Below are 115,343 nucleotides of genomic sequence, written 5' to 3' on the forward strand. Positions count from 1 at the left end.
TCATCAGCACAAGGAATCTGGTGATTTTGAGGAGTGGCTCACTTTTTCATCAGCACAAAGTATGTTTTTGGCTCACTATCAGATTAGCATAGGCACACGCCAATGACCCACATCACATAAACCGCATTTTGCTGCACCTCAGTGGGCACATTGAAGAAACGAACCACCCGCGGTGCTGTAACGATTAAAATGACAGCCAGGGCCAAGCCGGTGATGGCGGTGAGCACGTTAAAGTAGCGGGAATAACGGATGGCGTCATCCCGACGGTTTTCTCCCAGAAGGTTACCGATCATGACAGCCGCTGCACTGCCGATGCCCATGGCGGCCACAAAAAACAACCTTTCAATCGTCTGTGCAATTTGGTAAGCAGCATAGGCTTCAGTGCCTAAATGGGAATATGCTGCAACGTAAAGGGTCATGCCCAGCGCCCAGAAAAATTCGTTGGCCACCACCGGCAGCGATTTTACCACCACTCGGCGAGTAAAGGCCTTGGTAAAACTCAAGTATTCTCTGGCAGTGGCTTTCAGGGGATGTTCTGTGGATTGAATGGCGATAAGGATGATCACCATTTCCAGTAGTCGGGCAATCACGGTGGCGATGGCTGCTCCCTGCACACCAAGGGCAGGAAAGCCAAAGAGACCGAAGATAAGCACCGCATTTAAGCCGGTATTGAGACCCAACGAAATAGCACTGGCCCGCATGGGCATTTTAGCGTCTCCCACCGAGCGGGCAGCTGTGGCCAGGCAAATACTGACAGCTGTAAAGAGGTAGCTGAAACCCACAATGCGCAGGTATGAAGCCCCCAGCCTTACCACCTGGGGATCCTTCGAAAAAAGGGTGATGATGAATTCGGGCATAACCCAGGCCAACAGGTTGAACAGTGCACCCCCGCCCAGGCTGAATACCAGGCAGACGCCTGTCGCACGGTGAACGCTCACCCTGTCCTTCCGGCCCCAAAACTGGGCAGTGAAAATGGCACCGCCGCTGTTGATGCCGAAAAGCAGTAATATGAGGACAAAAAACAACTGGTTGGCCAACCCGACAGCTGTGATGCTGACTTCGTTAATCTGGCCAATCATCACCACGTCCACCATGTTAAGTGAGGAGGAAATCATATGCTGAATCGCCACAGGGATGCCCAGGACGAAAAGGGATTTGAAAAACACTTTGTCTTGAAACATTTCTTTCATTTGCAGGTCCTCCTCGGTGTCAGTCAGTAAGCCTTTCCATTACCCTTGGAGAGGCTTTTATTGCATATTTTTTGAGGATCAGGCGTCTTCACGGGTAAACACCATTCTAACTGCCCGACCTTCTTCACCCCAGGCAGTAATGTTCGTCATCTGAAGAACAAGAGAGCCGTCTGGTCGCTGGGAAAGCTTATTTCGCCAACCCCAGTCAGGATTGTCAGGCACCTCATAGGCATGATTAACCGTGAAGATACCCCATGCCTCTGGTACATTAGTGCATTGCACTGCTACTGTCTGATGCCAGCTGTCGTACCAGATCGCTCCATTTTCATTGAAGGTAAAATGCCCTTCTTTACGTTCGTTCTCATAAAACCAGGAATAATAAATGGCATGATTCTCTATGGTTAGTTCACATTGATATTTCGTGCTATCATTGCCTTCCGGGTCCAGCCATAACTCACCATTGCCAGACCACTTCGTACCTGCAAATTTAGACAGCCATTGTGGTTTCATATACTCATTCCTCCATTCAGTTTGATGTACATTGGTGAATCCCTTGTTATCTCACGAAGAATGATGGTTCTCACTTGTACATTTTAACATATACCCATCGATAGAGGGAGCGCTCAGTTTTAACTGAAGCCTTCATGTTGTCAATGAAGGATATAGTCATTTTGCCTGCCATAAGGAATTCTTAAGATTTTGATAAGTATAATTTAAAACTCAACTCCTTCTTTTGTGGTTAACTCATGATAGGGAGTTGATTTTATGTGTAGAAAAAGAAGAAAAAAGAGAAAGATTAATTACTTTAGGATTTGTATTTCAATTATTATTATTATTATTATACTGTTTTTGATGACTGGGGCTTATAAAAGCATCAGTCGCCTTATACCATTTGGTATGGGTATGGAAAGGTCATATGAGAAAATAAGCGCTCAATTATCAGATTCTGATGAGCAAAATATTCTGCCGCTCGTTGAACAGGAAGAGATTAACCTGAGTTTATTAAAGGGAGAACTGCATAGTCCCTATTCAATACTGGTGCGTCTGGCGGATCAAAGAATCGTTTCTGAAAATAGAAGTGAGGAAAGAATCTATCCAGCTTCACTTACGAAAATCATGACTGCAATAACAGCAATTGAGAACATTTCTGATCTTAAAGAACCGATAATCCTTCCAAAGAAAATTTTTTCTGACTTATATGCGGCTAATGCATCAATGGTTGGATTTTTACCGGGAGAGGAAGTCTCAGCGATTGATCTGTTATATGGAACAATGCTGCCTTCAGGTGCAGATGCGTCTATCGGACTGGCTATTGGAATTGCTGGTTCAGAAAAAGAACTTGCAATACTGATGAACAAGAAAGCAAAAGAAATTGGGATGAATGGAACACACTTTACAAATGTAACTGGTCTTCATGACGATCATCAATATACAACAGTAAAAGATGTTGCTATGTTACTGGAGTATGCTCTGAAGAATGGTACTTTTCGTCAGATTTTCACCTCTGAGCGTCATACTACTGCCAGCACCAATCTACATTCAGGGGGAATCACTTTTTACAGTACTTTATCAAAAAGAATTGATACTTATGAATTTGATGGTGGGAGAATTATCGGAGGTAAAACAGGTTATACTGATAAAGCCGGACTTTGTTTGGCTAGTTTGGCTGAGAAGAATGGTACTGAATATATCTTGATTACTGTAGGTGCAGGAGGCAATCCGTATACCGAACAGTATCATATCGTGGATGCATTCATGGTGTATGATAGTATCTAAAATTCGGTATAATAGAGATGTGCTTTTATAATGATGAAGAGGATGATAAGACATATGGGTATCAACGTTTTAGTCGTAGACGATGAACAGACAATCGCGGACTTGATTGAAGTATATCTAAAAAATGAAGGTTTCAATGTGCATAAGTTTTACAATGGGAAGGATGCTTTGGAGTGTGTTAGGTCAGAGCAACTGGATATCGCAATATTGGATGTTATGTTACCGGATATTGATGGGTTTACTCTGTGTCAAAAAATAAGGGGAAACTACAATTTTCCTGTCATCATGCTGACGGCGAAGGGAGAAGAAATCGATAAAATTACCGGACTGACGTTGGGTGCAGACGACTACATGACAAAACCCTTTCAACCGCTAGAACTTGTAGCACGCGTCAAGGCACAGTTGCGAAGGTTTACCAAATATAATTCTGGAAAATCATTACATGAAGATAAGATAATTGAGTTCTCGGGTTTGGTATTAAACAAGGATACCCATGAATGTATACTAAATGAAAAGCGCCTGGCTTTAACACCTACAGAATTTTCTATCTTGTGGGTATTAGCTTCCAAACGAGGGCGGGTCGTAAGTTCAGAAGAGTTATTCCAAGAGGTATGGGGTGACAAATATTTCAGCAACAACAATAATACGGTAATGGTACACATTCGACATCTAAGGGAAAAGATGCATGATTCTGCGGAGCATCCCAAATATATCAAAACCGTGTGGGGGGTAGGTTATAAAATTGAAAAATAATGGGAAAAAGATGTTAGAATTTGGACTTATCATCATTACAAGTGTTTTATTTTTTTTAGGTGTTATATGGCTGGTTGACCAAGTATTTAATGGAGTAGTTAAAGAATGGTTTCTAAATATATTTGTACTTGAACCTGAATACCCAAGTCGTGGAATGGTAGGAATATTGTTTAGGAGCTGGTTTGAGGTTAAGCAATTTTTCATAAATACTTTTTTGGTAGTGCTTATTATTTTAACCACGTGTATGTGTGCATCGGCATATTTTTATGAACGTTACAGAAGCAAAAAAGAGATTACCTTTATTAAAAACACAATGGTGTCCATCATGAATTCAAACAGCGATAGTATAACACTACCAGCAAAATATTCTGAAATAGAAACACAGCTTATCAAGCTTAAATCAATTACTCAAAGGCAACAGCAGCTTGTACAAACAGAAATGCAGAGAAAGAATGATTTAATTACTTATTTAGCACATGATTTAAAAACACCACTTGCTTCAGTCATCGGGTATTTGAGTCTTTTAGATGAAGTGCCAGAGATGCCGGTAGAGCAAAAATCGAAGTATGTTTCGATATCTTTGGAGAAAGCCTATCGATTGGAAGAATTGATTAACGAGTTTTTTGAAATAACAAGGTTCAATCTGCAATCCATTGTTTTAAATAAAGGCAAAATAAAACTTGCTTTTATGCTGCAGCAGTTAGCGGACGAGTTTTATCCGATGCTTGAACCTCAAGGCAAACAGGTAGCCATTGATGTCCCTGATGAGCTTAATCTGGTGGGAGATGCAGACAAACTTGCTCGTGTTTTCAACAATATTTTAAAAAACGCAATTGTTTACAGTTATGAAAGCAGTGTCATTGATATTTCTGCGACAAACGATGGAGAAAATATCACTGTTGCTTTTATCAATCAGGGTGAGCCGATTCCTGCCCCAAATTTAGATACTATCTTTGATAAGTTTTATCGTCTGGATTCTGCCCGCTCAACAAACACTGGCGGGGCTGGATTGGGGCTGGCGATTGCTAAAGAGATCATTACGGCCCATAATGGAACGATAACAGCGGAAAGCAATCTGGATCATACTATCTTTACTGTAAAGATCCCAGTATAAGTCCAATAGTACACATTATAGTAAAGATCCCTTAAAACATTTTCTTTAAATAATTTCTTGACAAAAGTGCGGGGATTAAATATACTCATAGTGTACTACATGAATTAACACACATAATGCACACAATGCACTCAACTGTCTGGCAAATTGGACGGCTGAAATCCATTGTAAAGAAGCCAATTTGCGAATAAGGAGCCCGCCATGCATAAGAAAAGAATAACAGAGAGGTTTCCGTTTCTTTTACCGATAAGAAAGGTTCAAAGAAAAATGTTCTTTTATACTCAAATGAAAATGGATTTTAACAAATACGCAAGAAAAATTTCGGCAGATCTTCTGGAACACACTGTTTTTTCGGCAAAATCAAAACTGATTAATTCAGACAGCGGGTATGACATTCGGTATCAAATCAACAAAATTGATAATCTCAAGCTGGTTGCAAACACCATGAATAAAATAATCATAGCGCCCAATGAAACCTTTTCCTTTTGGATGCTGGCAAAAAACGCTGAAAGCGCTGAGAAATATAAGGAAGGGCTGGTGATGGTGAATAACCAAATAGTGCCTCTGAAAGGTGGGGGGCTTTGTCAAATGAGTAATTTGCTGTTCTGGCTATTCATTCATACACCACTTACAATAGTGGAACGACATCCCCATTCAGCCGAAACAATACCTCAACCAAAGGGAGATATTCCTGAAGGCGTTGATGCAACAATAGCAGAAGGGTGGAAGGATTTAAAGGTGAAAAATGAAACGCAGGAAACCTTTCAGCTGGCCATCGAGTTTGATGATGAGTTTATCTATGGAACGGTGTTCAGCAATCAGCTTCAAGAGGTGATCTATACTGTCAAAAGTGAAAACTTGAAATATACCAGAGAAAATCAAAAAATATACCGATACAATCAAATATATAAAGAAGGGTATCACTTTTCAAAGAAAAATATGGTTTCAAGAGAGCTGGTTTTAGATAATAAATATGAAATTAAATACGACATAGAATCTGAGATAGAAATGATTGAATAGGGAGGGAGCGTCAATGGACAAAAAGACGGTGGCAGTCATCTTTGGAGGAGAATCTTCAGAGTATGAGGTATCATTAAAATCGGCAAGTGCCGTTATTGAGAACTTGGATAAAGAGAAATATGATGTGATAAAAATAGGAATCACGCGTGAAGGCCGATGGCTCAGATATGAGGGGAACATAGATAACATCAGGAACAATACATGGTTTTTGGATGACCATTGTAAAGAGGTCATGATTTCACCAGGTAAAGGGAATGAAAACCTCATTGAGGTGGAAAATGGAATGCTAACGCATACAAAAATAGATGTGGCTTTTCCTGTTCTTCATGGTAAAAACGGAGAAGATGGCACCTTGCAGGGGCTGTTTGAGATAGCAGGAATTCCGTATGTGGGCTGCAATGTAACGACGAGTTCGATTTGCATAGACAAGGACTACACACATAAAATTGTTGAATACGAAGGCTTTAACGTTCCAAAGAGTTTGGCGATTAACCACCAAACTCCCGAAGAAGAAATAGATGGTTTTGCGAAAGCGGTGAACTATCCTGTTTATGTCAAACCCGCACAGGAAGGTTCTTCCATAGGAATGACAAAAGCAGAAAACAGACTTCAACTGTTTCAGGGAATAAAAGAAGCGTTGAAATTTGATGAAAAAGTTGTGTTGGAAGAAATGATTCATGGTTTTGAGGTTGGATGTGCAATTTTAGGCAACGATGATCTAATTGTCGGGACGGTGGATGAGATTGAGATTCCTGGCGGATTTTTTGACTTCACTGAAAAATACACGCTAAAAAACTCGAAAATTCACCTGCCTGCAAGAATCGATCATGAACTCTGTGAGAGAATTAAGACAGCGGCAAAAGGCATCTATCAGGCATTAGGATGCAGGGGTCTGGCAAGGGTGGATTTGTTTATAGCCGAAAAAAACAGAATCGTATTTAATGAAGTGAATACGCTTCCCGGCTTTACGACAGGGAGCCGATTTCCAAACATGTTGCTTCATGCAGGAATGGAGTATAAGTGCATTTTGGATAAGTTAATTGAGCTGGGAATGCAGAGATAAGAAAATGAAGACAATAATTCTAAAAAAAGAAGATGTTTACAGAGGGAATTTAGTATTAATCAATAAAGAGCATTTGGTTAAAATGAATGAGGGAGAAACAGTCGCGAAGCTGGTGGCTGTCAGTGATAAAGATAGAAATCACTTAATCAATAGAGACGCAGCCAAAGCCCTTCAACATACTTTGGACGAAATAAATGCTCAGGAAAAAATCGTTCCGGTTAGTGCTTTTCGGTCAAAACAGCAGCAAACACACTTATATAGAAACGCCGTCAATGATCATGGGATTGACTTCACGCGAAAGTTTGTAGCTAAACCAGATGCAAGTGAACATCAGAGCGGGCTGGCAATTGACTTGGGAGAAAACAAGAAGAAGATAGATTTTATATGTCCTGATTTCCCATACCATGGTGTTTTTAATAGATTCAGAGCAGTTGCAAAAAAGATGGGATTCATCGAAAGGTATCAAGAGGGAAAAGAATCCATCACAGGAATTTCAAAAGAACCATGGCATTTCCGCTACGTTGGATACCCGCATAGCGTTATAATGGTGCAAAAGGATTTTGCGCTTGAAGAATATCATGATTTTATAAAAAACTATACATCAGCGGATAATAGCTACCGGTATGAGTGTGAAAACAAGGAGATCAAACTGTTTTTTATTAAAGCAACTGCTGCTGTACAGACGCTGTGTATCGGAGATGATGATCAATGTGAAGTATCTGGAAACAACCATGACGGCTTTATTGTCACGTTACACAGCTGTTCCGCCTAAGGGAAAGAAAAAAATTCCTGCCGAACTCATCGGCATCCAAAGAGGTGAAGCCATGTTACAACTGGATTTACGCAGTCGCCAGCCTATTTACGAGCAGCTCATCGAAAAAATCAAAGAACTCATCATCACTGAAGTCTGGCGCACCGACGACCAGCTGCCTTCTGTGAGGGCGTTGGCCCAGCAGTTGACCATTAACCCCAACACCATTCAGAAAGCCTACCGGGAACTGGAGCGGGAGGGGTTCATTTACACCGTGAAAGGCAGGGGAAATTTTGTGGCACCCATTGACATCACCATGCACCGGGAAAAGCTGGCCAAAATTCAGGAAGAAATTGCACGGCTTCTGGCAGAGGCCATGTACCTGGGCATGACAAAGGAAAAGCTGATGCACCTGGTGCATCAGGCGGCTGAACAGACAGGAGGGGAGCAGCAAAATGACTGAACAACACATAAAGACAGCAACAGCAGTTAGCACCACCCATCAGGAAGAGGAGACCACTCCACCGGTGATGATTCAGGTAGCGGCCCTCGACAAATACTTTGATAACTATCAGGCACTGAAATCCCTGGATCTTCAGGTAAAAAGAGGATCGGTTTACGGCCTGCTGGGTTCCAACGGTGCCGGCAAAACCACCTTGCTGAAAACCCTGGCAGGCATCTACCGGGAAGACGGCGGAAAAGTCACCGTCGATGGCGCACCGATTTTTGACAACATTTCCCTGAAGCAGCGGATGATCTTTGTTCCCGATGCCCTCTACTTTTTTCCCGGAGCCAGTATCGACGACATGGCCCGGTATTACCGAGAGCTGTATCCCCACTGGAACCAGCAGCGGTACGAAGCATTGGCACCGTTTTTTCACATGGAAACCCACCAGAAAGTGCATCAGCTGTCAAAGGGCATGCAGCGCCAGGTGGCCTGCTGGCTGGCCCTTTCCACCATGCCTGAGGTGATGATTCTGGATGAACCCCTGGACGGCCTGGATACAGTGATGCGCCAAAAGGTGAAAAACCTGTTGGTACAAGACGTGGCTGACCGGCAGATGACCATTCTCATCTCGTCACACAATCTGAGGGAACTGGAAGATTTTTGCGATCACGTGGGCATTCTCCATGAGGGGACCATTCTTCTGGAGAAAGAGGTGGACGAGCTGAAGCAGGATATCCACAAAATACAGGTGGCTTTTCGAAACCCACCGCCAGCCCAGGTGTTTGAGAACTTAAACCTGCTGCATCATGAAAACCGGGGAAGCGTGAACCTGATCATCGCCCGGGGAAGCCGGCAGACACTGCTGGAAGCTTTTCAGCCTCATCATCCGGTGATTCTGGATATGCTGCCCCTCACCCTGGAAGAAATCTTTATCTATGAAATGGGGGATCATGGCTATGCTGTCGACAACATTATCTTCGCCTAAAGCGACACAATCAACCCCGGTGCAAACCGGTACAGTATCATCCGGTCCCGTTCATGCCGGCATCTTTCGCCACACCCTGAAGCGCTTCGCCTGGATCGGCGGCGCCTATTTTATGGCTCTGTTTTTACTGGTGCCCCTACGGGTCATGATGACCCTGCCGGATATCAATGAAGTTGATTATTACGTACGCACTTTTGAACGGATGTTCAATTTCGACAGTGAACCCTTTCAAATTTTTTTGATCATGATGCTACCATTTTTTACTGCACTGCTGGTATTTCAGTACCTTCAGAACGCCACGGCATCTGATTTTCACCACAGTCTGCCGGTGAGCCGCAATACCTATTACTGGACCTATTTGACTGCCGGCTGGACCATGATTACCCTGCCGGTGTTGATCAACGGGTTATTCAGCCTGGTGCTGCAACAAACAACGGTCATGGGAAACTATATTACCCTTCAAGAGATCGGTACCTGGCTGGTCTCCACGTTGATGATGAACACTGCCTTTTACCTGAGTACTGTAGTGGTGGGCATGTTCACCGGCGTGGTGCTGGCACAGGGAATCTTCACCTATATCCTGCTGTTTCTTCCCGCCGGACTCATGCTGCTGGTGGCCTATAATCTGGAAGCGCTGGTATGGGGCTTTAATGCCACCAACTTCGGTCTGGAACGCATTTCTCAGTTTTCACCGCTGGTGCGTCTGGTGGCGATGGTTTATGAACCCCTGACATGGAATGAAGTGGCCGGCTATGGCGTGTTCATTCTGTTGATGACCCTGGCAGCTCACTGGCTGTACCAACACCGGCGCATGGAACGAAACCGGCAAACCATTGTGTTTCAGGGACTGAATCATCTGTTTCTTTTTGGCATCACTTTCTGCACCATGCTGGTGGGAGGGCTGTACGCCTACATGATTAACAGTGAAATGCCCTGGCTGTTGGTGGTTTATGGTGTCTTCTCCCTCATTGGCTACACCATTGCCCGGGCGGTACTCACCAAAAGCCTGCGGATTTTCAGCCGGCACCATTACCGGCAATATGGCCTTTACCTGGGGCTGGTGGCCCTGATGCTGGCGGGGATTCACTTCGACATCACCGGTTTTGAAAAGCGCATTCCTGAACTTGACCAGATTCAGGGAGCCTACGCCGGCAACTTCCCTTACTTTTTCTACTATGGCAGTGGTCAGACAGAAGGACTCTATCAAAGCCCTGAAAATCAGGAGCAGGTGCGGCGCATTCATGCCGACATCCTGGCCAATGAACCTCGCCAAGGCACCCGCAGCAACGACTATCGCAACATGACCCTGTTTTATCAGCTGCACAATGGCAAAGTACTGGCCCGCCAGTTTGCAGTGAATGAAGAGAACTATCAAGTTTACCTGACAGCCCTGAAAGAATCAGAAGAAGACAAACGCTTCAACTACCCGGTGCTGGCCCTTTCTCCCGGTGATCTGAACCAAATTATGCTGGAATCCCATGAGTTGCAGAAAGTGGCCTATATCCAGGACCCGGATGAAATGGCAGAGCTGCTGCACCTGGTACAGGAAGAAATCATGGCAGCCAGCTATGAAGAGCTGGAAGCCTGGCCTCCCAAAGGTGATATCCGATTTCATGTGAAGGCAAATGCCGCTCAAACCGTTGAAACCGTCACCACCCAGCCAATACCTGCTTACGCCACCACCGAGTATGGCTATGGCAACGCTGAAATGAACGTGCACCGTCTGCCTGCCTTTCAAAAAGTGGAAGCCTGGCTGAAAGAAAAAGGCTATTACCAGAAAGCCACCGTCACAGCAGATGACATTCACCAGGTGGCGGTGCAGCGGGTGATGAATGAGACGGAAATGGAACCCATCGACCGCACCTGGAACCTGAACCTGCAGCAAAGCCTGATCGTCGAAGATGCAGAATCCATTGAAGAAAGCCTGGCGCTTTATTCCACTTCATGGATGAATCGCCACGCCTACCCCGTCTACATGGTAGCCTTTTTCGACCACTCAGGCCGCCAGGTGTTCATGGGCACCTTTGATGAAACCTTCCTGCCGGAGTTTGTTCGGAATGCTGCTCTTTAAAGGACATCATACTAAGTGAGTGAATTGCATATTTCGCTTTTTGATGAAGCTTAGACATGACATCACTCAGGTCAATCTGTGAAAGAATCAGTTCCAGTTTTGTCGGCGGAGAAAATGTTTCCATTTCTTCGAATGAGAATAGGGTTTCTTGTCGAATATATACAATGAGGGTTCATTCCTTTCTCTGTGAAGTGTGTTGGTTCGCACTTATATACTTCGACAGAGTGGGGTGAACCCCTTTTGCTTATGAAAAAAGGGGCTCATTTTTCAAGGTTTTTGGTAATGTGAAATTGACGCATGTCAGAATATCGGTTGATTCTTAAAGAATTATTAAGAATGTCGTTCGTTTTTTTAAATGCTTACAGCGATTAAAAAGAGCCATCAATCCGATGTTTTTGAGCCACCTTGCGCATGAATAAGAGCCACCCTGGTGATGCTTGGAGCCACTTTCAAATGGCCAAATGCGAGAGGGTGCCGGCAAAGCGCACTTTGCTTTGCCTTTACAAGGCACCCGGCTCGCATAGAGGCCCCGCCCTTTGGGCCGTTGCCCGCCTTTTGCAGCCATTCGATTTAGCTGAAAGTCCTTTCGCGGACACAGTAACCTGATCAACCACTTCACCTACATCGCGCCCTTAAAAGCCCATGGTTTTAGACCTTTTTCTTGTCGATCCCCATCCATTCCAGCATGGAAACCTGACCATCAATGAAAATGGTATGGGAGTCATATACAATACTGTCCAGAATGGCATCTGCCAAGGTCATCTCGCCAATATACCCTGATGCTCTGGTCATGAACAGACTGGCTCTGTTTCATGCTCAATGTGGCTCTAATTCATCACACTGGTGGATCTTTTGCGAAAGAATACCCATTAAAGAATTGCAATGTATAATGAAGTTTCAATTAATGAACCGGTCATTTATAAGGGGGATTAACATGAAATTTTCCAGAAAAAAAAAGATTATCATAGGAATGGTAGCTGTTGCTCTTGTGTTAGGGGGAGGAAGTGTAAATGCTAAGCTTAACTCCGCTGCTAACAGTGGGGTAGCTATAAGTGTTTCCGATGTTGTCAGAAAAGACATAAAGTCTACTTTAACGCTTAGGGCACCGCTTGAAGGAACCGAGAGTGTCGAAGTGGTGTCAAGGCTTCACTATGAAATACTTTCCATTGATGTTAAGGAAGGAGACAAAGTGGAAAAAGATCGGGTGCTTGCTGTACTTGATGCAAGCCATCTTGAAGAGGAAATAGAAAAACTTAAGGACAATGTTGAATTGTTGCAGATTCGGAATACGGAAGGAAAAAGCAGCAAGGACACTTCGGCGACCTTGGCAGAGCAAAGGCTTAAGGAAGAGCTGGAAGGTAGCCAAAGGAGCTACGAGTCTGCATTGGAAATGTATGGCATAGCTAAAAACAGATACGAAAGCACAGCGGTATTATACGATTCAGGAGGGGCAACCAAGTGGGATCTTACGGACAGGGAAAATGCGCTTAATGAGGCTAAAAGAAAGGTCGACGCCTTTCATGTGATCGACGGCAAGGTCCAGGCCACTGACGCACAGTTAGCAGAGATAAGGAATGCAACAGAATATTTGAACAATGCTTCAGAGGCAAAAAGTATAGAAATAGCCAAGAAAGAACTTGAAAGAAAACAAAAAGAGCTGGAGGACTGCAAGGTTAAAAGTTCTATACAAGGAACCATCACCAGGGTTAATGCAAAGGTGGGTCGTTTTGCTGACGAGATAGACGATAAAAATCCGATGTTTGTCATTGAAAATATCGACACCCTTAAAATGGTGGCAAATGTAAGTGAATATGATATAGGGAAGATGGAAATAGGCCAACAGGTTAAAATAAGCGCAGATATTTTAAATGGTGATGAAGTTGACGGCATTGTTTCACGGATCAGTCCTACAGGAGAGCAAAAACAGGGGTCAAACGAGAGAATAATTCCTGTTCAAATTGATGTGACTGGCGACACAAAGGGACTTATTGCCGGAATTAACGCTTCTGCCAAGGTTGAAACGGCTGTTGCTCAAAATGTATTGGTTATTCCCTTTGAGGCACTGATAGATAATGGGGACGATACATACAGCATTTTTGTTCTTCAAGAAGACAGAACCATTCAAAAATTAAATGTGTCGCTGGGAGTGGAGGATGTGTTGGAGGTTCAGGTCATATGCGACGAACTTAAAGAGGGAGATAAGGTTGTGATGAACCCTCATGTCTCTATGACAGATGGAATGAGCGTGATTGTGAATGAGTAGCATGATAAGAATTGAAGATCTCAGCAAAGTATATGATACAGGCGCTGTTCAGGTTCATGCATTACGAAATGTGAGCCTTTCAATAGAAAAAGGAGATTTTGTTGCCATCATGGGTCAATCAGGCTCTGGAAAATCAACACTTATGAATATTATCGGCTGTCTTGACAGGCCCACAAAGGGACTTTACCAGCTGGATGGCATGACGATTTCTGAAATGGAAAGCAGTGAGCTTTCTTCCATAAGAAACAAAAAAATAGGCTTTGTTTTCCAATCATTTAACCTGATTCCCCGAACATCTTCCCTTAAAAACGTTGAGCTGCCAATGATATATGCAAAGATAGGGAAGAAGGAAAGGCGGGAAAGAGCCATAGAACTGCTGGAAAAGGTAGGCTTGGGAGAAAGACTTCATCATATGCCCAACGAAATTTCAGGAGGTCAGAAGCAAAGGATAGCCATTGCAAGGGCGCTTGCCAATAAGCCGGCAATCATTTTAGCTGACGAACCCACGGGCAATTTGGATACTTCTTCTTCTGAGGAAATTATGAATATTTTTACAGAGCTTAACAAGGAGGGAGCAACTGTCATCGTTGTTACCCACGAGGATAGCATAGCCGAATACACCAAAAGAATTATAAGGTTTCGTGACGGGCAAATGATTGAGGACAGAAGGAGGGAGGCTGAATAATGCTTATTTTAGAAAATATAAGCCTGGCCTTTTCTTCTATCAGAGTCAATAAAATGCGCTCCTTTCTGACAATGCTTGGAATGATTATAGGAATAAGCTCTGTTATTTCAATCGTTTCACTAGGGGATACAATGAGAAGCGTTATTGCTGATGAATTTGAAAATATCGGTACAACGCTGGCCTATAGCTATATTATGTCTGAAAGCGACTATTATAGTTCCAACGAGACCTACACTTATGAGGATATAGAGAATATAAAAGAGGCTTTTGGAGATCAGGTGGCATATATAAGTACGGGAGCCCGAGCTTCTGGAAAAATTCAAAACGGGAAAGTGATTAAGGATGCAACCCTTGAAGGATTGGCAGAAAACCCCGAGGTGTACAAGCAGTTGAACATGATGCACGGGAAGATGTTCTCCAATAACGATATTAAAAATTCAAGGCCCTATATCATTATCGAAGATACAACAGCCGAGGAAATCTTCGGAACAAAAAATGCTTTAGGTAAAATGTTGAGAATTCAGGTTAACGAGAATCTGTTGGAGTTTACTGTTACGGGAATTTATCAAAACAATGATTCGGCTCTTAAAAAGCTCTTGGGTGGCAGTCAAACAAGAGCCGTAACCTATGTTCCTGAAACAGTGATAACAGAAAAAGATGGCTGGTTTTGGAGCATTGAGATAAGTTCTTCAAAAGAGATAAGTGTTGAGGAATTTAAAGCAAAGTTTATCAACTATGTGAGCAGGTCAAAAGGAATAAAGCCTGAAAATATAAGATACTATACTGCCGAGGAAGAAATGAAATCCATTGATGGTATGATGAGCACACTTTCCCTTGTCGTAGGAGCCATTGCAGCGATTTCCCTTGTGGTTGGAGGCATCGGAATTATGAATATTATGCTTGTTTCCGTTACCGAAAGAACGAGGGAAATTGGTATTAGAAAAGCACTTGGAGCAAGAATGGAGGATATTCTTCTTCAGTTTCTGGTGGAATCTGCCATCATTTCAGCGGCAGGAGGAATGGTAGGTACGATACTTGGAACAAGTGTTGTCGCAATAGGCAGCATGGCCTTTGGAATAACTGCCATTGTTAAGCCCCAGGTGGTTTTAACCGCTGTTGTTTTTTCTGCCATGGTAGGCATTTTTTTCGGACTTTACCCTGCAAGGAAAGCAGCAAAGGCTGACCCTATCGATGCACTTAGATACGAGTAAGACAGGTGCAAAAAAGGCTTTGTGTATCTAGAAGATAGTAAAAAATGCTATCTTCTTTTTTTTTCATCTGCGATCCGACCCGGATCCATCCGTTACCAGGTACTTCGATCCATTTACCGCATGTTGCTGCTGTCAGAATGCTCCTTTGCCAGGTTCTCAAAGATTTAACGTCATATTTACACTTCAATTGGGTAAATAGCCTATAATAAAAGGTAAACGTCCTGCCAGACAGAAAAAGCAGGTGAAGTTCAAAAGGAAACAGTGGGGCGACAACCGATGAGGGTTGCAGAGATTGGAGGCGGCTGATATGCCGGAAACCCGTAAAAAAGCAGTGATGAGTGCCATCGACATTGGTTCTTACTCACTGAAAATGAAAATCGTGGAAGTGGACGAAGACGGCCAGGTACACACCATCGAAAAACTGTCGAAGCCTGCGTCTCTTGGGCGGGATACTTTTTCAATGGGTAAGGTGAGTTACGAAACCGTTGAAGAAGCCTGCGACATTGTCACCGGTTTCCAGCGCCTCATGCAGGAATATCAGTCGAAGCACTATCGGGCGGTGGCCACCAGCGCCATTCGGGAGGCCCAAAACAGAGATTACCTGGTGGATCAGATTAAGCTGAAAACCGGCCTGAAGGTGGAAGTGCTCACCAATGCCCAGGAGCGCTTTCTCACCTATAAAGCCATTCGGGAGAATCTGCCTGATCATAAAACCATTCGAAAAGATGGGGTCATGGTGGTGGAAATCGGCTCCGGCAGCATTGAAATGTCCCTTTACCACCAGGGGGCCCTCCAGCGTACCCATAATTTAAAACTGGGGCATTTACGTCTCAGGGAGGTGCTCTCCACCCTGGAGCAGCGCACGCAAGATTTTCCCAATTTACTGGAAGAATATGTGGAAAGTCACCTGGATATTCTCCGGTTCATCCGTGAACGTTACCAGTTGAACCACTTCATAGCGCTGGGAAGTGAAATGAGAACCATCAGCAAACTGTGCAATCAGACTGATCAGGCAGACCGGCTCAGAACCATATCCATGGAGGCATTCACCCGGTTTTACCGGGAAATGGTGAAAAAACCCACTCCTCTGCTGGCCCGGGACTACGGGCTGCCTTCTGATATGGCCGCCACGCTGCTGCCTTCCATGATGGTACTGAAAAAATGTGTGGAAATGACCGACGCCCAGTGCCTCTACACCCCGCTGGTGTCGCTTGCCGACGGCATTGTTGCTGATTTCATCGATCAGCGCTTCAAGACCAACCGTCAGCAGGAATTTTTGGAAGATGTGCAGGAGCTGGCGTTGGGGCTGGCTCGCAAATACCATGCCGATATGAACCATGCCGCTGATGTGGAAACAAAATCCATTGCCATTTTCGATGCCCTGAAAAAAACCCATGGAATGAAAGAACGGGAAAAATACCTGCTTCGTCTGGCGGCAAAACTCCACGATATCGGCAAGTTCGTCAATCTTAACAAACACTACATTCATTCCTACAATCTGATCAAAGCTTCTGAAATGCTGGGAGTGACAGAGGAAGAGCAGGACATCGTGGCCAATGTGGCCCGGTATCATTCCAGCCAGATTCCGCAACAGTCCCATGAAAATTATTGGCACATGCGGGCTCGCAACCGGGTGATCACTGCCAAACTGGTGGCCATCATTCGCATGGCCGATGCCCTTGACCGCAGTCACCGGCAGAAAATCAGCGGCTTGAGCATCGCCATGAAAGGCGAGACCATGATGATTAAAGGAGAATCGGTGGAAGAAGCTTTGCTGGAAGAATGGACCTTCGAAGTGAAATCTGAGTTTTTTCAGGAAGTGTTTGGCATTCGCCCCCAACTTAAAGTGAAAAGGAAGATGGCCCATGCAGAAAATGCCTGATGAAATCACTTACCACAGCGACCATTTCATCAACCGGGAGCTGAGCTGGCTGGAGTTCAACCACCGGGTGCTGGAAGAAGCCCGGGACAAAAGGAACCCCATTTTTGAGCAGATGAAATTTTTGGCCATTGCCAGTTCAAACCTGGATGAATTCTTCATGGTGCGGGTGGCTTCACTGAAAGAACAGGTGAATGCCGGCTATGATAAGGCAGACCCTTCGGGACTTACTCCCAAACGCCAGTTGAAGCAGATTTCCATCCGGGTACATGAAATGATCAACCACCAGTACAACACCTATAACAAAAGCCTGCTGCCCCGGCTGAAAAAGAGGGGGTTTCGCATTCTGAAAGAAAAACAGCTCAGCCGGCAACAACGAAAATATGTGGAAGATTACTTTCGCCAGCAGATCTACCCTGTTCTCACCCCCATGGCAGTGGATTTTTCCCGCCCCTTCCCCCTCATCCTCAACCGCAGTCTTAATATTGCCCTGCTGGTGAAGGAGAAAGGGGAAGAAACCCCCACTTTTGCGACGGTACAGGTGCCGGCCATGCTGCCCCGTCTGGTGCCCCTGCCATCAGAAGCGCCGGAGGGCGTGGAATACATGTTGCTGGAAGAAGTGATGATGCTCTTCCTCCAGGAACTGTTCACCAGCCACCGGATTCTCTGTGCCCACCCCTACCGGATCACCCGCAACGCCGACCTTTCCATTGAAGAGGAGGAAGCCAAAGACCTGCTCATGGAGATTGAAAAATCCGTGAAGCGGCGGCGCTGGGGAGCGGCCATTCGTCTGGAGGCTGACGCCCGCATGGATCCGCAGCTGTTGGATATTCTTCAGGAATCTCTGGAGATTCATCGGGGCGAAATATACCTGGTGAACGGCCCCCTCGACCTGACATTTCTCATGAAAGCCTGTGGAACCCCGGGCTTTGATCACTTGAAATATCCGAATTTTGAACCGGTGATGCCTCCGATTTTCAGGGAAGAAGCATCCATTTTTCAGATCATCGCTGAAAAAGACCGGTTTCTTCATGTGCCCTACGACAGTTTTGAGCCGGTGATTCGCTTTGTGCAACAGGCCGCCGAAGATCCACAGGTACTGGCCATCAAGCAGACCCTTTACCGGGTGAGCGGCGACTCACCCATCATTAAGGCCCTGGCAGAAGCCGCCGACCGGGGTAAGCAGGTAACGGTGCTGGTGGAAGTCATGGCCCGGTTTGATGAAGAAAACAACATCCAATGGGCAAAGCAACTGGAAAAGGCCGGCTGTCATGTGATTTATGGCCTGGTGGGGCTGAAAACCCATTCCAAAATCACGCTGGTGGTTCGACGGGAAGAAGACCGCATCAAGCGTTACCTTCATCTGGGCACGGGCAACTACAACGATTCCACCGCCCGCCTCTACACCGACATGGGCATTTTCACCTGCAGAGAGCAATATGCGGCAGAAGCTTCCTCTTTTTTCAACATGCTCACCGGCTATTCCGAGCCGCCGGATCTTTTCAAACTCACCGTGGCACCCCTGAACATGCGAGAGACGTTTAACCGTCTTATCCATCAGGAGGCTGAAAATGCCCGTCAGGGCAAAAAAGCGATGATTCGGGCGCAGATGAACTCCCTGGTGGATCAGCAGATTATTGAAGCCCTGTATGATGCCTCCCGGGCTGGGGTGACCATTCAACTGCTGGTGCGGGGCATTTGCAGTTTGCGCCCCGGTCTTCCCGGCATCAGCGAAAATATTACTGTGCACAGTATTGTGGGCCGATTTTTGGAGCATCCCCGCATCTTCTATTTTGAGCAGGATGGCCGGCGTCCCGTCTATCTTTCCAGTGCCGACTGGATGAGCCGAAATCTTGACCGGCGCATTGAGCTGCTGTTTGAGGTGGAAGAACCGGACATTAAGGCACAAATTTTGGAAGTGATGCGGATACTGTTCAATGATACTCTGAAAACCCGGCTGCTGCAGCCGGATGGCAGCTACCTCCGGGTTGACAAACGGGGCAAGGAGCGGCTGGAAGCCCAGCTGTACTTTTGTGAGCGGGCCCGGGTGCTGGAAAAGGAACACCGGCGGCAACAGGAGGCAGCGATCACCTTCGAACCCATTTTGTCCAGTGAGGCACTGAAGAAGGAAACACCCTGATGGTAGTGCAGTGTATTTGTCAGACCTCATGATTGGCAAAACGGAGAACAGTGGTATAATAGGTGTCATCAATCCTTGTGACAAAAAAACGGCGAGAACCACCAAGCGCTGCTAAGAACCACCAAAAGCCGGTAAAAACATCGGTGAGAGGATACAGAGAAGAGGAAAAGTCATGAACCAGAAAGTCGCCATCATTGACCTGGGGTCCAACTCAGTGCGTATGTTGATGATGAAAATGAACGAAGACGGCTCCTACAAAATGCTGGATCAGGTGAAAGACATGGTGCGTCTCAGTGAAGGCATGGGAGAGGAAAACACCCTGAAACCCCTTCCCATGAAACGCACCATGCATACCCTGAACCTGTTTAAAAAGCTCATTCGTGTACACCAGGCAGACCGGGTGATTCCCATTGCCACCGCCGCCGTGCGCAACGCTTCCAACCAGGCTCTGTTCCTGGAAAAAGTCAGTGCGGAGACGGGCTTTGATTTTCGGGTGGCCACCGGGGAAGAAGAGGCCTGGTACGGCTACATGGGCGTCATCAACACCATGAAAGTGGACTCCTGCGTGATGATTGACATCGGCGGTGCCTCCACCGAGGTGGTTTGGATCGAAAAGCGTCAGCTGAAAAAAGCCGTGTCCTTTCCCTTTGGGGCAGTGACCCTGACAGAGAAGTTCCTGGGAAAAGAAGCCATTACCCCTGAAAAAGTGAAAAAAGTGGAACACTATGTGAAAAAGCACATAGAATCCCTTGACTGGCTGAAACCGCTGAAGGGATACCCGGTGGTGGGATTGGGGGGCACCATCCGAACCCTGGCAAAAATGAACAAGTATAAAATCGGCTATCCCCTGGAAAGCCTCCACAATTACCAGATGCGGGATGACGAAGTGGAAGCCCACTATCAGCAGGTGACCCGGGGCACCCTGGCAGAAATTCGGCAGATTCCCGGCGTGAACAAAGACCGTTCCGACATCATTGCCGCCGGCGTCACACCCCTTTGGGCGTTAATGAAAACCATTGGAGCCAAAAAACTCATGGTGAGCGGCAACGGCCTGCGGGAAGGCGTTTTCTACGAGCACTATCTGAATGAAACCCAACATCAGGGGGGCTTGATCGAAGATGTCACCTTCCATTCGGTGGACAATACCCTGAAAAACTTTGAAATGAACCTGAGCCACTGTCATCACGTGAAAAAGCTGGCCCTGGCCCTGTTCGACCAGACCCGGGAGCTCCACGGGCTGGGCGAAGCTGAGCGCCGCCTGCTGGCAGTGGGATCCCTTCTCCATGATGTGGGCATGTACATCGACTATTACAACCACCACAAGCACGGGTTTTACCTGAGCCTCAATGCCCGCCTCAATGGGCTGCGAAACCGGGAGCGGGTTATTTGTGCCTTTGTGGTGGGCATGCACCGGGAAGCCAATTTAAAGGAAGACTGGCAGGCCTATGGGATGCTCATTGACGACAAAGACCTTGATATCATCCGAAAACTCAGCCTTTTTGTGCGCATTGCTGAAAAACTGGACCGGAGCGAAACCGCCAGTGTGCAAGACCTGGTCTGCTATGTCAGCGACAGCGATGTGCAGGTGCTGGTGAAAACCACCAACAGCCCAGAGTTGGAAATCACCACAGCCATGGCTTTTCAGAAAGACTTCAAAAAACTCTTTGGCCGAAAACTGTATATTGTATAATCCGATCACCCATGAGGCAAAAGGCCTGATTCCGTGGGTTGATTCTGAGATTTGAGAAAAATATTTTAAATAACGCAGACATTTGCCCCGATAATCCGTTATAATTGTGAAGGGTAGTGAAAACACTTTTTTTGTTGTGGGCATTTTACCAAAAGGGGAATGTCCTGCACATGAAACAAAGAGCACGGAAGAGAAAAACAAGCGGCAGCAGGCATCGTGCACCATGCAACAGGAAATGGCAATCAGGCAACAAACGTGACTGTTGTGACATCGGCTTGAACCGAAACAAAAAATGGAATGTTCTTATGTGACATGGGATGTTGCCATAAGTGGTGTCATGAAACAGGTAAAAAACAGAAGGAGTGTTGTGACAATGAAGAAGCGCGTATTGGCAATGGTATTGGCAGTTCTGTTACTGTCTGTGGGATTTGTTTCCGCAGAGCCCACACCGGCGGGAGCTTACTGGCTGGAGATGAAAACCATCTATGAAGAATGGCAGATCATGGAAAGTGAGTCAGATCTCACACTGACCATCAGCATGCCCGGCGAAGAGCCCATCACGGCGAATGTGAAAATGACAGGGGTTTCAGATCTTGACACCTTTGTGACACAAAGCCGCATCGAAATTGAAGTGGTGGGAATGGACCTGGAGATTCCTGTGATTGAAATGTACACCCAGGGAACAGACCTGTACTTCAACGCAGAGCCCATCCTCTATTTTGCTGCCCTGGCAGGAGAAACCTTTGAGCTGGAAGAAGATTTTGTAATGCTGCAAAGCGGCGACACCGGTATGAAGCTGGACCGTGGTTTTCTGCTGCAAATTCTGGAATTTGTGGAAGGCATGGAACTGGATTTCGAGTTCAACATGACCCTGGAAGACGGCGTGTACCATCTCGCCATGACGGCCGACGAAATGGTCGACCTGTTTAATGCCTACATGCTTTATGTCATGAGCAATATGGATGAAATGATGGGCATCATGGGAATGCAAGATGAAATGGAACTGACAGAGGCTGAAAAGGCCGAAGTCCTTGAAATGTACCAGCAGATGGTGGTTCCCATGCTGGACATGGCAAAAGAAGCCATAGCCGGCAGCACCTATCACCAGGCCACCACTTTTGAAGAAGATGTCTATGCAGAAGCTGGCAGCCTGTTCCTCACCACCCCCTTTGGCAACTTCAGCCTGGAAATGGTGAGCACCGCCAGCAAACTGGCAGAAGCCAACATCCAATTGCCCACCTCAGTAAAAGTCATCACTGAAGATGATTTGACCAACATGATGATGGCCGGCATGATGGGTGGCGCAGGCATGGAGACCGCAGATTACCAGGTGGCCGCCATCATTGACCCCAGCGAAGGCTACTACTTCCGAATGGAAGATTTTGAAGAGGGAGAAGTCGTTATCGAATTTTCGCCGGATGGCCGTTCCTACATGAGTGTGGCCGCTGCTGTGGAGATTTTCGGACTTGACCTGGAGCCCTCTGATGAAATGATGCTGGTGAAGGATCTTGAAAACTTTGGGTATGAAGTGATCTGGAATGCCGACATCCGCATCATCGAAGTGCATTACCAGCAAGTGCAGTAGTCACACCCGCTACAATTAAAACCGCTCGGAAAAGCGTCTGGCTAAACAGCCATTCATCGCTTTTCCGGGCGGTTTTTTTTGTTTGGTGGCGCGAGAATTATGACGTGATTTGAGATGCAACTTCTCAAATTGGATGGACGGACGTTAAAATGCATGTGCAAGATGAAAAGTCAGAGATACATGCTCTTGCTTGATAATGTGCAGGACTTTTCCCACAAGGGAAGAGTCCTGTGATGAAATGGGCGGTGATTCCGGTGCATGGAGTAACTTGTATTCCAAGGAATGTTTTGACTGCTGGCAATAGGCAAAGACGATTTGATGATGAAGCCGAAGGGCTGCCAGGTCGCCCGGCTGCGGGCGGGCGTGCAGCTGAATCAGTGCCAGATCGTTGCGGCGCATGCCGGTGTGGAGCAGCTGGTCTTCATCAATCAGCAGCAGCATACAAGCTCCTTGAAGAAGCGATTTGTTGATGGGAGCAAAACCCTTTAGCAATTGCTCAAAGGGCACTGGCTCATTCGACTTTGGGTTTGAAATCACCGGGAGCATCATGGTGACAGTACTCTCCTCATGAGATGGTGTACCAGCCCCTGTTGTTTCAGCAGAGATGCTCGACGGGGCATCAGACCCATGGGGGGCAGGTCTTTTGGCAACAAGCCAATGGGCAAATTGAGTGATTTCTTTTTTTTCGTCATCGTTTAATGGGTAGGGCATTGAAAGGAGGGTTTCAGAAGAGGATGAAGAACCGTTCATCAACCAGGCAGGATCCACGCTAAACGTATTTACGATTTTTCGAATGGCGGCAGCGCTGGGAACTGAACGACCCCTTTCCCAGTCGGCAACATTTCCCTGGGAAGAGCCGAGGGCTTCCGCAAACTTTTGCTGGGTAAGTTTGTTGGAGAGACGAACCCGCTTAATGCGCTCAATGAAGTCATCCAATACAGCCACATCCATTCGGGTTAATTTTGTTTGACAGTTATCGTACATACGATTATACTGGTGTCAGAGTGTAATTTATTACTATAACAATTTTATCACAACCTTTCAAATCCTTCTACGTCAAGCATGATAGCGGAGGTGAAAATTCTGGGTAAACGAAAATTGACTCCCTATGGCATTGAAATCAAGAAGCGTCTGCTGGAAAAAAATTTGACGCAAAAAGAATTTTGTGAAAAATTTGGTATCGGGCAAACCAGACTGAGTGAAATGCTGTATGGCGCCGCGCCAGGGTATAAATATAGAAAAATCATCGAAAAGGCACTGAAATGAAGACCCTAATGAAGACGGTACATATGATAAGGATCCAAAGAAAGGCGGTGAAACCAGCCCTTTTTCAGAGAATGAAATGGTGGAGGGAATGATGAGAAACATCTTTCACTAGGCTGACTCACAACCAGGACCCGCGAAGCGTACATAAGGAGGCAAGCACATTGTATAAAGAAAGAACGCCATTAACGGAAGAACAGTCATCTGAATCATCAGGAACAAACGTGTGCCAGAGTTCGCCGCCCTTCGAAAAGAAAATAGAAATGTCTAAGAGCAAAGCAAGCATAAAACATTGGTTTCAGCAAGAATCAGTTCTCTTTCGCCACTTGCCCTTTTGTGACAATAAACCATATCGCATATTGGTGGTGGATGACCAGGCAATCAACCGGGAACTGATTGTCCGGTTTCTTCACCGACAGGAATATGTCATCGAGGTGGCTGAAAATGGGCAGGAAGCAGTGGAAGCCTGCCAGAAGAAAAATTACAAACTGGTGCTCATGGACCTGCAAATGCCGGTGATGGACGGGTACGAGGCTGCCAGACAGATCAGAGAGTTGAAAAAGGGTCATCAGCCATTCATTGTGGCGGTATCAGCCCATGATTCACAGGAAAACGTGCAGCAATGCCAGTCTGTGGGAATGAACGGGTTTATCAGCAAGCCCATCGATTTCAGGAAGCTGAATCAAGTACTTCAGGAAATCAGCGGCGATACTGAAGAAACGTAAAAAGCGTTTACAGGCCAATGATGGCGGTGGCGCCAGTATCATATTTTATTGAAAAGAAAAAGCGGCTGCCAGAAAACCTTGTGGAGAAGGTTGTTTCCGGAAAGTCGCTTTTAGTATGTCCGAGATGAATGCTATTGCAGGGAACACTGAAAAAGAGATTTCTCAATGATGATTTTAAAAAGATCTTTCTAAATGGATGATTCAGCGGATTGCCCTGCCAGCCCCAGAGATTCGGCAGCTTCCTTCATACCTTCAATGGACCATCGAATCACTTCATCCAGCTCCATGTCCACCATACCGCAACCGGTCAGAATCACTTCCCGGTTCACACCGGCGGCAAATCCTTTTGATTTGAATTTCTTCTTCACCGATTTCACTTCAAGATCCATAATACTCTTGTCAGGACGCATCAACACCGTGGCATTAATAAGGCCCGTCAGTTCGTCGGTGGCATAGAGCACCTTTTCCATTTTGCGGGTGGGTTCCACATCAATGCAGATATTCCAGCCATGGGAAATCACCGCATGAACGATATCTGCATCTACCCCTTCGGCTTCCAAAATTTCCTTGCTCTTATGGCAATGTTCCTCCGGGTATTTTTCGTAATCGATGTCGTGAATCAGGCCCACCACACCCCAGTAATTTTCATCTTCTCCCAGTTGCCGGGCAAAGTACCGCATCACCGCCTCCACTGCCATGGCATGGGTGACCAGCGCTTCACTTTCATTGTATTTTGTCAGTAATGCATAAGCCGCTTCCCGTGTTAACATGAGGTGCCTCCTTATGGTTTATGATCAGTTACCAAGTATAATACCCCAAATGATCCTCTGAAATCTGTCATTGGTGTGATGGGATGCCAGAGACTGTTCGCCGGTGAGATTTGATGCCTGGCCATCCATCTCTTACTCTTTATGGGCCAGCATCATCTGGTGCTTCAGATCCCAGAGTTTCTTCGATAAATCCACCTTGTAAATCTGCGGTCGCTGCAAACGCTTATATTCCGGCCACAAACCGTCCAGTTCCCGGCGCACATTGGCCCGTACTTCCTGAACAGTGCGCCGCTCATACACCAGCTTGCCATTTAGGTACAGCGGCTCCAGCAGTTCCCGCAAGGAATACCGGCGGAAGGTTTTGGTTTTCCAGGTGTAAATGGGGTGAAAAATAGTGAGTGGTTCGCTGGTGTCAATGGTTTCATCTGCCAGCATGATGAGATCTGCCAGGGCGAAGAGGCCGCTTTCGTCATAAATGCGGGTCACTTTTTTCAGCCCCGGGTTGGTGATTTTCTCCGGGTTATCGGAAATCTTGATTTTCGGCACCAGCGCACCGCTTTCGGCGGCGGCGGCCAGTTTATAGACGCCTCCCAGGGCAGGCCAGTTGCTGGAGGTGATCAGGTTGGTACCCACCCCCCAGTGGGTGATCATGGCACCCTGCACCTTCAGCGAATCGATGGTGTCTTCATCCAGGTCACTGGAAGCGACGATGGCCGTATTGGGGAAGCCAGCGTCGTCCAGCATGCGGCGGGCCACCTTGGAAAGATAGGCGATATCGCCGGAATCAATGCGGATGCCTTTGGGTTTGAAACCCTTTTCCTGAAGCTCCCGAAATACCGTGATGGCGTTGGGAATGCCGCTCTCAATGGTGTTAAAGGTATCCACCAACAGCAGGCAGTTTTCCGGGTAGCTGCTGGCGTAAGCCCGAAAAGCGTCCAGCTCTGTTTCGAATTTCTGTACCCAGCTGTGGGCGTGGGTGCCCACCACGGGAATGCCGTAAAGTTTCCCCGCCAGCACATTGGAAGTGGAAACACAGCCGCCGATGTAAGCGGCCCGGGCGCCGTAAATGCCTGCATCCGGCCCCTGGGCCCGCCGCAGACCAAACTCAAACACCGGATCACCCTGGGCGGCCTCGCAGATGCGGGCGGCTTTGGTGGCAATGAGAGACTGGAAATTGATAATATTTAAGAGGGCAGTTTCAATGAGCTGGGCCTGAAAGATGGAAGCTTTCACGCGAATCACCGGTTCGTGGGGAAACATGATGGTGCCTTCCGCCACCCCCCAGATATCACCGGTGAAGCGAAAAGCCCTTAGATGTTCCAGAAACACCTTGTCAAACCCCACCGACGCCAGATATTTCAGATCATCCTCTGTGAAAGAAAGGCCGTTGATATAGTCAATGAGGGACTCCATACCAGCCACAATGGTGAAACTGTTATGAAAAGGGTTTTTTCGGAAAAACAGGTCAAAAACCACCTCATCCTCATGAACGCCGCTTTCCAGATACCCTTTCATCATGCTCAGCTGATAGTAATCCGTCATCATCGACAGGTTTCGCATGTCATCCGCTCTTTTCTGTGAATTTTACCCCATTGTATCATAAGTGGATGCCTGCCGCCAATGCAAGGCTCAAAAGCTGCTAAAAACCTTGCCCTGTGCGGCTTCCACTTGACGATCACCCCGGGTTCAGATATAGTATAGTCTAAAGTGAACGAGCAATGAAAGCGTTGTGAACGAGTAGCGAAGGAGGCAACAAGATGACCAGCCAGCAAAAGGGCACATATTACGTGACCACCCCCATCTATTATCCCAGCGGCAAGCTGCATATCGGACATACCTACACCACCGTGGCGGCAGATGCCCTGGCCCGCTTTAAACGGGAAACCGGCCATGAGGTGATTTTTCTCACCGGCACCGACGAGCACGGTCAAAAGATTCAGGCCAGTGCCAAAGCCAAGGGCATGGCTCCCAAGGAGTATCTGGACGGCATGGCGGCAGACATCAAAAAGATCTGGAAAAACATGGAAATCTCCTACGATATTTTCATTCGCACCACCGATGAACATCACAAAACAGCCGTGCAAAAGATTTTTCAAACCCTCTACGACAAAGGGGATATTTACAAAGGCACCTACGAAGGCTGGTACTGCACCCCCTGCGAGTCTTTCTGGACAGAAACCCAGCTGGAAGAAGGCCACAAGTGCCCCGACTGCCACCGGGAAGCCCAGCTCACCCAGGAGGAAGCCTACTTCTTCAAGCTGTCCAAGTACCAGGACCGGCTGATTCAGTATTACGAAGATTTTCCTGAAATCTGTCTGCCTGCATCCCGCAAGAATGAAATGCTGAACAACTTCCTGAAGCCGGGGCTGGAAGACCTGTGCGTTTCCCGCACCAGCTTCGACTGGGGAATTCCCGTTCCCTTTGACGAAAAGCACGTGATCTACGTATGGCTGGACGCCCTTTCCAACTATATCACCGCCTTGGGCTGGGGTTCCCAGGAAAATCCGGAGCTGTACCATAAGTTCTGGCCCGCCAACGTACATCTCATGGCCAAAGAAATCGTCCGGTTCCATACCATCATCTGGCCCATTATGCTCATGGCCCTTGAGCTGCCCCTGCCTAAAATGGTCTTTGGCCACGGATGGATCCTCTTTGGCGAAGATAAAATGTCCAAATCCAAGGGCAACATCATTTATCCCGAGCCCTTCATCGAGCGCTACGGCATTGACGCCCTGAAATATTTCCTGCTGCGGGAGTTCACCTTCGGGCAGGATGGCAACTTCACCAACACCCTGTTCATCCAGCGATACAACGCCGATCTGGCCAACGACCTGGGCAACCTGGTGAGCCGCACCGTGGCCATGATTCAGCAATATAATGAAGGCATTGTGCCGGCGGCTGATGAAAAAGCCCCTGTGGATGATGAACTGCGCACCATCGCACTGGGAGCCGCCGCCAAGGTGGAAACTGCCATCGATCATATGCAGTTTCACGAGGCCCTGGAAGAAATCTGGAAAATTGTGCGCCGCTCCAACAAATACATCGACGAAACCACTCCCTGGGTACTGTCCAAAGACCCGGCCCAAAAGCCCCGGCTGGACACGGTGCTCAATCACCTGGCAGAATGCCTGCGCATCGTCAGTCTGCTGATTCGCCCCTTCATGGGCCACACCGCAGCCGAAATTCAGAAGCAGCTGGGCCTTGCCGATTCCGACACCATCCTCACCTGGGAAGCCACCGGCACTTTCACCGGCATTCCCCAGGGAACCAAAGTGGATAAGGGCGCACCTCTTTTCAAGCGCCTTGACCTGGAGAAAGAAGCGGTGGACCTGGCTGCCGCCAATGACGCCTACGCCGTCAAACTGGCAGGAGGCACCAAGGCCGCAGACCAGAAAGCAGATCAAACAGCCCAAGAAGCTGCTCATGAAGAAGAGCCTGCTAAAGCAGAAATCACCATCGATGAGTTTGCCAAAATCGATCTGAAGGTGGCCAAAGTGCTGTCGGCAGAAAAGCATCCCAAGGCAGACCGCCTGCTGGTGCTGCAGCTGCAGGTGGGAGACGAAACCCGCCAGGTGGTTTCCGGCATTGCCCAGGCCTACACCCCCGAAAGTCTGGTGGGTAAAACCGTGATTTATCTGAAAAACCTGAAGCCCATCAAGCTCCGGGGTATTGAATCCCAGGGTATGATCATGGCGGCAGAAGATGAAAACGGTCTGGGACTGCTCACTGTTGATAAAGCCATGACAGACGGTGCCAGCGTCAGCTGAGCCGTTAAAAGGGGAACCCTTCGTGGTTCCCCTTTTTAACGGCATGCGAAATAACGAAGGAGGCAACACTCATGTATTTTGACAGTCACGCCCATCTGGACGATAACAAATTCAGTGAAGACCTGACCGCCGTGCTTCAGCGGGCGAAAGAAGCCGGTGTCACCCACATTATCAACCCCGGTGCCGACATGGCCAGTTCCCAAAAGGCGGTGGCTTTGGCCGCCGGCCATGAGGGTCTCTATGCTGCTGTGGGCATTCACCCCCACGATGTGAAAAACATGCTTCCCCAGCACCTGGACCAGCTGGAAGCCCTCACCCGGGAACCGAAAGTGGTGGCCATCGGTGAAATCGGGTTGGATTATCATTACAATTTTTCGCCGCAGGAAGACCAGCAGCGCTGGTTCAAAGAACAGCTCCTGCTGGCCAGGCGTCTCCACCTGCCGGTGATCATCCACGACCGGGAAGCCCACGGCGACGTGTTTGACCTCATTGAAGAAACGGGTGTGGCCGAAACCGGGTGCGTCATGCACTGTTTTTCCGGCAGTGTGGAAATGGCCCGGGAATACGTGAAACGGGGGATTTACATCTCCCTGGCCGGTCCCATTACCTTTCACAACGCCCGTAAAACCAGAGAGGTGGCCGCAGAAATTCCCCTGGAATGGCTTCTCATCGAAACCGACTGCCCCTACCTGGCGCCGGTACCCCACCGGGGCCGCCGCAACGAACCCGCCTATGTACCCCGGGTGGCCGATGCCATTGCAGCTGCCCAAAAAATCCCTGTGGAAGAGGTGGCCGCTCAAACCATGGCCAACACCAAAAAACTGTTTCGAATCGCAGAATAAGCAGGTAGAGCCGCCAAAAGCGGCTTTTTTTGCGGTGCGTCGGCCATATGTCCTGTTCATGACTGCCGGGGTGAGGTATAATGCAATCAATCCCGGAAACAGAACCATCGGATGAAGGCGAGAGGAGCCGGCTGTCATGAACAAACTGTGCCAACCCCAGGCCATTGAGCACTGGAATCGCCAATATCAACTGAACACCATCTTCCCCCCGGAAATCATGAAGGCTTTTGAACTCTTTGAAGCAGATGCCGGCGATTTGCTCTGTTGCCCCGGTGAAACCCTCAACCAGTTGATTTTGCTGGTGCAGGGAAAACTGAAAATTTACCGCACCCTGGAGAATGGCAAGCAGTTTCTCCTCCGCTTCAATAATCCCCTGGGAGTCATTGGAGACATGGAGGCCTTCTCCGATTACGAAGTGCAGACATTTGTGGAAGTGGTGCAGCCCTCTCAGCTGCTCATGGTGCCCCAGAGCGCCGTGGCCGCCCATGGTTCGAATAACCCGCAGGTACTGCGTTTTATCATTCGGCATCTAAGCCACAAGCTGTACACCATTTCCAATGCATCCAGTCTGAATCTCCTGTACCCCCTTGAAAACCGGTTGGCCAGTTATCTGGTGTCCACCATTTCCACTGACGGCGGCTCCCGGTTTGCGGCTGAGATTAAAACCAGCAGCGTCACAGAAATCGCCCACCTGCTGGGTGCCAGTTACCGCCACATGAACCGGGTGATTCGCCAGTTCGAAATGGAAGGGCTGGTGGAGCGTCAGGAGGGCAGTCTCATGGTGAAAAACCTGGAGCAGCTGCTGTTATTGGCAAACGGCAACTTATACGAATGAACAATACAAATGAAGAATGAAGCAATACAAATCAAGAAGAAATCAATACGATTGAAGAACGAAGAAATGCGAGTATATAAATATGGATTGAGTGAGGCGATTTTCAATGGGAATTCTGTACGCCATTCTTGCAGGGCTTTTCATCAGCCTGCAAAGCGTGTTTAACACGCGTCTGGGTGAGAAAGTGGGGCTGTGGGAAACCACTGCCATCGTTCATGCCACAGGACTGCTGGTGGCCATGGCGATTCTGACCCGGGTTGGGTGGGGCGGGCTTTCCAATGCTTTTGAAGTCAACCGGGCCTATTTGCTGGGTGGTGCCTTTGGCGTGGTCATCGTGTATAGTGTGATGAACGGCATTGGCCGGCTGGGAGCAGCCCAGGCCACCACCATTATTCTCATGACGCAGTTATTGTCGGCACTGGCAATGGACACCTTCGGCCTGTTTGGCCTGGAGCAGGTGCCCCTCACCTGGACAAAACCCGCCGGATTACTGGTGATACTTGCCGGTATTCTGATTTTTAAAATCGTATAAAACGATGCAGCAACCTGACTATGCCAACTCCCCCCTCGCCATTTTCCGGCGTGATCCCAATGCCAAGGGACGACACGGAAAATGGCTTTTTTTCGCTCATCTGAAAAACTGACGCAGGCGGGAACGCGACATAGGGGAACATTCTACGGCGGATTCCCCGGCCAGGGAATCCTTTTCTCCTATTCGGGCCATGAATCCTACTTATTAATGAGGCCAAAAAGCCGATAAATATACAAACATTGCAAACGAACCTTGCAAACAGGATCAAAAGCATCTATTTAGCCCAAATTCCGAAAATTTTCCAGGCATTGGACGATGTTGGGGGACCAAAAGTCCCATATTCATCGATTTTTCCCAGAAAATCTTCTGAAAGACAATGGCAATGGCAAATTAAAGGTATAATAAGAGCAGCAAAAGAGGATCAACGGACAGGAGGAAACCTCATGGCGAACCCCATTTCTCAACCCCCCGAAAAGTATCAATCCATTACTGACCTCAACGAGCTGAAACCAGGGATGGTGATTGCGGAAGATATCGTGAACCAGCGGGGAAATGTGCTGATTGCCTCAGGGTTTGTGGTGGAAGACACACGTAAGCTCATTCAGTTTCTAACCCTCCACAAGGTGGAAGGGCTGAAAGTACGCCTGAAACCCACCCATACAGCCACATATCCGGCGGGCACCAATGGCAGCGCGCTGGCGGACCCAACCATAAAAACGGATGAACCTTCAGTTAAACAAGCGTCGCCGGCGAAGCCAGATCTTTCCGCCCCCAAAACCGCACCCGTCACCGCCCCCGATACGGCAACTGATACGGCAGAAGCCCCTCTCCCCCCAGTGACGTATGCCGACCCAGCAATCATTCAGGCAGAAGAAGAACGAAAAGTGCGCCAACGGCGCATCAAGGAAACAAAGGCTTTTCAGGACCGTTACTATGAACAGCGGGAGGCCATCAAAAGCGACTTTGAGAAGATCGTTCACGGCGATCCTGTCACCCGGGAAGAAATGGAAGACCGGGTGGTGGGCATTCTTAAAAGCTTTGACAGCATTATCAATGTATTTCAGCTCATCGAGAGCATCAAAAAAGATGCCAGAGACCTTTTTGCCCACTATTACCACGTCACCCTTATCAGCCACTACATTGGCACCTGGCTCAACTTTACCCCCACACAAATGAAAGACCTGACACTCAGCGCCCTGCTCCACGATATTGGCAAGGAGCAAATTTCTCCCGAACTGATTCTAAAGCGCCACGATCTGAGCCATGATGAACAGCTGGAGTACCAGAAACATGTGGTGCTGGGCTATGAGTTGGTGAAAAAGTATGATTTCATCACCCATGACATGATGCAGGCCATTCTGCTTCATCATGAACGCAGTGACGGCAGCGGGTATCCCCTTGGCTTAAAGCAGGATAAAATTCCGATTTTAGCCAGAGTTATTGCGGTGGCCGATGTATACAACTCATTGACCATGGCCAATGGGGTTGAAAAGCGCCGAACCCCCTTTGAGGCTGTTAAAATTCTTGAAAGTGAATATATGGATAAACTGGACACCCGTATTCTCTATATTTTCCTGAACCGCATCGGCAATTGTTTTCTCGGTCAGGAAGTGAAGCTCAGTGACCAGCGAGTGGGTGAAATCATTTTTGTGCCCCGCATTTATATATACCGTCCGATTGTTAAATTAAAGAATAACAATCAGTTGATTGATTTAAGTCGGCCAGAGAACAATAAGCTCTACATCCATTCATTTAGCTAGATCATAAAAAAGCCTTTGATTTTTTTGCTTGACAAAAACTGCGGACCGTACTAAAATTGAGGACGCTTTCAGAAAAGCGTCTTTTTTTCTGTTGTCCTGGCAAATTACTCAAACGACGATTCGATAAATACTTTCCGGAAGATGCGCGATTTAACAGATGAATTTCTGCCAAAATCCCGCAGAATCCCCTTGCCAGGAAAGACAGAATGCAAGCGGAAGTGTGCTGCCGTTCCGGGCAGACGCTCACCCCGGCTGCAGATTGTGAAGAATGAAGGAGGCACCAATGAAGAAACAAATCGGGCTGTTGATTCCCATGATCATCGGGATGATGCTCATCACCGCCTTTGGGATTCCCCAGGATAAGACCGTGGTGATTGAAGCAGGCAGCGAACAGTTTACCTTAAAAACCCGCGTGGAAACCGTCCGGGAATTATTGGACGAAACCGACCTGATTTTGGCAGAATACGATTACGTAACGCCAGGCCCCGAGGACATGATCGAAAACGGCATGACCATCACCATCCGGTCGGCCACTCCGGTGTGGCTTCAGGCAGACGGCGCAGAAGAACGACTGATGACCACCGAAAATACCGTTCAGGGGCTGCTGCAGTCAGCAGGCATTCAACTGGGAGAGTATGACCAGGTGGAACCCGCCATGATGACGCTGCTGAAACCCGAAACCCGGGTAGTTGTCACCCGGGTTCAAAAAGAGTATTATTATGAGACGGTGGAAATTCCGCCCCAGCAGATCACCCGGTTTACAGACGCACTACCGGTGGACGAAACCCGTCTGGTACAGGAAGGCGAAGCCGGGCTCACCCTTGCCCGCCGGGCCCGCATCACCAAAGACGGCCAGCCGGCGGGAGAAGAGCTGGTGAGCACCGAGGTGCTCCGGCCGGCGATGGATCATGTGGAAGAGCAGGGCAGAGAACGCTTGTTAATCACAGGTGACGGTGACCTGATTCGCTATAAGGAAGTATACACCATGACCGCCACCGCCTACGACGCCGGCTATTACAGCACCGGCAAAAATCCGGGTGACCCAGGCTATGGCATTACCCGCAGCGGAACCCGGGTGCGCCCGGGCGTGGTGGCTGTTGACCCCCGGGTGATTCCCCTTGGCAGTACCCTGTATGTGGAATCCCTTGGCCGCAGTTCCAGTTATGGCGTCTCTTATGCAGAAGACACCGGTGGCGCCATTCGGGGCAACCGCATCGATTTATACTATGAAAGCCGCAGCGAAGCCCTGCGATTCGGCCGCCAGTCGGTACGGGTCTACGTGCTGGAAGATGAATAAGGCTGAATAAGCAATAAGACTGGACGAGGAACAAGAAAGCAGGTGGCCACATGACTCCCATGGAAAAAATCCGGCTGCTGCAGCAATCCGGGAGCTTCCAGTTCACCAAAAGCCTGGGGCAGAACTTTCTCACCGATGAAAACATTCTGCGTAAAATGGCGGTGACAGCAAAACTGACAAAGGCCGATGCCGTGATCGAAATTGGTCCCGGGGCCGGCATTGTCACAGAAATGCTCCTGCAGGAAGCCGGCAGTGTGCTGGCAGTGGAAATTGATAAATCGCTGATCCCCTTTCTACAGGAGACCCTGGGGCATTACCCTCATTTCACCCTGTGGCATCAGGATGTACTGAAAGCCAACCTGGCCGAATGGATCACAGCCCAGCGGGCAGCGGGCTTTCAAAGCATCAAGGTGGTGGGAAACCTTCCTTATTATGTGACCACCCCCATCATTATGAAACTGCTGGAAGACGGCCTGGATATCGACCTGATGCTTTTCATGATTCAAAAGGAAGTGGCTCAGCGATTGGCCGCCAAACCAGGCACCAAAGACTACGGAGCACTCACCGTGGGTGCCCGGTTTTACTGCGAAGCTGAAAAGGTGTTTGACGTTTCTCCCCAGGTGTTCATTCCCCGGCCTAAAGTGGCTTCGGCAGTGGTGCGTCTCACCCGCCATGAGACACCACCGGCGGATATTCCGGACCCGGCCCTGTTTTTTCAACTGGTGCGGGCTGCCTTTGGCCAGCGGCGCAAAACCCTGCTGAATGCCCTGGGCACCATGCCCGATGCTGTCGACAAGGCAGATGTGGCCCGACGTCTTAACGACGCCGGTATTGATGCCAACCGCCGGGGGGAAACCCTCAGCATCGAAGAGTTTGCCCGGCTGGCATCCGTGTGGCCTGACAGTTCAGATGATAAGGAACAGGGAACAGGTAAGTGAATAAGTGAATAAGTTAAAGAAGCAGTGAACAGGCAGCAGGCAGTGGGCGGCATTGAATCAGCAAGCTTCACTTAAGGTACTCCCCTGAAGGACATTCCTCCACATCAAGAGGCTGTCCCTCAGGGGTTTTCTTATGGTATGATGATCGTGACACTTAACAATCGGAAAGGAAGATGCCCCATGATCAACCGGCAACGCATGATCGACCAGCTGTTGGAGCTGGTGCGCATTGACAGTCCCTCCAGCAAGGAAGGTGCAGTGGCCCGACGCCTGGAGGAAATTCTCACAGATTTGGGTATGACCGTGGTGTTTGATGACGCTGGCAAAAAACTGGGAACAGATACCGGAAACCTCATTGCCACCCTGAAGGGAACAGTTCCCGGCACTCCCATTCTTTTCAGTGCCCATATGGACACGGTGCAGCAGCCTGGTGAGTCTGTGAACCCGGTGGTGGACGGCGACGTGATTCGCAGTGACGGCACCACCATTCTGGGAAGCGACGACAAAGCAGGCATCACCGCTTTCATCGAGGCAGTCAGAGTACTTCAGGAAAATAAGATTCCCCATGGCGATGTGCAGGCTGTCTTCACCATTTGGGAAGAAGGCGGCCTTTTTGGGTCACTCAACCTGGATTACAGTTTGGTGAACGCGGAGCGGGCCTTTATTCTGGACAGCGGCGGTGCCGTGGGTACCATCATCAATCAGGGGCCGGCCCAAGACCGCATCGAAGCCGTTTTCCACGGCAAGGCGGCTCATGCCGGCGTTGAACCCGAAGCTGGCATCAGCGCCATTCAAATGGCGGCCCGGGCCATTGACACCATGAACTTGCTGCGTATTGACGCTGAAACCACCGCCAACCTGGGAAGCATTGAAGGCGGCCGGGCCACCAACATCGTCACTCCCGAAGTACGCCTGGTGGGCGAAGCCCGCAGCCAGAAAAACGAAAAGCTGGACGCCCAGACGGCTCACATGAAAGCCGCCATGGAACAAGCGGCCAGTGATTTTGGCGGAGCTGTGGATGTCACCGTTGAACGGGTGTATTCTGCCTTCCATGTATCGGCAGAGGCCCCCATGATTCAAACCCTGAAAGAGGTGTTTGTCACCATGGGACTGGAACCGGTGATTCAAAGTTCCGGCGGCGGCAGTGACACCAATCACTTCAACAACAACGGCATTTCAGCCGTGAACCTGAGTGTGGGTATGGATAAGGCGCACACCAATGATGAGTATATTCCTATTGATGACTTGGTGGAGGCCGGCCAAATGGTGGTGGAGATCATCAAGGCCCACGCGTAGCTTTCATGAAATCAAATAACAACAGCCGGCAGGTTTGCCGGCTGTTGTTTTGATTCGGCTGCGAACACATAAAATCTACAGCAACTGATTGTTCACTTCATCCGAATCTTTATAGCAGTGGCGGCAGTAACCGGGGGCCACGGTTTGCCACACTTCCTCAGAAGGTCGCCCACTGGTGGTTTCATCCTGAATCACCAAGCCATCCTTCATGGTGATGATCCGGTCCGACTTGGCGGCGATATGGTCGTTGTGGGTCACCACCAAAAAAGCGGTGCCCAGCCGGTCGTTGATATCCCGCATGAGTGAATAGACCTGCTCCGTGGTCTCGCTGTCCAGATTGCCGGTGGGTTCGTCGGCCAGAATCAGGGCCGGTTCATTGATGAGGGCCCGGGCAATGGCCACCCGCTGCTGCTGACCGCCGGAAAGATCAGTGGACTTGTTATTGATCTGTTCTTTTAACCCCACCAGTTCCAGCAGCTCTTTTGCCCGATCCGCCTTGCGACGGGTGCCGTTTCCCGCCTGAATCCAGGTGGGAATCAGCACGTTTTCAAGGGCGGTGAACTCTGGCAGCAGGTGGTGAAACTGAAAAACAAAACCGATGTTTCGGTTGCGAAAAGCTGCCAGTCTTTTTTCGCCCATACGACTTACTTCCTCTCCCTGAAACCAGAGAGACCCTTCAGTGGGCTTATCCAGAGCCCCCAATATATTCAGCAGGGTGGTTTTGCCGGAGCCGGAGTATCCAATAATACTGGCAAACTCACCGGAACGAAAACCCAAATCAATTCCTTTCAGCGCCCGGGTTTTCACCACCGTGCCATATACCTTTGTAATGCCTTTGGCTTCCATCAGCCACTCACTCATCATCATCCCTCACTTCTTTAACATTGAATTTCGCTACATTGCATTCCGCTTTGGCAGTTCAACCTGCTTTACATTGAACTTCACTTTTGCATTAAACGCCATTTTGCTTCGAACTCCGTCGGGGCATTGAATCCCTGGATCAGAGAAATCCAGTGACAGTTACCCCCGAATCACCTCAATGGGATTAAGGCGGGCAGACTTCCGGGCGGGGAGAAGTGCCGAGATCACACTGGCCAGCGTGGCAATGACCACAATGGCGGCGGCATAGCCGGGGTCAAATTCCAGAGGGAACAGGGGTCTTCCGGTGGCCTGAGCCGTTCCCCAAAGGAAGAACTGGGTGATGACGAAACCCAGGCCGCTCCCCAGCAAGGCACCGCCAAAGCCCAGAAAAGCGCCCTGAAAGAGAAAAATGCGGCTGGCACTTCCTGAGGGGGTGCCCATGGCCTTCAGAATTCCAATCTGCCGGGATTTTTGCACCACCGATACGGCCAGCACACTGGCAATTCCCAGAGTGACGGCCAGCAGCACAAACACCTGAATGGTGACAGAAGAGCTGCTCTGGGCCTGAAGGCCGCTGAGAAGGTCTGCGTTTTGGTCTTTCCAATTATCCACAGTAATACCGGAAAGCTGCTGTTGATAAAAGGCTCCCAGCGTGTCGGCAGCAAAGATGTCTGTCATCTGTACTTCGATGCGGCTGATATCATCTCCCAGTCCCAATAATCGCTGGGCGCGTCCTAAATCCAGGAAAAGCCAGGTTTCATTGAGGCTCTGACTGCCCAAATCAAAAATGCCTGTCACACTGAAAGATTGGCGGCCGCCTCCCGGCAGCTCCAGGGTAACTTGATCTCCGGTGGTAAGGCGGGCTTCCCGGGCCAACGCGCTGCCCATGAGCAACCCATTGCCCTCCAGGGCCATGGTGCCTGCCTGCAAAGCGGCTTGAAGCTGGTAAATGGCATTTGCCCGTTCCGGCTCGACTCCCCGAACGATCACAGGCCAGCGCTGACCGCTTCGAAGCACAAAGCCATTACCCTGAGCAACAGGAGAAACTGCCGTCAGACTGGCATCTTCATCCAACAGGGCCATGAGGTCGGCCCAGTTTTTCAGAGTGTCATCTTCCCGGCGAAAGTTGCCCGCTGTCGTGACGGTGGCAGTTCCCGAATGACGGGGGGAACCAGGAGAATCAGAAGAATCAGAGGCATCAGAAGAACTAAATGATTCAGGCATCAGAGATGAAGCGTCGCTGCCGGAAAAAATCAAGTGGGGGCTGCTGCCCACGGTGGTGTTAATCAGATCCCGCTGCAGACCGGTGATGAGGGTACCCAGAAAAACCTGTACCGCCACGCCGATGGCAATGCCCAGCAGGATAAACAGTGTTTGACCCTTGCCTTCCCGAAGGAAGCGCAGGGCTACTTTCAGTTCAAATCTCATGAAGCATCCCCGCCTTCCGGTGCAGTTGCCTCCGGCAGTACCAGCGAGTCTCCCGGCTTCAATCCGGAGGAGGGGTGAATGACTTGATCGCCGGCAGAAAGTCCGTCGAGAATCAGCCATTGATTAGAACTCACAGCCTCGGCGGTAATGGGGCGTTCGTTTACCGTGCCATCTTCCAGTACCAGCACCCGCAGGGGGTTTTCCTCCCACCGGAAAGCCACAGGCAGCAACAACGCCTCTGCCAGTTCCCGTACCTGAATTTCGGCCTGAATGGTCAGGTCCTGAATCAGATAATCCGCCTGCTCTTCCAGGGCCAGCTGAATGCGTACGGTGCCGGTGGCTGCATTCACCCGGGGAGCAATGAAGGCCACTCGGGCAGCCACTTCCCGGGAAGGATAAGCCTCCGGCCACAGACGGGCAGGCTGACCCACTGCCACCAGACCCATCACCCGTTCATCCAGCTCCACTTCCGCATAATAGCCTTCGTCGGCTGCCAGGATCAGCAAGGTGCTTCCTGGCTGTACCCATTCTCCCGGTTCCGCCAGACGCTCCAGCACCACGCCATTAAACGGTGCCTGGAGGCTGTACTTGGCCAGTTCCCGCTCCAGGGTTTCCAGACTGCTTCTGGCCTGAGCCACCGTTGCGGCTGTTTCAGCCGCTTCAGCACCGCCGGTTTCCTGGGCCGCCAGAGAAATTTCGGTGGATCGAATTCGGGAATTCAGAACTTCGAGTGCATTTCGAGTTTCTTCCAGAGGTTCCAGAGGCAGGGCGCCCTGGGAATAAAGTGCTTCCTGACGTTCAAGGGTGCGCACCAGCTGCTCCCGGTTCAGGTTCAACTGTTCCAGCTCTTCCCGGGTGACAGGCACGGCCAGTTCCGACAGCAAGCGGGTGCGGGACTGGGCCAGGGTCAGACTGGCTCGGCTTTCGGCCACGCGCTGGCGGGCATCGCCGTCATCAATCACTGCCAGTACCTGCCCCTCACTCACCGTATCTCCCTCGGTCCCTTCCAGAGACAACAGCCGACCGGCCACCTGGGCCTGAAGCTGTACCTGACGTGCGGGGACCATGCGGCCGGTGGCACTCAGCCTTTGTACAAAGGGCGTTGCCTCCATGCCCAGCAGTTCGGGAGGCGCAGGAGTGCGCTCAGGCAACAGAAAGTACAGGCTTAAGCCAACCATTATCACCAGCACAAGCGCGGTGGTCCATTTCATCCACAGTTTCATCTCCATCACTCCATTTTCAAAAAATGTCAAAATGTAATATTGTATTTTATATATTACACAGTACGATATTATTTTTTAATACCCGATCATTTATCATTCAAACGCTGTTTCGATGCCGGTGCAGATCATCTGTACCCTTGTGACATCGCTTCTCTGAAACGGGCATTGGAAGATGGGTGAGAGGAGTGACTTCCAAAGGGGGATGGGCGAGATGATGAAGCGTTTGGCTTCAAATGGCTTTAAAATGATAATTGAATGACATTTTAAGCGGCTTTGTAGATTTTTTCACTTCATTCTGGTATAATCGATGGGACTCTGCCGATATTCAGTTATCACATGGCGGGCAATGGGTTGGATCAGCTTTCGCGAAACGTTGAAACCACCAGTTAAGCAGAGAGTCGAAACGAACTGAAACGAGTTGTCATGAAGCCCGATATGTCGAAGCAGGTTGGAATGCGCTGGGCTGATCTGAATCGAGTTGAATGGCATCGGGAAGATTAGTGATGGTCGTGGAACAGCCTCCCGCAAAACGGATAGAATGAAATGTTGAAACTTTTTTGACTTCAAGACGTCATGAAGCATAAGAAGCATAAAAAGCATAAGAAGCAAGTGAACCTAAACAGCAGCAAACAGCCTTGAATACATAAGTAGTAAGCAGCCTTGAAAACATAATGGCAGCAGACAGCATCTGAACAGAATGAAGCATCTACAATAGATGAAGCATTAATAGATGGAGCATTTGGGCCAAAAGCGAACAACTTGATGTCAAACAGCATGTCAAACAGCATGTCAAACAGCCAATGTGGTGGAATTTTGAATAGGAAGTGAAGAACTGTGAAAAAACTGTTTCTCAGAGTGTTCCTGGTGGCATTCATCTGTTTTACGATTCTGTTTACAGGTGTTTTTGCCGCGTTTAACACCTACATGAAAGAAGACCATCCCCAGGCAGATGTGCCTGTTGTTCGCGACCGGGCAGATGATGAGTTTGACCGTCAGGCCGAAGAACCCGTCGAACAGGATGAACTGAAAAGGCTGGTCAACGACAGCAGCCGGGTTAACTTTATTCTGCTGGGAATTGCCAGTGGTCTGACAGATACCATGATGTTTGTTTCCTTCGATCCTGACACCAAAAACATGGATTTGATTTCCATTCCCAGAGATACCTATTATCCCCGGGTGGGGTATGATGGCCTCGGGCAGAAAAAGATCAATGCTGCTTACAGCGCCCATGGAGCCGACGGCGTGAAAAATGTGATCAGCGATTTGTTATACGATGTGCCGGTACATTACTATGTGACGGTGACCTATCAGGGAGCCGCTTCTGTGGTGGACGCCATTGGTGGCGTGCCAATTCACATCTCCAAACGGATGTATTATGAGGATCCGTATGACACACCACCCCTGGTGATTGATTTTGCTGCCGGCAACCATGTGCTCAACGGCCGTGACGCTGTGAAGTTTCTTCGATACCGCCAGGCAGCGCCGGGATCAGGAGCGCTGGAACGCAATGGTGACCTGGGGCGCATTGAAGCCCAGCAGCAGTTCATGAAAAATGCCCTTGAAAAAGCGTTGACACTGGGAAATCTGCCCACTCTGGCCACATCTGCTTTCCGTTTTGTGCGCACCGATGTGGAACTGCAGGAAGTGATTCGCCTGGCCAACGCGGCCCGATCCCTGAATCCCCAGGAAAATATGAATACCTACAGTCTGCCGGGTGATCCACGCACCCAGGGCGGCCTCAGCTATGTGTTTCATGACGCCATGGAGACCCGCCGATTGCTGATTTACATCTACTCCAATGGTGAAAGCGGGCTGGAGGCTGAACCGGAGGCAGAAGCGCCTGAAGCAGGCAGTGAAACCGGAGAAGCTTCAGAACCATCAGAAGGAACTGCCGTAAACGAAGCCACTGACATCACGTCACGGCGACGTTTGTGGAATGAAATTCAGATTCAACGGTTCTTTGATGTGGCCCGGGAGAGCAGTTGATAGAGAACAGGGAAAAAGGGATTGGATAACCGCTTTACGAAAACCTTCTGCCTGCATCAAAAAAGAGCACCCCGCGGGGTGCTCTCAGACTGTAAGCAAAATAAGATGAAGACAAGGGATTTGGAAAAGGACAGCCTTGAAAATCTTGTCAGTGTTTATTCGAAAAGGGGAGAAAACTGCCAGCGCCTGCTGTTTGAGCGCAGCGAGTTCAGGCGCTGTTTTCGAGACTTTCGACTATAAACACACAAGATTGGAATCAGCTGGCCTGGCTAAAGCCCTTTGTCTTCAACCTCTAAAGAGCACCCCACGGGGTGCTCTTTCATTTTTTGCTTTTTACGATTCGCGATTCCCTAATCCCTGTTCCCTATCCCTTATCCACTGCCACTCCAGCGATATCCTTGAAGTAAATCAGATCGGTATACATCTCTCCCAGGTAAGGTTCGTAACGAACACCCGCCAGGGTATACTGTTGTTTTTTGCGAAAAGCCAAAGAAGCAAAATTGGGGATGGGGCTGATGATGGTTTCGGCCATGATGGTGGTGATACCCTTGGGGCGAATATCGGCAATCAGGCGTTTATAGAGCTCGCTGCCGATTCCATGACCGGTGAGGTGGGCGCGAATGGCGGTTTTATCCACCACCACAAAACTGTTCAGCCGTTCCTGGTCAAAGAGGGGGTGCCATTTGACCTCATCAATCCAATCAGGGTTGTCCTCCAGCCATTGATCCCGGGTATAGGCCATTAAAAATCCCACCACCAGGGGTTTTGTCGAACTGGAAACGTTTTCTGCCACATAGAAATGATCCAGGCGTTGTGCCAGAGCAGTGAACTTTTCCATGTAATAATCAGGTTGTGAGGCGTAATCATCCACCAGGAACCCCTGGGTGGAGTCTTTGTCACTTTTTCCCACAGAAGATGCAATCTGATAAACGGCGCCAATGTCGGCTTCCGTTACCCTGCGCACCTTAATATAACTGCGAAACCTCAACTGTTCTTTCTCGATTCGGCCTGGTTGCATCGGGTTCCCTCCTTCTGGCGGCACCGGGGATGGCAGTCACTGCCTGACGAGCTGCAGCGGGTAAAAAAACCCTTTATAAGACAGTTATAAAGGGGGCCGCACGAATTATTGCTACCGACACCATTATAGTACATGGATCAAAGTGTGTCAAACAAGCGATTATCTCTTGCATACCATAGGGGGGTATGGTATAATGAAGCCGAAATATGAAGAAAAGGAAGGGGGGAGTTTGTTGGCTGAAGAAAAAAAACCGTCCATGCATTCTGCAGAAGTACAAAAAGGACTGGTGCACCGTCTGAATCGGGTGGAAGGTCAAATCAGGGGCATCAAAAAACTCATTGAACAGGAAACCTACTGCGATGATATTTTGCACCAGCTGGAGGCGGCCCGGTCGGCCCTCCGATCCATTGAAATGGTACTGCTGGAAAGCCACGTGAAGCACTGCGTGGTGCATCAGATTCAACACGGCGATACCGATGTGGTGGAAGAAATTCTCACCACCATCAAAAAAATCACCAAATAAGGACAAGAAACGTGTTAAACACATTAAAACGGGCTGAAAACCGGTACTGTTCATTATCTGTAGCTGTTCATTATCTGGAATTGTCCATTAACAGGAGTTATCCACTATAAAGAAAGAAGTGAGCCGCCATGAAAGAAACTGCTGTAAAAGTGGCTGGCATGAGCTGCACCTCCTGCTCTGCCGCCATTGAAAAGAAACTGGGCAAAACTCCCGGGGTTTCCAAAGCTGCCATTAACTTTGCCACTGAGAAGCTGCACCTGGCTTATGATGAAAATGCCATTTCTCTGGAAGAAATCAGCGGCATTGTGGAGAAGCTGGGGTACACCCCCCTGATGGATACCGCGGAGGAGCAGGGATCTCCCGTAACCTCGAAGGAACCTGCTGCTGCGTTACCCGCCTCCGAAACCAAGACCCTGAAAGTGGCCGGTATGACCTGCACGGCCTGCTCCGCCGCCATCGAACGGGGGCTGAACAAAATGGCCGGGGTGGAACAGGCAGCAGTGAACTTTGCCGCCGAAAAACTCACCGTCACCTATGACCCTTCGCTGGTGCGCCTGGCCTCTCTGGAGAAAAAAGTGAAAGACCTGGGGTATGAGCTGCTGCCGGAACAAACGGGCACCCAGGCCGTTGACCAGGAAGAAGTCATGATGGCCGCCGCCCGGAACCGCATGCTGAAATCTGCCATTCTTTCCGGCACCATCATGGTGCTCATGATCATTAAAATGTTCGGCGTTCATCCCCCTTATTATCTTTGGATCATCAACCTGCTGGCACTGCCCAACATATTCCTTCTGGGCCGTCATGTTCACCGGGCCAGCTGGAACGCTGTCAAGAACAAGAGTCCCAATATGGACGTGCTGGTGACCCTGGGCTCTGTTCCCCCCTATCTCATCGGGCTTATGGCCTTTTTCCTGCCCCTGCAGGCCTTTACAGAAATGGCCAGCAGCATCATGACCCTCCATCTGGTGGGCAAGTATCTGGAAACCCGTGCCAAGGGCCGGGCTTCCCAAGCCATCAAGAAACTCATTGAAATGGGTGCCAAAACCGCCAATATTCTTCTGAATGGCGAAGAAGTGCAGGTGCCGGTGGAAGACCTGCGCCCCGGAGATGTGATGATTGTCCGCCCCGGCGAAAAAATTCCCACCGACGGCCAGGTGGTGGAAGGCCAAAGCACCGTAGACGAATCCATGGCCACAGGAGAATCCATGCCGGTGAACCGTACTGTGGGCGACACTGTGATTGGCGCCACCATCAACAAGCAGGGCGTCATGAAGGTACAGGTTACCAAAACCGGTAAAGACACCTTCCTGTCACAGGTAATTCAGCTGGTGGAATCCTGCCAGGGCTCCAAAGTGCCCATTCAGGAATATGCCGACCGCATCACCGGGTATTTTGTGCCGGCCATTCTGGTGATCACCCTGCTGGTCTTTACCTCCAACCTGCTGTTCCCTGAGTTTCATCAGGGCATTCTTTTGTGGGGAGCCCAATACCTTCCCTGGGTACGTCCGGGAGCCGGCACCCTTTCCATCGCCTTTGTCACCGCCACCGCTGTACTGGTCATCGCCTGCCCCTGCGCCCTTGGGCTGGGAACCCCCACCGCCCTGATGGTGGGCAGCGGTATGGGTGCCGAAAACGGCATTCTCATTCGTAACGGCGAAGCGGTGCAAACCTTTAAAGAACTGAAAATGGTTATTTTTGACAAAACCGGCACCATCACCTTGGGCCGCCCCGCCGTCACCGATGTACAGGTGACAGACGCCGGTGACGAATCCCGGCTGTGGCAGCTGGCCGCTGATCTGGAACAGTCTTCAGAGCATCCGCTGGCCTTTGCCATCATGGAAAAAGCCAACGAAAAAGGCATCACCCCCCAGTCTGTCACCAATTTTGAAGCCCTCCCCGGGTTTGGAATTCAGGGGGAGCTGGCTGACGGTACCCGGGCTTTCATGGGTAACCGAAAGCTGATGACCGCCCAGGGCATTGACTTCAGCCAGTGGGAAAGTACCATTGCCGCCCTGGAAGAAGAAGCGAAAACCGTGATGCTGGTGGCCGCCGGGTCAGCACTGGCGGGCGTCATTGCTGTGGCCGACCCCATGAAAGCCGATTCCGCTGCCGCCATCAAAGAGCTCCATGCCATGGGCATCAAAACTGCCATGGTCACCGGGGATAACCAGCGCACCGCCAACGCCATTGCCCGCCAGGCCGGTGTTGATAACGTGATTGCAGAAGTGCTGCCGGAAGGCAAGGTGGATGAGGTTAAAAAACTGCAGGCCCAGTACGGCACCGTGGCCATGGTGGGAGACGGCATCAATGATGCCCCCGCCCTGAAACAGGCCAATATTGGCATTGCCATCGGCACCGGTACCGACATTGCCATTGAGGCGGCAGACGTCACACTGGTGAAGGGAGAGCTGAGCGGTATTATATCTGCCATTCTGCTGTCAAAGGCCACCTTTCGAAAAATCAAGGAAAACTACTTCTGGGCCTGGTTCTACAATGCCATTGCCATTCCCGTGGCCATGCTGGGGCTTCTGCATCCCATGATTGGGGCTGCCGCCATGAGCATCAGCTCCCTCAACGTGGTGTACAATTCCCTGCGGCTGAAGCGGGTAAACATCAAACCGGGGTATGTGAAATCCTGATGGATAAACTTCTTCAAATGGGGTATTCCATGAAAGAGGTTTGAGGCATTCCGGGAAATGGGTTTGAGGTATTCCATAAGCAAATTGAAACAATTGAAGCGTGAAGTTGGAAGTATTTGGAAGTTGGAAGCATTTAATAAAAGCGATGGATGATGAAAAAAGGAGATGAACCCATGCGTAAACTGGTTAAAATTAAAGGAATGACCTGCGGTCACTGCAGTGCCCGCGTGGAAAAAATGCTGAAGGGTCTTGAAGGGGTCGCCGATGCTGTGGTGGATCTTGAAGGTGAAAATGCCATCATCAACCTGTCGGCCCCGGTGGATGATGCCCTGATCAGAGAGGCCATCGATGACGCCGGCTACGATGTGATTGATATTCAGCAGCAGTAAGCGAGCATCCATATGCAAAATCTGTCAGGTTGAACCCGCCATATCGAGACGGCCAGATGAGTACCACAAAGCAGACATACCCAGTTTGAAAATGAATAACCCTTTGTCTTGCGCCGGCACACCTGCTGTTTCTCAGCCCGTGCCGGTGCTTTTTGATGTGCCAATCCCGGGTAAATCCCGTTGGCAGGAAGGGGATGGTGAGAAAGCCCGACGGTTGACCTGAAAGGAAAAAATGAGATACAATGGTGTTAAACATTGGAAAAAGTCTGACAATAATTCCACTTCACCCTCTCAAATTTCCTCAGGCGGTGGTGACAATGAAATTGGTGAACCCATCTTATCAGCGAAAACTCCGGTATCCATTGATCATCTCCCTTACCCTGGCGGTACTGGTTATCTTCGCCGCCTGTGACCTTGCCCCGGCCTCTTTGCCAGGCTCTGCCGATCGCCGAATCCCTCCCCTCACCCTTCTCACCAACACCGAAAGCTATGACCCGGTACGGTACCACGCGGCCCATCAAATTGCAGCCTGGTGGCGTGAGCTGGGTTTTGAAGTGGAAGTGATTCCCATGGAATTCAATGAACTGACCTATGCCGTACGAAATTTTGATCCAGAGGAGAAAGACTGGGATGCCTTCACCATGAGCTGGACAGGCCGGGTGGAACGGGCCGACCCGGATATGTTCATCTATTCCATTGCCCACTCTTCCCAGGCGGGGATCATGGGCAATAATTACTGTGAATACCGAAATGAAGCCTATGATGCTTTGGCTGAAGCCCAGCGGCGGGTCATGAATCCAGATGTGCGCCGGGAGGTGGTGTATGCCGCCCAGGAGAAGCTGGCTAAGGATGTTCCCTATGTGACGCTGTTTTACCGCCGGGTGGTACAGGCCTACCGTCAGGACCGGTGGGAAAACATGACTGCCATGGCGGGAGAAGGGTTGTACCATGAATGGCTGCCCTTTCATGCCCGTCCCATAGACCGCCAACCCCTGGATGAAGAACCCATGAGACTGGTCATTGCCAGCAACCAGGAGCCTTCTTCCCTGAATCCCCTCACCGCATCCACTGTCTGGGAATGGAAGCTGCTGCGCCTGATGTACGATAAACTGGCCCGGGTGAACCAGTATTTTCAGCCGAAGCCCTGGGCCGCCCGGGATATTCGTCAGGTGAACGACATTACCATCGACGTGATCTTACGGGAAGGGATGACTTTTCATGACGGCCAGCCTGTGCGACCTGAAGATGTGGTGTTTACCTACAACATGATGCGGGAGCGAGGAGTCACTTATTTTGCCGCCTTTTTAGACCCCATTAAAGAAGTGGTGCTGCTGCCGGACCGCACCATCCGTTTTCGGCTGAAAGAGCCCTACGCGGCCTTCATCACCATGACCCTGGCCCAGATTCCCATTCTGCCGGAGCACCTGTGGTCAGAATTCCTGCACGAATATGAAATAGCAGCCCCTGCAACACCTGGAGCATCAGAGAATGTGCCTGTGCCCTTGGTGGGCAGCGGTCCCCTGTTTTTTGAAACCTGGGATCATGGAAAACAGATCACTTTTCGAAAAGATCCCCACTACTTTGCAGCCGACGATGTGGCCCTTGACGAGCTGGTTTACAGCCTCTATCCCGATACGGAAAGCCTGATGCAAGCTCTTTTATCCGGCGAGGCAGATATGACCGGGGTGAATCTGGAGCCGGATCAGCTTCCCGTGGCAGAGGCATTCGCCGAAATTCAGGTGATTCAAGTGCCTGATCTGGGCTTTCACTATCTGGGATTCAACTGCTCCCGCCCTCCCTTCGACGACCCGGTGATGCGCCAGGCCGCCGCCATGGCCATGGATCTGGAACACCTGGTTTCTCAATACCTGAACGGAATGGGGGATGTGGGCGGTGCCGGTCAGCCCATTTCCACAGGCAATGTGTTCTGGAAAAACCCGACCGTCACCCAATACCCCTTCGATATTACCAAAGCCAGAGAAATGCTGCAGGAAGCCGGATACACCTGGGATGAACAGGACCGGATCTGCTGGAAGGAGTGACCCCCGTGGCACAACAGCCCCCACCCCGGTTGATTAAACGCACCAAACTCATCGGATACCCCATGATTCTGGTAACCCTGGGCCTGATCATCATCAGCGTGGCCGGCACCTACACCAGCCGCCATTTGATTATTAATCAAATCAAAGAAGATGGCGTCACCCTGGCCCGCCAGATTGTTCGCCAGATTCAGGGGAATGAGTCCTCCGTCAGACTGACCCGGCATATGCTGGAAACCCATATCAGCAGTGCCAACCAGCTGGCGGTGGACAATCGGGACCAAATAAGTGATGAGTACCTCACTTATCTGACGCAAATCACCCTGATGGATGAAATCACCTGGCATGATGCTGACGGCCGGGTGTTGTTTGCCAGTGACAAGTCTCAGCGAAGGCCTGTTGCCGCCGGAGACTCGCTGTATGCTTTTTTGCGGGGCCCTGATCAGGAGCTGATGGAACCGTTGCGATTTATCAGCCTGACGGGCGAGAACTATCAATATGGCGCCCTGAAACATCCCAGCGGCGAATTTGTCCGGTCGGGTATTCTGGCAGATAATGTGCTGGAGCTGACCCGGCAGTTTAGCTATCAGACACTGGTGGCACAAGTGGCTGAGAGCGAAAACCTCACCTATGCCCTGGTGGTGGACCGTCAGATGACGGCCATTGCCGACTCTGATCTGAAGGATATTGGTATTCGCTATGTCCCGGAGGAAGAAGTGGCTATGCAGGCAGCTTTTCGGGGAGCAACAAGGGTGGCAGAATGGTATGACGAGTCCAGAAATGAACGGGTCATGGAAGTGATCACGCCCATTATCACCGATGGAGAAATCAATCATGTTCTCATCGTGGGCATGTCCATGGCCTCGGTGTATGCCCATTTTCACCAAATGACGCTGATTTTTGTGGCAACGGCACTGGCTGTGCTGCTGGCCTTTTTGTGGCTCCAGCGGCGGCATGTGATGGCACCGGTGAAAGAGCTGGACGCAGGCATCAGCAGCATTGACATCAAAGAACAGATGGATTACCGCATTCAGCTCTCCCCGGGCAATCCTTTCCTGGGTCTGGCGGCCACCATCAACCAGATCCTGGACCGCACCCAGCAGTACTTCACCAGCCTTCAGAAAAACCAGCGGGACCTGGAAATATCCAACCAGAACATCACCGAAGCCTACCAGCGCATTCAGGCTTCCGAAGAAGCTCTCAACGATCAGCTGGCTTACATCACAGAGCAGCAGGAATGGATTCAGCATCAGGCCTATCATGACGACCTGACACAGCTTCCCAACCGGCGCCATTTCATGGAGCGTCTGGCCAGCTGCCTGCAGCACGAGTTTCAGGGGGCGGTGATTCTGGTGGACACCGATAACTTCAAAAGTATCAATGATACCATGGGCCATATATTTGGAGACAAAGTGTTAAAACAGATGGGAAGAGAACTCGTTTCCCTGCTGGGAAAAAGTGTTTTTCTCTCCCGGTTTGGCGGCGATGAGTTTCTGATTTTGCTGGACAGACCCTCGGATTCACGACAGGTGGAATCTGTCGCGCTGGCCATTAAAAGTCATTTCAGCCGGCACTTTTCGGTGGAGGAGACCAGTGTTCATCTGACCCTGAGCATGGGCATTGCCACTTATCCGGAACATGGGCAAGATCCGGAGTCACTGATTATGAAAGCTGATATGGCCCTTCACCGGGTGAAAACCATGGGGAAGAACAATTATCTGTTCTTTGATGAATCCATGACCAACAGCATGCGGGAAAAAGCCCGGGTGGAGAACATTCTTCGGGAAGCGTTGGAAACCGATGGCTTCACCCTGCATTATCAGCCCCAGGTGGCAGTTAAAACTGGAAAGCTGACAGGCTTCGAAGCGTTGTTGCGCCTAAAAGACTTTTCGGTGCCCCCCGGCATCTTCATTTCCGTGGCAGAAGAAATAGGGCTTATTCTTGAAATTGGACGCTGGGTAACCCGGGCGGTGATCCGGCAGGTGGCAGCCTGGCAGGAGCAGGAGCTGCCGGTGATGCCCGTATCCATCAATTTTTCCGCGTTGCAGCTTAATGATACCGATTATGTGGATTTCCTGAAGCGGGAACTTTACCAGATGAACGTGCCTCCCCGGCTGATTATGATCGAAATCACCGAAAGCATTTTTCTGGATAACCGGGAGGAGACCCTCCGGTTTCTTCACCAGCTGAAAAACCTGGGAGTCACCATCAGCATCGACGACTTCGGTACTGGCTATTCATCCCTCAGTTACCTCACCGAAGTGCCGGCAGATCTGGTGAAACTGGATAAAAGCCTCATTGACCGGTACCTGGAAAAAAACAGCCAGGCAGTTATCGACAGCATGATTGCCCTGATCCACAGTTTGAATCTTGAGGTGCTGGCCGAGGGCGTTGAAGAAAAGGAACAGTTCCGGCGTCTGGCCTCCTGCGGCTGCGACTACATTCAGGGGTACCTGTTCAGTAAACCCCTGCCGCCGGAAGACGCCGTGAATCTCTTTCATCAGAATTTTACCAGCCTCTTCAAAGAAGCATAGGCTTATGGTAAAATGGGGAAATGACAAGGAGGATTGCCCATGAAAAAAGGATGCCTGATTACACTCACAGTGGCGGGCCTGTTGATCTTCATCAGTGCCGCCCTTGGAATAGGAGCCTTCTTGCTGGCTCCCACAGCACTGTCCGTCACCATTCATGAAGCCCCTGTTGAAATCACCGTGGCTTCCGGCGACAGCCTGCACCGGGTGTCGGAGCGGCTGAAAGAAGAAGGAGTCATTCGCAGTGCCCTCTGGTTTCGGCGCAAAGGCCAAGAAGAAGGGATCGACAGGCTCATCAAGCCGGGAGCCCTGGTGATTGAGCCCGGCAGCCACATCGACGATGTCTTCGAAGCCTTAATCATCGACCGCCAGCAGCGGGAACAGGTGCGGGTTACCTTCCCCGAAGGGTTCACCCTCTACCAGATGGCCCGGCGGCTGGAAGAACGGGAGATTGTCTCGGCCGAAGATTTTCTGGAAGCCACCCGGCGGTATTATGAAGCCGGTGACTACCCCTTTGAAGCCGGCCAGCTCTACTTTCCCCTGGAAGGCTATCTGTTTCCCGATACCTACCAGTTTGAAATGGATGCCACCGCGGATGAAATTGTAGCAGTGATGGCCCGGCAGATGGAAAAAGTACTCACCCCTGAATGGCGTCAGCGGGCAGAAGAGTTGGGGTACAATACTCACCAGTTGCTGACATTGGCCTCCCTCATCGAAAAGGAAGCCTTCGGCGACCATGAACGGCCCACCATTGCCGGCGTGGTTTACAACCGGCTGGAAATCGACATGCTTCTCCAGTTCTGTTCCTCAGTGATTTACGGGCTGGATGACGGGCAGGAACTGGCCACCCGCCTGCTCTACCGGGACCTGGAAGAATCGCATCCCTTCAATACCTACAAGTACAAGGGACTTCCCCCCGGCCCCATCGCTAACCCCGGCCGGGCTTCCATTGAAGCAGCCCTTTACCCTGAAGACAATGACTATCTCTACTTTGTGGTGGGCGACGGCGGGCACAACTTCAGCCGGGAATACCGGGATCACCTTCAAAATGTGGAGGCCTACCGCAACCGAAGTGATGAGTAAGCGGGCAAAAATGAGGGTGGCCTGAACAGAAAGAGGCACCATGAAAAAAGCAGCAGCCAGCGGGTTGATGATGTCGGCAGACAACCCAGGCGTGCTGCTTTTCAACTGTTACCAGTTTAACCGCCATCCTTCCGGGTAAAAGCATACTTCCCAATAAACCGCCAAACTTTCAAGAGGGCATCTCTTCATGGCAGCCATCCCTTAAATCGTCGCATCATCCTGTAACCGCATATTCACAGCTTTTTAGCACATGCAATTTACGGCAGCTTAAAAAGTTACCCCTTTAAGGGTGCGGGGTACATATAAGATGAGCGTAGAGAGGGGTGACCGGCATGAAACAAAAACGAATGCTGATACTGCTGGTGGCAGCGGCAGCGCTGGTGATTTACCTCACTGCCTCCGACAGTCTTGTAGCGGGAATCACCCTTCTTCAGTCCGGTGACATTCAAGAGCTGGTGCGGGATTACGGCTTTCGGGGAAAGCTGCTGTTTTTTGCACTGGCTTCCATCCGTCCTTTTTTGTTCATCCCCGTCTCCGTGTTATTCATCACCGGGGGCATTGCCTTTGGCACCCTTCAGGGATCAGCCCTGGCCATCGGCGGTCTGGTAATCTCCTCCAGCCTCTGTTACTGGCTGGCCCATCGGTTCCAGTGTCTTTTTTATAAGATTGTTCATGAAAAGTACATTCGCAAGGTGCAGGAAGCCGCGGCCACCAATCTGGTGAGCAAGATCTTCTCCCTCCGTGTTTCCCCCGGCATGCCCTTCGACATTATCAGCTATGCCGCCGGCCTCACCAACATCTCTTATCGAAAATTCATCTGGGGCACCTTTTTGGGGGCCATTCCCAAAGGGCTGCTCTACACCTATCTGGCAGACAACCTGGACAACTATTTCTCTCCCCAAACCATCACCGCCTACTCCCTGCTGTTGGCCATGGCTCTGGGGCCCCACCTTTACCACTGGATTCAGAAAAAGCGCCGGCCAAAAGAAGCTGGTGCCAATGAGAGTGGCGTGCCGGTGCCGCCCTGGAAACCGCCGAATTGTTGAAGGATGGGTGTAGTTGGTTCTTCTGTAGGGGAAGGGGATAGATTGATTGTTCACGACTGCCCAGGCAGGGTGATTGCCTTTCGACAGTGTTTCAACTGAACGGATGCAAGATGACAAAAAATAAAGCACCCCTTAACATTCACAAAGAATGTTGAGGGGTGCTTTTGTTATTATGTGTATCAAAATGAGACGAATCGTAGTTTGAGTCATCAGAAAGAATCAAATAGACAGAAAAAAATGACAAAAGTGCTTGCGTTATTAAGAAAGAGGGAATATAATCATAACGAGACAACTTAAAACAATGTCTCAATATGATGCAAACAACAAAAGGGATGGAGGAAAAATGAATGACAACCATCAATAATCAAAAGAAAAAACAGGAAGATGACGTAACGGCACTTCTGCGTGGTGCCATTGAACACCGGGCCACCTGGATGGGACTGACTTATCTGGCGGCGAAAGAGGCCGGATGTGATGCAGAAAAAATAACCAGAGCGGCCATCAGAAAAACAGGCAATATTCATGGTGCCAACATTAAAAAAGCCATGGAAAACGGGGAAAGTCTGGTTGATTTCAGACACGCCTTTTTAACCACCCATGTCATTAACATTTTTGAAATGGACATCAAAGAGCTGGAGACTGAGAACTTTAAAATTGAGTTCAATTATTGCCCGCTGGTGAGTGCTTGGCAGAAGCTGGGAATGGACAACGAGACCATTGATCTTTTATGTGACATGGCAATGGACGGTGATCGCGGCATTGCAGAAGTCATCGGAGCAACCTTTGAACTGGGTGACACCATTGCGAAGGGATGTGCCACCTGCAAGCTTCATTTCTCCAAATAATGCCGGCAATCAAAACCAGGACATGATGATGATATAAAAGCTGACACAGTGTTTCTGAAACAGTTGACCAGTTGATCATGAACAAGAATGAGAGGAGCTTAAAGATGAAAAAAGTAATCAGTTTAGTGTTGATCCTTGCCTTGGTTCTCGTCAGTATGACTGGCTGTGGAAGCAGCTCAACAGATGCCGGATCGGTTAAAATTGCCATTGCAGCACCGATGACCGGAGATTTTGCAGAGTACGGCACCGGTTTTCGAAATGCGGTTGAGTTGATGGTCAATGAATGGAATGAAAACGGCGGTGTGTTAGGTCAGCAGATTGAACTGGTGATCTACGATGACAAAAATGATGGTGAAGAAGCAGCCACCATCGCAGAGCGAATTGCCTCAGATGATAACATCATGGGAGTGGTAGGACACTTTGCCAGCGGTGTCTGTATGGCGGCAACACCCACCTACCAGGAAACAGGCATCGTAAACATCTCTCCTTCTGCATCTCATCCTGACTTTACAAAAGAAGGAGATTACATTTTCAGAAATAACACCGTGATCAATGTGGAAGCTGAAGCAGCCGTGGCCATTGCAACAGAGCTTTACGGAAAAAGCAAAGTGGGCATTCTGTCAGTTCGAAACGACTGGGGTACCAGCACCGCTGAAATTACAAAGGAACTGGTGGCAGCCGCCGGTGCAGAGGTGGTGGATCATCAGGAAATTTTGGATGGCACTGTTGATTTCAGTCCAAACATTTCACGTCTTCACAATGCGGGTGCAGAAGTGATTATTGTGGCAGCCATGTATAATGTGCTGGGACCCTTTGCGTCTCAATATCAAGATGTTAACCCGGACATTCAGTTTGTAGGATTCTCAAATGCGTATAGCCGCCAGCTAATTGAACTGGCCGGTGACAGTGCAGAAGGCATTCACTTCCCCACCCAGTTTTTTGACGGTTCCACAGATCAAAACGTTGTCGCCTTTGTTGAAGCTTACAAAGAAGCGTATGGATCAACACCCAGCAGCTTGACCGCCCAGGCCTATGACAGTGCAGGCATCATCCTGACTGCCATTCAAAACGCGGGCGAATTGGATCGTGCTGCCATTCGGGATCAGGTGGCAGGGGTTGAATACAATGGGGTAACAGGATATACAACCTTTAATGAATCCAGAGATTCGGTACGGCCCTTCACGGTGGTGAAAATTCACCAGGGAGAATTTGTGGAAGCAAGATAAATTGACAGCATTAAGTGATATGTGAACTGCAGGGATGACAGGGCGGAGATGCGCCGCATCCCTGCAGTCAATGAAATTAATAAATGAAATCATTAATGGAAACCAACACCGAGGTAAGAATGTGGTGACAAAGAAGCGATGGGGTGAACGAATGGTAATGGAACAGTTGATTAACGGACTGACCATTGGAATTATCTACGCATTAATTGCTGTGGGATACTCCCTTGTTTTTGGAATTTTAAGGCTGGTGAATTTTTCCCATGGTTCCGTTTATGCTTTTGGTGCACACATGTCATTGCTCTTTATTTCCATGGAATTCGGGATTGTACCGGCGATCATTGCCAGTATGATTTTCACGGGAATGCTGGGCATTGCCATCGACAAACTTTCTCTGGAGCCCCTGCGAATGAAAGGCTCCAAACCAATTGCCGCTCTTATTACAACCATCGGCATATCCTACATCATTCAAAACATGCTGATGATTGTTTTTGGCAGTGAAACAAAGAGTTTCCCCCGGCTGTTCAACTATGGGACAGTTCGCATTTTTGGAGTGAATGTGGGAAGCACACAGATCGCCATCTTCTTCATCTCATTAGTTCTTCTGGTGGCTTTGACGGCGATTATCCATTACACAAAGGTAGGCCTGGCCATGAGAGGCGTGGAACAAAATGCCAAAGCATCATATCTAATGGGAATCAATGTCAATCGAGTGGTAACCTTCACCTTTTTTCTGGGAGGCGTTTCTGCTGCCATTGCAGGTACTTTGGTGAGCGGCTACTACCAAATGGTGTCACCGGGAATGGGATTTATGCCAGGGCTGAAAGCGTTTTCAGCAGCAGTGCTGGGCGGCATAGGAATCCTGTACGGATCCGTCATCGGCGGACTGGTGGTGGGCATTTCCGAGACATTTGCGGCAACCTATCTCGGCGGCAGTTACCGGGATGCAGTGGCTTTTATTATTCTGATACTTGTTCTTCTGGTTAGACCCAACGGTTTATTCGGAAAGAAAGGTATAAAGAAGGTGTGAATCCATGGATGACTTGAGGAGATTAATAAAAGAAAATCGCATACCGCTTTATCGGAAAATGGATCAGTACCGGCACTACATCATTGCAGGGCTGTTGCTGTTGCTGCTGGCACTGCCCTACCTGCTGAACTCCCAGTACATCATGCGCATTATTATCATGATCTGCGTCTACAGCATTCTTGGTATGTCGCTGGGACTGATTACAGGCTATACCGGGCAGACCTCCCTGGGTCACGCAGCCTTTTATGCCATCGGAGCCTACACGTCGGCGATTATTAGTGTGACCTACGGCGTCAGCTTTTTTATCACCGCTCCCATCGCGGCCTGTGTCGCTGCATTAATGGGGCTTCTACTTGGACTTCCGACGTTAAGACTCTCCGGAACGTATCTGGCGATCACCACGCTGGGATTTGCAGAAGTGGTGCGGATGATATTTCTTAACTGGGAGAGGGTCACCAATGGACCCCTGGGCATTTCCAGAATCCCGCGGCCGGTCTTTTTTGGCATTGAGCTGACGATTGCAAACAACGGCATGTATTATCTGGTGCTGGCCTTCCTTCTGCTGACCACCCTGGTCATGCATTTCATTGTCAGGTCCAAATTTGGAAGAGCGCTGACAGCCATACGGGATGATGAAGTGGCTGCGGTCATGATGGGCGTACGCACCACCTATTACAAAATCATTGCTTTTGTCGTAGGTGCTTTTTTCGCAGGTCTTGCCGGTGCTTTCTACGCACACATGATTCGATTTATCGATCCAAACACTTTCACCTTTGATACATCAATCCTGATTCTGAGCATTGTGATTTTGGGAGGAATGGGCACCATCAAGGGAATGTTTTTAGGAGCCATCCTGTTGATTAGTTTTCCTGAACTGCTGCGTTTTGTTCAGGAGTATCGTTTTGTGTTGTATGGGCTGATACTGGTGCTCATGATGCGATTCCGTCCACAGGGGCTGCTGGGTGGTCAGCAGAAAACGGATTATGCCTTTCCCAAAGGGATGAAGGTTGACAATCAATGAGGAGAAGGGCAACCGATCAGAATCCGATAAAGGAAGGTACTGACTATGGCATATCTATCCATCGATAAAATTTCAATGCATTTTGGCGGCCTGGTGGCATTGGAAGATGTCTCCATTCAGGTTGAGCCCGGCGAAATCGTCAGCATCATCGGGCCAAACGGAGCGGGGAAAACCACCCTGTTCAATGTCATTACCGGTGTGTATAAACCCACCAGTGGAAGTATTCATTTTGAAAATCAGCCAATCCACAATAAAGAGCCACAGGAAATTGTCAAAGCAGGGATCGCACGCACCTTTCAAAACATTCGTTTATGCAAAGATATGCGCGTCATCGAAAATGTGCTGTTGGGAATGCACACCCACACAGACTATCATTTTTGGGATGCGGTCTTCAGAACTAAAAAATTTAAAACCATCGAGCTTGAAAAGCACGAAGAAGCCCTGCGGATTTTGACATCCATCGGTCTTCAGGATCAAATACACAACTATGCAACGAATCTGCCCTACGGTGCCCAAAGAAGACTTGAAATATCCAGGGCCATCGCCACAAAAGCCAAAATCATCCTGCTGGATGAACCTGCGGCCGGCATGAATGCGTTTGAGACCGACGCACTGCTTGATTTCATCATGGAACTGAAAATACAAGGGTTCACCATTATCCTCATCGAACATGATATGCGGTTGGTGATGAATATTTCCGACAGAATCTATGTCATTGATCATGGCAAAAAAATTGCAGAGGGGCTTCCGAAAGACATTGCCAAAAACCCCCGAGTCATTGAAGCCTACCTTGGAAGGAAGGAAGAAAATGCTTAAAGTCACGGATATCCATACGTACTACGGAAATATTCATGCACTCAAAGGGATCACGATGGAAGTTCACCGGGGCGAGATTGTCACCCTCATTGGGAGCAATGGAGCTGGCAAGAGCACCACGCTGTCCACCATCACCGGCCTTGTGCGTTCAAAAATGGGATCCATTTTTTTCGAAGATAAAGACATTACTTCACTCAGCCCCGACCAAATTGTTAAAAAGGGAATCAGTCTCACCCCTGAAGGGCGAGAAGTGTTTCCCGCATTGACGGTGGAGGAAAACTTAAAGCTGGGCGCCTATATACGCAAAGACAAAGACGGCATACAGTCTTCTTTCGACCGGGTGTATGAGTTGTTTCCCCGTCTGCATGAGCGGAAGAAGCAGACGGCAGGAACGCTGTCCGGAGGGGAACAGCAGATGCTGGCCATCGGAAGATCCCTCATGACAGCTCCCCAGCTGCTGATGCTGGATGAACCCTCGCTGGGGCTTGCTCCGAAGCTGATTGAAACGATTTTTGAGCTCATCGTATCCATCAATCAACAGGGAACCACCATTCTGCTGGTCGAGCAGAACGCAAATATGGCCCTTTCCATTGCAAATCGCGGATATGTTTTGGAAACAGGAAAGATCATTTTGTGCGATGATGCCCGGGCGCTGCAGGAAAATGACGAAGTACGAAAAGCATACTTGGGAGATATCCTTCACTAAATCAGGAAAGGAAGAGACGTGATGAAAAAAATCATTAACCATCCCGATCATGTGGTGACGGAAATGCTGGAGGGAATTGCACTGGCACATCCGGAAGTGGTTTACTTTAAAGAGGCTGAGGTCATTGCCCGTAAAGAAAAGAGTATCAAAGTGGGTTTGGTTTCAGGTGGCGGCAGTGGGCATGAACCATCCCATGCAGGGTATGTGGGAAAAGGCATGTTGGATGCGGCAGTTGCCGGCAATGTCTTTGCATCACCATCACCAGACAGGGTGTTAAAAGGCATTCAGGAGGCTAACGGTGGAAAAGGGGTCTTACTGATCATCAAAAACTATTCCGGCGATATCATGAATTTCCAGATGGCGCAGGAACTGGCAGAAATGGAAGGCATTGAAGTGGATCATGTGGTTGTGAAAGATGATGTGGCAGTACCCGACAGCACCTACTCAACAGGACGGCGAGGAATTGCCGGGACGGTTTTTGTTCACAAGGTGGCCGGCGCCAAGGCAGAAACGGGCGCCTCCCTTCAGGAAGTGAAGCAGGTGGCAGAAAAAACCATCGCCAACATTCGCAGCATGGGCATGGCCATGTCTTCCTGTGTGCTGCCAGGAGTGGGAACACCCAGTTTTACACTGGGTGCTGATGAAATTGAAATTGGAATGGGGATCCATGGAGAGCCTGGCATTGAAAAAAGCCCGGTGCTCCCCGCCAAAGAAATCGCCAAAAAATTGGTGGAGCCCATCCTGAATGATTTTGAAAAGATGAGTGGCGAAGTGGCGGTCATGGTAAACGGACTGGGAGCCACCCCCCTCATGGAACTGTACATTCTCTTCAAAGAGGTGACTGAACTCCTGAAGCAGCATGACATATCGATCTATCGAGCCTATGTGGGTAACTTCATGACAGCCCTGGAAATGTCGGGTGCTTCGCTGACGCTGTTAAACCTGGATGAGGAACTGAAGGCGCTACTCGATGCACCTTGCCAGACGCCGGCAATGAAAGGATAGGTGATAATGATGTCATTTCAATTGAAATTGACAAATGAGCAATATCTCTTGTACCTGGAAGCATTTATGAAAAAGCTTGAAAAAGAAAAGGATTACATCACCCAACTGGATTCAGTTACCGGAGACGGTGATCACTGGGTGAATATGGACATGGGTTTTCGGAAGCTGATTGACCAAAAATCAGACCTGGAAGCAGTGACCTTTGGAGAAATGTTTAAAAAAATTGGCATGACCATCATGTCGACAGTCGGGGGATCATCCGGCGTTCTCTATGGAAGCGGTTACATTCGGGCAGCCCAGACAGTTGGCGATTTGCAGGAACTGGATGCGGCAAAGCTTGCTGACATGCTGCAGGCGTTTTTAAACGCCATCATGGAACGTGGGAAAGCCAAACCAGGTGACAAAACGATGATTGACACCCTTCATGGCGGTGTGGAGAGCATGAGACAAAAGCTGGCAGAGAATGCCGGTGATGCCGAAGTGCTGCGAGCTCTGAAAAGCGGCGCGCTGGCAGGGATGGAGTCAACCAAAGAGATGGAAGCCGCCAAGGGAAGAGCCTATTATCAAACCAACAAGGGTGTCGGAAACCTTGATCCGGGAGCGGTTACCATGTATTATCAAATTGAAGCGCTGGTAGACGTGCTGATGAGTGACCAACGCTAAATACCTGTCAGCAACAGCCAATTGAAGCCTGTTGCCCAATGGGAAGGGTGATTTAAATGAATTTAATGCTGATGCAAGATGTGATTGTGAAGTATTCGGAGGCAATTTCAACAGTTCTTGATGTTGATGTGGTGATTATTGACCGCTATTACACCAAAATAGCCTATACAACCAGAAACGTGAGTGATGCCCTTCCCATTACCAGCACCACCGTTGTCGGCGAATCCATGAACAAAGGTGAAGTCATCATTATCGAAAACAAAGAAAACTATCCCATCTGTCAGAATTGCGAAGATGCTTCTGAATGCATGATCGCAGGCATGATCTCTGTGCCCATCTTTTCGAATCATAAAATAGTGGGAGCAGTGGCACTCCTGTTCCATAAAGCGAATCAGACTGACGTTTTCAAAAATGTGGGCCCGGCAGTTCATTTTGTTGAAATCATAGCGGATCTTATCAGTTCAAAACTGTTGAATATTGAAGATATGGAACGCCTGCGACTGACCAGTTATGACCGGGAGAGCATTATTAATGCAGTTGATGATGCCATTATCTCCTTCGATGTTGCAGGGAAAGTGTCGTATTACAACAAACGGTTCACCACGGAGTTTCCAGTGGCAGGGCCGCTTGAAGGCAAGCAGTTCAGTGATATTTTTCACCACTCCCGGCTGGATGAGATCTACCGAGCGGTCTATGATGAGTTAAACTGCCCCCTCTTTTATGAGTATCAGCAAAAGGCTTTTATTGGGAGTGTGACCAAGAAAAACCGAATTGTGAACGGTATCAAACAAGGCACCATCTTCATTTTTAAAAACCTGAATGCCAACTTCATTTCACTGCGAAACTTGCTGGATCATGGTGCCGAAATCGGATTTCAACATCTTGTGGATGCGGATGATGTGTTTCAGCTGGAAATTGAAAAGGCTAAAGAAATGGCAGTCACAGATGATGATATTCTCATCGAAAGCGAACCAGGGCTGGAAGTCAACGAACTGGCACGTGCCATCCACAATTACTCGGATCGATCTGAAAAAGTTTTTAAAAAAATTGATTTTGCTCAGCTGACAATGAAAGAGATTGAAAGTACGATGCTGGAGTTTAGAGTTTACAGTGAGGGAAAAAACTTTCAGATTGGCGATTTAAATATTGCCAATGGTGGAACCGTTTTTCTCATAAACGTTCAAAGAATGCCATTGTTCATGCAATCTTTTATCCTTGAAATTGTCAAAGGAAATTCTGTGTACAGTGAATCATTTGGATTACACCGTGTTGATCTGCGGTTCATTGTGCACTCAGAGGTGCCGCTGGAGCCGTTGGTGAAAGCGGGTCATTTTTCTGAAGCCCTCTACCATCGCATATCGGGGCGAAAACTGACAATCCCTCCGTTAAGGAAAAGAAAAAAGTGCATTCGGCAAATCATACTGCACATATTTGAAGAGATGAAAAGAGTTTATGAGAATCGTGACATTCGACTGTCACCAGAAGCAGTGGAAGTGCTGGCAAATGGTCATTGGCCTCAAAATCGCATTTCAGTTGAAGCCGCCATGGAGAAGATCGTTCGCCTGGCAAATGCGAAGGTGGTAACAGAAGAACAAGTGGTGCAGCTGCTGCCAGATGAGTTTGAGCCAAAGAACGGCCGTTTCGAAACCTACCAGATGGAAGAAATTGAAAGAAAAATCATCATCGAATTACTGCAAAAAGGATATGAAAAAGAACGTATTGCCCGTGAAATGGGCATTGGAAGAGCGACGCTTTATCGAAAAATGGATAAATACGGGATTTGTGCAGAAGACCACACAGCAGAAAAAATCGTTCACTTGAAAAGACAACTTAGAACATAGGAGTTGAAAGAGATTGAGCCAAAATAGTTCTCATATGACTGACCAATCGTTAAAATTAGCTGATCGTATTGCAAATGTATTGAAACGCGAAGTTGTGCTGGCGGTTGGATGCACAGAGCCGGTGGCCATCGCATTGGCATCCTGCTATGCGACGAAACATCTGACAAGTGAACTGAAAAGGATTCATTTAAAAGTGAGCGGCAATGTTTACAAAAATGCAAAAGCAGTAGGGATACCGGGCACGGAGCAAACAGGAATCGAAATGGCCATTGCGCTGGGGGCTTCAATGGTGGAGCCGGTGTTCGATTTGAAAATACTTTCCAAGGTCACCGAAATTGAACAGAAACGAGCGCAGCTATTGATGGAGAAGGTTGACATCAAGGTTGACATATTCTATGACCAACCCAGCTTATGGATCGAAGTGGAGGCAGAAACATCCTCCGAATCTGGCCGGGCGATCATTAAAGACAGGCATGATAACCTGGTCTATCTCGAGATGAACGGAAAAACAGAAATCGATTTGCTGCAAGACCCATTAAGCTCCCTTTCGTCATTGGATCATCTGCTGGATGTGACACTGAAAAACCTGATGAACACCATTCGGGAAATGCCATTGGCAGAATTGAGTTTTTTGCTGGAAGGCATTGACTACAACATGAAAATGGCCGATTTTGGAATGCAGATGGATCGGGGTCTGAAATTTGGAAAATCATGGCAGCGTGTTATGAAAAAAGGATACGGATCAAACGATATTGGAAGTATCATTAACATGTATACAACGGCTGCATGTGATGCGCGGATGTCGGGCGTGCAGCTGCCGGTCATGACCAGCTCAGGAAGCGGTAATAATGGGCTGATTGCAGTGATTCCCATTGCAACACTGGCAGATAAAATGGGTGTGGATGATGAACAAAAAGCCAGGGCATTGGCCATCAGTCATGTGACAAACTCAAAAGTGAAGCATCATATCGGACGGCTTTCGCCTGTCTGTGGATGTGGTGTCTCGGCTGGTGCCGGAGCAGCGGCTGGAATGGCTTACCTGATGGGAGCATCCACCGAAGAAGTTGAGTACGCAGTCATCAACGTGATTTCCAGCCTGGCCGGCATGATTTGTGATGGTGGAAAAGTGGGGTGTGCGCTTAAACTATCCGCCAGCGCTTCCATGGCCTGGCAAAGTGCGCTGCTCGCTGTGGAGGGAGTCAGAATTCCGGCAGGTAACGGAATTGTCGGGGATGACATGGAGTCCACACTTAGAAACCTGGAAAGTGTCAGCATTGAAGGAATGCGCCAGGTTGACCGGGCGATTATCGGGGTAATGTAAAGTCCGGCAGATGAAAGTAATCAGCTACTGGGAGGTCGGCGACATGCAAGGTGCTCAAGCAAGTAAACAAATTGATCAATTATCGGAAATGATAGGAAAAACCCCCCTGCTTAAAATATTCTACCGCCTTCGTGGCGAGGTGTACTCACTTTACGCCAAGGCGGAGCACTATAATTTAACAGGCAGCATCAAAGACCGAATGGCACTTCATATCATCAGGAAGGCTTATGAAGAAGGCACCCTTAACCCTGGTGACATGATTATTGAAGCCACCAGTGGAAATACGGGCATTTCATTCTCTGCCATTGGAAGAGCGCTGGGTCACCCCGTTATGATCTTTATGCCAGACTGGATGAGTCATGAAAGAATGAATCTTATTCGAAGCTTTGGGGCCGAAATCTCTTTGGTAAGCAGCGAAGAAGGTGGTTTTTTGGGGAGCATTCAAATGGCAGCAGATAAAGCATTGGAGCTGCGGAGCGCTTTTTTGCCGAGACAGTTCTCCAACGAAAACAACTGCAATGCACACTTTCTGTCCACCGGCCCGGAGATTGCCCAACAGACTCAGTGGCTCAATGCCCGTCTCCAGGCTTTTGTAGCGGGAGTCGGAACCGGGGGCACCGTCATGGGGATAGGAAAATTCTTAAAAGGGCATGACCCCAAGGTGCAGGTGCATCCCCTGGAGCCGTTGAACTCACCAACCTTATCAACCGGGCACAAGGTTGGCAAGCACCGTATTCAGGGCATTTCCGACGAGTTTATTCCAGATATTGTCCGGTTGGATCAACTGGATGAAATCATCAGCGTTGACGATGGTGATGCCATTATCATGGCCCAGAAAATGGCAAAAGACCTGGGGTTGGGGGTTGGGATCTCTTCAGGTGCAAATGTGCTGGGTGCCATCAGTGTGCAGCAACAATATCAAAGCAAGCAATGTGTGGTGACTGTTTTGTCTGATGATAATAAAAAATACCTCAGCACCGATCTGATGAAACCGGAGCCCGCCAAGGAAGGGTTTTTGGCGCCGGAAGTTGAACTGCTGGATTATCAAGTCTGCCGGTGATCCTGAGTGATAAAAAGAACCTGCCTTCTCGCAGCCGCCTGACTGACAGGGAAGGGTGGTTGCCAGAAGGCAGGTTCTTTTGATATACTGAATAAGGCAATGTGAATCAGTAACGAAGTCCGTCATTTTCATAAGAGGACCATCAATTGCCATTAGATGACAATTTCATGATCTTTTCAGGTGCTCCCACGGGAGCCAAACGGGAAAGGGGTGAAAATCCCCTGCAGCCCCCGCTACTGTCAATGCAGATGAAAACGGCATCATACCCACTGAAACCGACGGGTGATCACCCCCATGATCATACTCACTGTTTTGGGAAGGGGCCGTGAGTAAGAGGAAGCATGAGCCAGGAGACCGGCCTGAATACACCTGCTCACGCTTCGGAGGGAAGCACCTGAGGGATGGCGCGGCCAACGAATCATTGGCCACCGGAACCCATACACCGGCACACCGCACCGAGTCCTTGAGGACCCGGTGTTTTTTTATTGAGAGGAGAATGAATCCATGAATGAACAAGCCAACACTGTCGCCAAAGAAAAAAGAGGCCTGCTGATTTTAGCCCATGGCAGCAAAGTGAAAGAAACAGACGAAACCGTGAAACGGCTGGCAGAAGCAGTGAAAGTGCAAATCGCCGATACTTTCGATGCCGTGGGGTATGGGTTTCTTCAAATGGCCAATCCCACCATGGCAGAAGCCGCCCGGCAGCTGGCCGAAGCCGGCGTCACCCACGTTCACATCGCTCCCTTCTTTCTGTTTCGGGGCAACCACCTGCGGGAAGATATTCCAGAAGAACTGGAAAATCTCAAAAAAGAGTACCCTCACTTGAACTTCACCATGGGCGGCTCCATTGGCGATCACCCCGCCATGACCCGGGTGCTGCTGGATCAAATCGAGAAAGATCTCAGTGCCTAAAGGCTTGCTTTCCTGAAAAGCACATGTGACAATGAAATGAGTTGCATAAGCGTTGCAGATGATTGGATCAGTGAAGCCTGACATTTCAGAGATGTGATGTGTCACATCATCAGGAGGCGATTTCATGGCAAGCACTCCCGGATTTGTTCTCGCCGGCACCCACAGCGGTGTGGGCAAAACCACCCTCACCCTGGCCCTGCTCCAGGCCCTGAAAAACCTCAACTTGCCCATCCAGTCCTGCAAAGTGGGGCCGGATTTCATCGACCCCCGGTTCCATGAAGCCGTCACTGGTACCCCCGCCTACAACCTGGATGCCTGCCTGCTGGGGGATGACACCATGGTGAACCTCTACGGGGAAACCCGCCTGCCTGGTCACCTGACTTTGGTGGAAGGCGTCATGGGCCTCTTCGACGGCCGGGGCACCCGCCACGAAGGCAGCAGCACCGCCTGGGTGGCCCGGTGCCTTGGTCTTCCTGTGGTGCTGGTCATCGACGGTGGCGGTCTTTCCACCAGTGCCGCTGCCCTGGTGAAAGGGTACCGGGACTACGACCCCGCCGTGAAGCTGGCGGGGGTGATTGTGAACCGCATCAGCGGTGAAAAACATTACCGGCTCATTCAGGAAGCCGTGGAACGGGACACGGGGATTCCCTGCCTGGGGTGGATGCCCCGGGAAGCTTCGTTCCATTTGGAAAGCCGTCATCTGGGCCTGGTTCCCGCCATTGAGGTGGAAGCCCTGCGCCAGCAGATTCAGGCCATGGCCCAGGCGGCGGCCGCTCATATTGAGCTGCACCGCCTTCCCGGTGTGGCCCAGTATGTGGATACCGCCCCTTCCGCCCCTTCGGGTGAACCTGTACCGCCCCCGTCACCCATCAACCGGTTCAGCCACGGGTTGCAGCATTTCCCTGCTCCCTCCCATACCGTGGGAGTGGCCTACGATGCCGCCTTCCACTTTTATTACCAGAGCAATCTGGACTGGCTGCGCCATCAGGGGTGCCGCTTAATCCCCGTCAGCCCCCTGAAAGATACAGCCCTCCCCGCAGATCTTGACGCCCTGTACCTGGGGGGCGGTTTTCCCGAAATGTTTGGCGAAGAACTGGAAGCCAACACTTCCTTCCGAGAGTCCCTGCACCGCCGGGTGGCCGAAGGTCTTCCTGTCTATGCCGAATGCGGCGGGTTTCAGTACCTGTGCCGCCATCTCACCGATCTGGACGGCCGCACCTGGCAGATGACCGGCGTGTTTCAGGCTGCCAGCCGCATGACCGGCCGGTTACAGCATTTTGGCTATTGCCGGGTCACCTCCCTGCCAGGCCAGCCCTACTTTCCCCCGGGCATCACCACCTGGGGCCATGAATTTCACCGGGGAGTGGTGGAGGAACTTTCTCAGACGTATCAATCAGAGAAGACAACATCCATCAATGGCAGTGGCGCAGGGAGCATTTCTGGTGAGGTCACCGCCCCGGTGCTGGCCATGGAAAAACCCACTGACCCGGGAAGTGCCGCCGCCAGAAACACTGGCACTGGAAGCACCGCTGCCGAAAACACCGCCGCTGAAAATACTGCCGCCCCTGGCTGGACCTGCGGCATGACCGTGAAGAACACCTTTGGCGGTTTTCCCCATATTTTTTTCCACACCAACCCTGATTTTGGCACGGCCTGGTTAAAAAAGATGAAATAGAGAGGAAGAAACCGCCATGATCTCCAAAGCTGCCACTGCCAATGAGGGCAACGACCCTCTGGCCCATACAGCCCCCCATCCATCCACCCCCCGGCGAGACTTTACCCTGCTCCCCGTTTCACCGGAAAGCACCCTGGTCATTGCCTGTGATTCCTGTGGCGGTGTGGGAGATAAGCCGGAAGACCTGGTGCCTGTTTCCCCTGAGATTACGGGAAAATTCACCTGCCGGGTGGCGGCCATGGAGGTGATGTCCACCGGGGCGACTCCCTGCCTGGTGATTGACACCCTGGCAGTGGAATGGGAACCCACCGGCCGACGGATCATGGCAGGCATTGAAGCCTTTCTTGAAGAAGCCGGCATTCCCCTTACTCCCCTCAACGGCAGTACCGAAGAAAACTTTCCCATGAAGCAAACAGGCATGGGCATCACCGTCATCGGCCAGGTACACCCCCGGGAGCTGCGCAGCGGCGTGGCCGTACCCGGACAGCTGCTGGTGGCCGCCGGCATCCCCAAAGTGGGCAAGGAAATTCAGCACCCCTTTGACCCGGAAATCCTCTCCATTCAGGATTTTATCACCCTCCGCCGCCACCCTGGCGTGGCGGATCTCATTCCCGTGGGCTCCAAAGGCATCCAGGCAGAAGCCTGGCTGCTGGCCGCCCTCAACGGTCTGAGCCTTGAGTGGCAAACCGACTGCCTCCTGCCCCTGGCAAAAACCGCCGGTCCCGCCACCTGCGCTGTGGCTGCCATGACCCCCGAAGCCTTTGCAGCGCTAAAGGAGACCATCACCACCCCCCTCACTGTCATCGCTGCCCTGGTATAAGGCGAGAATAAGGCGGCATAAGGTTCTCCTACTTCTTTTACCCAGATGATTTTTGCGATCATCACTCTTGATGTTGCTACAGTATTGCTGACGGTTTTGTCCTGCAGATCAGAAAGGAACACGCCCATGAAGCCCTTTCCGCCCCTTCTCCAACATCCCATCACCGCCCGTTGCCCCGGCTCCTGCGGTGAATTTTTGCAGGGATGGCTGGACGGCAGCGAAAAACTCATTTCCTATGCCATCGACTGTTACAGTCAGGTCACCCTGACACCAGTTCCCGCCGCCGACGCCCACGCAGCCTTCCGCCGGGACCATCCCCGGGCCTGGGAGCTGACCCGGGCCATTGTGGAAAACTATTTGGGAGCAGACGCCGATCAGACCCTTCCCATCACCCTCACCCTGGAATCCCAGCTGCCCCGGGCCAAGGGAATGGCCAGCTCAACCGCCGACCTGGCAGCCACAGCGGCAGCGCTGCTCACCTGGCTCAACCAGCCCTTCGACGGCGAAATCCTCACCCGCCTCTGCACCCAGTTGGAGCCCACCGACAGCATTATCCATTCCCGGCTGGCCCTCATGGACCCCCTCACCGGGGAAGTCATTCGCTCATATCAACAACTGCCGCCCCTGCAGGTGCTGGTACTGGAGGGCCTGGACGCCGTGGAAACCGCTGGCTTCCGTCGGGAAAATCACGCCCTGCGCCGGGAAGCACAACAGCGGGAACTGGCAGAAGCCCTGAAGTACTTTGAAGAAGCCCTGGCCCTGGGAGATATGGAAGCCCTGGCCGCCGCCTGCTGGATCAGCGCCCGGGCCAACCAGATGTTCTACCCCCTGCCCGGGTTGGAGACCCTCCACCACCTGGCCCTGCGCCATGGTGCCTGGGGGCTGAACATCGCTCACAGCGGCAGTACCGTGGCCCTCCTCCACGACCCCCGCCGGTTCCGGTTTCAGGCCTTTTTGGATGACTGGCACCGGGAACCTGCCGCCACCCGCTATTTTCCTCCCCGCCGCCACCGGTTGATACCCGGAGGCGTGACGGTAACCGAAAGGAAGGAATCCCCATGACCTCCAAACCACCCACCCTTGACCATGCTATTGAATGGCGCCCCGCTGCCATCGAAACCGACAGCTTCACCATTATCCGCCGGGAACTGGAAACCCTCACCGGCCACCCCCCCGCCCCTGAAACCGAAGACCTGCTCTTGCGGGTGATTCATACCACCGCCGATTTTGAACTGCGGGACCAGTTGAAGGTGGACCCCCGCATCCATGAGGCCCTGCCCCGGCTGTTGGCCCCGGGCACGGTGATCTACACCGATACCCGCATGGTCCAGTCCGGCATCAACCGAAAGGCACTGGAAACCCTGAACCTCTCCACCCGATGCCTGGTGGATGATCCCCAGGTGGCAGCCGACGCTGCCGCCCAGGGTCGTACCCGCTCTGCCCTGGGAGTGGAAGCCGCCGTCAAAGACCCTCAGATAAGCGTCTTTGTCTTCGGCAATGCCCCCACCGCCCTGTTTCGCCTCTGCCAGCTCATGGATGAAGGCCTGGCCGCCCCCGCCCTGGTGATTGGCGTGCCGGTGGGCTTTGTGGGAGCGGCAGAATCCAAAGTCCATCTGCTCCGGTACGATGTACCCCAGATCACCCTTCAGGGACGCAAGGGAGGCAGCAACGTGGCCGCCGCCATTGTCAATGCCCTGCTGTATCGGCTGACGGGGCGCACCCACCCATGAGTCGCCCTAAAAACCCTGCCTACCTGCGAAAGGGCTACACCACCGGGGCCTGTGCCGCTGCCGCCGCCGCAGGTGCCGCCGCCATGCTTCGAGACCAACAGTGCTATGATTCCTGGACACTGGAACTTCAGGGAAAACCCCATACATTCCGTCTGGAAGATCCCCAGGTGCATCCCCAATGGGCCGCCTGCCGGGTGGTGAAGGACGCCGGCGATGATCCGGATATCACCAACGGTGTCAGCGTTCATGCCCGTGTCGCCCTGGAAGCCCAGAACCCCCAGAACCCCCAGAACCTCCAGAACCCCCAGGAAGCCGAGAAAACCCCGGGAATACCTGAAATTATCCTGGTGGCGGGAGAAGGGGTGGGCACTGTCACCCGCCCCGGCCTTCCCGTACCGGTGGGGCAGCCGGCCATCAATGACGCCCCCCGGCAGATGATCCTCGCCAATGTGAAACAGGTACTGGAAGATCACACCGCTCCCCAGGGCCGCCTTATTTCAGACACCCACCACCGGTATACCGTCACCATCAGCATTCCCGGCGGAGAGGCACTGGCAAAGCGCACCTACAACCCCAAGCTGGGTGTGGTGGGCGGGCTTTCCATTCTGGGTACCACCGGCATTGTGGAGCCCATGTCACAGGAAGCCTGGGTACGCACGCTGGAGCTGGAGTGCCGTATGCTGGCAGCAGCCGGCCATCACCGCTGGCTGGTGGTGCCCGGCAGCCACGGCCAGGCATTTCTCAGAGATCAGCTGATGATTCACCCCGCCACCGACCCTTCACCGGTGATCCGCATGGGCAATTTCCCTGGCACCCTCTTTGACGAAGCCGCCACCCTTGGGGTGAAAGAAGTGCTGCTGGTGGGCCATGTGGCCAAACTGGTGAAAATCGCCGGCGGCATTTTTCATCTCCACAGCCGTGTGGCCGACGCCCGGCGGGAAATCCTGGCCGCCAACCTGCTTCTCTATGGTGCCGGTACCAGCCTGATGAAACAGGTGATGCACAGCAACACTGCCGAAGAAGCCGCCGGCATCATTCAGGCAGCGGGGGAGAAGGCTTTTTTCGATTTTCTGGCCCACCGCATTTCCCAGGCAGCGGCAGAGCGCACCGATGATCAGGTACAGGTGGGTACCATTCTTTTCTCCTATGAAAACGGCTTGCTGGGTAGGTGCCCCCAGGGCCGCCGGCAACAGGAACAGTGGAAGAGACAGGAGGACGCCCCATGACCAACAACAGCGGACAAGACGCCCCCTTGTCTACGCCGCCCCCCCTTCAAGTGGTGGGCATGGGCCCCGGACATCCCCGGTATTTACTCCCCGAAGCCCGGGAGATCATCGAAAACTGCCAGGTACTGGCAGGGGCTCCCCGGCTTCTGGCCCCTTACGAAAAAGGCCCCTGGGAACTGATGCCCATGAAAGGGCCAGTGACCGATTTTCTAAAGCAGGTGGAAGACCGACGCCAGGCACCCGATACCCCCGCCGTGGCAGTGCTGGTTTCCGGCGACCCCGGATTCCACAGCCTGCTGCCCCGCCTCACCAGCCATTTTGGGCCGGAAAAGCTGCGGGTGGTCCCCGGCATCAGCTCCCTGCAGCTCTTTTGCAGCCGTCTGAGACTTCCCTGGAGTGACGGGCGGTGCCTCAGTCTTCACGGGCGCCAGACAGACTGGCAGACAGCCCTCCGCCAGCACCCTTTTATCTGCCTTCTCACCGACCCCCAGCAGGGGCCGGAGCAACTGGCGGCAGCCCTTCAGAAGATGACCTCATGGGCTTCATCCGATTCATGCGATTCATCCGATTCATGCGATTCATCCGTTTCATCCGTTTCTTCCGATTCACCGGCGGCTCAGCTAAGTGGCCAAAAGGTGATGATGGCCGTGGGTCAGCGTCTTTCCTATGATGATGAACGTATTCTCCTGGGCTCGCCGGCAGTCATCGCCGGCAGCGGCCCTTACTCTCTCAATGTGGTGGTGATTTCCTGTGACCAAGCCGTTATCCGACACCTGCAACACCTGCCCTGGTACCGAAGCAACCCCTGACCAGACTTCCCGTCAGCCCTTCGTGCACAAGCCTCAAGAGGTGAATGCCCGGAGCGCTGAAGTGAATCCCCTGAGTTCCGGGATGAACTCTTTGGCCTGTGTCAGCCCCGGCATCCCCGACAGCGCTTTTCTTCGGGGCGACGTGCCCATGACCAAGGAAGAAATCCGATGGTTAATACTGGCCCGGCTCCAGCTGGCTCCCGGCCTTGTCACCGCCGATATCGGCTGCGGTTCCGGCTCCGTCACCGTTGAAATGGCCCGCATGACAGCTCCAGGGCAGGTCTATGCCATGGATGTGAACCAAGAAGCCGTTGACCTCACCCGCCAGAACCTGGCCCATTTTCATTGCACCAATGTCACCCTGTATCAGGGAAAAGGCGAAGACCTGCTGCCTTCTCTGCCGCCCCTTGACCGGCTTTTCATCGGCGGCTCCGGCGGCGGACTGCCTCTTTTGCTGAAGGAAGGTCTGGCCAAACTGAAGCCCGGCGGACGCATGGTGCTCACTGCTGTTACCATTGAAACCCTTGCCACTGCCACCACCTGGACGAAAGAGCAAGTGGCGGCAGGCACCCTGACCCACGTGGCCACCGTCCAGGTGGGCGTCACCCGTTATGTGGAGCGGGGAAAAACCACCATGATGGCAGCGGGAAACCCGGTGTACCTCATCACCCTGGAAAAACCCGCCCAACAGCCAACATCCCACACCCACAACCACACCAGCGCCCATGCCCATTCCATTTCTCCCACCCGCCCCACCCTCACCGGCATCGGCGTGGGCCCCGGCGACAGCGACCTGATGACAGCCAAAGGCATCAAAGCCCTTCAGGAAGCATCCGTGGTCTTTTACCCCGTCACCCGGGAAGGAGAAGAAAGTGCCGCCCTGAACATCGTGGGCCCCTGGCTTTCCCCCCACACCCAGTGCCGCCCCCTGCTCTTTGCCATGCACCGGGAAGACCAACAGCGGCAAGCCCAGCGACAACAGCGGAGTGAAGAGATCATGGCAGTGCTGGCAAGCGGCCGGTCCGCGGTGATGCTCACCCTGGGAGACGCCCTCCTTTACAGCACCTACAGCTACGTGATGCAGCAGGTGCAAGCGGCCGGTTACCCGGTGGTCACCATTCCCGGCATCAGCGCCGCTTCCGCCGCCGCCGCCCGGCTGAACCAAACCCTGGCAGAGGAAGACCAGCCCCTCAGCTGGATCCCTGGCACCGCCGGGCGGGAAGACATGGGCCCCCTGCTGGACCAGCTTCCCGGCAACGTGGTGATCTATAAGCTCTCCGCCTGCCAGGAATCCCTGGCCCGGTGGATGGAAAACCAGCATCCCCAGCCCCTGCTGCGAGTGGTGAGCCATCTGGGAGAAGACCGGGAAGAAATTCACGAAGGCCCCCAGTGCCTGCGGGAAGATAAACTCCCCTATTTATCATTGGGCATTCTCATCAGATCCCCCCGATCATAATGGTGGCGGATCAAGTAAATGGTAGATGCATTAGATTGGTTTCACGGCTGAAGCCGACACAGAATCCTTGTTGTTATATTACCTTTGTCTTTGTTCTTATCTTTGTTCATGAAAAGGAGCATCCCCATGACTTCCACAACTTCCACGACTTCCATACCCCCCCAAGACCAGCCCCGGGTGATTTTCGCCGGTGCCGGCCCCGGTGACCCCGAACTGCTGCCCCTAAAAACTCACCGCCTCATCGCCGAAGCCCAGGCCATTCTTTTTGCCGGCTCATTGGTCAACCCTGCAGTGTTCGCCCACTGCCCCCCCACCGCCGACGTGGCCGACAGCGCTGCCATGGATCTGGAAACCCTCTGCGACTGGATGATCACCCGGGTAAAGGCAGGAAAAACCGTGCTACGCCTTCACACCGGCGACCCCTCCCTCTACGGTGCCATCGCCGAGCAGATTCGTCGCCTGAAAGCCGCCGGCGTTCCGTATGAAGTGATTCCCGGCATCAGCTCCTTTCTGGCGGGGGCCGCCCTGCTGGGCACCGAGCTCACCCTTCCCGGGTTCACCCAGACAGTGATCCTCACCCGCATGAGCGGCCGCACCCCCGTGCCGGAGAAAGAAGCCCTGGAAAAACTGGCTGTTCACCGGGCCACTTTGGTGCTTTTCCTCTCCACCGGCATGGTGGAAAAAGTGGCCGAGGCCTGCCTCACTGCCTATCCCCCCGAAACCCCGGCAGCCCTGGTGTACCGGGCTGGATGGCCAGACCAGCAAGTGATACGGGGCACCCTTGCCACCCTGCCTGAGCAGGTGAAAGAAGCAGGCATCAACCGCACCGCCCTCATTTATATTGGTGACTGCCTCCAGGGGCAGGGAGAAGACTCCCTTCTCTATCACGCCGCCTTCAGCCACGGCTATCGGGAGGGACACCAATGAAGCAGGAAACCCAGTCTCAATCTCAGATTCAGTCTCAAATTCGATCTCAGGCCCAGTTCCTACCCCTCCAAATCTTTACCTTTACCCAGCGGGGAATCACCCTGGGCCGAGAGCTGCTGACCCATGATCCCCAGACCACTCTCCACGCGCCGGCACACCTTCTTCAGGAATCACCGCCGCCATCACCTCAGGAAGTATCACCATCAACAGGGGAAACAACACTTCAAAAGGAAGTTCCTTTACTTTCTGAAACGCCAGCATTTTCTGAAATACCAGCATCTCCTGAAACACCAGTGAGTGAAAACAGCACCCGCGAAAATTTCCTTTTGGAAGGCACCGCCGCCACCGCCGTAGCCCAAGCCTTTGAGAAAGGGCAGCCTCTTCTGTTCATTGCCGCCACGGGTATTGCCCTGCGGTTGTTGCAGCAATTGCCCCGGCACAAGGGGAGCGACCCGGCAGTACTGGTGATGGATGACACAGGCCGTCATGTCATCAGCCTCCTTTCCGGCCACCTGGGAGGTGCCAATGCCCTGGCCCGGGAAGTGGCCCGTCTCACCGGTGCCCGGCCGGTGATCACCACCGCCAGCGATAACAGCAATGTGCTGGCCGTTGACCAACTGGCCCAGCGTCTCCACGCCCCTTTGACCCACTGGACCGCCGCCAAAAAATGGACCGCCGCCGCCCTGGAAGGCCGGCCCATCCCCGTTTACAGCAGCGAGCCTCTCCTTCCAGCCCTCCCCGCCGGGTACCAGCTGGTGGAAGACAAAGACACCTTTTTGAAAGGTCCTGGAGGCATTTGGATCGGCACCGGTTTTCCAGAAGAACAACTATCGGAGGGAGCATGGGTGCACCTCCTCCCCCGCCGGTGGGTGCTGGGAGTGGGCTGCCGGAAAAACACCACCCTGGAAGCGCTGGAAAACGCCCTGGAAGCCTTTCTGGAACATCATCAGCTTTCATCGGATTCACTGGCAGCTCTGGCCACCATTGACCTGAAAACCCGGGAGCCGGGCCTGCAAGCCCTGGCAGAAAAATGGGAACTGTCCCTCCAGGGCCATTCCCCGGAAGCCATTGCCGTCGTTCAGCACCATTTTCCTGCTTCGGCAAAGGCGGCAGAAGCCGTGGGCGTCACCGCTGTCAGCAGCCCTGCCGCCTGGCTATCCTCAGGGGGAGGCACCTGCCTGCTGCCAGAGGAACCACCGGCTGATGGCAACCCTGCCCGAGCCGCCGCCGGCATCACCTTCACACTGGCCCCCCTGGCGGGAAGCGTCACCGTGGCGGGCATCGGCCCCGGCCTGCCGGAACATATGACCCCCGCCGTGGCCCAGGCCCTGACAGACAGCCATGTGGTCATCGGCTACCACACCTATACCCGCCGCCTGGCCCCCTTGGTCACCCATCAGCAAGTGATTCATGGCACCATGCGCCGGGAAACCCAGCGTTGCCGTCAGGCACTGGAGCTGGCTGCCCAGGGGAACCGGGTGCTGCTGGTGAGCAGCGGCGATGCCGGCGTCTATGGCATGGCGGGCCTGCTGCTGGAGCTGCAGGAACAGGAAGCCCCCCTGATTCCCGTGGAAATCCTTCCCGGTGTCACCGCCGCCACCGCTGCCGCCGCCCGGTTGGGCGCTCCCCTGATGCAAGACTATGCCACCATCAGTCTCAGCGACCACCTCACTCCCTGGCAGGATATTCTGGACAGGCTGAAAGCCGCTGCCGCCACCGGCTTTGTCATCGCCCTCTACAACCCCAAAAGCCGGGAACGGGTGCGCCAGTGGGAAGAAGCCGTTGCCCTGCTGCAACAGACCCTGCCGCCGGAAACCCCCGTGGGCGTGGTTACCCGGGCCCAGAACACCGGTGAGGTGACCGGCACCTGGCCTCTCAGCCAATTGTTGGAAGCTCCCGTTGACATGCAGACCGTGGTGATCATCGGCAACCGGTCCACCCGTTTGCGAAGGGATGGCCGCATGGTGACACCCAGGGGGTATACCCTATGATCCTTATTCTTTCCGGCACCACCGAAGGCCGCCGGCTGGCCGCGGCCCTCTCCGCCGCCCGCCGGCCCTTTCTGGCCACCACCGTCACCACCTATGGCAGTCAGCTGCTGCTGAAAAATGTGACCCAGAAAGCAGCGAGAACAGACATAGCAGCGAATCTTCAGCCCGCTTCAGCACAGAACACCCTGCTCTCGACGGTGCAGAACACCTTGCTCTCTTCAGAAAAGAACTTTCTGCCCTCAACAGAAGAAACAGCGGGCACCGACAGCGTTTCCAAAGTCCCTTCAGACCAGCAGCAGGGGAGGCATTTATACCAGCAGCATGGGAACCTTTCAGCAACTCCAGTAGAAGGTCCAGCTGCCCAGCTTCATACCGGCCCCTTAAATGAAGTGGCACTGGAAGCCCTTCTGGCGCAGTATCCCATCACTGCGGTGGTGGACGCCACTCACCCCTACGCCCAGGAGATCACCCGCCTGGCCGCCCATGCTGCCCAGCAACATGGGTTGCCAATGATTCGGTGGCAGCGCCCCGGCCTGTCGCCGGATGAAATGGAAAACAACCCACACCTTATCACCTGCCCCGATCCAGAAACCGCCGCCAAAGGTGTGGCCCGCCGCTCCGGCCGATGGCTGCTTACCACCGGCAGCCGGTCACTGCCAGTGTTCTGCAGGCATGTTCCCCTTGAACGGCTGTTGGTCCGGGTGATGCCTTTCCCCCGCGTTATTCAGCAATGCATTGACCTGGGGCTCACCCCCGGTCAGATCATTGCCATGCAGGGCCCCTTCAGCCGGGAGCTCAACCGGGAGTTTCTGATGCACACCGGCGCCGCCGGTCTGGTGACCAAAGACAGCGGCGACACCGGCGGCACCCGGGAAAAAATCCAGGCTGCCGAAGACGTGAAGGTGCCGGTGATCCTCATTCGGCGACCTGCCCTGCCCCCGGAGATGCCCCTGGCCGCCACACTTGAAGAAGTGCTGGCATGGATCGAAAAACAACTGCCGCCCCTCTTTTCACAACAGGACTGCTGATTCCCTGTTCCCGGTTGGGAAACTTGTGCTATAATGTTTCCAAAGGGACCAGCGATTACCTGAAGATTGAAAGGAGGGTGCAGCCCATGGAAAGAAACGCCAACATTGCCTTTATGGTGCTGCTGCTGATTCCCGTGGCTGTTTTTTTCGGGATTCAGAACCTGCTTCTCATCAGAGAAATGAACCTGATCAATCGGAAAAAAAAGCCCAGACAGCCAATGGCTGAGGAGAGAACGCCTGCAGCGAAATCACCTGTAGCGAAATCACCTGCAGCCAAAAAGAAGGTGCATCGTTTCCAGGTTGTGAAAGGCCGGTCGCAAGATCGAAAAAAAGCCCTTTTCCGTTAACCGGGGAAAGGGCTTTTTATTCCCTATCACCTATTCACTGATAAACAGCTGTAGGCGGTTTTGTTCTGATTCAGAGGAAGATCGGATAAAAGTCAGGGCGCTGCCTGTGGATACCCTTGTGGATAATGCGGGTTTGCTGTGGACAACACCCTTTTCCTTGTGGAAAACAATCCACATGAACAGCAACTATGCTCCGCCGAAAAAGACCATACGGGCTGAAGCGCTTTCAAAACCCATACCATGACAGCTTTAACCGGGGAAGCGGCCCGGCGGTGATGATTTCATCGAAAAATGACGCAACTGGGAGGAATTTTCGTGATAATAGAAGTGAAAGCACAGGAACCCAAAAAGCCCGTCTGGAAAGTATTTTTGCTGGTGGTGGCCCTGGTGCTGGGAGTGAACACCGCCGTGGTGTTAACCAACCAGATGCCGGGAGGCTACGGAGGCCTGGCAGGACTGCTCATCATTGTTTCACTGGCTTTTTACAGTTCCCGGCTGATGAACCGAAAGCTGGCCACCTACACCTACCGGTTTGATGGCAGTGAACTTCAGGTGGAACGCCGCCTGGGAAGAAGAGACAAACCCCTCATCGAAATACCCATCCACCAGGTGGAATGGGTACGGCCTCTGGCGGAGATCCAGCCTCAGCTGCCCCGCATGAAACGGGCGCGGAAAACCATGTATTACGCCTGCCGGGTGAAGGGAGACGATGTCTATCTTCTCCAGTTTTATGAGGGCACCCGCCGTTATCGCATGTTGTTTCAGCCTGGCGAACAGCTGGCCAAAGCACTGAACAAAGGCATTAAAAAGAAGGCATGACCACCTGCTCGCGCCATCAAGCGTCACACAATTCACATCATGCGGTGGCAGCGAAATTCTTTCGGTAACATTTCAAATCATTCCGCAACAGCTTAAATCGTTCTGCAATATCTCAAATCATTCCGCAACAGCTCAAGTCGTTCTGCAATATTTCAAGTCATTCTGTAACAGTTTAAATCACACTTAGAAAGGTGCGATCACATGCCCGTCAACGATTCATCCGCCGCCGACGAAATCACCGAACCCCAGGGCCCCCTGCAGCAGATGCTGCACCGGCGGGCCGCCGGCGAAACCATCTCCTTCCATATGCCTGGCCACAAAAACGGCCATTTATACCGTTCTGGAGTGATGGGGGAAGACCCCCTGCTGGCAGGATTCCTCCCTGCCCTTGACACCACCGAGGTACCGGGCACCGACAACCTCCACAACCCCACCGGTGTCATCCGCCAGGCTCAGGAACGGGCCGCTGCCGTTTTTGGTGCCGAAGAAACTTTTTTTCTGGTAAATGGCAGTACTTGCGGCATTTACGCCATGATTGGTGCCGCCGCCGCACCGGGAGATGAAATTCTCATCAACCGCAACGCCCACCAGTCGGTGTATCATTACTGCCTCCTCACCGGGGTGGTTCCCCGGTATCTGGTGCCTGAAGTGGATGAACGGCTGGGGCTTCCCCTGGGCATCACCCCCCAGGCCGTTGCCCAGGGCCTGAAAGACTGGCCCCGGGTGAAAGCAGTGGTATTCACCCGCCCCACCTTCCATGGTCATGCCGCCGATCTGGCTGCCATTGCCAGGCTGGTTCATGACGATGGGAAAGTGCTCTTGGTGGACGAAGCCCACGGGGCCCATCTGCGCCTCAGCTCCCGCCTCCCTGCCGATGCCATGGCCTGTGGTGCCGATGCCGCCGTTCAGAGCACCCATAAGACACTGTCGGCCTTCACTCAGGCCTCCATGCTCCATGTGCAGGGCAACCGGCTTGACCGGGACCGCCTTCGCTTTCAGCTCCGGCTTTTCCAAACCTCCAGCCCCAGCTACCTGTTAATGGCCTCCCTTGACGCCGCCACCTCTTTGGTGGCCGGGCCGGGACCGGCCATGATGGACACCTTGATTGATGGTATGATGTCCCTGCGTCATCGGCTGGAATCGCTCCCCGGGCTCCTGTTTTCAGGGCAGGAAGAAGGCACCCGTACCCACCGGCAACCCATGGATCTGACCCGTATCTGGATTGACCTGCATCAAACCGGGGTAACCGGGTATGAATTGGATAAGAAGCTGGCCGCTGACTGGCACATGCAAATGGAAATGGCCGATCTGCGGGGTGTGCTGGCACTGACCTCCATTGGAAACACCCAGGCAGACCTGCACCGGCTCTACGAGGCCCTGGCCCGTTTAGCTGACCAGGCAGCACCCTCATATCCATCGGAGAGCCTGGTTTCCCTCCGGCCCCCCCGGGAACTGCCCCGGGTACACTGCAGCCCCCAGTCGGCCCTTCGGGCCCCCAGGGAATGGATTCCCCTGAGCCGGGCCGCCGGCCGGGTGAGCACCGCCAGCCTGATCCCCTACCCGCCGGGCATTCCCCTGGTGGTGCCGGGAGAAATCATTGAAGCTTCTCTTTGCAGCTATTTAGGCACACTGGCCGCTGCCGGTGTGGATATTGTGGGCATGGCAACACCCCATGACCCCCAGGTGGAGGTGATGGCACACTCATGAAGATATCAGATGGTTTTTTCATCACCTTGGAGGGGATGGATGGCGCCGGCAAAACCACCCAAATGCTTCAGCTGAAGCGGTATTTGGAGAGCCTGGGCTATACGGTCTGCATGACCCGGGAGCCCGGCGGCACACCCATCTCAGAAAAAATCCGGGAACTGATTCTGGACCCCGGCCACGGGGAGATGCACCCCTGGACAGAAGCCCTTCTGTATGCCGCTGCCCGGGCCCAGCATGTGGCTGAAGTAATCATACCTGCCCTGAACCGGGGAGAAGTGGTGATTTGCGACCGGTTTGTGGATTCCAGCCTGGCCTACCAGGGTGCCGGCCGTCGCCTGGGCATTGAAAAAGTCTACCAGGTGAATGAACCCGCTCTGATGAACCGGCTGCCCAACCTCACCTTCTGGTTCAACATCACACCCGAAGAAAGCTTTCACCGCAAGGGCAGTGATCCCAAAGACCGGCTGGAGCAGGAAGACATGGCCTTTTATGAGACCATTTATCAGACGTATCGCCAGCTGGCAGCAGCGAGTCCGGAACGCTTCGTGGTCATTGATGCCACCAAAAGCATTCCCTGGATTCAGCAGGTGCTCCGCTGTGAAACCGATAAACGCATCCGGCACCTTGATGCCGGCGCAAAACCAAAGAACACTGAGGAGGGATGACCCATGAAACTGGTGATAGCCATTGTTCACGACGAAGATGCAAAAGCCCTGCTGGAAGACCTCACCAAAGCTGAATTTCGGGTAACCAAGCTGGCCTCCACCGGCGGTTTTCTGAAAGCCGGCAACACCACCGTTCTGGTGGGAGTGGAAGACGAGAGAGTGGAAGAAGTAAAAGCCATTATTTCTGAGAACTGCCAGTCCCGAAAAGAAATGGTGACTTCTCCCGCCCCCGTCTCTGGTACCACCGGCGTGTTCATTCCCTACCCGGTGGAAGTGACCGTGGGAGGTGCCACCATTTTTGTGGTGGACGTCGCCGAACACCTGAAGCTGTAGCCGAAGATCTGAAGCGAAACAGGAATGCCTGCAGTTGGAGTTGAATGCCTGCGGTGTTCCATGAATACCTGAAGCTGTAAAGGAGCGTTTTTGTGGAAAATGTGATGTCGAAACCAGGCGTCCCCTTCGCGGGCATCGTGGGGCAGGACGCCGTGAAAAAACTGCTGACCCAGGCCCTGAACAGTCGGCAGTTTTCCCATGCCTATCTTTTCGAAGGTCCCCCGGGGCTGGGGAAGGAAACCATGGCAAGGGAATTTGCCGCCGCCATTTTTTGCTCCCATGAAAAGCCCCCCTGCCACACCTGCAAAAGCTGCCGCCAGGTGATGGCCGGCAGCCACCCTGAATTTCGATGGATCCTGCCGGAAAACCCGGAAAAAGACACCAGTCTCTCCGTGGAAACCATCCGGGGACTGATTAAAGACATTTATCTCAAGCCCTACGAAAGCGACTGGAAAATATACGTGATCCCCCAGGCGGAAATCATGACCCCCCAGGCTCAGAATGCCCTGCTGAAGACCCTTGAAGAACCACCGGACCATGCAGTCATCGTTCTGGCCACCTCCCGGCCTGAAACCCTGCTGCCCACCGTCCTCTCCCGATGCCAGACGGCAGTCTTTCGCCCAGTGGGGAAACAGGAAATGGAAGCCTGGCTGCAAAACCGTTATCAGATTGACTCCCATCAGGCCGTCAAACTGGCTGCCTTTGCCAACGGCACCCCCGCCAGAGCTGTGAAACTTCGGGAGAGCGAAAGTTTTCAGGAGCTTCGCCGACAGCTGTTACAGCTCACCGACACCCTGGCGGCAGGAAACATATCACCCCTTTTGGAAACGGGCGAGTTTCTGGCACGAGAAAAAAGCCAGGCACTCGAAGTGCTGGCCATGTGGCAGGAATGGGTGCGTGATTTGCAGGTGCTCACCCTTAAGGGTGAAACCGCCCTTCTCATTAACCAGGATCAGGAAGAACGCCTCAGGCAGCAGGTGCAGCAGCTGGCAGCCCAGGCATCTTCCCAGGCATCGCCACGGGAATCATTTCAGGCATCAGGCCAACGCCATGATCAGCCCGTTATCCTGCATCTGTCCCAGGGCCTTTCCAATGCCCTGCTCCTGTTGGAACAGGCGCGGGACGACCTGGAAAATCATGGAAATCTGGCCTACGTCACTGAAGTGCTGCTCTTGAATCTGCTGGACAGCTTTAAACGCCCAACCGCCGCCCCGGCGGTTCAATGGTTAACGCCCCTGGGGAGATAACCCCCGGCGCAGCAGTGCCATCAGCCGCCGTGACCCCTGGGCTGTGAGCTCACAATAATCGAAAGAAGCTTCTTTGGCAACGCCGGGGGCTTCTTTTTTAATGGCCATTTGCCGCTGCACATAGAAATGAAATTCCTTTAAAATCAACTGACATATAAAGGTAATCATGTGAGCATCCACATCGGCGGCAATCTTTCCCTTTAACTGATCACGCACCATCAACGCATGATAGTTTTTAAACAGATCACTTTCCAACGCCTTGAGTTTTTCCGGGGAGAAGGGGGTAAACCGGGGATCAAGAGCCAGCGACAGCAGGTGATGAAAAGCCGGATGCTCCAGACGAAAAGCGGTTTCAAGCCGCAGCTGTGCTTCAAAGAGCTGAAAAAAATCATCTGTCTGGCGAATAAAGCGGCTTTTAATGTAAACGGATCGAATGGTGAGCACCGTGTCAACCACATAAGTATATAAATCCAGTTTGTCGGCAAAATAAGTATAGAAAGTACCCTTGGGAATTCCGCAGTTCCGCAGCAGCGACGAGAGAGACGCCTCTTGATAAGATTTGGCAGCAAAAAGGATCAACGCCTGGTCAAAAAAAACATCCTGTTGTTGGTTGGGGAGATCAAGAAAAGCTTTTTTAGGCATGGGGATCCTCCTAAGAGAAAATCGATGAGCAGTTGGTAGACCATACGGTCATCGTATGCCACCCCTGATTGATTGTCAACCCTTTCTCCCTTTCCCCAAAAAGATTGTGCATTCGCGCCAAAATCTGATACAATAACGGAAACGGGGCGCCGGTTTATCGGTTGATTCGCCGGCAGGCCCTTTTCAATAGAGGGAGGAATACCATGAACCGCGTAGTTGGCGTTCGATTTAAGAAAGCCGGTAAAATATATTATTTTGATCCAGATGTGCATGAGTTGCCCGTGGGCACCCAGGTAATTGTGGAAACTGCCAGAGGCGTTGAATTTGGAGACGTGGTGGTGGGGATGAAAGAAGTCTCTGAAAAAGACATTGTCTCCCCCCTGAAAAAAGTGGTGCGGATTGTCACCGACGAAGACCGAAAAATCAGTGAAGAAAACCGCCTGCGGGAAAAGGAAGCCTTTGAAACCGGAGCGAAGAAAATAGAAAAGCATCAGCTGGACATGAAACTGGTGGATGTGGAGTACACCTTTGACCGGAACAAAATTATCTTCTACTTCACTGCAGACGGCCGGGTTGATTTCCGCGAGCTGGTGAAAGACCTGGCAGCCATCTTTAAAACCCGCATTGAGCTGCGGCAGATTGGCGTGCGTGATGAAGCCAAAATGATCGGGGGAATCGGCCCCTGCGGCAAACCCCTGTGCTGCTCCACCTGGCTGGGCGAGTTTGATCCCGTCACCATCAAAATGGCCAAAGAACAAAACCTGTCACTGAACCCCACCAAGATTTCCGGTATCTGCGGACGACTGTTCTGCTGCCTGAAATACGAGCATGAAACATACCAGGATATGCTAAAACGCCTGCCTTCCTGCGGTGCCCGCTGCCGTTGCCCCGAGGGTGCCGGCGAAGTCATTGAGACCCATACCCTCACGGGAAAAGTGAAACTGAAAGTCAAAAATCCCGATGATGACACTGAAGAAATTGTCACCTGCCATGTAGACCAGCTGACACCCATTAATAAAGGGAAAAAACTGCGCCAGTCCGACGGCAAACGAAAACCGGATAAGGTGGATCAGCCGGATAAATCGGAGCCCGTGGAATAACCATCGTGTTGCATAACCAGATCAAAATGGTTCAATCATCAATGAAACTGAGGGAACGCCATGTCATCTTTTCAAGACTACCTGCAGCCCGGCGAACGGCTGGATGACCTCCAACTCAATGGACTACACCTGATCCAAGACCCCGAAGGCTTTTGCTTCGGGGTCGATGCCGTGTTGCTCAGTCACTTCGCCCGCCCTAAAAAGAATGCCCGGGTGATTGACCTGGGCACCGGTACGGGTGTGATCCCCCTGCTGTTGGCCGGCAAAAATCCCCACTGCCACATCACCGGGGTTGAAATACAGCCAACCCAGGCAGAACGGGCCGGCCGCAGTGTTGCCATGAATGGAATGAGTGACCGCATTCAGATTCTGAACCATGACATCCGCCATCTTCAGGAAGTGCTTGCCCCTGCTTCTTTTCAGGTGGTCACCAGCAATCCCCCCTATCTTCCCCCGGGCAGCCTCACCAACCCCCGTGAAGACAAGGCCATTGCCCGCCACGAAATCGCCCTCACCCTGCAGGAGCTTATGGCCCAGGCCGCCTGGTTGCTGGAGCCGGGAGGGCAGTTCTACCTGATTCACCGCCCCCAGCGCCTGGCAGACATCATGGTGCTGGGAAGGCAATACCGGCTGGAGCCCAAGTGGATGCAAATGGTGCATTCCCATTCTCACAAAGCCCCCACCATGGTGCTGCTGCAACTCACTAAAAATGGCCGGCCAGAGCTGAAAAGCCACCCGCCCTTAATCATCTACCATCCCGACGGCACCTACACCCCCCAACTCTTGGCCTGTTACGGCAAATAAAAGGAGGCGGAGCCATGACAGCCACCCCCGAAACCAATGAACATCGCTTCATCATACAGCCGGGCACCCTCTACCTGTGCCCCACCCCCCTGGGCAACCTGGGAGATATCACCCTGCGCACCATCGAAGTGCTGCAGCAGGCAGATCTAATAGCCGCCGAAGACACCCGGCGCAGTCTGAAGCTGCTGAACCACCTGAACATCCGCAAAAGCCTGGTGAGCTATCACGAACACAACCGCAACGAAAAAGAAGGTCCCCTGCTGGAAGCCCTGCGCCAGGGCAAAGCCATCGCCCTCATTACCGACGCCGGCATGCCGGGCATTTCAGACCCGGGAACCCACTTGGTGGTCGCCTGCCTCCGGGAAAACATCCCCTTCGAAGTGCTTCCAGGCCCCTCCGCCGTGCTGTTGGCCCTGGCCGCCTCAGGCCTTTCCACAGAGCGCTTCACCTTCGAGGGCTTTCTTCCCCGGGAGAAAAAGAAACAGCGTGAGCATCTGGAATCCATCAGACAGTTTCCCCACACCCTCATTTTCTATGAAGCCCCCCATCGCATCCTGTCCACCCTGAAGCAACTGGCAGAAACCCTGGGCAACCGACAGGCCGCTTTGGGCCGGGAGCTCACCAAACGTCATGAAGCCTGGTATCGGGGCACTTTGGAAGAAATCAGGCAGCAGCTTGACACTGCACCGGGAGACCCAAAAGGTGAAATGGTGCTGGCGGTGGCCGGGCTTGATCCCTTAGAGCGCCGGCAGGAAGACGCCCAGGCTTATGATCACCTCACCATCCAAGAGCAAGTGACCCGGCTCATGGCCACCGGGCTTTCCAAAAAAGAAGCCATTAAAGAAACCGCTCGTCTTCGGCAAATTCCCAAAAGAGAGGTTTACAGCCAGGCCATTGATCTGGAAGAACCCTAAAAAAATCAAGATAACATCACTTTTTTTCATTATTTTACCGGTGTGCTTTTTTCAAACACCGGTTTTTGTCTTTTTTGCTTCTGCTCCACATTCGCCAGTTTGTCCTGCCATCTTTCTCAAACCCTTGCCGTTGCACTGTCATGCCCCCTATCCCCTATTCCCTATTATCTATCAACTGTTTTTTCATGTCACACAGATGTCACGGCTTTGTCCGCCGTTTGTCACAACCCCTAGGTATAATGAATCTAGCACAGCAAACAAGACCCATTAACTTACTACTAATGCAACAAGAATACGAAAAATTGCATTCAACGGGGGTGGGGAGAGAATTCCCCCTTCGCTGAAAGGAGAGGACCCCGATGAATAAAGAAAACAGACACCAGACAACACCAAATCTCGGAGGCTCTCAGTTTCTTGTCAACGTTCGTTACCAGCAGAATTATAGCTGGCAGGGGAGCATCCAGCGCCTGGACACAGGAGAAACCATCAACTTTCGAAGTGCGCTGGAACTGATGACCCTGATGGAAGCAGCCGTCAAACAACAAGGGGACAGACACCTGCCTGAAACGGATCTCAGAAACTGGAAGACACAGAAGCGGGAGGTGAAAGTGAAAAAAAAGCATCATGAACAACTGGGATAATGACAATTGTGAGCATGATAACACCTAATGGGATAATGACCGATGACGGAATGATGAAGCATCTTAGACCTTTCAGAACGCAGACGGAAGCACCAATGGGTAACCACGTCCCATTTAAAAAACGCGGCACTCCGGGGTAACCACGTCCCATCCAAAAAACGCGGCTGAAAAAAGAGCGCCTGGCTCCAGAAAAACACAGGCACATTTTCAGAAAAGGAGTGAGAACCACATGAGAACCCGCAGAAGAAGACTAAGGCAACTGCGAACAGGTTTGGCCATGCTGCTGGTGTTCCTGCTGGCTTTCGGCAGTACACTGCCGGCACTGGCAGCGGCTGGTAATGAAGCCGGAATTTCGGAAGACTCGGCAGAGATGACGGAAGAGGTTCTTGAAGAGTTTAGATTCGAAGCCTCAACACCACTGTATTTCAGAGACGATCCGGCAAATTCCATCGGAATGGTTCGCTTTGAAATGACAGCATCACCCGATGAAACCACAGAGCCAGTCATGAATGTCAGTGTATCGTTGAATGAGAATGAAGAACGAACACTGAATCGTTTGACTCTGATGGGGCAGGTTGATTCAGCACCATTGCCAGATATTACTGGAAATGCTTCACCAGCACAATCTTTTAATTTGAGTGCATGGACCAACACCGAAGTGGAAGGCATGCTATCGGTGGCTTTGATGGTAGAGTTGGACGGCGAACCCATGATGTCCATTGGCGGGCCGGTTCTGACGATGCCTGAAGACATCGAAGAAGACCTCGAAGATGACGAAGAAAATAATGAAGAAGCAGACGAAGATCTCGAAGATTCCGAGCAAGATGAAGAAGCTTCTGACACAGATGAAGCAGACGAAGACAACGAAGCAGATGAAACTGATGAAAAACAGGATGACGAGCAAGATGATTCTTCTGAAGAAGGTTCAGAAGAAGGGTCAGAAGAAAGTGACACCAATGATGAACAGGAAAGCGATGGCAGCCAGGATGAAAACCAGAGTGGCAGCAACGATGACAATCAGTCAGATGACGGTGAGAGCAACAGTGAAACCATGGAAACAGCCGTGCTTGGTGTAAACACCTTCATCGCATACACCGATTTCATCCTAGTACAGACATCAGATCAGGCAGCAGCACCACAAATGGGTATCATGGAAGCGTCGGCTAATACGCGCTACCGATATGATGGAACCAATACTCCCGGCCACCAGAACACGATGATCTTCACAGTGGTGGAAGAAATGGAAGTGGAAGAGCAGGAGTGGCAATGGATCATTCCGCTTATTTGGGGGAGATATGTTACTGTCACTAAATGGGTACTCACAGGCAACACCTTCCAGGCCTATTGTATCGACATGAACACCAACATCAATCAGTCCAATCCCTATTCAGAGATTCCGCTGAGTGCTTACAATCTGTCTGAAAGCCAGAAACTGAAAATTGCTTTTATCATTGAAAACGGATATCCCAATGTCGGTACCGGCACACTGCGTCAAAATGCCATTAATGCAGGACAAACGGTTTCTGGGACACTGACAGAAAAAGAAGCCATTACTGGTACCCAGTTTGCCATTTGGGCAGTGGCACATGGCGATAATGCCAATACAACGCCCTCGGGCAACAGTAACAGTGACAGAAGATCGCGGGCAGTCCGCAACTATCTGTTGGGAGCAGCCAATGCCCTTGAGGCAGGCAGCACCCCCACCATCAACCCCATCACCATGACTGAAATAGAAGTGGGCGGTGTGCGGCACCTGCAGATCAGTTTCACCTATACCGGTGAAGGACATGAGTACAAAGTGCCTTTAACAGATCTTTTCGGAACCAATGGAGCCTCTTACGAAGCCCTTGCCACCGACAACGGCGAAACAACAGTAACCATTACTGTTCCCGAAGAAGATGTACCAGAAGAGTTTGAACTGGAAGTCAAGGCCACAGGAACCAGCCTGGGTTACACGGGCAAAGTATTCAGACCTACGTACACAAACAAGCCCACGCAACCACTGGTAGGTATTCTTGCCGGCCTCACCGGCAGCGGAACAGCCTCACAACCAGTGAAGACAAACTTCAAAGCCAACAGCATTCAAGTGACAAAAGCATGGGAAACAGATGTGAACATCATTGGCGAAGCCATTGAAGCTGGCATTGCAGGCACATTGAGCGGCACAACTGTTGATGCATTCCTGCCAGAAACAGCCATCGGCAACCCGGGCCCCTTCACCTTCCAGCTTCAGAAAAAAGTAGGTGGAAACTGGGTGAATGTAGGCGATTCCAAAACCATTGAAGCGGGTGAATCGTATACCTGGAAACCTCTCTGGTGGGGTGAATTCAGAGTTGTTGAAATCGTTTCAGCCAATGACAACTACAACTTCCAGGGAGAAAACAGCCCCGGCAGCTATGAAGTTGACAGTGTCACCTTCCAGTGGCCCAATGGAACGAATGAATCCTGGACAGCAACCAATGTGGAAATTCTGGGATCCCTGTACGTTTGGAAACACGTTGTCAGAACAGAGCCCCGTGAAGTGGACCCAGGGATGCAGTTCTCTGCCATGAGCACCGCTCCCGGACCATTTGAGATTCAGGTGGAGTACCATGCACCAGGCGGATCAAAAGTGCTCATTCAGGACAGCGAAGGGAATACCACCTTTAATCTCTATGAAGACGCCCCCATTACCTTCACCGGTCTGCCTTTGGGAACCTACACTGTTACCGAAGTGGGTTACCCTGAAGAGTTCATTCACATTGTCAACGGTGGAGAAGTAACACTGACGAGGGCACAACCCGATAGAAGCGTTAAAATAACCAATCAAAAGCTGGATGATATCGTCATCGAAAAAGGCTGGAGAGCCTTTGGTGAAGAAGAAGTTTTGTGGGGAAGCGACATTCCTCAGAATCAAGGCCCCTTCACTTTCAGACTCTTTAAAGTTGGCGAAAATGGCTACGAAGAAAAAACCACCGTCAACGGAATGGCAACCTTTAAGAATCTGGATGACGGCACCTATGAAATTTATGAATGGATTGACATGGATGAAGCTAATTACCGGTACGACTCATCCTGGTGGAACATCACAAGTAATATGGATCAATACCGTACCCTGAGCGATGCTGGCATTGGTGATTGGGTGGAAGAAAAAGGAGTGCTGGCAGGACGCATCACCCTGACGCCCAACAACATGATGGAGCCTTCCGGCGAATCCGTTGAAGCCGCAGCTGTCGCACCCGCGCCACTGGAGTACACCTATGAGCTCAAAGTGGTGAATCAAGAAGTCAGAGGCGCGTTGGAAGTCACCAAAGTAGTGGATCTCAATGGAACAGACGGTCCCGCGATTATGCCTGACTTTGAAATCACCATTACCGGACCTTCATATCCTGAAGGGGACACCAAAACATTTAACGAAGAAGAAGGCTATACTCACATTTGGGAAGACTTGCTGCCTGGCCTCTACACTGTTGCAGAAGTTGACCCCGGCGCTTCGTGGGAAGTCAGTGTACCTGAAGAAGCCGTTCAGGTAAACGTGGAAGAGACAGCAGAAGCTGAAGTGACTAACACATTTGTTGAGCAAGACTTGATTGAGTTACAGTTGATCAAGCGAATTGTTACCCTTGACGATGATGAAAATGAAGAAACAGTGACCAATCAGGGTGGTGTTCAATTCGCGGTGGTTGTCAGAGACAATGAAAGTGAAATGATTGCTTTTGACACAGAAGGACCAGAAAGCTTTGAAGACGACTACGTGCTCACCACCAGCACCACCACCAACGGACAACCCGGCATCCTGTTACAACACCTGTACTACGGTTGGCCAAATCTGGTGATGGAATATACGTTGGAGGAAATGCTGACAGAAGAACAGCTGGAAAATTACAGCCTTCTCCGCTACGAAATTGAGTTTGTCTACGAAGATGGTACCAGAAGTGAAGGTGAAATTACCATCAACGAAGACGGCTCCTTGCAGCTGACTCTCTGGGGCAATGATACGCAGGAACGTCTGCCGGTCAGAACCATCGTGACGATCGTTAATCTGTACACACCAGATGAAGAAGGCGACGCCGATGCCGATGCAGACGCTGATGCCGATGCTGATGCAGATGCCGATGCAGACGCAGACGCCGATGCAGATGCCGATGCAGACGCAGACGCTGATGCAGATGCCGATGCAGACGCTGACGCCGATGCAGATGTTGAAATTCAGGAAACTGTGATTCCGCTGGGAGTGCCAACTGTACCCCAGACACCTCAAGAAGTCATCGTACTGGATGAAGAAATCCCATTGGGAGCACCCGTACTGCCACAAACAGGCGAAAGAAGCCCGTATCACCTCTACCTGGCAGGTGCATTCCTGATGGCAGCTGGATTCCTCTTCAGAAAGCGATCACACGCATAAGAGATAAAACATGACAAAAGCTGAATAAAGTTTAGAAATCAGGCCTCTGAGAAATATCGGGGGCCTGTTTTTTTCATCCCCTATTCCCTGTTCATTATTCCCTGCCTTCCCGTGTCACGCAGATGTCACAGCTTTGTCCGCCCTTTGTCACAACCCCCGTGTATAATGAATCTATCACAGAGACCAAAGCGGTAGTCATTCACAAGATTTTCGACATACAAACAGCATCACCAATGGGTAACCACGTCCCTCTCAAAACGCGGCTGAAAAAAGAGCTCCTGGCTCCAGAAAAAAACAGGTATCATTTAAACGAAGGAGCGAACACCATGAGAACATTAAAAAGAAGACACAAACAACTGCAAACAGGATTGGCAATACTTCTGGTATTATTGTTGGCCTTCGGCAGTGTGATGCCATCTCTGGCAGATACACCGGAACAAACAGAATCTCAGGAAAGCGTTCAGGAAAGTGAGACAACTGATGAGGAAGACCACAGCGACGATATTCAGCCAGTGATTTCACAGGATCCTGAAGAACCGGAAGAACGTCTTGAAGGAGATGCCGGAGACCTGTACGTTGAGCTTATCGAAGGAGAAGAAGACGAATCGGAAAAAGAGCTTTCCCTCGATTTTGAAATCAGCTGGGAAGAAGGCAACGACACCGGTTGGGAAGAAGTGCCTGAAGAAGTGCGCCGGGAGCTTTTGGAAGATCTCTTTGGCGATGAGTTTGAAGATACCATGATGGCCTGGGAACTGGGAGATATTTATCAGGCAACCATTGCCAAATATGGCTACGACATTATTTACAAAGCAGAAGCCGAATGGGAAAAAGAACAGGGAAAAGGCAAACCGGCCTACAGCTTTGGCCAATGGAACATTGCTCAAGGTGACAAAATTCCAACAGCACTCTTCGAGGTTGTTATCAAAGACGATTCAACAAACAATACGGATGAAACTGTGACAGAAATCCAAAATGACTTTGATGAAGAAGCTGTGCAGGAGTTCTATGAAGCCTATTGCATCGATCAGGAAACACCTTTCAGCGATGGTGTGGAATACGGGAAAGTATTCCTGAAAGACTACAATGAACTGACAGAAGTTCAAAAAGGACAGCTGGCGCTCATCATGGAAAACCAGCCTCAAAATGAAGATGGAAGCCTGAAAGATAATGATGTGAGCATCGCAGCAGTACAAGCCGCTATTTGGTACGTATTAAACCCTGATGCCGTTCCGCAGGGTGTTGAAACCCACCAAAAGCTGCAGGGCAATAAAGTATTGGCCACCTATGTGGGCAGCCCCAATAACACCGAAGTGTTAACCCTTTTTGATTCACTTCGAAATCTGGTGGATGGATTTGGTGAATCAACAGATGCCACCACCTATTTCTACAATCCGACAAGCGTCTACTACACCCTGCAATATGAGTTTTTACCTGGCGAAGAGATGGCCCCTGAACACCCTGACTATGAATTTTACCAGGAAATAAAAGGCTACGAAGTCGCATCAGACAGAAACGGTGAAGGAAAAGAAGAAACCATCAAAGTAACCATTCGTATTCCTGAAAATGAAATTCCTGACCATCTGTGGGTGAAAATCTCAGTGACGGGAACTAAAACCACCGTGGAAAAAGACTACTATGTGTTTCTGCCGCTGGTTGACGGCGAACTGCCACTGGATGAACATGGTAAGCTGACCGTTGAGAATCTGGCTTCACAGCCCCTCATCAGCCGCCAGATTCAGGAAGTGGTGACAGAAGTGGTTCAAAAGCACACTGAAAGTGAAGTCAACTACAAGCAACCCATCGAAGGTGACGCTGACGCCGATGCCGATGCCGACGCTGATGCCGACGCCGATGCAGACGCTGATTCAGATGCTGACGCCGACGCAGACGCAGATGCAGACGCTGATTCAGATGCTGACGCCGACGCTGACGCCGACGCTGACGCCGATGCCGATGCTGATGCAGACGCTGATTCAGATGCTGACGCCGACGCCGATGCTGATGCCGATGCCGATGCTGATGCAGACGCTGATTCAGATGCTGACGCCGACGCTGATGCTGATGCCGATGAAACGGTGATACTGGAACCTCAGGAAGTTCCGTTGGGAACACCTGCAGTTCCCCGGGGCCCCATTGTTCCGCAGGTCCCCATGGAGATCGAAGAAGTGGTGATCCTGTCAATGGACGAAGAAATTCCTCTTGGAGCACCTGTTTTACCACAAACCGGAGAAAGAAGTCCCTACCCCATGTACCTGGCAGGTATTCTGCTGGCCGTTGCAGGCATGATTCTCAGAAAACGGGAAGCCGCTTAATCGCCTTCCACAAGAAATTTACCAGTCTCTTAAAAAGCAATGAATATGAAAAACGGGTCTCGGAAAAACACCGAGACCCGTTTTGGCTGAAGACAAAGGGCGCTGGTCAAGCCAGCTGATTCCAATCTTGTGTGTTTTTATTCGAAAGTTTCGAAAACAGCGCCTGAACTCGCTGCGCTCAAACAGCAGGCACTGAGAAGGTGAAGCTGGCTAAAATGACTGGCAGCATGTTCGTGAAGCACTTGCGCTACTGAGAAAAAGAACGCTGGTACTCTCTTAAAGCCTCGTAGTGTCGCCAGAAATTGTAATAACCGGCAATAAAATGCTCCACATCATCAATACGCACCCGATAGCCGTCATGGCGAATAAAGAAAGTGCCATTGATGCGCTGGGGGTTTCGCAGATACATGCTGTACTCTGGGTAGAAGAAGCCATTGAGCATGTGTTCAGCCCGGTGAAAAATCGTGTCGATGAAAAAGGCTTCATCAAAATGTGCCATGTAATCCACCTGCAGGTTGTTTTCTTTGATGCGGTGATACAAATCAAAGCTGGCCATGAGCAGCTCCAGGTACGTATGGTAAGAGGTATCCCGGTGATAAATGGCGTTCAGATTCTCCTGCACATTGCGCAGGGCAAACTCGTAATAGCGCTGGTTCGGATCGTGGCGGGTCACTTCATTCAGGGCGTAGGCCACCCAGTGATCCCGGTGGCGGGTGTAGTCTTCCCTTATGAAATTTTCCACCGCTGAACGGGCTGCGTCAAGCCACTTGTCATTACCGGTCATTTCATACAGCAATGCCAGGGCATAGGCAGATTCGCCGTCATAGTACACCGTTCGAAAGGCATCTTTGGGAGAAAAATCAGTGTTCAGCACATGGTAGAAGGTGCCGGCTTCTTCGTCCATCAGCTCCAGTATGCCATTTCCCAAATAAACGCACAGCGATAAGTATTCATCCGTATCATAGGTATCCATGTATTGCATCAGCGTGATAATGGCCAGGGCATTGCCACCCAGCTTGATCTCATCATTGGGGCGGTCGATGATAAAAGCGGTGTCGGGGCGCAGGTAGACCACGTGATCTTCCGTCAAAAAATCCAGGGTAGCGCGGGCGGCATCAGCATGGGTGTCAACACCGGTCATGTCGTAGGTCCACATAAATGGCTGAATGGAAACGGCGTGGCGCAGCAGGTTGTAAGCGGTGAACTGGCGGTCGTAGGTGGGGTAATAACCATAGATAAACGCCCCGTCTTCCTGAACCTCCCCTGCCAGCCAGCCGGTGGCAGAAAGAATCACCGAGGCGGCCACTTCCCGGTCAAAAGCCTCAACTTTGCGTCTTCCATAATCATACCCGTTGCCTTCATAGCCATATAAAGGGTAGACACTTCCTGCTTCATCACAGAACCAGCCCAGTGCCGTGAAAAGAAATAACTGCCGGGGAATCTCGTCCACCACAGGCCGGCTGAATGTTTCCAAATACTGCTGAATGGTTTCCAGGCTCAATACCTTCTCATCATAGTCAATCAGTTTATTGCCGTTGATCTCTGCCTCCAGAAAGGCAGTTTCGAAAGCTTCGTCAAAAGCAATGCCCTTGCGAAAAAATTCATTGCGGTAGGGCTGCAGCACCCCCTGCAGATCTTCGCTGGGCAGTGGTTCCCGGTGATCCACCACATCCACCTTTACCCAGACAGGCTCCATCAGAGTGGTTTTCATCAGGTCAGTGGCATTGGCAACCGCAGCATCCCAGGCTTCCTGCAAAGTGGTTCCCTGGCCGTTGACCACCGCCGCCCGGGAAGTGGTGTCACTGATGGAAAAAAACACCCCATAGGGATCAGAAAAAAAAGCGGACGAAGTTGATTCTTCAGAAAACACTGCCTCTGCCAGAGCCGAAACCTTGTTTTCAAACAGCAGCAGATGCTGCTGTGACAGTTTCTGTTCCTGTCGGCGCTGCAACAGGTCGGCAGCCTCGCCGTGAAAAGCGAAAAAAGCCGCCAGCACCAGAAAAAAGCCTGCCAACAGGTAGCGATTCCGCCGGCTCCGTTTGCTGGCTTCAGCGGACTGTTCCATGCGCAGCTGTTGCTTTTTACCCATCAAACCATCGCCTCCATCCCATCTTAGTTCCTTCAGGGTCGCTGCCCTGTTTTGACCGAAGGTCTTTTGTTCACTATACCTTATCCACTGGGCCCTATCAACTGCCCTCCGAGATTTCCTTTGGCGCTTATCCAACGAATTTATCCACTAATCCCTGACGCTCCTATTCACTATGCCTTATCATCTATCAACTGTTTTCCGTGTCACACAGATGTCACAGCGTTGTCCGCGTTTTGTCACAGAGTGACAGTATAATGGAATTATACCAAACCCATTTTGATGGGAAGTCGGGAAGCATCTCCCTTCAAAGAAAGGAGCATCCCCGATGAAAAACAACAGCGAGCACCAAACACATTCCATGAACACAGCCAGTCAGTTTCTTGTGGATATCCGCTATCAACAGCACCATAGCTGGCAGGGAAGCATTCAGCGACTGGACACCGGCGAAAAAATCAACTTTCGCAGTGCCTTGGAGCTGATCACTTTGATACAAGCTGCCCTTGGAAACGTTGAAGAAGCAGATGATCGGAACTGGACAGGTGATCAAAAGGAGGTGAATGAACTCAACCGTCATCAGGATCAAAGCTGTTCATCCATGTGAACCACCGCACAGTGAAGGATCCTGAAGCAGTACCCCAAAGAGAGAACGCCTATTTTCATCAGGTTTTAGATAAATAAAATGGGTAACCACGTCCCATCCAAAAAAACGCGGCACTCCTCGGGTAACCACGTCCCGTCAAAAACGCGGCTGAAAACAAAGCACCTGCCTTTAGAACAACGCAGGTAACATTTTCAGAAATAAGGAGTGAGAAAGATGAGAAAGCTTCGAAAAGGACAAATAGCACTCAGCTTATTGCTCGTTTTCTTACTGGCCTTCGGAAGCTTCTTCACCGCACTGGCAGATGACACGGTCACCGCTGATGATTCCGGTCAGGGGCAGGAAGAGATCGTGACAGAAGAGCCACCGGCAACAGAAGAGGACGATTCTGAAGAAATGAACGATTCAGATGAGGAAGACGAAACAGCAGATATGAACGAAACAGACGAAAATCTGGATGACGAAGCAACAGAAAATGACAGCGAGGGTGACACAGCAGGCGAACCTGGCGAAGATTCTGAAGTTGATGAGGAAGAAGAAATTGAAGAAGAAGTAGAAGAAGAGCTTGAGGAAGAACTAGAAAAAGAGCTTTTAGACCTGACAGGAATGATGTTGATGGCTTCGCTGCCACCAACAGGCCAAGGCATTGAACCCCTTTACATGGGCTTAAATCCGGGGCCGGGCCTGAATGACGTGAGCCATCCTTCTGAGTGCACACTCAAATCAGTCATAATCGATGACCCCCAGGCAGGCAATCTGGGAAGTCAGAACAGCAGCAAGGTTTCTAAGTCAGATGCCAACACACAATTTGATGTTCAATTAACCAATATTTCCTACAGCAGTTCCAACTCTTTCGACTTTAGCAGTGCCACAGACCCGGTCTATCATGTGTGGGTCAAAGCGGGTCCTGGGGGATATCTCTACAGCTATCCTGGCGGCACCTATGGTGACACAGGTCTCTACTCACCACAGCCAGACAGCATCAGCCATATCACTTTCTTCTATTGTGAAACGGTTGTTCCCCCAAAACTGATCCTTGAAAAATTGATTGTCGACGAGAATGAAGATCCGCTGTCAGAGGATGACACCCCCTTCAAAGTGATCATTGACGTGTTTGAAGGCTACAACGACCTGTATGCAAGCGTTCAGGAAACCCCCACCTTCCCCATGACCGTGGAAGGACTGCGACAGGGAACCACCGGGCAAATTGATTTGAGTCACCTTCCCCCCGGTTGGTATCACATCGTTGAAACGGATCTGCCGGAAGGCTATCAAGACATCGATTACGAAATTAATGTCGATTGCGGAGAAATAATGATCAGAAGCCTGGAAGAAAACGGCCTGAGTGGTCTGGTTTTCTACTGGTCAAATGAATGCGACACCACCATCACCATAACCAACCAGAGAACAGAAGAAAAGTTTGGCGACATCGAAGGCAACAAATGGATCGTTCCCTTCATGGAATACTACTACAGCGGCGGCTATGCTTACTGGGGACCAAAAGACCCGGGAGCCGGCTGGCCCATCACCCTCTTTGAAGAAAAGGGAACTGAAGAAAATGAAACTGACGAAGAAATGGTTTCCGTAGCTCTTATGACCATCCCCGAAGAGTGGGAATGGAAAGCAGAGACACTCACCGATGACGACGGTGCCTTCAACTTCGAGAACCTGACACTTAACAAGTGGTACAAAGTGGAAGAAGGTCTCAAGGACGGCGAAGATGCAGACGAGTGGGTACAATGGGCACCCTTCACCTACTACGTGTTCCTGGGAGAAGAAGGAACCATCATTTTAACAGACAGCGAGATGGAAACTCTGGCACTTCAAATGGTGGAAGGTCCCATTAACGGACTGCGCACCGTTGATTTCTTCAACAGTGAAATTCCACATCTGATCATTGAAAAAGTGATTGAGGGTGACGACACCGATGATACCATGACACCCTTTGAAATCACCCTGACCCCCATGGTATTTGTCGATGGCGAATGGGTTCCCATGGAAGGCGTTGAGCCGCTGGTACGCACCATTTACCAGGGAACCAACCGTTTCTTCTGGAGCGGCGAATGGGTGGGAGACAACCAGGATAACGGCCTCATCGAAGTCATGTCCTCAGGGGCGAACTTTAAGTACTTCGGTAATCCCGCCAACCTGGAAACACCACCGGCCATCCCCTTTGGAGCATACTTTGTGGAAGAGGATCCAGGAGCAGACTGGCTGGCACCCATTTACGACGCCGCCGACCAAATGATTCTCTTTGGAGTTTGCGGCCCTGAATCAGTTCCCATCTTCCTGACACAAGACGTTGCTTACCAGTATTGCAACCTGTTCCCCATGATGACCATTATCAACGAACGGGATGAAGAACAGGATGCCGATGCCGACGCCGATGCCGATGCCGATGCAGACGCTGACGCCGATGCCGATGCAGACGCCGATGCCGATGCCGATGCAGACGCTGACGCCGATGCCGATGCAGACGCTGACGCCGATGCCGATGCCGATGCTGACATCACCATTGAACCGCTGGAAATCCCCCTGGGGACTCCAACACCAGTGGTAACCATGGACACTCCTGAGGAAATCATCATCCTCGACGAAGAAATTCCTCTGGGAGCACCCACACTGCCTCAAACCGGCGAAAGAAGCCCCTACCACCTCTACCTGGCCGGCCTCTTCTTGACAGCCGCAGGTGTGATTCTGAAAAAGCGACAACAGGCATAACCCAACTGAAACCAGCATAATAGCAAAATAAAACCCGGCTGCGACATTACGTCACAGCCGGGTTTTTATGATAGGAAGCCTATTCCCTGCCCTTCACCAGAATCACCTGGGCCACCCGGTCAACCACTTCCAGGGTAACGTTGCGGTTCAGCAGTCGTACAGCTTCTGCTGCCACATCTTCGGCCCAGTTGTCAAAATCAGTTTCATCCACCGAACGCCAGGCGCTTTCCTGAATGGCGAAATCACCTTCCAGCTTCACCCGCACTGATCCATCGGTGTCTTCCCGTACCAGATAAGTGAAACGCAGATCGTCATACCGGTTCCAGTTGCGATTTAGCTCCCGGGCCACGTCTTCCATCAGGCTGTAAGAACGCAGCTCTCCCCGCTCAATGGCGAACCGGTAGAAGGGTTCTTCGCTCCGGCTGTTTACCATAAAACCATCCACCCGAATGTTGGGGTATTTGTCTTCCAGTTCTGTCTGCAGGGCCTTCAGATAATCCCGCTTATAGACAACACTCCGGTTCATAAACCGGCTTTCAGGGGTGATCACCGTCAGCTCCACATCCCGGCGAATCAGCTGGGCATCATATTCATAACTGATGCCGTCAAAGCGTCCCAGATATCGGCGCAGAATCCGTAACAGCTCAGTAATATCAACAGTTTGAACACCGGATGAGCCGCCGTGTTCTTCAAAATTGAACCGCAGGCTGCCATCACGGGAGGTAAAGGTGATGTAGGTATATTCGTTGGAGGCAGTGTTGCGGGAGGTAATCCAGCCCTCAACGGTGGCGTCGGCATCAAAAAGTTCTTGAAGAGCGGCCTCCATATCCCCAACCCAGTTTTCAATACGCTGGCGTGAGAGCGCATCAAACCGGTTGAAATCAGCGGCATCATAGGTGATGCGCAGCCGGTAACGGCTTCCCGAAATACGGGAAAGGTTGATATAAGTGGAAATACCGTCAATGGTTTCGTAATAATCTTCCAAATAGCGTTCCATGGCGGCCAGGGTGGTGATCCGGCGGTAAGGGACGCGACGGGATTCATCCTGCTGGGCTTGCTGCCTCTCATTCAGCTGTTCTTCCAGGCTTGCAACGGTTGTCCGCAGGGTGGCAATGGCTTGCTTGTCTGCTTCCAGCTGCTGGAGCATTGATGGGAACATCTGGCTTCTGGCAGCCGGGTTGCTTCCCAGACGAAGGGTATTGGCTACCGGGTCATTGGTAAGGGTGAGGTAGAGGGCATCTGCCCATTCTCCCAAAGGAACATAGAGGGTGTTTTGCCAGACAAACATTTCTTCCTGACTGTGGAAAGAAACACCATCCACCGTCATGCGCAGGGGGTAGAGGGTGATGCCTGTCTGCTGGGTGGTGATGGCAACGGGGGCGGCCAGGGCGGCATAGGCATCCTGTTCCCGGGCAGGGGCAGCAGTTTCGGTGGTGGTGCCGGCTTCCTGCTGCCAGTTGCGCCACCGGTCGTCCCGGGAATCCCAGTATCGATCATCTTCCCAATATCGGTCATCGTACCGGTATCGGTCGTCGTAGTAGTCATCGTATCGGTCGTCATACCGGGTGGCACTGTGCCACCGCAGACGGCCGCTGTCCATGCGAAAGCTTTCCAGAAAACGGCCAGTGTCTTCATCCAGCACTTCGCCCCACACGTAAAGGTTCCGTTCTGCCTGGTTGATTTCTTCTGCCACCTGGGTTAAAAAGCTTTCACGGCGGTTTTGACTCAGGGCTTCGTAATCACTGCGGCGGGTGTCAATGATCAAATCCAGTTCATCTCTTGCTGCCTGGGCCCGAAAGCTGTAGTCAACACCGTCATACCGATTCAGCCGGTCGTTGAGACGATCTTCCACCCGGCGGGCCATGGTGGTGGTCACAGTGCCGCTGCGGGTGTCACGGGAACTGGAGCTGCTGGAGGGGGTGTAGCGAAAAGTAAGGGCAGGGCGGGTGTCTCCCCGGCTCAGCTCAAATTCCACCAGGGTTCGGGTGGTGCCATTTTGGCTTCTCAGGGTTCCTGTCACATCCCACAGGCCAGGGGCCAGGGTGGTGGCAGCGGCCACCAGATCTTCCACATAAGCGGTAACAGTACTTCTGGCCAGTCGTTCAAAATCCCGGCGGTCAGTTTCACTGACGGTGATGGTGAGGGTCATCAGCTGGCTACCGCTGTCGGCAAGGGTCACCGACAAAGGAATTCCCTGCACCCGGCCAAAGACATCCCGCAAAAAGCGTTCTGCTTCCCGAAGGCTGGCCATTTCAGTTAGTACGGTGCCGGTGCTGCTCCCGGTGCCGCTGGTGGTCAGTGCCGCCAGCGAGGCCTCCAGGGCCTGCTGATGTTGTTGCAGCTGGGTTTTCTCATAGCCAAGGCGGGCCACTTCTCCCGCCCAGGGGTTGGTGCCCGGCTGGTTTAGCACACCTTCGGTGGCCAGTTCCAGCCACCCTTCAGCAGCGTCAAAGCGAATGCCCACCCCCAAAAAAGCACCCAAGGGCATGGCGGGACCATAAGGCTGGCCCTCCAGCCAAACCAGCGGCTGTTCCAGGCGAAGCGCATAGTTGTCCAGGGTGATGGCCGTATCGCGAAACTCCAGGGTGGCATTGCGGGGATAACCGGCAGCCCAGGCGGGGAGCAGGTGGCTGGCCACCAGCAGTGTAACGAGAACCAGGCACAGAAAAGTGTGCTTGGCAGCATGTTTCGAAGAGCGGTTCGCGACGTATCCTGCAGAGCGCTTTCCGGAATTATTTTCTGAAGGTTGAGCATATGGTTGAATAGATGACGGGACAGATGGTTGAAAAGAATGACGCTGTGGGGAATGATCGTGGGGTATTTTCAACTTGGAGAACCTCCTCATGATGTGATGTGCTGGTTCAGTGATCGGCGGACTGTTTTCATTTGATGGGACTGCCTTCATTATGATGGGACTGCCTTTGTTTTATGGGGATCGGGGTATGTGCTGTCATAGCCTTATGATATAATAAGGGACGCGTCATGGCAATGAGGCGAATAAGATCATAAGGATCAAGCAGCTGGCATAAGCCTTGAATATGATTCAATCACAATAACGTCTTGAACATAATTACAAAAAGCCTCTAACATACTATCGGATTTTTGTCGATAAAAGTATAGAGTTGTAGCCACTTTTCCTCTCATGAAAAATGAGGGAGAGATCACATCACCAAACGAGCGTAAAAACATCCTGTCGATCATACATCCATCCATCAGTCCGATCACCTTATCAAGGGAAACTCACCCAGTCTGATGAGATTCGTTTCACTTGAAATGCGCGTTATCATCTGTCAACCATATCAGTCAAATGGAGGAATTAACCCATGCACACACCCGCCACTTTCCACCGAAAGCACTCCAGCCCTCCCCACAAGCAATACCGTCACACGCCCCGCCGGGCCATTGCCTGGATGCTTTTGGTGGCGTTTTTTGTGACGTTTTTGCCCTTGGAACCAGGCAGCGGTGCCGGTGTCACTTCGGCATCTGCCCAGGAACTCACCCAGCCCATTCTCACCATCACCAATAACTATGAAAATTTCATCCGGGTGCTGAAGCGGGTCACTGTTCAGGACGGCGGATTTTCCGGTACGGGAATCACCGGTCACACCATGGGTGTTTTTGACGATGTTGCCGGGCTGTACAATGTGCCGGCAAATCAGCTGACTGTTTTTGGTTCTCTGGCACAGGCAACAATACCCGACAACTTCAGCGGTTTGCGCCAGGTGCAGGTACGTTTTCAAAGACCCGACAACACCACCGAAACCCTGGAATACAACAATGTTTCTGAAGGAATACCCGAAATCACCGGGGTAGTGAATCCCCTGGTGACTGGTGAAGATGTGATCATTGTCAGTGGTCGTGATGCCAATGTGAAAGATCTGGCCAACTCATCCGCCGGTTATATAGTTCGCGTGGGCGGGGCCGTCGCCCGGGTGTGGACCAATGATGATGCAGCAGACCCCGATTATCCTGCAGGGCTGACCCTGACCAACAGCCAGGTTGGTCTTCAGGCCGCTCCCGGCAACAGTTTTCCCGGCGGGCTGCTCACCATTACCGTGGAACGGTCTCTTCAGCGATTAACCACCAGCAACTCACTGCGTAATCTTTACAACTATGTGGATGCCGTTCGTGTCATCACGCCACTGAATCTCGATGGGATGACCATGTTCCCCACCTTGGGCGAAGTGGGCAGCCGGGTGCGTTTTACTTGGAACAATCAGATGCCTGCCAACGGATATGACGTGTATTTTGTGGAAGACCTGACCAACCTTACCCTGCTCACTCCCGCCAACCGGGCCGGCTTTGTCAGTAACCCGGCGCCCCAGGCCAACGGAGACTGGATCTATACGGTGACCGTTCCCAACGTGGATGCCGGGAGAGCCTATTACGTGGTGCTCACACCCCGGGGTAACACCGATTCCCGTTATGTGATGAACCAGCAGTACCGGGTGATCAGCATTCAGGACAGCCCGGTGATCGACAACTTTTCACCGGCATCGGCGCCGTCTCTCCAGCCCACAGAAGTCACTATTACCGGCGGCTTTTTCAGCCGATTGAACATTGACGGCTTGGATTACCCGGTGCAGGAAATGGTGGTGCCGGCCATTCCCTCAACCGGATTATCGGAACTGACAGTGGAATATATTCCTGAAGCCAGCGCCAGCCCGGTCATTAACCTGGGTGGCATTCTTGCGCCAGTAAAAAGTGTGGAACGCAGTTTCCAGGTGGTCATTGACAATACGCTGCGCATTTATGACTTCACACCCCAATCAGGTACCGGCGCTCAGCGGGACAACACGTTTAAAGTGATGACAGAAACCTACACCATCACCCAGCCCCGGGAAGTGCCGGTATCAGTTGAAGTCCTCACCACCATCACCCTTGATGACGTGAATGAAACCCAGCTGGTCATTGAACAGATTGTCATTTCCGACGGCAAATTCACGTTTATTCCCTCCACTGAAGCTCCCCAGGTGGAAGAGGTCATTCCCCGCATCATCCCCATCGAACGGCTGGGCGATAATGACTATCTTCACAGCAGTCTTGAAGAGCTGATGCTGGTAATCCGGGGAGATGGTTTTCTGGTCACCCGCTACATGTCCGGCGGGCAGGAGCAGGTGAATTATCCCAAGGTGCGCCTGGGACAAATGGTCATCGACCCCAATGCGGCGCCGGGCGCGCCTGGTGTTTATGTGCCCGAGAGTTTTCAGGTGCTGAGGGGCAGCACGCTGGTGGACGGCATTGGCAACAACGAAACCGGCAACACCCTGGTGATTCGCTTACGGGCAGGTTCAGAGGGTTTTGAGGTCATTGAACGAAACGACCGTTCCATTGCGATTCTCAACCCACGGCGGGGCAGCGGGGAGTTCCCTGACGATGCTTTTTTCATCAACTTCCCCGAAAAAGTCGAGTTCCGGGAAATCGGAGAAAATGATTTTCCCAGAATTATCAGCGTTATTCCCAACCTGGTGTCCCTTGAAGGGGGCGTTCCCGTTCGCATCACCGGCTCCAACTTCCGGCCGGGAACCCAGGTCTTTATTGAAGGGCGTCTTGTCCCCGGCATCACTGTTTCCGGTGACGCAGAAACCATTGATTTCACCGCTCCTGCAGGCAACCGGGCCGGTGAAACCCAGCTGCAGGTGGTGAATCCGGAGGGCGGCCTGGCCACCTACCCCTTCACCTATACCACCACCTTTACCGAACCACGCCTCACCCGCATTGCGCCCACAGAAGGCACTGAGGGAACCCTGGTGACCGTACAGGGAAGCAATTTTCTGCGACCGGACCCCACCGTGCGGGTGACAGATCTGAACAACATCGACGTCTTTATCATGAACCGGCTCATTGGCACCCGTTTTTTCATGGGGGCACACGACATCAATACCTATAACCGGGAAGGAAACCGGGTTGCGCTTACGCCCTACCATGAGGGGGCTGCTCCTGACCGAACCCTGAAAGACCATGTGTTTATCTATAGCGCTGATACCGGCCAATGGCGAGCCGGTGAAGGTTTTGAAAGTGTGATTTTCTATAATGAAACTTCCCGAAAATTCTACCGTCTGATCCGGGATGTGCAAAACCGCTACTGGATTGAAGATGGACTGGGTCTGCGCTACCAGATTCGCCGAAACGGCGGCAATTTTCAGGCTGTTTCCGGCACGAACACCTACAATATCACCCAGAGCACCAAAGGCGTACTGTCTTTCGACGGCAAGACATTAAGGGCCTATACCCCCTACTTTGTCAGCCAGGTGGATGGGTTCGACACCATCACCGGCAACCGGGTCACCTATATTGACGGCAGCACCCTCAACATTCGCGTTCCCAATATGGGAATAGCACCCTGGACAGGTGCCGGCTTGTATGATGTGGCTGTGGTGAATCCCGATACCAAGGAAGCCCGTCTCACCAATGCCTTCTATTATTATCCTGAACCCAGAACCATTCCCGCCATTAGAGACATCGTACCGGAAATTGGGCCGGAAGCCGGCGGCAATCTGGTGAATCTGAAACTGGATGACACCCTCGATGTGGAAACCGGATTTGTGGATACCGGCACCAGCAAAACCAAGGTGTTTGTCGGTGCCCAGCAGGTGCCCGCCGCCGATGTGGTGGTTTCACCCAACGGTCAGGAAATTCGCATCAAAGTACCTGCTTTCTACGAAAATATCCGGGACAAGGGAACCGACCGTGTCACCGTACCCCTGGTGCTGGTGAACCCTGACGGCGGCACCTTCCACGTGGATTTCAACAAGCCCATCACTGTTCAGCGCACCCGGCGCACTGCCGGAGGAACCGAAGACTACAGTGTGGATCTTTTTGGATACACCTATGTGGTGCCCACCAGCAATCCCAGAATTGACAGCATTTCTCCCGTCAGCGGCTCTGCCGCCGGCAGGTATGTGGTGGAGATTTTCGGCTTTGATTTCCGTGACTTCCGCAATATCCGGGATGAAGACGGCAACATCACCGAAACCCTGAATGCCGACCCGGACAACAAAGGCACATCCCTTTACAACGACCAGTACCAAGTGTTGCTGGATGAGCTTTATCCCCAGATTTACTTTGGCAATCAGGAAGCTGAAATTGTGGTCTTTTCACCCACCTACCTGCAGGTGGTGGTAGGCCCCAACGCAGGTGCCGTCCCTGTCTATGTGGTGAACAACGACTCCGGTATTTCCAACACCCTGAGCTTTACCTTCGACAGTTCTCAGCCAGCCATCACCAGCGTCAACCCTGACCGGGCTGATCGCCGGGGAGGGACGCTGGTGGAAATTCTGGGGCAGGGCTTTGAAGAAAGCCTCATTACCCTGTTGATGGATACCGATGGAACCAATGGCGCCTCCCAGCGGCTCACCAACCAAAATAAGGCAATGGTTCGTGTGGGCCAGCGCACGAACAAGAACCTTCCCCGTGAAGACGAAAATTCCGGGGTCATTCGCAGCGGAAGGGCCACCGTTCGGCTGGCGGGAGAAGTCACCGCCCGGTACGATGCCGGAGGCACCGGCACGCTGGAAGTCAGCATCGTCGACCGGGGCACCACCTACAATCATGAATACCGGGGTTTCCAGTCCGGCGAGACGGTCTATATCGATACCACACACCTCACCAACAATAGCGGCGAAGCCTATCCCTACCGGGAGCTGATTCGTTTTGAAGTGCGGGAAAACCGGCTCTTTGTCGAGGGCGGCTACGCGCCGGAAGTGCTTTACCGCACCCCCAGGCACCTGGTGGCCACCATGCCCGCCTATTACACCACCGGCACCGTTAGATTGTCAGTGGTGAACCCCGACGGCGGCACCGCCAGCCGTGACTTTGTGTACATTACCCCCGACAGCCGCCCGGTGATCACCAACATCACCCGTGAAGGCCGGGATCCTCTGGTGGAGCAGCGGGAAGGTTATGGGGAAATCAGGGTGCAGAAAGTATCCCTGCGCGGCGGCAATGTCATCAGCATCTTGGGAACCGATTTTCGGGAAGATGCCCGCATCAACATCGGCGATGTGGTGAATATCGGACCGCAGGACATCACCTACAACCTGCCCAACCGCCTCACCTTCACCATGCCCTCTCTCCCTGAAAATACGGTGGGAAGCCTTTACCGGGGGGTAGTGACCAATGTGGACGGCGGCTCTGCCACCTCCGACAGGGCAGAACCCACGCCCATTTATATTGAAATTACCAAAGGTGAATCCGATCCCCGCCTCGATACCATTACACCGGCAGAAGGTCCTGTCACCGGCGGCACCCGAATCACCCTCACAGGGAATGATTTCCGAAAAACCATGGAAGGCTATGAACAGAACCCCCTCAATGTCTTCTTTGGAGAAGCAAGGGTGGAAGATGGTTCCGGCAACCTGGAATATGTGGATTACCGTCAGATTAAAGTGACCGCCCCTGCAGGGAATACCTTTGGCAATGTCAATGTGCGGGTGGAAAACCCCGATGGTGAGCTGAGTCTGCCACCGGGTCAGTTCCGATATATCAGCCAGCCCAACATCGCCACCATGGATCCGGCCCGCATTTTTGCCAATGATGGTGAGAGTGACGTTACCGTCACCGGTGAAATGTTCATCTCCGGCGCCAAAGTAATTCTGGGAGGCCGCCTGATTCGCAAGGGCCAGGAGCCTGCCGGGGAGACTGTCCACGGCGAAGGGGTGCGGGGCGTTGACGACAACGGCAACAACCTCTACTTCAGCGTGGTGGGCGGCGTGCCTGCCTCCACAGTGAATGTCACCAGTGAAAACGTGATGGTCCTCCGCTTCCCCGAAGTGCTGGATCTCCAGAACGATGACCTGATCATCATCAACCCTGACGGCGGCTTGTCAGACCCCTACAGTGATTTTGACTACGCCATTCCCGTGCCGGATAAACCTCTGGTGCTGGAAGCCATCCCCGGGGCCGAATCCAGCGTACAGCTGGTATGGTCCCAGTCAGGGCCGGAAGTACTCAACGCTTCCGACCGTTTTGAAGTCTACGGCAAGAAAAGCAGCGATGCCCAGTTTACCTACCTGGGTGACACCCAAGAGGCGGACTTCCTGGTGCGCGGCCTTGAGCCAGACACCCGGTACGATTTCCGGGTGCGTGCCCTGAACCGTTACGGCAGCGCCATTGAAACTGCCGAAGCCAGCACCCGCACCTTCAGTTTGCGGGATGACCCCAAGCTGGGTGAAAAAATCGAAGAACTTGATCGTCAGCAGGAAGAACTGGAAACCAAAGGCAAAGAAGAAATTGCCGGCAGCCGGGTGGTACGCACCGTGGGAAGCCGCGAAATCCCCGCCGGCACCACCCCCTATGTCATCGATTTCTCCGGCGCCCAGTACAGCCGGCAGAACGACTTTGTCGTGGCCTTCCCCGTCAGTGCCCTCGGCACCATGAACCGACCGGTGCGCATCACCGACGGCAGCGCTTCCCTCACCATCACTCCCAGTCATCTTCTGACCCGGGAAGTGAGCGGCCTCAGCAGCGACCAGCAAAAAGACGCGGTGGTGCAGGTGCAGCTGAAGCGGCTGGAAGGGCAGGAAGCCACCGCCATGACCTCTGCCGTCACCCGCACCCAGCGAAGAGCTTCGGGGGCCTACGGCGTGGGCTTCAACCTGCGGGCCGGGCGCAATGAACAAAACCTGCCCCGCCTGCTGGGCAACGCCAGCCTGACCATCGCTCTCAACACCGGAGTCTACCAGGGCAGCAGCACCACCAACACCGCCCTTATGGTCTACGACCCCGCCAGCCACAAGTTCAACAGCGTGGGCAGCACCACCGCCACCTTCCGGGAATCCGGCATTTACCAGCTCATCAGCAACCGGTAGATGAATGCCCGTACCACAAATTCAGATTCGAGGAGTTAACCAATGAAAAGACACGTGAGCGCCTTTATCCTCATCATGACCCTGCTCATCACCTCCCTGAGCCCAGTGGCGGCCAACACCCCCTTCACCTCGGCCCCCCAGTACCGGGGCATGGCCGGTGCCGCCCAAATGGCGCAGGAACTGCAGTTCAATGACATCAACAATCACTGGGGCGCCCCTGCCATTTTGGAAATTGCCGGCCTGGGGCTCCTGCGGGGCACCGGCAACAACCGGTTTTCCCCCGACCAGTCCCTTTCCTATGGGGATGCCCTCACCATTCTGCTGAAAGCCCGGGGACTTGACGAGGCACTCCGTGAACAGCGGGCTGCCCAGGCCCCGGTGAATGTGGCGGGAGTGAACCTCTCCAACGATGCCGATGCCGCCCGTCAGGCAGTGGTCACCCTGGCCCAGCAGCAGGGAATTCTCACCGCTGCCGAAGCCGACACCATCAACCAGCTCACCCCGGCGGAAGCCGATGCCCTGGAACGAAGTGTCAATGACCAGGTGCAGCCCTATGTGATGAGTGAACTCACATCTCCCGAACTCACCGAGCTGGAAAACGCCCTGCGGCAGCAGCTCACCACCCGAACCGCCTGGGGCCGCCCTGCCAGCCGTCAGCAAGTGAGTGTGTGGCTGGCCCGCACCATCAATCTGGAACCGGTGGCCCCGGGAATGACACCGGAGCTGAACCGGTTCACCGATGCCAGTGCTATCGACCAGGCCAACCGCCCCTTTATTGAGGCGGTGCTTCAGGCAGGCTATCTCAGCGGCACCAGTCCCACCACCTTTGCCCCCGATGCCTCCATGACCCGGGCCCAAATGGCCGCTGTCATGCACAAGGCCATTCCTGCATGGATTGATTTTCAGGGCATCACCCGCCAAACCGGCCATGTGGAAGAAATCACCCCCATCACCACCGGCACCGGGGCCGGCGATGTCACCCGGCAGATCAGCGTGAAAAATCACAACGGCACCGCCGCACTGATTCACGCCACTCCCCAGGCAGACCTGCTGGTACTGCGCAACACCACCTATACCCTGTCCAGTCAGGTATATGTGGGCGATGATGTCCGCTGGTACCATAACCCCGACGGCACCGCCCGTCTCATGGTGCTGGCCTCCGGCACCAGCCAGGCAGAAGCCGCCACCCCCCTCACCGGGTTTTTGGAAAACATTGACCCGGGAACCAATATGTTGAAAATAAGGGACTTCAACGGGCTGGAGCATCAGCTCACCGCCCGGTCAGGCCTGCCGGTGACCATCAATGGCCAGCCGTCTTCTCTGCAGGGCCTGCCCTACGGCATCGAAATCACCGCCGCCCGTGCCCGCAGCAGCGTCACCGGAGCCACTGAGATCACCCGCATCGACGCTTTTCTGGAGGAAGATCCCGCCCTTCACGGCTACATTCCCCCTGAAAGCCGCTTCAAGGTGGGGGATGTGCTCAGCTACGACGGCAATTCCGTTGAAATTACCGCTATGCCCAGTGGCAACCGGGAAACCTACCAGATCACCTCCCTCACCCGTATCGAACGGGAAGGCCGCATGGCCCAACCCTTTGAAATTAAGAACGGCGACCGAGTGATCCTCCTCTTTGATGATATTTACAGCCCTGAAATTGCCACCCTCCGGGTGGAAGACGCCGAGCGCCATATCACTGACCTGATTCGGGGCACCATCGATTCTGTTGATCTCCGGGCCGGTGAGGTGATTCTCAAAGACATCACCCGCATGGAAAACAACCGCTGGGTACCCCACGGCGACCAGCTGGTGCGGTACAAAGCCGAAAACAACCAGCTTTACAGCGGTGCCCAGGCCCTCACCCTGCAGCAGCTTTCCCGCATGACCGGCAGCCAGGTGTACGCCGCCGCCGAGCAGAGCTACGGTGTGCCCCGCATCGCCAAGCTGCAATTGCAGAATGGCAGCACTCAGATTTACGACACCCGCATCGACCGGCTGGAATTTGCCACCGAACAGCTCCAGGCAGATTACAACAGCTTTGCCTTCCATGCCGGCACCATCGTGGTGCATAACAACCGGCTGGTGGACCGCCTGAACCTGGCAGAACAGCAGAGCATTTACATGCTGGCCTCCCTTTCCGGCAGCGGCCGGGAAGCCGGCCTCATCACCATTCTTGATCAGGATACCCTGGAGCCCCGCCCCGGAGGCACCCGCCTCATGCTGTACCTGGCACGCCTTCAGGACATCTACGACTATCAGGTGGATATGGGTCGCCTGGGCTACCAACTGGATTACCTCCAGCTGGCCAACTACCGCTGGCAGCCCCTGCGCACCGCCCGACGTGCCTCTTTTAGCGAAGACACGCTGATCTACGACAGCGATCTGCAGCTGGCCATTGATCCTCAGGTGTTCCTCAGCACCCGGTTCATTGATCCCCAGGATATTGAAGATGCAGAGCTGCGTAAGCGCATTGAGAACCGGTTCTACTACGATAAGACCGCCTACTTCCTGGTGAGGGAAACCACTTTTGGCAGCGAAACCCTTCAGGAAGTGCTGGCCATCAATCTGGCCCCCTACAGCGTGTACGAAGACGGCAACATACAGACAGAACACAGCGCCATGGGCACCATCTCCGGCATCGACACTGCCGCCGGCACCTTCACCATGACCGGCCTGCGCACCTGGAACGCTCTCAACGGCCGCTGGGAAAGCACTGCCGGAACCGAAACCCTGGCCGCCAACAAGGCCGTGATCCTGCTCAACGACCAGCCCCTCACTTCAGAGGAAATCTGGCGCATCCGCAGCGGCGCCCGGGCCTTCGTCATCAAAAACAAAACCAGCTCCACCGCCGACACCGCTTATGTGGTGGTTATAGAGCAGTAAACACGATTTTTCGTGGTATAATAGTGATATAAAGAATCAGTAGTAAGTAGTAAATAGCAAGAAGTAAGAAGTAAGAAGTAAGAAGAGAAATGACCAGGTGCAGGAGGTGAACGGCCAATGATCATGACAGCAGAGATTGAGGCTATTGCCAGAAAAATCAGCAGACGATTTAAACCGGCAGCCATGTACCTGTTTGGGTCCTACGCCAAAGGCACCATTAGCCGCAACAGTGACATTGACCTGTGCCTGGTGATTGATGTGGACGATAAACGGGCATTGAAGCGTCGCATTCACATGGAGATTCAGCAGGAAGTTGATCTGGATATTGTGATTTATACACCCCAGCAATGGGAGAAGTATAAAAATGATCCCGCGCGATTCGCCAACATTATTTATCGGGAAGGGGTGAATCTGAGTGGTCGATTCCACTAATTATCAGGATTGGCTGATAAAAGGAGATAAAGATCTCAAAGGTGCTGAAATATTACTGGAGTATGAAGGGGATTATGGCATTATTTGCTTCCACTGCCAGCAGGCCATTGAGAAGTATTTGAAAGGCTACCTGATCTATGCCAGTGGTTTTCTGCATCAGGGACACAGTCTCATTAAGCTGTGTAAGAAAGCAGCGGCGATTGATGCTGAGTTTGCTCAATACCTGAAAGACTGTGCCTATGTGAACGACTTTTATATTGAAACCAGGTACCCATCCGACGATCCCATGGAAGTTCAGCAAAGTGAAGTGCAGGAAAGTATTCGGATTGCACTGGAAATGAAGGCTTTCATACATGAAAAAGTAAACCGTTGAAGCGAATGAACGAGAAAAAAATAAGCGATCCCCTTTAATGAGCGCCTCCTTTTGCCGATAGACTTCTTAGACATCTGATCAAAAGGAGGCTTTTTCATGCACTCATTACATAAGTCTTTAAAGAAGTGCACCATTCAAAGGAGTTTCATCACATACGTTTTCATGATCGCTCTCTTGCTTTCCGCTTTTCCCCTCACTGCCTTTGGCACCACCTTCTCCAATCTTGAAATTCCCGGCTACGAAGGCGGCATTCAAGACCCCCGTATTTACCGGGAAATGGTTTTTATCACCGGCGAGCCGGTGCTCCTTGAGGGCGACATCGCCATCTCCGACAGGGCCGGCCGTGTTACCTATAACTACCGAAACATGACCAACCGGGAAGGCACCGTCACCATGACCCGCAACGTCACCCTTGAGCGGGACGTCACCGAAAACGGCAACGACCAGAAGACAGAAACTTTCCGTCTCACCCGGTTTCGGGAAACCATCACCGCCGAAGGTGCCACTTACCAGTCCGATGAGCGGAGCAACCAGTGGAGCCAGTCCACCGTCTTCCACGCAAAGCCCGCCGCCACCTATTTTGCCGGCAACTGGGACGGCCGCAAATATTACACCATCAACGGTAACGAAGGCCGGGTGATTGTGGAAACCCGGGGCAGCCGGGTGGGCTATGATCAACACTGGAGCACCATCGACACCCAGACCCTGGTACACTACATCGACTACGAAACCGGCACCGGAAACGACCAGGTGCGCTGGCAGGGAACCGCCCAGGTGCAGGTCTCCCATAACCGTACCATCAGCCCTCACTTCGAGCTGAACATCCCCACCCAAATCAGCTTTCGGGGAGCCTACCGCCTCACCGAGCAGGAAGAAAACGTGCTGAAATATGCCTACGACCTGCCCCGCTTCAACGGCAACGGCGGCGCCACCAACCAGCGAAATCTGGGCACCGGCAGTTTCACCCTTGATACCAACCCCACCAACCAGATGCAGCACATTCCTGAAATGCGGGACATCAACGGCCATTACGCCGAAGAAGCCATTCGTTTTCTGGCCAGTACCGGGGCATTCCCCACCAGCACCACCACCTTTGGCCCCGACCTGCCCATCAGCCGGGCCGAATTTGCCCGGGCCCTCACCGTTTCACTGGGATACGTGAACGAAGCCACCGTACCTGAGCGCCGGTCTTCCTTCCAGCGGGCCGACCGCCAGGAGTCCCTGTTCACCGACGTGGGGCAAGACCACCCCTACCGCACCTACATTGAAACCGCCTACACCAAAGGCCTCATGGCCGGCGTGGATGTAGACCTCTACATTCCCCTGGGCACCGAGCCCCGCCCCGAGTCCACCAACGTTCGCTTCTACCCCGATGCCACCATCACCCGGGCAGAAGCCATGACCATTCTGATCAAGGCCCTGGGCTTCGAGCACCTGGCACCCATTCAGCAGTACGGCACCGGTTACCTGGACGATACCGCCATTCCCCTGTGGGCCCGCAACGCCGCCTACCTCTCCCGGGAGCTGGGCCTGGTGCGCGATGTTTCCGGCTACTTCCAGCCCCAGCGGGAAATGACCAAGGCCGATACCGCCATTCTTCTCGACGACTTCATCGACTACCTGCGCACCCAGCTGCGCTACGACTATCGGGAACGTGTGCTGAATTATTAAAAGAACCGAGCCGGGGAAGGCATCCCATGGCTCGGTTTTTAATATACTTGCAATCAATATACTCACGCGTATGATCATAGATCACCATTATTTCTTCTATAAAAAAGAAAAAATGACAATTAATTGAAACTATTTTCGGCATCTAAACGTATACATTGTATGGTAAGATGGGTAAGTATGAAAAAAGCATTGAATTTGCGAAGGATGTGACCGCCATGCAGAAACCATTTACGGGATTTTTCCCCCTATCAAAAACACCGGCTCCCCTGCGTCCTGCTGAAACGACCAATCAAATCACAGGCAGAAGAATGCTGTTACTGACACTGGCAATCACCTTGCTGCTGACAGGAATCTTCCCCCTGGCCGCCTTTGCAAATCCCCTGAACGAAACCATTTCCAGGGAAGACCAGGCCCTTATTCGCCAGGTGATTCTGGAAAACTACGTCATCGACATCGACCCTGCCAAGCTGGAAACCATCACCGTGGATTCCCTGGCCGCCCTGCTGGATGAAAACAGCTACTACCTGCCCGACTGGTACATGCAGGAGCTGATGGAAGAATACAGCGGCGAGTTCGAAGGCATCGGTGCCTATATTATGGAAGACGGCGACCGCATCATCATCGCTGAGCCCATGCCCGACAGCCCCGCCGAAAAAGCCGGCCTTCTCCCCGGCGATCAGATTGTGGCCGTCGACGGCAAAAGCCTGGAGGGCCTCACGGTGGATGACGCCGTCCGCCTCATCAAAGGCCCCGCCGGCACCGAGGTGCGTCTTTACATTCGCCGGGCAGGTCATGACAGTCCTGTGGTTTTCAGTATCACCCGACAGCAGATTGTGGTTTCAAGCGTCCGCGACCGGGTGTTTGACGGCATGATCGGCTATCTGGAGGTGCGCCAGTTCAGCGATCACACCACTGAGTATACCCAAAAAGCCATTGATGATTTCCGCGCTTCCGGCATCACCAAGCTGATCATCGACCTCCGGGGCAACCCCGGCGGCCTTCTGATGGAAGGCGTGGAATTCAGCCGGCTCTTTATTCCCCGGGGCCCCGTTGTCCATGTGTTCTATCGTGAGGGCAGCATCACCTATTCCTCCTATTTAGGAGAAGAACCCTTTGAAAACATCGTCGTGCTGGTGGATGAAAACAGTGCCAGTGCCGCTGAAATTTTTGCCGCCGCCTTTAAAGACAGGGGCAACGGTATTATTGTGGGAGAACCCACCTACGGTAAAGGTTCGGTGCAGCGGCTGTACCCACTGCCCTCAGGTGCCGGCTTCAAGCTAACCGAGGCCATTTACCTGAGCCCCGACTACGCCACCATTGACGGCATGGGTATTA

General features: G+C 51.8%; 89 protein-coding genes and 1 riboswitch (1 of these 90 running past the window's edge). Of the genes, 76 read left to right on the forward strand and 13 right to left on the reverse strand.

All coding sequences use genetic code 11. The annotated features are described in order from the left end of the window. Positions 1-83: 83 nt before the first annotated feature. Both QOL74_RS09190 and QOL74_RS09195 read right to left on the reverse strand, forming a co-directional pair. Positions 84-1,190 carry an MATE family efflux transporter gene (locus QOL74_RS09190; RefSeq protein WP_283409174.1) on the reverse strand — a complete coding sequence of 369 codons (1,107 nt, stop codon included), beginning with the start codon at positions 1,188-1,190 and terminating at the stop codon, positions 84-86. 78 nt (positions 1,191-1,268) lie between these two features. Continuing rightward, entirely contained in the window at positions 1,269-1,700 is a 432-nt protein-coding gene (locus tag QOL74_RS09195) for a DUF1579 family protein (RefSeq protein WP_283409175.1), read from the reverse strand. Positions 1,701-1,955: 255 nt separating this feature from the next. Between QOL74_RS09195 and QOL74_RS09200 the strand changes: the two genes are divergently transcribed. The 9 genes from QOL74_RS09200 to QOL74_RS09240 all read left to right on the forward strand — a co-directional run bounded on the left by QOL74_RS09200 (position 1,956) and on the right by QOL74_RS09240 (position 11,171). Continuing rightward, positions 1,956-2,966 carry a D-alanyl-D-alanine carboxypeptidase family protein gene (locus QOL74_RS09200; RefSeq protein ID WP_283409176.1) on the forward strand — a complete coding sequence of 337 codons (1,011 nt, stop codon included), beginning with the start codon at positions 1,956-1,958 and terminating at the stop codon, positions 2,964-2,966. A 54-nt stretch (positions 2,967-3,020) separates the two neighbouring features. Next, complete coding sequence (gene vanR, locus QOL74_RS09205; protein WP_283409177.1) at positions 3,021-3,719, forward strand: VanR-ABDEGLN family response regulator transcription factor; 699 nt, start codon at positions 3,021-3,023, stop codon at positions 3,717-3,719. Further along, positions 3,709-4,833, forward strand: coding sequence for a sensor histidine kinase (locus QOL74_RS09210; protein ID WP_283409178.1), 1,125 nt, complete (start codon positions 3,709-3,711; stop codon positions 4,831-4,833). The genes vanR and QOL74_RS09210 overlap by 11 nt, the downstream gene beginning before the upstream one ends. 201 nt (positions 4,834-5,034) lie before the next feature. Further along, positions 5,035-5,853 carry a glycopeptide resistance accessory protein VanW gene (gene vanW / locus QOL74_RS09215; protein WP_283409179.1) on the forward strand — a complete coding sequence of 273 codons (819 nt, stop codon included), beginning with the start codon at positions 5,035-5,037 and terminating at the stop codon, positions 5,851-5,853. 13 nt (positions 5,854-5,866) lie between these two features. Next, on the forward strand, positions 5,867-6,916 hold the full coding sequence (gene vanG / locus QOL74_RS09220; protein WP_283409180.1) for a D-alanine--D-serine ligase VanG: 1,050 nt from the start codon (positions 5,867-5,869) through the stop codon (positions 6,914-6,916). A 4-nt stretch (positions 6,917-6,920) separates the two neighbouring features. Then, positions 6,921-7,688, forward strand: coding sequence for a D-alanyl-D-alanine carboxypeptidase family protein (locus QOL74_RS09225; protein ID WP_283409181.1), 768 nt, complete (start codon positions 6,921-6,923; stop codon positions 7,686-7,688). A 52-nt stretch (positions 7,689-7,740) separates the two neighbouring features. Beyond that, complete coding sequence (locus tag QOL74_RS09230) at positions 7,741-8,130, forward strand: GntR family transcriptional regulator (RefSeq protein ID WP_283409182.1); 390 nt, start codon at positions 7,741-7,743, stop codon at positions 8,128-8,130. Continuing rightward, the gene (locus QOL74_RS09235; protein WP_346771738.1) at positions 8,123-9,100 is read left to right on the forward strand and encodes an ABC transporter ATP-binding protein; all 978 of its coding nucleotides are present in this window, start codon (positions 8,123-8,125) and stop codon (positions 9,098-9,100) included. The genes QOL74_RS09230 and QOL74_RS09235 overlap by 8 nt, the downstream gene beginning before the upstream one ends. Then, positions 9,072-11,171, forward strand: a complete 2,100-nt coding sequence (locus tag QOL74_RS09240) for a DUF6449 domain-containing protein (protein WP_283409183.1) — start codon at positions 9,072-9,074, stop codon at positions 11,169-11,171. The genes QOL74_RS09235 and QOL74_RS09240 overlap by 29 nt, the downstream gene beginning before the upstream one ends. A gap of 648 nt (positions 11,172-11,819) precedes the next feature. On the opposite strand, the gene QOL74_RS09245 is transcribed toward QOL74_RS09240, so the two are convergent. Then, positions 11,820-11,963, reverse strand: a complete 144-nt coding sequence (locus QOL74_RS09245) for a hypothetical protein (protein ID WP_283409184.1) — start codon at positions 11,961-11,963, stop codon at positions 11,820-11,822. A gap of 142 nt (positions 11,964-12,105) precedes the next feature. Here QOL74_RS09245 and QOL74_RS09250 point away from each other — a divergent pair, with 142 nt between their 5' ends. From QOL74_RS09250 to QOL74_RS09280, 7 genes are all read left to right on the forward strand, one after another. Beyond that, positions 12,106-13,434 (forward strand): efflux RND transporter periplasmic adaptor subunit, encoded by a 1,329-nt coding sequence (locus QOL74_RS09250; protein WP_283409185.1) that lies wholly within the window; start codon positions 12,106-12,108, stop codon positions 13,432-13,434. 1 nt (position 13,435) lies between these two features. After that, positions 13,436-14,119, forward strand: coding sequence for an ABC transporter ATP-binding protein (locus tag QOL74_RS09255; protein WP_430383868.1), 684 nt, complete (start codon positions 13,436-13,438; stop codon positions 14,117-14,119). Further along, entirely contained in the window at positions 14,119-15,330 is a 1,212-nt protein-coding gene (locus QOL74_RS09260) for an ABC transporter permease (protein WP_283409187.1), read from the forward strand. Before QOL74_RS09255 ends, QOL74_RS09260 begins: the two co-directional genes overlap by 1 nt. Before the next feature lie 307 nt (positions 15,331-15,637). Beyond that, the gene (locus QOL74_RS09265) at positions 15,638-17,212 is read left to right on the forward strand and encodes a Ppx/GppA phosphatase family protein (RefSeq protein ID WP_283409188.1); all 1,575 of its coding nucleotides are present in this window, start codon (positions 15,638-15,640) and stop codon (positions 17,210-17,212) included. Beyond that, positions 17,196-19,349 carry an RNA degradosome polyphosphate kinase gene (locus QOL74_RS09270; RefSeq protein WP_283409189.1) on the forward strand — a complete coding sequence of 718 codons (2,154 nt, stop codon included), beginning with the start codon at positions 17,196-17,198 and terminating at the stop codon, positions 19,347-19,349. The genes QOL74_RS09265 and QOL74_RS09270 overlap by 17 nt, the downstream gene beginning before the upstream one ends. A 172-nt stretch (positions 19,350-19,521) precedes the next feature. Further along, positions 19,522-21,039 carry an exopolyphosphatase gene (gene ppx / locus QOL74_RS09275; RefSeq protein WP_283409190.1) on the forward strand — a complete coding sequence of 506 codons (1,518 nt, stop codon included), beginning with the start codon at positions 19,522-19,524 and terminating at the stop codon, positions 21,037-21,039. Between the two features lie 373 nt (positions 21,040-21,412). Then, positions 21,413-22,624, forward strand: a complete 1,212-nt coding sequence (locus QOL74_RS09280) for a hypothetical protein (RefSeq protein WP_283409191.1) — start codon at positions 21,413-21,415, stop codon at positions 22,622-22,624. 144 nt (positions 22,625-22,768) lie between these two features. Here the strand turns inward: QOL74_RS09280 and QOL74_RS09285 are convergent, their stop codons facing one another. Next, the gene (locus QOL74_RS09285; RefSeq protein WP_283409192.1) at positions 22,769-23,560 is read right to left on the reverse strand and encodes a helix-turn-helix domain-containing protein; all 792 of its coding nucleotides are present in this window, start codon (positions 23,558-23,560) and stop codon (positions 22,769-22,771) included. Between the two features lie 138 nt (positions 23,561-23,698). Between QOL74_RS09285 and QOL74_RS09290 the strand changes: the two genes are divergently transcribed. Next, complete coding sequence (locus QOL74_RS09290) at positions 23,699-23,890, forward strand: helix-turn-helix transcriptional regulator (protein WP_283409193.1); 192 nt, start codon at positions 23,699-23,701, stop codon at positions 23,888-23,890. Positions 23,891-24,051: 161 nt separating this feature from the next. Next, positions 24,052-24,612: a response regulator gene (locus tag QOL74_RS09295; RefSeq protein ID WP_283409194.1), complete on the forward strand. Its 561-nt coding sequence runs from the start codon at positions 24,052-24,054 to the stop codon at positions 24,610-24,612. A gap of 188 nt (positions 24,613-24,800) precedes the next feature. Here the strand turns inward: QOL74_RS09295 and QOL74_RS09300 are convergent, their stop codons facing one another. Further along, positions 24,801-25,382, reverse strand: a complete 582-nt coding sequence (locus QOL74_RS09300) for an HDIG domain-containing metalloprotein (protein ID WP_283409195.1) — start codon at positions 25,380-25,382, stop codon at positions 24,801-24,803. A 132-nt stretch (positions 25,383-25,514) separates the two neighbouring features. After that, a complete protein-coding gene (locus QOL74_RS09305; RefSeq protein WP_283409196.1) occupies positions 25,515-26,942 on the reverse strand; it encodes a nicotinate phosphoribosyltransferase in 1,428 nt (475 codons plus the stop codon). A 197-nt stretch (positions 26,943-27,139) separates the two neighbouring features. Between QOL74_RS09305 and metG the strand changes: the two genes are divergently transcribed. The 8 genes from metG (at position 27,140) to QOL74_RS09345 (ending at position 36,649) form a co-directional block, all read left to right on the forward strand. Then, complete coding sequence (gene metG / locus QOL74_RS09310) at positions 27,140-29,149, forward strand: methionine--tRNA ligase (RefSeq protein ID WP_283409197.1); 2,010 nt, start codon at positions 27,140-27,142, stop codon at positions 29,147-29,149. A gap of 71 nt (positions 29,150-29,220) precedes the next feature. After that, positions 29,221-29,991 carry a TatD family hydrolase gene (locus QOL74_RS09315; protein WP_283409198.1) on the forward strand — a complete coding sequence of 257 codons (771 nt, stop codon included), beginning with the start codon at positions 29,221-29,223 and terminating at the stop codon, positions 29,989-29,991. Between the two features lie 136 nt (positions 29,992-30,127). Continuing rightward, positions 30,128-30,826, forward strand: a complete 699-nt coding sequence (locus QOL74_RS09320) for a Crp/Fnr family transcriptional regulator (protein WP_283409199.1) — start codon at positions 30,128-30,130, stop codon at positions 30,824-30,826. 106 nt (positions 30,827-30,932) lie between these two features. Then, the gene (locus tag QOL74_RS09325; RefSeq protein WP_283409200.1) at positions 30,933-31,358 is read left to right on the forward strand and encodes a DMT family transporter; all 426 of its coding nucleotides are present in this window, start codon (positions 30,933-30,935) and stop codon (positions 31,356-31,358) included. A gap of 443 nt (positions 31,359-31,801) precedes the next feature. Then, positions 31,802-33,118, forward strand: a complete 1,317-nt coding sequence (locus tag QOL74_RS09330; RefSeq protein WP_283409201.1) for an HD-GYP domain-containing protein — start codon at positions 31,802-31,804, stop codon at positions 33,116-33,118. Between the two features lie 283 nt (positions 33,119-33,401). Further along, entirely contained in the window at positions 33,402-34,415 is a 1,014-nt protein-coding gene (locus tag QOL74_RS09335) for a resuscitation-promoting factor (protein WP_283409202.1), read from the forward strand. A 50-nt stretch (positions 34,416-34,465) separates the two neighbouring features. Further along, positions 34,466-35,353: a 16S rRNA (adenine(1518)-N(6)/adenine(1519)-N(6))-dimethyltransferase RsmA gene (gene rsmA, locus QOL74_RS09340; RefSeq protein ID WP_283409203.1), complete on the forward strand. Its 888-nt coding sequence runs from the start codon at positions 34,466-34,468 to the stop codon at positions 35,351-35,353. Between the two features lie 180 nt (positions 35,354-35,533). After that, positions 35,534-36,649 (forward strand): M20/M25/M40 family metallo-hydrolase, encoded by a 1,116-nt coding sequence (locus tag QOL74_RS09345; RefSeq protein ID WP_283409204.1) that lies wholly within the window; start codon positions 35,534-35,536, stop codon positions 36,647-36,649. Positions 36,650-36,724: 75 nt separating this feature from the next. On the opposite strand, the gene QOL74_RS09350 is transcribed toward QOL74_RS09345, so the two are convergent. The 3 genes from QOL74_RS09350 to QOL74_RS09360 form a co-directional block, all read right to left on the reverse strand. Beyond that, entirely contained in the window at positions 36,725-37,510 is a 786-nt protein-coding gene (locus tag QOL74_RS09350) for an ABC transporter ATP-binding protein (RefSeq protein ID WP_283409205.1), read from the reverse strand. 159 nt (positions 37,511-37,669) lie between these two features. Continuing rightward, positions 37,670-38,938, reverse strand: a complete 1,269-nt coding sequence (locus tag QOL74_RS09355) for an ABC transporter permease (RefSeq protein WP_283409206.1) — start codon at positions 38,936-38,938, stop codon at positions 37,670-37,672. Continuing rightward, complete coding sequence (locus QOL74_RS09360; RefSeq protein WP_283409207.1) at positions 38,935-40,161, reverse strand: efflux RND transporter periplasmic adaptor subunit; 1,227 nt, start codon at positions 40,159-40,161, stop codon at positions 38,935-38,937. The genes QOL74_RS09355 and QOL74_RS09360 overlap by 4 nt, the downstream gene beginning before the upstream one ends. An 834-nt stretch (positions 40,162-40,995) precedes the next feature. Between QOL74_RS09360 and QOL74_RS09365 the strand changes: the two genes are divergently transcribed. Further along, on the forward strand, positions 40,996-42,147 hold the full coding sequence (locus tag QOL74_RS09365; RefSeq protein ID WP_283409208.1) for an LCP family protein: 1,152 nt from the start codon (positions 40,996-40,998) through the stop codon (positions 42,145-42,147). Between the two features lie 364 nt (positions 42,148-42,511). Here QOL74_RS09365 and QOL74_RS09370 read toward each other — a convergent pair whose 3' ends face one another. Beyond that, positions 42,512-43,165 carry a GNAT family N-acetyltransferase gene (locus QOL74_RS09370; protein ID WP_283409209.1) on the reverse strand — a complete coding sequence of 218 codons (654 nt, stop codon included), beginning with the start codon at positions 43,163-43,165 and terminating at the stop codon, positions 42,512-42,514. Positions 43,166-43,358: 193 nt separating this feature from the next. Between QOL74_RS09370 and QOL74_RS09375 the strand changes: the two genes are divergently transcribed. The 35 genes from QOL74_RS09375 to holB all read left to right on the forward strand — a co-directional run bounded on the left by QOL74_RS09375 (position 43,359) and on the right by holB (position 82,638). Next, entirely contained in the window at positions 43,359-43,688 is a 330-nt protein-coding gene (locus tag QOL74_RS09375; RefSeq protein WP_283409210.1) for a metal-sensitive transcriptional regulator, read from the forward strand. 128 nt (positions 43,689-43,816) lie between these two features. After that, positions 43,817-46,327: a heavy metal translocating P-type ATPase gene (locus tag QOL74_RS09380; protein WP_283409211.1), complete on the forward strand. Its 2,511-nt coding sequence runs from the start codon at positions 43,817-43,819 to the stop codon at positions 46,325-46,327. 173 nt (positions 46,328-46,500) lie between these two features. After that, the gene (locus QOL74_RS09385; RefSeq protein WP_283409212.1) at positions 46,501-46,716 is read left to right on the forward strand and encodes a heavy-metal-associated domain-containing protein; all 216 of its coding nucleotides are present in this window, start codon (positions 46,501-46,503) and stop codon (positions 46,714-46,716) included. Between the two features lie 317 nt (positions 46,717-47,033). After that, positions 47,034-48,758 carry an ABC transporter substrate-binding protein gene (locus QOL74_RS09390; protein WP_283409213.1) on the forward strand — a complete coding sequence of 575 codons (1,725 nt, stop codon included), beginning with the start codon at positions 47,034-47,036 and terminating at the stop codon, positions 48,756-48,758. A 5-nt stretch (positions 48,759-48,763) separates the two neighbouring features. Beyond that, the gene (locus tag QOL74_RS09395; RefSeq protein WP_283409214.1) at positions 48,764-51,289 is read left to right on the forward strand and encodes a putative bifunctional diguanylate cyclase/phosphodiesterase; all 2,526 of its coding nucleotides are present in this window, start codon (positions 48,764-48,766) and stop codon (positions 51,287-51,289) included. Between the two features lie 39 nt (positions 51,290-51,328). Further along, positions 51,329-52,369 carry an endolytic transglycosylase MltG gene (gene mltG, locus QOL74_RS09400; protein ID WP_283409215.1) on the forward strand — a complete coding sequence of 347 codons (1,041 nt, stop codon included), beginning with the start codon at positions 51,329-51,331 and terminating at the stop codon, positions 52,367-52,369. 332 nt (positions 52,370-52,701) lie between these two features. Beyond that, positions 52,702-53,415, forward strand: coding sequence for a TVP38/TMEM64 family protein (locus tag QOL74_RS09405; protein WP_283409216.1), 714 nt, complete (start codon positions 52,702-52,704; stop codon positions 53,413-53,415). 347 nt (positions 53,416-53,762) lie between these two features. Beyond that, the gene (locus tag QOL74_RS09410; protein WP_283409217.1) at positions 53,763-54,260 is read left to right on the forward strand and encodes an L-2-amino-thiazoline-4-carboxylic acid hydrolase; all 498 of its coding nucleotides are present in this window, start codon (positions 53,763-53,765) and stop codon (positions 54,258-54,260) included. A 104-nt stretch (positions 54,261-54,364) separates the two neighbouring features. Further along, positions 54,365-55,486, forward strand: a complete 1,122-nt coding sequence (locus tag QOL74_RS09415; protein WP_283409218.1) for an ABC transporter substrate-binding protein — start codon at positions 54,365-54,367, stop codon at positions 55,484-55,486. Positions 55,487-55,610: 124 nt separating this feature from the next. Next, complete coding sequence (locus tag QOL74_RS09420; protein ID WP_346771739.1) at positions 55,611-56,513, forward strand: branched-chain amino acid ABC transporter permease; 903 nt, start codon at positions 55,611-55,613, stop codon at positions 56,511-56,513. A 4-nt stretch (positions 56,514-56,517) separates the two neighbouring features. Further along, on the forward strand, positions 56,518-57,534 hold the full coding sequence (locus QOL74_RS09425) for a branched-chain amino acid ABC transporter permease (protein WP_283409219.1): 1,017 nt from the start codon (positions 56,518-56,520) through the stop codon (positions 57,532-57,534). Between the two features lie 45 nt (positions 57,535-57,579). Further along, on the forward strand, positions 57,580-58,350 hold the full coding sequence (locus tag QOL74_RS09430) for an ABC transporter ATP-binding protein (RefSeq protein ID WP_283409220.1): 771 nt from the start codon (positions 57,580-57,582) through the stop codon (positions 58,348-58,350). Then, positions 58,343-59,056, forward strand: coding sequence for an ABC transporter ATP-binding protein (locus QOL74_RS09435; RefSeq protein WP_283409221.1), 714 nt, complete (start codon positions 58,343-58,345; stop codon positions 59,054-59,056). The genes QOL74_RS09430 and QOL74_RS09435 overlap by 8 nt, the downstream gene beginning before the upstream one ends. Before the next feature lie 21 nt (positions 59,057-59,077). Beyond that, positions 59,078-60,061 carry a dihydroxyacetone kinase subunit DhaK gene (gene dhaK, locus QOL74_RS09440; protein ID WP_283409222.1) on the forward strand — a complete coding sequence of 328 codons (984 nt, stop codon included), beginning with the start codon at positions 59,078-59,080 and terminating at the stop codon, positions 60,059-60,061. A gap of 6 nt (positions 60,062-60,067) precedes the next feature. Continuing rightward, positions 60,068-60,724, forward strand: a complete 657-nt coding sequence (gene dhaL, locus QOL74_RS09445) for a dihydroxyacetone kinase subunit DhaL (protein WP_283409223.1) — start codon at positions 60,068-60,070, stop codon at positions 60,722-60,724. A 56-nt stretch (positions 60,725-60,780) separates the two neighbouring features. Next, positions 60,781-62,565 (forward strand): sigma 54-interacting transcriptional regulator, encoded by a 1,785-nt coding sequence (locus tag QOL74_RS09450; protein ID WP_283409224.1) that lies wholly within the window; start codon positions 60,781-60,783, stop codon positions 62,563-62,565. 13 nt (positions 62,566-62,578) lie between these two features. Then, complete coding sequence (locus QOL74_RS09455) at positions 62,579-63,886, forward strand: L-cysteine desulfidase family protein (RefSeq protein ID WP_283409225.1); 1,308 nt, start codon at positions 62,579-62,581, stop codon at positions 63,884-63,886. Positions 63,887-63,929: 43 nt separating this feature from the next. Beyond that, positions 63,930-64,946 (forward strand): PLP-dependent cysteine synthase family protein, encoded by a 1,017-nt coding sequence (locus QOL74_RS09460; protein WP_283409226.1) that lies wholly within the window; start codon positions 63,930-63,932, stop codon positions 64,944-64,946. Positions 64,947-65,107: 161 nt separating this feature from the next. Then, positions 65,108-65,323, forward strand: a riboswitch (cobalamin riboswitch). A 127-nt stretch (positions 65,324-65,450) separates the two neighbouring features. Further along, positions 65,451-65,858, forward strand: a complete 408-nt coding sequence (locus tag QOL74_RS09465) for a sirohydrochlorin chelatase (protein WP_283409227.1) — start codon at positions 65,451-65,453, stop codon at positions 65,856-65,858. A 124-nt stretch (positions 65,859-65,982) separates the two neighbouring features. Beyond that, the gene (locus tag QOL74_RS09470) at positions 65,983-67,533 is read left to right on the forward strand and encodes a cobyrinic acid a,c-diamide synthase CobB (RefSeq protein ID WP_283409228.1); all 1,551 of its coding nucleotides are present in this window, start codon (positions 65,983-65,985) and stop codon (positions 67,531-67,533) included. 16 nt (positions 67,534-67,549) lie between these two features. Continuing rightward, entirely contained in the window at positions 67,550-68,353 is an 804-nt protein-coding gene (locus QOL74_RS09475) for an AIR synthase related protein (RefSeq protein ID WP_283409229.1), read from the forward strand. Positions 68,354-68,479: 126 nt separating this feature from the next. Then, positions 68,480-69,415, forward strand: coding sequence for a GHMP family kinase ATP-binding protein (locus QOL74_RS09480; RefSeq protein WP_283409230.1), 936 nt, complete (start codon positions 68,480-68,482; stop codon positions 69,413-69,415). Further along, positions 69,412-70,083: a precorrin-8X methylmutase gene (locus QOL74_RS09485; protein ID WP_283409231.1), complete on the forward strand. Its 672-nt coding sequence runs from the start codon at positions 69,412-69,414 to the stop codon at positions 70,081-70,083. The genes QOL74_RS09480 and QOL74_RS09485 overlap by 4 nt, the downstream gene beginning before the upstream one ends. Then, positions 70,080-71,309 carry a cobalt-precorrin-5B (C(1))-methyltransferase CbiD gene (gene cbiD, locus QOL74_RS09490; protein WP_283409232.1) on the forward strand — a complete coding sequence of 410 codons (1,230 nt, stop codon included), beginning with the start codon at positions 70,080-70,082 and terminating at the stop codon, positions 71,307-71,309. Before QOL74_RS09485 ends, cbiD begins: the two co-directional genes overlap by 4 nt. Next, entirely contained in the window at positions 71,306-72,118 is an 813-nt protein-coding gene (cbiE, locus tag QOL74_RS09495; protein WP_283409233.1) for a precorrin-6y C5,15-methyltransferase (decarboxylating) subunit CbiE, read from the forward strand. The genes cbiD and cbiE overlap by 4 nt, the downstream gene beginning before the upstream one ends. Then, positions 72,060-73,574 carry a precorrin-2 C(20)-methyltransferase gene (cobI, locus tag QOL74_RS09500; protein WP_283409234.1) on the forward strand — a complete coding sequence of 505 codons (1,515 nt, stop codon included), beginning with the start codon at positions 72,060-72,062 and terminating at the stop codon, positions 73,572-73,574. Before cbiE ends, cobI begins: the two co-directional genes overlap by 59 nt. A 126-nt stretch (positions 73,575-73,700) precedes the next feature. Then, positions 73,701-74,501: a precorrin-4 C(11)-methyltransferase gene (cobM, locus tag QOL74_RS09505; RefSeq protein WP_283409235.1), complete on the forward strand. Its 801-nt coding sequence runs from the start codon at positions 73,701-73,703 to the stop codon at positions 74,499-74,501. Further along, positions 74,498-76,492 carry a precorrin-3B C(17)-methyltransferase gene (gene cobJ / locus QOL74_RS09510; RefSeq protein ID WP_283409236.1) on the forward strand — a complete coding sequence of 665 codons (1,995 nt, stop codon included), beginning with the start codon at positions 74,498-74,500 and terminating at the stop codon, positions 76,490-76,492. The genes cobM and cobJ overlap by 4 nt, the downstream gene beginning before the upstream one ends. Continuing rightward, entirely contained in the window at positions 76,489-77,520 is a 1,032-nt protein-coding gene (gene cobK, locus QOL74_RS09515) for a precorrin-6A reductase (protein WP_283409237.1), read from the forward strand. Before cobJ ends, cobK begins: the two co-directional genes overlap by 4 nt. Positions 77,521-77,606: 86 nt before the next feature. Continuing rightward, on the forward strand, positions 77,607-77,867 hold the full coding sequence (locus QOL74_RS09520; RefSeq protein ID WP_283409238.1) for a hypothetical protein: 261 nt from the start codon (positions 77,607-77,609) through the stop codon (positions 77,865-77,867). 315 nt (positions 77,868-78,182) lie between these two features. Next, positions 78,183-78,686, forward strand: a complete 504-nt coding sequence (locus QOL74_RS09525) for a DUF6106 family protein (RefSeq protein WP_283409239.1) — start codon at positions 78,183-78,185, stop codon at positions 78,684-78,686. A gap of 201 nt (positions 78,687-78,887) precedes the next feature. Further along, entirely contained in the window at positions 78,888-80,393 is a 1,506-nt protein-coding gene (locus QOL74_RS09530) for an aminotransferase class I/II-fold pyridoxal phosphate-dependent enzyme (protein WP_283409240.1), read from the forward strand. After that, entirely contained in the window at positions 80,390-81,058 is a 669-nt protein-coding gene (tmk, locus tag QOL74_RS09535; protein WP_346771740.1) for a dTMP kinase, read from the forward strand. The genes QOL74_RS09530 and tmk overlap by 4 nt, the downstream gene beginning before the upstream one ends. Before the next feature lie 3 nt (positions 81,059-81,061). Continuing rightward, a complete protein-coding gene (locus tag QOL74_RS09540) occupies positions 81,062-81,391 on the forward strand; it encodes a cyclic-di-AMP receptor (protein WP_283409241.1) in 330 nt (109 codons plus the stop codon). 92 nt (positions 81,392-81,483) lie between these two features. After that, on the forward strand, positions 81,484-82,638 hold the full coding sequence (holB, locus tag QOL74_RS09545) for a DNA polymerase III subunit delta' (RefSeq protein WP_283409242.1): 1,155 nt from the start codon (positions 81,484-81,486) through the stop codon (positions 82,636-82,638). Here holB and QOL74_RS09550 read toward each other — a convergent pair. Next, entirely contained in the window at positions 82,618-83,280 is a 663-nt protein-coding gene (locus QOL74_RS09550) for a TetR/AcrR family transcriptional regulator (protein ID WP_283409243.1), read from the reverse strand. The genes holB and QOL74_RS09550 overlap by 21 nt on opposite strands. Before the next feature lie 203 nt (positions 83,281-83,483). Here QOL74_RS09550 and QOL74_RS09555 point away from each other — a divergent pair, with 203 nt between their 5' ends. The 6 genes from QOL74_RS09555 to QOL74_RS09580 all read left to right on the forward strand — a co-directional run bounded on the left by QOL74_RS09555 (position 83,484) and on the right by QOL74_RS09580 (position 93,435). Further along, positions 83,484-84,380, forward strand: coding sequence for a PSP1 domain-containing protein (locus QOL74_RS09555; RefSeq protein WP_283409244.1), 897 nt, complete (start codon positions 83,484-83,486; stop codon positions 84,378-84,380). A 60-nt stretch (positions 84,381-84,440) separates the two neighbouring features. Further along, positions 84,441-85,184, forward strand: a complete 744-nt coding sequence (locus tag QOL74_RS09560; protein WP_283409245.1) for a tRNA1(Val) (adenine(37)-N6)-methyltransferase — start codon at positions 84,441-84,443, stop codon at positions 85,182-85,184. A gap of 14 nt (positions 85,185-85,198) precedes the next feature. Continuing rightward, complete coding sequence (gene rsmI / locus QOL74_RS09565; RefSeq protein ID WP_283409246.1) at positions 85,199-86,098, forward strand: 16S rRNA (cytidine(1402)-2'-O)-methyltransferase; 900 nt, start codon at positions 85,199-85,201, stop codon at positions 86,096-86,098. Between the two features lie 359 nt (positions 86,099-86,457). Next, positions 86,458-86,739 (forward strand): hypothetical protein, encoded by a 282-nt coding sequence (locus tag QOL74_RS09570; protein ID WP_283409247.1) that lies wholly within the window; start codon positions 86,458-86,460, stop codon positions 86,737-86,739. A 229-nt stretch (positions 86,740-86,968) separates the two neighbouring features. Further along, positions 86,969-91,123 (forward strand): Cys-Gln thioester bond-forming surface protein, encoded by a 4,155-nt coding sequence (locus tag QOL74_RS09575; RefSeq protein WP_283409248.1) that lies wholly within the window; start codon positions 86,969-86,971, stop codon positions 91,121-91,123. Between the two features lie 326 nt (positions 91,124-91,449). Continuing rightward, positions 91,450-93,435 carry a thioester domain-containing protein gene (locus tag QOL74_RS09580; RefSeq protein ID WP_283409249.1) on the forward strand — a complete coding sequence of 662 codons (1,986 nt, stop codon included), beginning with the start codon at positions 91,450-91,452 and terminating at the stop codon, positions 93,433-93,435. Between the two features lie 247 nt (positions 93,436-93,682). Here the strand turns inward: QOL74_RS09580 and QOL74_RS09585 are convergent, their stop codons facing one another. Further along, a complete protein-coding gene (locus tag QOL74_RS09585; protein ID WP_283409250.1) occupies positions 93,683-95,524 on the reverse strand; it encodes a glycosyl hydrolase family 88 in 1,842 nt (613 codons plus the stop codon). Between the two features lie 325 nt (positions 95,525-95,849). Between QOL74_RS09585 and QOL74_RS09590 the strand changes: the two genes are divergently transcribed. Beyond that, complete coding sequence (locus QOL74_RS09590; protein ID WP_283409251.1) at positions 95,850-96,125, forward strand: hypothetical protein; 276 nt, start codon at positions 95,850-95,852, stop codon at positions 96,123-96,125. Between the two features lie 213 nt (positions 96,126-96,338). After that, on the forward strand, positions 96,339-98,843 hold the full coding sequence (locus tag QOL74_RS09595; protein WP_283409252.1) for an LPXTG cell wall anchor domain-containing protein: 2,505 nt from the start codon (positions 96,339-96,341) through the stop codon (positions 98,841-98,843). Positions 98,844-98,922: 79 nt separating this feature from the next. On the opposite strand, the gene QOL74_RS09600 is transcribed toward QOL74_RS09595, so the two are convergent. After that, positions 98,923-101,670, reverse strand: coding sequence for a hypothetical protein (locus QOL74_RS09600; RefSeq protein WP_283409253.1), 2,748 nt, complete (start codon positions 101,668-101,670; stop codon positions 98,923-98,925). Between the two features lie 496 nt (positions 101,671-102,166). Here QOL74_RS09600 and QOL74_RS09605 point away from each other — a divergent pair, with 496 nt between their 5' ends. The 6 genes from QOL74_RS09605 to QOL74_RS09630 form a co-directional block, all read left to right on the forward strand. Then, positions 102,167-108,652: an IPT/TIG domain-containing protein gene (locus QOL74_RS09605; protein ID WP_283409254.1), complete on the forward strand. Its 6,486-nt coding sequence runs from the start codon at positions 102,167-102,169 to the stop codon at positions 108,650-108,652. A 42-nt stretch (positions 108,653-108,694) separates the two neighbouring features. After that, positions 108,695-111,532 (forward strand): S-layer homology domain-containing protein, encoded by a 2,838-nt coding sequence (locus tag QOL74_RS09610; RefSeq protein WP_283409255.1) that lies wholly within the window; start codon positions 108,695-108,697, stop codon positions 111,530-111,532. 117 nt (positions 111,533-111,649) lie between these two features. Continuing rightward, positions 111,650-111,964, forward strand: a complete 315-nt coding sequence (locus QOL74_RS09615; RefSeq protein WP_283409256.1) for a nucleotidyltransferase domain-containing protein — start codon at positions 111,650-111,652, stop codon at positions 111,962-111,964. Continuing rightward, entirely contained in the window at positions 111,948-112,337 is a 390-nt protein-coding gene (locus QOL74_RS09620; protein ID WP_283409257.1) for a HEPN domain-containing protein, read from the forward strand. The genes QOL74_RS09615 and QOL74_RS09620 overlap by 17 nt, the downstream gene beginning before the upstream one ends. A 96-nt stretch (positions 112,338-112,433) precedes the next feature. Next, complete coding sequence (locus tag QOL74_RS09625; RefSeq protein WP_283409258.1) at positions 112,434-114,008, forward strand: S-layer homology domain-containing protein; 1,575 nt, start codon at positions 112,434-112,436, stop codon at positions 114,006-114,008. 215 nt (positions 114,009-114,223) lie between these two features. Then, positions 114,224-115,343, forward strand: the 5' portion of a protein-coding gene (locus QOL74_RS09630) for a S41 family peptidase (RefSeq protein WP_283409259.1). The gene runs 404 nt beyond the window's last position; the window shows 1,120 of its 1,524 coding nt (coding positions 1-1,120); the start codon lies at positions 114,224-114,226; its stop codon lies beyond the right edge, outside the window.

Origin of the sequence: Anoxynatronum buryatiense, assembly GCF_900182905.1 — a bacterium.
Taxonomy (GTDB): Bacteria; Bacillota; Clostridia; order Peptostreptococcales; family Tindalliaceae; genus Anoxynatronum; species Anoxynatronum buryatiense.

Excerpts from the sequence above, each read along its gene's own strand:
- QOL74_RS09475 (WP_283409229.1), top strand. The coding sequence starts at position 67,550 with ATGATCTCCAAAGCTGCCACTGCCAATGAGGGCAACGACCCTCTGGCC.
- QOL74_RS09585 (WP_283409250.1), bottom strand. The coding sequence starts at position 95,524 with ATGGGTAAAAAGCAACAGCTGCGCATGGAACAGTCCGCTGAAGCCAGC.
- QOL74_RS09330 (WP_283409201.1), top strand. The coding sequence starts at position 31,802 with ATGGCGAACCCCATTTCTCAACCCCCCGAAAAGTATCAATCCATTACT.
- QOL74_RS09345 (WP_283409204.1), top strand. The coding sequence starts at position 35,534 with ATGATCAACCGGCAACGCATGATCGACCAGCTGTTGGAGCTGGTGCGC.
- mltG (WP_283409215.1), top strand. The coding sequence starts at position 51,329 with ATGAAAAAAGGATGCCTGATTACACTCACAGTGGCGGGCCTGTTGATC.
- cbiD (WP_283409232.1), top strand. The coding sequence starts at position 70,080 with ATGAGTCGCCCTAAAAACCCTGCCTACCTGCGAAAGGGCTACACCACC.
- QOL74_RS09615 (WP_283409256.1), top strand. The coding sequence starts at position 111,650 with ATGATCATGACAGCAGAGATTGAGGCTATTGCCAGAAAAATCAGCAGA.
- metG (WP_283409197.1), top strand. The coding sequence starts at position 27,140 with ATGACCAGCCAGCAAAAGGGCACATATTACGTGACCACCCCCATCTAT.
- QOL74_RS09520 (WP_283409238.1), top strand. The coding sequence starts at position 77,607 with ATGGAAAGAAACGCCAACATTGCCTTTATGGTGCTGCTGCTGATTCCC.
- QOL74_RS09360 (WP_283409207.1), bottom strand. The coding sequence starts at position 40,161 with ATGAAACTGTGGATGAAATGGACCACCGCGCTTGTGCTGGTGATAATG.
- QOL74_RS09300 (WP_283409195.1), bottom strand. The coding sequence starts at position 25,382 with ATGTTAACACGGGAAGCGGCTTATGCATTACTGACAAAATACAATGAA.
- QOL74_RS09390 (WP_283409213.1), top strand. The coding sequence starts at position 47,034 with ATGAAATTGGTGAACCCATCTTATCAGCGAAAACTCCGGTATCCATTG.
- QOL74_RS09530 (WP_283409240.1), top strand. The coding sequence starts at position 78,888 with ATGCCCGTCAACGATTCATCCGCCGCCGACGAAATCACCGAACCCCAG.
- QOL74_RS09430 (WP_283409220.1), top strand. The coding sequence starts at position 57,580 with ATGGCATATCTATCCATCGATAAAATTTCAATGCATTTTGGCGGCCTG.
- QOL74_RS09460 (WP_283409226.1), top strand. The coding sequence starts at position 63,930 with ATGCAAGGTGCTCAAGCAAGTAAACAAATTGATCAATTATCGGAAATG.
- QOL74_RS09305 (WP_283409196.1), bottom strand. The coding sequence starts at position 26,942 with ATGCGAAACCTGTCGATGATGACGGATTACTATCAGCTGAGCATGATG.
- QOL74_RS09465 (WP_283409227.1), top strand. The coding sequence starts at position 65,451 with ATGAATGAACAAGCCAACACTGTCGCCAAAGAAAAAAGAGGCCTGCTG.
- QOL74_RS09580 (WP_283409249.1), top strand. The coding sequence starts at position 91,450 with ATGAGAACATTAAAAAGAAGACACAAACAACTGCAAACAGGATTGGCA.
- vanR (WP_283409177.1), top strand. The coding sequence starts at position 3,021 with ATGGGTATCAACGTTTTAGTCGTAGACGATGAACAGACAATCGCGGAC.
- QOL74_RS09425 (WP_283409219.1), top strand. The coding sequence starts at position 56,518 with ATGGATGACTTGAGGAGATTAATAAAAGAAAATCGCATACCGCTTTAT.
- QOL74_RS09405 (WP_283409216.1), top strand. The coding sequence starts at position 52,702 with ATGAAACAAAAACGAATGCTGATACTGCTGGTGGCAGCGGCAGCGCTG.
- QOL74_RS09555 (WP_283409244.1), top strand. The coding sequence starts at position 83,484 with ATGAACCGCGTAGTTGGCGTTCGATTTAAGAAAGCCGGTAAAATATAT.
- cobJ (WP_283409236.1), top strand. The coding sequence starts at position 74,498 with ATGAAGCAGGAAACCCAGTCTCAATCTCAGATTCAGTCTCAAATTCGA.
- QOL74_RS09240 (WP_283409183.1), top strand. The coding sequence starts at position 9,072 with ATGCTGTCGACAACATTATCTTCGCCTAAAGCGACACAATCAACCCCG.
- QOL74_RS09335 (WP_283409202.1), top strand. The coding sequence starts at position 33,402 with ATGAAGAAACAAATCGGGCTGTTGATTCCCATGATCATCGGGATGATG.
- dhaK (WP_283409222.1), top strand. The coding sequence starts at position 59,078 with ATGAAAAAAATCATTAACCATCCCGATCATGTGGTGACGGAAATGCTG.
- QOL74_RS09560 (WP_283409245.1), top strand. The coding sequence starts at position 84,441 with ATGTCATCTTTTCAAGACTACCTGCAGCCCGGCGAACGGCTGGATGAC.
- rsmI (WP_283409246.1), top strand. The coding sequence starts at position 85,199 with ATGACAGCCACCCCCGAAACCAATGAACATCGCTTCATCATACAGCCG.
- QOL74_RS09625 (WP_283409258.1), top strand. The coding sequence starts at position 112,434 with ATGCACTCATTACATAAGTCTTTAAAGAAGTGCACCATTCAAAGGAGT.
- QOL74_RS09190 (WP_283409174.1), bottom strand. The coding sequence starts at position 1,190 with ATGAAAGAAATGTTTCAAGACAAAGTGTTTTTCAAATCCCTTTTCGTC.
- QOL74_RS09225 (WP_283409181.1), top strand. The coding sequence starts at position 6,921 with ATGAAGACAATAATTCTAAAAAAAGAAGATGTTTACAGAGGGAATTTA.
- QOL74_RS09270 (WP_283409189.1), top strand. The coding sequence starts at position 17,196 with ATGCAGAAAATGCCTGATGAAATCACTTACCACAGCGACCATTTCATC.
- QOL74_RS09325 (WP_283409200.1), top strand. The coding sequence starts at position 30,933 with ATGGGAATTCTGTACGCCATTCTTGCAGGGCTTTTCATCAGCCTGCAA.
- QOL74_RS09595 (WP_283409252.1), top strand. The coding sequence starts at position 96,339 with ATGAGAAAGCTTCGAAAAGGACAAATAGCACTCAGCTTATTGCTCGTT.
- QOL74_RS09485 (WP_283409231.1), top strand. The coding sequence starts at position 69,412 with ATGACCTCCAAACCACCCACCCTTGACCATGCTATTGAATGGCGCCCC.
- cbiE (WP_283409233.1), top strand. The coding sequence starts at position 71,306 with ATGACCAACAACAGCGGACAAGACGCCCCCTTGTCTACGCCGCCCCCC.
- QOL74_RS09260 (WP_283409187.1), top strand. The coding sequence starts at position 14,119 with ATGCTTATTTTAGAAAATATAAGCCTGGCCTTTTCTTCTATCAGAGTC.
- QOL74_RS09415 (WP_283409218.1), top strand. The coding sequence starts at position 54,365 with ATGAAAAAAGTAATCAGTTTAGTGTTGATCCTTGCCTTGGTTCTCGTC.
- ppx (WP_283409190.1), top strand. The coding sequence starts at position 19,522 with ATGAACCAGAAAGTCGCCATCATTGACCTGGGGTCCAACTCAGTGCGT.
- QOL74_RS09575 (WP_283409248.1), top strand. The coding sequence starts at position 86,969 with ATGAGAACCCGCAGAAGAAGACTAAGGCAACTGCGAACAGGTTTGGCC.
- QOL74_RS09250 (WP_283409185.1), top strand. The coding sequence starts at position 12,106 with ATGAAATTTTCCAGAAAAAAAAAGATTATCATAGGAATGGTAGCTGTT.
- QOL74_RS09265 (WP_283409188.1), top strand. The coding sequence starts at position 15,638 with ATGCCGGAAACCCGTAAAAAAGCAGTGATGAGTGCCATCGACATTGGT.
- QOL74_RS09245 (WP_283409184.1), bottom strand. The coding sequence starts at position 11,963 with ATGACCAGAGCATCAGGGTATATTGGCGAGATGACCTTGGCAGATGCC.
- QOL74_RS09315 (WP_283409198.1), top strand. The coding sequence starts at position 29,221 with ATGTATTTTGACAGTCACGCCCATCTGGACGATAACAAATTCAGTGAA.
- QOL74_RS09550 (WP_283409243.1), bottom strand. The coding sequence starts at position 83,280 with ATGCCTAAAAAAGCTTTTCTTGATCTCCCCAACCAACAACAGGATGTT.
- QOL74_RS09605 (WP_283409254.1), top strand. The coding sequence starts at position 102,167 with ATGCACACACCCGCCACTTTCCACCGAAAGCACTCCAGCCCTCCCCAC.
- QOL74_RS09410 (WP_283409217.1), top strand. The coding sequence starts at position 53,763 with ATGACAACCATCAATAATCAAAAGAAAAAACAGGAAGATGACGTAACG.
- QOL74_RS09380 (WP_283409211.1), top strand. The coding sequence starts at position 43,817 with ATGAAAGAAACTGCTGTAAAAGTGGCTGGCATGAGCTGCACCTCCTGC.
- QOL74_RS09320 (WP_283409199.1), top strand. The coding sequence starts at position 30,128 with ATGAACAAACTGTGCCAACCCCAGGCCATTGAGCACTGGAATCGCCAA.
- dhaL (WP_283409223.1), top strand. The coding sequence starts at position 60,068 with ATGATGTCATTTCAATTGAAATTGACAAATGAGCAATATCTCTTGTAC.
- rsmA (WP_283409203.1), top strand. The coding sequence starts at position 34,466 with ATGACTCCCATGGAAAAAATCCGGCTGCTGCAGCAATCCGGGAGCTTC.
- QOL74_RS09230 (WP_283409182.1), top strand. The coding sequence starts at position 7,741 with ATGTTACAACTGGATTTACGCAGTCGCCAGCCTATTTACGAGCAGCTC.
- QOL74_RS09590 (WP_283409251.1), top strand. The coding sequence starts at position 95,850 with ATGAAAAACAACAGCGAGCACCAAACACATTCCATGAACACAGCCAGT.
- QOL74_RS09610 (WP_283409255.1), top strand. The coding sequence starts at position 108,695 with ATGAAAAGACACGTGAGCGCCTTTATCCTCATCATGACCCTGCTCATC.
- cobM (WP_283409235.1), top strand. The coding sequence starts at position 73,701 with ATGACTTCCACAACTTCCACGACTTCCATACCCCCCCAAGACCAGCCC.
- QOL74_RS09195 (WP_283409175.1), bottom strand. The coding sequence starts at position 1,700 with ATGAAACCACAATGGCTGTCTAAATTTGCAGGTACGAAGTGGTCTGGC.
- QOL74_RS09255 (WP_430383868.1), top strand. The coding sequence starts at position 13,436 with ATGATAAGAATTGAAGATCTCAGCAAAGTATATGATACAGGCGCTGTT.
- QOL74_RS09350 (WP_283409205.1), bottom strand. The coding sequence starts at position 37,510 with ATGAGTGAGTGGCTGATGGAAGCCAAAGGCATTACAAAGGTATATGGC.
- QOL74_RS09200 (WP_283409176.1), top strand. The coding sequence starts at position 1,956 with ATGTGTAGAAAAAGAAGAAAAAAGAGAAAGATTAATTACTTTAGGATT.
- QOL74_RS09235 (WP_346771738.1), top strand. The coding sequence starts at position 8,123 with ATGACTGAACAACACATAAAGACAGCAACAGCAGTTAGCACCACCCAT.
- QOL74_RS09435 (WP_283409221.1), top strand. The coding sequence starts at position 58,343 with ATGCTTAAAGTCACGGATATCCATACGTACTACGGAAATATTCATGCA.
- QOL74_RS09470 (WP_283409228.1), top strand. The coding sequence starts at position 65,983 with ATGGCAAGCACTCCCGGATTTGTTCTCGCCGGCACCCACAGCGGTGTG.
- QOL74_RS09450 (WP_283409224.1), top strand. The coding sequence starts at position 60,781 with ATGAATTTAATGCTGATGCAAGATGTGATTGTGAAGTATTCGGAGGCA.
- vanG (WP_283409180.1), top strand. The coding sequence starts at position 5,867 with ATGGACAAAAAGACGGTGGCAGTCATCTTTGGAGGAGAATCTTCAGAG.
- vanW (WP_283409179.1), top strand. The coding sequence starts at position 5,035 with ATGCATAAGAAAAGAATAACAGAGAGGTTTCCGTTTCTTTTACCGATA.
- QOL74_RS09480 (WP_283409230.1), top strand. The coding sequence starts at position 68,480 with ATGAAGCCCTTTCCGCCCCTTCTCCAACATCCCATCACCGCCCGTTGC.
- cobK (WP_283409237.1), top strand. The coding sequence starts at position 76,489 with ATGATCCTTATTCTTTCCGGCACCACCGAAGGCCGCCGGCTGGCCGCG.
- QOL74_RS09280 (WP_283409191.1), top strand. The coding sequence starts at position 21,413 with ATGAAGAAGCGCGTATTGGCAATGGTATTGGCAGTTCTGTTACTGTCT.
- QOL74_RS09355 (WP_283409206.1), bottom strand. The coding sequence starts at position 38,938 with ATGAGATTTGAACTGAAAGTAGCCCTGCGCTTCCTTCGGGAAGGCAAG.
- QOL74_RS09570 (WP_283409247.1), top strand. The coding sequence starts at position 86,458 with ATGAATAAAGAAAACAGACACCAGACAACACCAAATCTCGGAGGCTCT.
- QOL74_RS09385 (WP_283409212.1), top strand. The coding sequence starts at position 46,501 with ATGCGTAAACTGGTTAAAATTAAAGGAATGACCTGCGGTCACTGCAGT.
- tmk (WP_346771740.1), top strand. The coding sequence starts at position 80,390 with ATGAAGATATCAGATGGTTTTTTCATCACCTTGGAGGGGATGGATGGC.
- QOL74_RS09375 (WP_283409210.1), top strand. The coding sequence starts at position 43,359 with ATGAAGCCGAAATATGAAGAAAAGGAAGGGGGGAGTTTGTTGGCTGAA.
- QOL74_RS09540 (WP_283409241.1), top strand. The coding sequence starts at position 81,062 with ATGAAACTGGTGATAGCCATTGTTCACGACGAAGATGCAAAAGCCCTG.
- QOL74_RS09370 (WP_283409209.1), bottom strand. The coding sequence starts at position 43,165 with ATGCAACCAGGCCGAATCGAGAAAGAACAGTTGAGGTTTCGCAGTTAT.